The organism is Nonomuraea sp. MTCD27, from assembly GCF_041950495.1.
In the GTDB taxonomy this organism is placed as follows: domain Bacteria; phylum Actinomycetota; class Actinomycetes; order Streptosporangiales; family Streptosporangiaceae; genus Nonomuraea.
This window is the reverse complement of the sequence record NZ_JBGNUW010000013.1, coordinates 56,953-172,295: the sequence shown is the minus strand read 5'-3', so window position 1 is coordinate 172,295 and position 115,343 is coordinate 56,953. Positions and strand designations below refer to the sequence as shown.

Annotated in this window: 89 protein-coding genes and 2 pseudogenes (2 of these 91 only partly in view); 54 read left to right on the top strand and 37 right to left on the bottom strand. The window is 71.7% G+C overall.

Annotated elements, in window-relative coordinates; genetic code table 11:
- The 3 genes in view from ACBJ59_RS34105 to ACBJ59_RS34095 are tightly spaced (at most 41 nt apart) and all read left to right on the top strand, a layout consistent with a single transcriptional unit that may run on beyond the window.
- Nucleotides 1-839, top strand: the 3' portion of a protein-coding gene (locus tag ACBJ59_RS34105; protein ID WP_375114306.1) for a hypothetical protein. It extends 238 nt beyond the left edge of the window; only the last 839 of its 1,077 coding nucleotides appear in the window; the start codon falls outside the window, past its left edge; it ends in the stop codon at nucleotides 837-839.
- On the top strand, nucleotides 797-1,492 hold the full coding sequence (locus ACBJ59_RS34100) for an ATP-binding cassette domain-containing protein (RefSeq protein ID WP_375114496.1): 696 nt from the start codon (nucleotides 797-799) through the stop codon (nucleotides 1,490-1,492). Before ACBJ59_RS34105 ends, ACBJ59_RS34100 begins: the two co-directional genes overlap by 43 nt.
- A gap of 41 nt (nucleotides 1,493-1,533) precedes the next feature.
- Complete coding sequence (locus tag ACBJ59_RS34095; RefSeq protein ID WP_375114305.1) at nucleotides 1,534-3,294, top strand: ABC transporter ATP-binding protein; 1,761 nt, start codon at nucleotides 1,534-1,536, stop codon at nucleotides 3,292-3,294.
- Here the strand turns inward: ACBJ59_RS34095 and ACBJ59_RS34090 are convergent.
- Nucleotides 3,289-4,161, bottom strand: coding sequence for a M23 family metallopeptidase (locus ACBJ59_RS34090; protein ID WP_375114304.1), 873 nt, complete (start codon nucleotides 4,159-4,161; stop codon nucleotides 3,289-3,291). The two genes, ACBJ59_RS34095 and ACBJ59_RS34090, sit on opposite strands and share 6 nt — an antisense overlap.
- Nucleotides 4,162-4,457: 296 nt before the next feature.
- Here ACBJ59_RS34090 and ACBJ59_RS34085 point away from each other — a divergent pair, with 296 nt between their 5' ends.
- The gene (locus ACBJ59_RS34085) at nucleotides 4,458-4,919 is read left to right on the top strand and encodes a nucleoside deaminase (RefSeq protein WP_375114303.1); all 462 of its coding nucleotides are present in this window, start codon (nucleotides 4,458-4,460) and stop codon (nucleotides 4,917-4,919) included.
- Between the two features lie 15 nt (nucleotides 4,920-4,934).
- Here ACBJ59_RS34085 and ACBJ59_RS34080 read toward each other — a convergent pair whose 3' ends face one another.
- The 6 genes from ACBJ59_RS34080 to ACBJ59_RS34055 all read right to left on the bottom strand — a co-directional run bounded on the left by ACBJ59_RS34080 (nucleotide 4,935) and on the right by ACBJ59_RS34055 (nucleotide 9,925).
- Nucleotides 4,935-5,555 carry an L-threonylcarbamoyladenylate synthase gene (locus tag ACBJ59_RS34080; RefSeq protein WP_375114302.1) on the bottom strand — a complete coding sequence of 207 codons (621 nt, stop codon included), beginning with the start codon at nucleotides 5,553-5,555 and terminating at the stop codon, nucleotides 4,935-4,937.
- Nucleotides 5,556-5,699: 144 nt separating this feature from the next.
- Nucleotides 5,700-6,119, bottom strand: coding sequence for a hypothetical protein (locus ACBJ59_RS34075; protein WP_375114301.1), 420 nt, complete (start codon nucleotides 6,117-6,119; stop codon nucleotides 5,700-5,702).
- Between the two features lie 137 nt (nucleotides 6,120-6,256).
- Nucleotides 6,257-7,894, bottom strand: coding sequence for a serine/threonine protein kinase (locus ACBJ59_RS34070; RefSeq protein WP_375114300.1), 1,638 nt, complete (start codon nucleotides 7,892-7,894; stop codon nucleotides 6,257-6,259).
- Nucleotides 7,895-8,072: 178 nt separating this feature from the next.
- Nucleotides 8,073-8,285 (bottom strand): hypothetical protein, encoded by a 213-nt coding sequence (locus ACBJ59_RS34065; RefSeq protein WP_364131978.1) that lies wholly within the window; start codon nucleotides 8,283-8,285, stop codon nucleotides 8,073-8,075.
- A 42-nt stretch (nucleotides 8,286-8,327) separates the two neighbouring features.
- Entirely contained in the window at nucleotides 8,328-9,275 is a 948-nt protein-coding gene (locus ACBJ59_RS34060; protein ID WP_375114299.1) for an ROK family protein, read from the bottom strand.
- A complete protein-coding gene (locus ACBJ59_RS34055; RefSeq protein WP_375114298.1) occupies nucleotides 9,272-9,925 on the bottom strand; it encodes an N-acetylmannosamine-6-phosphate 2-epimerase in 654 nt (217 codons plus the stop codon). Before ACBJ59_RS34055 ends, ACBJ59_RS34060 begins: the two co-directional genes overlap by 4 nt.
- A 168-nt stretch (nucleotides 9,926-10,093) precedes the next feature.
- Between ACBJ59_RS34055 and ACBJ59_RS34050 the strand changes: the two genes are divergently transcribed.
- Nucleotides 10,094-10,816, top strand: a complete 723-nt coding sequence (locus ACBJ59_RS34050) for a GntR family transcriptional regulator (RefSeq protein ID WP_375114297.1) — start codon at nucleotides 10,094-10,096, stop codon at nucleotides 10,814-10,816.
- Nucleotides 10,817-10,934: 118 nt separating this feature from the next.
- On the opposite strand, the gene ACBJ59_RS34045 is transcribed toward ACBJ59_RS34050, so the two are convergent.
- A complete protein-coding gene (locus tag ACBJ59_RS34045) occupies nucleotides 10,935-12,143 on the bottom strand; it encodes a TetR/AcrR family transcriptional regulator (RefSeq protein WP_375114296.1) in 1,209 nt (402 codons plus the stop codon).
- 175 nt (nucleotides 12,144-12,318) lie between these two features.
- Here ACBJ59_RS34045 and ACBJ59_RS34040 point away from each other — a divergent pair, with 175 nt between their 5' ends.
- The 6 genes from ACBJ59_RS34040 (at nucleotide 12,319) to ACBJ59_RS34015 (ending at nucleotide 18,463) form a co-directional block, all read left to right on the top strand.
- A complete protein-coding gene (locus ACBJ59_RS34040; protein ID WP_375114295.1) occupies nucleotides 12,319-14,109 on the top strand; it encodes an AMP-dependent synthetase/ligase in 1,791 nt (596 codons plus the stop codon).
- The gene (locus ACBJ59_RS34035) at nucleotides 14,106-15,242 is read left to right on the top strand and encodes an acyl-CoA dehydrogenase family protein (protein WP_375114294.1); all 1,137 of its coding nucleotides are present in this window, start codon (nucleotides 14,106-14,108) and stop codon (nucleotides 15,240-15,242) included. The genes ACBJ59_RS34040 and ACBJ59_RS34035 overlap by 4 nt, the downstream gene beginning before the upstream one ends.
- Before the next feature lie 153 nt (nucleotides 15,243-15,395).
- Entirely contained in the window at nucleotides 15,396-15,518 is a 123-nt protein-coding gene (locus tag ACBJ59_RS34030; RefSeq protein WP_375114293.1) for a hypothetical protein, read from the top strand.
- A 4-nt stretch (nucleotides 15,519-15,522) separates the two neighbouring features.
- Nucleotides 15,523-16,923, top strand: a complete 1,401-nt coding sequence (locus ACBJ59_RS34025; protein ID WP_375114292.1) for an MFS transporter — start codon at nucleotides 15,523-15,525, stop codon at nucleotides 16,921-16,923.
- Nucleotides 16,920-17,753 carry a carbohydrate deacetylase gene (locus tag ACBJ59_RS34020; protein WP_375114291.1) on the top strand — a complete coding sequence of 278 codons (834 nt, stop codon included), beginning with the start codon at nucleotides 16,920-16,922 and terminating at the stop codon, nucleotides 17,751-17,753. Before ACBJ59_RS34025 ends, ACBJ59_RS34020 begins: the two co-directional genes overlap by 4 nt.
- On the top strand, nucleotides 17,741-18,463 hold the full coding sequence (locus ACBJ59_RS34015; RefSeq protein ID WP_375114290.1) for a DUF3027 domain-containing protein: 723 nt from the start codon (nucleotides 17,741-17,743) through the stop codon (nucleotides 18,461-18,463). The genes ACBJ59_RS34020 and ACBJ59_RS34015 overlap by 13 nt, the downstream gene beginning before the upstream one ends.
- 78 nt (nucleotides 18,464-18,541) lie before the next feature.
- Here the strand turns inward: ACBJ59_RS34015 and ACBJ59_RS34010 are convergent, their stop codons facing one another.
- The 4 genes from ACBJ59_RS34010 to ACBJ59_RS33995 form a co-directional block, all read right to left on the bottom strand.
- A complete protein-coding gene (locus ACBJ59_RS34010; protein ID WP_375114289.1) occupies nucleotides 18,542-18,835 on the bottom strand; it encodes a carboxymuconolactone decarboxylase family protein in 294 nt (97 codons plus the stop codon).
- Between the two features lie 82 nt (nucleotides 18,836-18,917).
- A complete protein-coding gene (locus ACBJ59_RS34005; RefSeq protein ID WP_375114288.1) occupies nucleotides 18,918-20,375 on the bottom strand; it encodes an MDR family MFS transporter in 1,458 nt (485 codons plus the stop codon).
- A gap of 201 nt (nucleotides 20,376-20,576) precedes the next feature.
- Nucleotides 20,577-21,053 carry an iron chaperone gene (locus ACBJ59_RS34000; protein WP_375114287.1) on the bottom strand — a complete coding sequence of 159 codons (477 nt, stop codon included), beginning with the start codon at nucleotides 21,051-21,053 and terminating at the stop codon, nucleotides 20,577-20,579.
- A 49-nt stretch (nucleotides 21,054-21,102) separates the two neighbouring features.
- A complete protein-coding gene (locus ACBJ59_RS33995) occupies nucleotides 21,103-21,558 on the bottom strand; it encodes a carboxymuconolactone decarboxylase family protein (protein ID WP_364131957.1) in 456 nt (151 codons plus the stop codon).
- A 153-nt stretch (nucleotides 21,559-21,711) separates the two neighbouring features.
- Between ACBJ59_RS33995 and ACBJ59_RS33990 the strand changes: the two genes are divergently transcribed.
- Nucleotides 21,712-24,216 (top strand): tetratricopeptide repeat protein, encoded by a 2,505-nt coding sequence (locus ACBJ59_RS33990; RefSeq protein WP_375114286.1) that lies wholly within the window; start codon nucleotides 21,712-21,714, stop codon nucleotides 24,214-24,216.
- Nucleotides 24,217-24,254: 38 nt separating this feature from the next.
- On the opposite strand, the gene ACBJ59_RS33985 is transcribed toward ACBJ59_RS33990, so the two are convergent.
- Nucleotides 24,255-24,581 carry a hypothetical protein gene (locus tag ACBJ59_RS33985; protein ID WP_375114285.1) on the bottom strand — a complete coding sequence of 109 codons (327 nt, stop codon included), beginning with the start codon at nucleotides 24,579-24,581 and terminating at the stop codon, nucleotides 24,255-24,257.
- Nucleotides 24,582-24,706: 125 nt separating this feature from the next.
- Between ACBJ59_RS33985 and ACBJ59_RS33980 the strand changes: the two genes are divergently transcribed.
- Nucleotides 24,707-25,117, top strand: coding sequence for a hypothetical protein (locus ACBJ59_RS33980; RefSeq protein ID WP_375114284.1), 411 nt, complete (start codon nucleotides 24,707-24,709; stop codon nucleotides 25,115-25,117).
- 18 nt (nucleotides 25,118-25,135) lie between these two features.
- Here the strand turns inward: ACBJ59_RS33980 and ACBJ59_RS33975 are convergent, their stop codons facing one another.
- Nucleotides 25,136-27,127 (bottom strand): hypothetical protein, encoded by a 1,992-nt coding sequence (locus ACBJ59_RS33975; RefSeq protein WP_375114283.1) that lies wholly within the window; start codon nucleotides 27,125-27,127, stop codon nucleotides 25,136-25,138.
- Between the two features lie 421 nt (nucleotides 27,128-27,548).
- Here ACBJ59_RS33975 and ACBJ59_RS33970 point away from each other — a divergent pair, with 421 nt between their 5' ends.
- The 8 genes and pseudogenes from ACBJ59_RS33970 to ACBJ59_RS33935 all read left to right on the top strand — a co-directional run bounded on the left by ACBJ59_RS33970 (nucleotide 27,549) and on the right by ACBJ59_RS33935 (nucleotide 36,769).
- Nucleotides 27,549-27,863: a UBP-type zinc finger domain-containing protein gene (locus ACBJ59_RS33970; RefSeq protein ID WP_375114282.1), complete on the top strand. Its 315-nt coding sequence runs from the start codon at nucleotides 27,549-27,551 to the stop codon at nucleotides 27,861-27,863.
- Nucleotides 27,864-27,883: 20 nt separating this feature from the next.
- Nucleotides 27,884-28,885 carry an acyl-CoA desaturase gene (locus ACBJ59_RS33965; RefSeq protein ID WP_375114281.1) on the top strand — a complete coding sequence of 334 codons (1,002 nt, stop codon included), beginning with the start codon at nucleotides 27,884-27,886 and terminating at the stop codon, nucleotides 28,883-28,885.
- Between the two features lie 113 nt (nucleotides 28,886-28,998).
- Nucleotides 28,999-29,970 carry a LysR family transcriptional regulator gene (locus tag ACBJ59_RS33960; protein ID WP_375114280.1) on the top strand — a complete coding sequence of 324 codons (972 nt, stop codon included), beginning with the start codon at nucleotides 28,999-29,001 and terminating at the stop codon, nucleotides 29,968-29,970.
- Between the two features lie 129 nt (nucleotides 29,971-30,099).
- On the top strand, nucleotides 30,100-30,447 hold the full coding sequence (locus ACBJ59_RS33955) for a hypothetical protein (RefSeq protein WP_375114279.1): 348 nt from the start codon (nucleotides 30,100-30,102) through the stop codon (nucleotides 30,445-30,447).
- A 299-nt stretch (nucleotides 30,448-30,746) separates the two neighbouring features.
- A complete protein-coding gene (locus ACBJ59_RS33950) occupies nucleotides 30,747-33,662 on the top strand; it encodes a peroxidase family protein (protein WP_375114278.1) in 2,916 nt (971 codons plus the stop codon).
- A gap of 26 nt (nucleotides 33,663-33,688) precedes the next feature.
- On the top strand, nucleotides 33,689-35,062 hold the full coding sequence (locus tag ACBJ59_RS33945; RefSeq protein WP_375114277.1) for a hypothetical protein: 1,374 nt from the start codon (nucleotides 33,689-33,691) through the stop codon (nucleotides 35,060-35,062).
- 35 nt (nucleotides 35,063-35,097) lie between these two features.
- A pseudogene (locus ACBJ59_RS33940) lies at nucleotides 35,098-36,420 on the top strand (thiamine pyrophosphate-binding protein); the annotation flags it as partial.
- Nucleotides 36,421-36,475: 55 nt separating this feature from the next.
- Nucleotides 36,476-36,769, top strand: a complete 294-nt coding sequence (locus ACBJ59_RS33935; RefSeq protein ID WP_375114495.1) for a thiamine pyrophosphate-dependent enzyme — start codon at nucleotides 36,476-36,478, stop codon at nucleotides 36,767-36,769.
- A gap of 50 nt (nucleotides 36,770-36,819) precedes the next feature.
- On the opposite strand, the gene ACBJ59_RS33930 is transcribed toward ACBJ59_RS33935, so the two are convergent.
- Nucleotides 36,820-39,063, bottom strand: a complete 2,244-nt coding sequence (locus tag ACBJ59_RS33930) for a trypsin-like peptidase domain-containing protein (protein ID WP_375114276.1) — start codon at nucleotides 39,061-39,063, stop codon at nucleotides 36,820-36,822.
- A 360-nt stretch (nucleotides 39,064-39,423) separates the two neighbouring features.
- Between ACBJ59_RS33930 and ACBJ59_RS33925 the strand changes: the two genes are divergently transcribed.
- From ACBJ59_RS33925 to ACBJ59_RS33915, 3 genes are all read left to right on the top strand, one after another.
- Nucleotides 39,424-40,755, top strand: a complete 1,332-nt coding sequence (locus ACBJ59_RS33925; protein WP_375114275.1) for a YcaO-like family protein — start codon at nucleotides 39,424-39,426, stop codon at nucleotides 40,753-40,755.
- 103 nt (nucleotides 40,756-40,858) lie between these two features.
- Nucleotides 40,859-42,991 carry an NACHT domain-containing protein gene (locus tag ACBJ59_RS33920; RefSeq protein WP_375114274.1) on the top strand — a complete coding sequence of 711 codons (2,133 nt, stop codon included), beginning with the start codon at nucleotides 40,859-40,861 and terminating at the stop codon, nucleotides 42,989-42,991.
- Between the two features lie 141 nt (nucleotides 42,992-43,132).
- Entirely contained in the window at nucleotides 43,133-44,338 is a 1,206-nt protein-coding gene (locus ACBJ59_RS33915; RefSeq protein ID WP_375114273.1) for a S8 family serine peptidase, read from the top strand.
- A 94-nt stretch (nucleotides 44,339-44,432) separates the two neighbouring features.
- Here the strand turns inward: ACBJ59_RS33915 and ACBJ59_RS33910 are convergent, their stop codons facing one another.
- Nucleotides 44,433-47,579, bottom strand: a complete 3,147-nt coding sequence (locus ACBJ59_RS33910) for a family 78 glycoside hydrolase catalytic domain (RefSeq protein WP_375114272.1) — start codon at nucleotides 47,577-47,579, stop codon at nucleotides 44,433-44,435.
- Between the two features lie 584 nt (nucleotides 47,580-48,163).
- Here ACBJ59_RS33910 and ACBJ59_RS33905 point away from each other — a divergent pair.
- From ACBJ59_RS33905 to ACBJ59_RS33850, 12 genes are all read left to right on the top strand, one after another.
- Nucleotides 48,164-49,633, top strand: a complete 1,470-nt coding sequence (locus tag ACBJ59_RS33905; RefSeq protein WP_375114271.1) for a sugar ABC transporter ATP-binding protein — start codon at nucleotides 48,164-48,166, stop codon at nucleotides 49,631-49,633.
- Nucleotides 49,630-50,661 carry an ABC transporter permease gene (locus ACBJ59_RS33900; protein WP_375114270.1) on the top strand — a complete coding sequence of 344 codons (1,032 nt, stop codon included), beginning with the start codon at nucleotides 49,630-49,632 and terminating at the stop codon, nucleotides 50,659-50,661. Before ACBJ59_RS33905 ends, ACBJ59_RS33900 begins: the two co-directional genes overlap by 4 nt.
- The gene (locus ACBJ59_RS33895) at nucleotides 50,654-51,640 is read left to right on the top strand and encodes an ABC transporter permease (RefSeq protein WP_375114269.1); all 987 of its coding nucleotides are present in this window, start codon (nucleotides 50,654-50,656) and stop codon (nucleotides 51,638-51,640) included. Before ACBJ59_RS33900 ends, ACBJ59_RS33895 begins: the two co-directional genes overlap by 8 nt.
- Before the next feature lie 34 nt (nucleotides 51,641-51,674).
- Complete coding sequence (gene rhaS, locus ACBJ59_RS33890) at nucleotides 51,675-52,742, top strand: rhamnose ABC transporter substrate-binding protein (RefSeq protein WP_375114268.1); 1,068 nt, start codon at nucleotides 51,675-51,677, stop codon at nucleotides 52,740-52,742.
- Between the two features lie 61 nt (nucleotides 52,743-52,803).
- Entirely contained in the window at nucleotides 52,804-53,952 is a 1,149-nt protein-coding gene (gene rhaI / locus ACBJ59_RS33885) for an L-rhamnose isomerase (protein ID WP_375114267.1), read from the top strand.
- Between the two features lie 346 nt (nucleotides 53,953-54,298).
- Nucleotides 54,299-55,336, top strand: coding sequence for a LacI family DNA-binding transcriptional regulator (locus tag ACBJ59_RS33880; RefSeq protein ID WP_375114266.1), 1,038 nt, complete (start codon nucleotides 54,299-54,301; stop codon nucleotides 55,334-55,336).
- 353 nt (nucleotides 55,337-55,689) lie between these two features.
- Entirely contained in the window at nucleotides 55,690-57,003 is a 1,314-nt protein-coding gene (locus tag ACBJ59_RS33875) for an ABC transporter substrate-binding protein (protein ID WP_375114265.1), read from the top strand.
- A 35-nt stretch (nucleotides 57,004-57,038) separates the two neighbouring features.
- Nucleotides 57,039-57,932, top strand: coding sequence for a carbohydrate ABC transporter permease (locus tag ACBJ59_RS33870; RefSeq protein WP_375114264.1), 894 nt, complete (start codon nucleotides 57,039-57,041; stop codon nucleotides 57,930-57,932).
- Nucleotides 57,929-58,756 carry a carbohydrate ABC transporter permease gene (locus ACBJ59_RS33865; protein WP_375114263.1) on the top strand — a complete coding sequence of 276 codons (828 nt, stop codon included), beginning with the start codon at nucleotides 57,929-57,931 and terminating at the stop codon, nucleotides 58,754-58,756. Before ACBJ59_RS33870 ends, ACBJ59_RS33865 begins: the two co-directional genes overlap by 4 nt.
- 11 nt (nucleotides 58,757-58,767) lie before the next feature.
- Entirely contained in the window at nucleotides 58,768-59,562 is a 795-nt protein-coding gene (locus tag ACBJ59_RS33860) for an alpha/beta hydrolase family protein (RefSeq protein ID WP_375114262.1), read from the top strand.
- Nucleotides 59,563-59,638: 76 nt separating this feature from the next.
- The gene (locus ACBJ59_RS33855; protein ID WP_375114261.1) at nucleotides 59,639-62,593 is read left to right on the top strand and encodes a glycosyl hydrolase; all 2,955 of its coding nucleotides are present in this window, start codon (nucleotides 59,639-59,641) and stop codon (nucleotides 62,591-62,593) included.
- Between the two features lie 31 nt (nucleotides 62,594-62,624).
- Entirely contained in the window at nucleotides 62,625-63,179 is a 555-nt protein-coding gene (locus tag ACBJ59_RS33850; protein ID WP_375114260.1) for a MarR family winged helix-turn-helix transcriptional regulator, read from the top strand.
- A gap of 24 nt (nucleotides 63,180-63,203) precedes the next feature.
- Here the strand turns inward: ACBJ59_RS33850 and ACBJ59_RS33845 are convergent, their stop codons facing one another.
- From ACBJ59_RS33845 to ACBJ59_RS33835, 3 genes are all read right to left on the bottom strand, one after another.
- Nucleotides 63,204-64,181: an aldo/keto reductase gene (locus tag ACBJ59_RS33845; protein WP_375114259.1), complete on the bottom strand. Its 978-nt coding sequence runs from the start codon at nucleotides 64,179-64,181 to the stop codon at nucleotides 63,204-63,206.
- Between the two features lie 2 nt (nucleotides 64,182-64,183).
- Nucleotides 64,184-64,570: a DUF2255 family protein gene (locus tag ACBJ59_RS33840; protein WP_375114258.1), complete on the bottom strand. Its 387-nt coding sequence runs from the start codon at nucleotides 64,568-64,570 to the stop codon at nucleotides 64,184-64,186.
- Between the two features lie 173 nt (nucleotides 64,571-64,743).
- Nucleotides 64,744-65,562 carry a transcriptional regulator gene (locus tag ACBJ59_RS33835; RefSeq protein ID WP_375114257.1) on the bottom strand — a complete coding sequence of 273 codons (819 nt, stop codon included), beginning with the start codon at nucleotides 65,560-65,562 and terminating at the stop codon, nucleotides 64,744-64,746.
- Nucleotides 65,563-65,766: 204 nt separating this feature from the next.
- Between ACBJ59_RS33835 and ACBJ59_RS33830 the strand changes: the two genes are divergently transcribed.
- The gene (locus ACBJ59_RS33830; protein ID WP_375114256.1) at nucleotides 65,767-68,529 is read left to right on the top strand and encodes a TIM barrel protein; all 2,763 of its coding nucleotides are present in this window, start codon (nucleotides 65,767-65,769) and stop codon (nucleotides 68,527-68,529) included.
- Between the two features lie 5 nt (nucleotides 68,530-68,534).
- On the opposite strand, the gene ACBJ59_RS33825 is transcribed toward ACBJ59_RS33830, so the two are convergent.
- Nucleotides 68,535-70,478 (bottom strand): FAD-dependent oxidoreductase, encoded by a 1,944-nt coding sequence (locus tag ACBJ59_RS33825; RefSeq protein ID WP_375114255.1) that lies wholly within the window; start codon nucleotides 70,476-70,478, stop codon nucleotides 68,535-68,537.
- A 204-nt stretch (nucleotides 70,479-70,682) separates the two neighbouring features.
- On the opposite strand from ACBJ59_RS33825, the gene ACBJ59_RS33820 reads away from it, so the two are divergent.
- From ACBJ59_RS33820 to ACBJ59_RS33800, 5 genes are all read left to right on the top strand, one after another.
- The gene (locus ACBJ59_RS33820) at nucleotides 70,683-71,528 is read left to right on the top strand and encodes a shikimate dehydrogenase (RefSeq protein WP_375114254.1); all 846 of its coding nucleotides are present in this window, start codon (nucleotides 70,683-70,685) and stop codon (nucleotides 71,526-71,528) included.
- 10 nt (nucleotides 71,529-71,538) lie between these two features.
- Nucleotides 71,539-73,263 (top strand): bifunctional sugar phosphate isomerase/epimerase/4-hydroxyphenylpyruvate dioxygenase family protein, encoded by a 1,725-nt coding sequence (locus ACBJ59_RS33815; RefSeq protein WP_375114253.1) that lies wholly within the window; start codon nucleotides 71,539-71,541, stop codon nucleotides 73,261-73,263.
- Between the two features lie 9 nt (nucleotides 73,264-73,272).
- A complete protein-coding gene (locus tag ACBJ59_RS33810) occupies nucleotides 73,273-73,935 on the top strand; it encodes a TetR family transcriptional regulator (protein WP_375114252.1) in 663 nt (220 codons plus the stop codon).
- Nucleotides 73,936-74,043: 108 nt separating this feature from the next.
- Nucleotides 74,044-75,351 carry an MFS transporter gene (locus tag ACBJ59_RS33805; RefSeq protein WP_375114251.1) on the top strand — a complete coding sequence of 436 codons (1,308 nt, stop codon included), beginning with the start codon at nucleotides 74,044-74,046 and terminating at the stop codon, nucleotides 75,349-75,351.
- Complete coding sequence (locus ACBJ59_RS33800) at nucleotides 75,348-76,124, top strand: N-acyl homoserine lactonase family protein (RefSeq protein WP_375114250.1); 777 nt, start codon at nucleotides 75,348-75,350, stop codon at nucleotides 76,122-76,124. Before ACBJ59_RS33805 ends, ACBJ59_RS33800 begins: the two co-directional genes overlap by 4 nt.
- Nucleotides 76,125-76,312: 188 nt before the next feature.
- On the opposite strand, the gene ACBJ59_RS33795 is transcribed toward ACBJ59_RS33800, so the two are convergent.
- From ACBJ59_RS33795 to ACBJ59_RS33765, 7 genes are all read right to left on the bottom strand, one after another.
- Nucleotides 76,313-78,382 carry a PQQ-binding-like beta-propeller repeat protein gene (locus ACBJ59_RS33795; protein ID WP_375114249.1) on the bottom strand — a complete coding sequence of 690 codons (2,070 nt, stop codon included), beginning with the start codon at nucleotides 78,380-78,382 and terminating at the stop codon, nucleotides 76,313-76,315.
- Nucleotides 78,383-78,534: 152 nt separating this feature from the next.
- Nucleotides 78,535-79,236, bottom strand: a complete 702-nt coding sequence (locus ACBJ59_RS33790; protein ID WP_375114248.1) for an ABC transporter ATP-binding protein — start codon at nucleotides 79,234-79,236, stop codon at nucleotides 78,535-78,537.
- Nucleotides 79,233-81,038, bottom strand: coding sequence for an ATP-binding cassette domain-containing protein (locus ACBJ59_RS33785; RefSeq protein ID WP_375114247.1), 1,806 nt, complete (start codon nucleotides 81,036-81,038; stop codon nucleotides 79,233-79,235). The genes ACBJ59_RS33790 and ACBJ59_RS33785 overlap by 4 nt, the downstream gene beginning before the upstream one ends.
- Complete coding sequence (locus ACBJ59_RS33780; protein WP_375114246.1) at nucleotides 81,035-81,904, bottom strand: branched-chain amino acid ABC transporter permease; 870 nt, start codon at nucleotides 81,902-81,904, stop codon at nucleotides 81,035-81,037. The genes ACBJ59_RS33785 and ACBJ59_RS33780 overlap by 4 nt, the downstream gene beginning before the upstream one ends.
- A gap of 1 nt (nucleotide 81,905) precedes the next feature.
- Nucleotides 81,906-83,048 (bottom strand): ABC transporter substrate-binding protein, encoded by a 1,143-nt coding sequence (locus ACBJ59_RS33775; protein WP_375114245.1) that lies wholly within the window; start codon nucleotides 83,046-83,048, stop codon nucleotides 81,906-81,908.
- A 108-nt stretch (nucleotides 83,049-83,156) separates the two neighbouring features.
- Complete coding sequence (locus ACBJ59_RS33770) at nucleotides 83,157-84,872, bottom strand: thiamine pyrophosphate-binding protein (protein ID WP_375114244.1); 1,716 nt, start codon at nucleotides 84,870-84,872, stop codon at nucleotides 83,157-83,159.
- A complete protein-coding gene (locus ACBJ59_RS33765) occupies nucleotides 84,869-86,317 on the bottom strand; it encodes an aldehyde dehydrogenase family protein (RefSeq protein WP_375114243.1) in 1,449 nt (482 codons plus the stop codon). The genes ACBJ59_RS33770 and ACBJ59_RS33765 overlap by 4 nt, the downstream gene beginning before the upstream one ends.
- Before the next feature lie 250 nt (nucleotides 86,318-86,567).
- On the opposite strand from ACBJ59_RS33765, the gene ACBJ59_RS33760 reads away from it, so the two are divergent.
- From ACBJ59_RS33760 to ACBJ59_RS33745, 4 genes are all read left to right on the top strand, one after another.
- A complete protein-coding gene (locus ACBJ59_RS33760) occupies nucleotides 86,568-87,299 on the top strand; it encodes an IclR family transcriptional regulator (protein WP_375114242.1) in 732 nt (243 codons plus the stop codon).
- 15 nt (nucleotides 87,300-87,314) lie between these two features.
- Nucleotides 87,315-88,472, top strand: coding sequence for a CaiB/BaiF CoA transferase family protein (locus ACBJ59_RS33755; protein ID WP_375114241.1), 1,158 nt, complete (start codon nucleotides 87,315-87,317; stop codon nucleotides 88,470-88,472).
- Nucleotides 88,469-89,251: a citryl-CoA lyase gene (locus tag ACBJ59_RS33750; protein WP_375114240.1), complete on the top strand. Its 783-nt coding sequence runs from the start codon at nucleotides 88,469-88,471 to the stop codon at nucleotides 89,249-89,251. Before ACBJ59_RS33755 ends, ACBJ59_RS33750 begins: the two co-directional genes overlap by 4 nt.
- Before the next feature lie 214 nt (nucleotides 89,252-89,465).
- The gene (locus tag ACBJ59_RS33745; protein WP_375114239.1) at nucleotides 89,466-90,407 is read left to right on the top strand and encodes a ThuA domain-containing protein; all 942 of its coding nucleotides are present in this window, start codon (nucleotides 89,466-89,468) and stop codon (nucleotides 90,405-90,407) included.
- A gap of 628 nt (nucleotides 90,408-91,035) precedes the next feature.
- Here ACBJ59_RS33745 and ACBJ59_RS33740 read toward each other — a convergent pair.
- From ACBJ59_RS33740 to ACBJ59_RS33730, 3 genes are all read right to left on the bottom strand, one after another.
- Entirely contained in the window at nucleotides 91,036-91,191 is a 156-nt protein-coding gene (locus tag ACBJ59_RS33740; RefSeq protein ID WP_375114238.1) for a hypothetical protein, read from the bottom strand.
- A gap of 118 nt (nucleotides 91,192-91,309) precedes the next feature.
- Nucleotides 91,310-91,819, bottom strand: coding sequence for a DinB family protein (locus tag ACBJ59_RS33735; protein ID WP_375114237.1), 510 nt, complete (start codon nucleotides 91,817-91,819; stop codon nucleotides 91,310-91,312).
- A 65-nt stretch (nucleotides 91,820-91,884) separates the two neighbouring features.
- Nucleotides 91,885-92,595, bottom strand: coding sequence for a class I SAM-dependent methyltransferase (locus ACBJ59_RS33730; RefSeq protein ID WP_375114236.1), 711 nt, complete (start codon nucleotides 92,593-92,595; stop codon nucleotides 91,885-91,887).
- A 133-nt stretch (nucleotides 92,596-92,728) separates the two neighbouring features.
- Between ACBJ59_RS33730 and ACBJ59_RS33725 the strand changes: the two genes are divergently transcribed.
- Nucleotides 92,729-93,307, top strand: a complete 579-nt coding sequence (locus ACBJ59_RS33725) for a helix-turn-helix domain-containing protein (protein ID WP_375114235.1) — start codon at nucleotides 92,729-92,731, stop codon at nucleotides 93,305-93,307.
- A 323-nt stretch (nucleotides 93,308-93,630) separates the two neighbouring features.
- Here ACBJ59_RS33725 and ACBJ59_RS33720 read toward each other — a convergent pair whose 3' ends face one another.
- The 6 genes and pseudogenes from ACBJ59_RS33720 to ACBJ59_RS33695 form a co-directional block, all read right to left on the bottom strand.
- Nucleotides 93,631-94,890, bottom strand: a complete 1,260-nt coding sequence (locus tag ACBJ59_RS33720) for a hypothetical protein (RefSeq protein WP_375114234.1) — start codon at nucleotides 94,888-94,890, stop codon at nucleotides 93,631-93,633.
- Nucleotides 94,883-96,025, bottom strand: a complete 1,143-nt coding sequence (locus ACBJ59_RS33715; protein ID WP_375114233.1) for a sensor histidine kinase — start codon at nucleotides 96,023-96,025, stop codon at nucleotides 94,883-94,885. Before ACBJ59_RS33715 ends, ACBJ59_RS33720 begins: the two co-directional genes overlap by 8 nt.
- A gap of 204 nt (nucleotides 96,026-96,229) precedes the next feature.
- The gene (locus ACBJ59_RS33710; RefSeq protein ID WP_375114232.1) at nucleotides 96,230-98,410 is read right to left on the bottom strand and encodes a serine/threonine-protein kinase; all 2,181 of its coding nucleotides are present in this window, start codon (nucleotides 98,408-98,410) and stop codon (nucleotides 96,230-96,232) included.
- Nucleotides 98,411-98,502: 92 nt separating this feature from the next.
- The gene (locus ACBJ59_RS33705) at nucleotides 98,503-100,122 is read right to left on the bottom strand and encodes an MFS transporter (RefSeq protein ID WP_375114231.1); all 1,620 of its coding nucleotides are present in this window, start codon (nucleotides 100,120-100,122) and stop codon (nucleotides 98,503-98,505) included.
- Nucleotides 100,119-101,378 carry an NAD(P)/FAD-dependent oxidoreductase gene (locus ACBJ59_RS33700; RefSeq protein WP_375114494.1) on the bottom strand — a complete coding sequence of 420 codons (1,260 nt, stop codon included), beginning with the start codon at nucleotides 101,376-101,378 and terminating at the stop codon, nucleotides 100,119-100,121. The genes ACBJ59_RS33705 and ACBJ59_RS33700 overlap by 4 nt, the downstream gene beginning before the upstream one ends.
- Nucleotides 101,379-101,507, bottom strand: a pseudogene (locus tag ACBJ59_RS33695) (hypothetical protein); the annotation flags it as partial.
- A 334-nt stretch (nucleotides 101,508-101,841) separates the two neighbouring features.
- Between ACBJ59_RS33695 and ACBJ59_RS33690 the strand changes: the two are divergent.
- The 5 genes from ACBJ59_RS33690 (at nucleotide 101,842) to ACBJ59_RS33670 (ending at nucleotide 110,814) form a co-directional block, all read left to right on the top strand.
- Complete coding sequence (locus ACBJ59_RS33690; RefSeq protein WP_375114230.1) at nucleotides 101,842-103,110, top strand: MFS transporter; 1,269 nt, start codon at nucleotides 101,842-101,844, stop codon at nucleotides 103,108-103,110.
- The gene (locus ACBJ59_RS33685; protein WP_375114229.1) at nucleotides 103,107-105,116 is read left to right on the top strand and encodes a prolyl oligopeptidase family serine peptidase; all 2,010 of its coding nucleotides are present in this window, start codon (nucleotides 103,107-103,109) and stop codon (nucleotides 105,114-105,116) included. The genes ACBJ59_RS33690 and ACBJ59_RS33685 overlap by 4 nt, the downstream gene beginning before the upstream one ends.
- A 104-nt stretch (nucleotides 105,117-105,220) precedes the next feature.
- Nucleotides 105,221-106,204 carry a hypothetical protein gene (locus ACBJ59_RS33680; RefSeq protein ID WP_375114228.1) on the top strand — a complete coding sequence of 328 codons (984 nt, stop codon included), beginning with the start codon at nucleotides 105,221-105,223 and terminating at the stop codon, nucleotides 106,202-106,204.
- A 15-nt stretch (nucleotides 106,205-106,219) separates the two neighbouring features.
- Nucleotides 106,220-108,790, top strand: coding sequence for a class III lanthionine synthetase LanKC (gene lanKC, locus ACBJ59_RS33675; RefSeq protein WP_375114227.1), 2,571 nt, complete (start codon nucleotides 106,220-106,222; stop codon nucleotides 108,788-108,790).
- 98 nt (nucleotides 108,791-108,888) lie between these two features.
- Complete coding sequence (locus ACBJ59_RS33670; RefSeq protein ID WP_375114226.1) at nucleotides 108,889-110,814, top strand: ABC transporter ATP-binding protein/permease; 1,926 nt, start codon at nucleotides 108,889-108,891, stop codon at nucleotides 110,812-110,814.
- Between the two features lie 59 nt (nucleotides 110,815-110,873).
- Here ACBJ59_RS33670 and ACBJ59_RS33665 read toward each other — a convergent pair whose 3' ends face one another.
- A complete protein-coding gene (locus ACBJ59_RS33665; protein ID WP_375114225.1) occupies nucleotides 110,874-112,472 on the bottom strand; it encodes a glycoside hydrolase family 31 protein in 1,599 nt (532 codons plus the stop codon).
- A gap of 174 nt (nucleotides 112,473-112,646) precedes the next feature.
- On the opposite strand from ACBJ59_RS33665, the gene ACBJ59_RS33660 reads away from it, so the two are divergent.
- Together ACBJ59_RS33660 and ACBJ59_RS33655 are read left to right on the top strand one after the other, a co-directional pair.
- Nucleotides 112,647-113,696, top strand: coding sequence for a LacI family DNA-binding transcriptional regulator (locus ACBJ59_RS33660; RefSeq protein WP_375114224.1), 1,050 nt, complete (start codon nucleotides 112,647-112,649; stop codon nucleotides 113,694-113,696).
- Nucleotides 113,697-114,304: 608 nt separating this feature from the next.
- Nucleotides 114,305-115,343: the start of an RHS repeat domain-containing protein gene (locus tag ACBJ59_RS33655; protein WP_375114223.1), read on the top strand. The gene runs 5,021 nt beyond the window's last position; 1,039 of the gene's 6,060 nt are visible here — the first part of the coding sequence; it begins with the start codon at nucleotides 114,305-114,307; the stop codon falls past the right edge of the window.

Here is a 115,343-nt window from a genome sequence, read left to right as displayed (position 1 = left end):
TCCGCTCGATGAGCCGGCCGCTGGCCGAGCGGGTGGGACGGCGGATCGACGCCGCGGTCCGCGAGGAGCTGACCTCCCGGGTGCTGGCGCTGCCGACCCTGGACCGGGTGGCGGACGTCGCCGTCCAGGACAAGCTGTCGACCATGCGTTCGCCGCTGCTGACCTGGACCGACGAGGGCATCGGCAGTGCGGCGGTGGGCCGGTTCCGGGCGGGGCTGACCATGGCCGGGCTGGTGACGGCGATGCTGGTGCTCTCCTCGGTGGTGTGGTGGTGGGGCCCGGCGACGGCCGCGGTGGCGCTGCTGCTGGGCCGTCACCGGGCCGGCATGTGGCGCGAGTTCTTCCGGGTGGTGTCCGGCACCATGCCGGCCGCGCTGCGCGGGCGCGCGTGGGCCGCGATGATGTCGGACAGCCGGGACGCCAAGGAGGTCCGGATCTTCGGGCTGACCGGCTGGCTGGAGAAGCACGCGGACGAGAACATCGCCGAGGCCATGCGGCAGGTCATCGAGTCGAGGGTCGCCCTGCTCCGGCGGGAGCTGTCGGTCTTCCTCGGATGGGCGGCCACCGCGTCGGTGGTGTACGTGGCGGTGGCCACCTCCGGCGAGGTGTCGGTGGGCCGGATCGCCGCGACGATCGGCGCGGTCTCCGCCATGTTCGTCATCTCCATGTCGAGCCAGGGGAGGACCTGGACGAGGTCGCGATGCCCGCCGTGGACGCGGTCACCCGGATCCGCGCGCTCGCCCCCGGCCTGGAGCCGCCGCCCGGACCGGCCGGCGGCGAGGTCGCCCTGCGCGACGTGGTCTTCGGGTACGGGGACGTCCGCGTGCTGGACGGCGTGACGCTGACCCTCCGGCCCGGCGAGGTGATCGCGGTCGTGGGCGTGAACGGGGCGGGGAAGACGACCCTCGCCAAGCTCCTCACCGGCCAGCACCGGCCGCTGAGCGGCACCGTGGTCACCGAGCCCACGGCGTACGCGGTCTACCAGGACTTCAACCGGTACGAGCTGAGCGCGTACGAGAACATCAGGATCGCGGCGCCGCGGGCCACGCGGGAGCAGGTCGAGGCGGCGGCCGCCGCCGTGGACGCGACCGCGATGATCGAGAGGCTGGCCCAGGGCTGGGAGACGGTGCTCTCGCCCAAGTACACCGGCGGCGGCGACCTGTCCGGCGGCCAGTGGCAGAAGATCGCGCTGGCCAGGGCGGCGCTGGCGGCCGCCTGCGGAGCGCGGCTCCTCGTGCTGGACGAGCCGACCGCCAACCTGGACATCGAGGCCGAGCTGGAGGCGTTCGACCGCATCCGCCAGGTGCGGGAGCGGGCGGCCGTCGTCCTGATCTCGCACCGGTTCTCCACCGTGCGGAAGGCGGACCGGATCGTCGTGCTGTCCGGCGGGCGGATCACCGAGGACGGCACCCACGACGAGCTGCTCGCCGCCGGCGGGGAGTACGCGCGGATGTTCCACCTCCAGGCCCGGCAGTTCGAGGAGAGCGCATGAGGGCCGTCCCACCCGCGAACCCGGCGGTCCGAGGAGGGCGCATGAGGGCCGCCGAGCTCCGTACCCTGCTGGCCGAGTGCCTGCGCCACGCTCCCGGGCGAACGTGGCTGCTGCTCGTCCTGACCCCGCTGAGCGCCGTCACCCCCGGCCTGACCGCCCTCGGCCTGCGGTGGATCGTGGACGGCGTGCTGTCCGGGTCCCGTCCGCTGCTGATCGGCGGCGCGCTCTGCGCGGCGACGGCGGGCGCGTTCGTGCTGGCCGGTGGGCGCGTCATCGAGGTGCAGGCCGGCCTGCTGGGCGGCGAGGTCGGCACCGTGCTGGACCGGCGGATCATGCGATGGTGCGCGACCCTGCCGACCACCGCGCACCTGGAGGACACGGAGTCGCTGCGCCGGATCGAGCAGATCCGCGGGCTCGGCCCGCGGACCGTCGTCACCGGGATGCAGTCCCTCACCGTGGCGCAGAGCGGGCTCTGGCTGGTCGTCACGGCGGTCCTGCTGGCCTGGGTGCATCCCGTGCTGCTCGTGCTGCCGCTCTTCGCGGTGCCCTCGATGCTGCTCACCCGTACCGCCGCACGCAGGACCGAGGCGGCCAGGGCGGAGACCGCCGAGCACAACCGGGCCGAACAGCACCTCTTCACGATGATCACCGAGGCGAACGCGGCCAAGGAGCTCCGGCTCGGCACCTCCGGCGCGCACGCCGCCGCGCTCGCGCGCCGCCTGCGCGAGGAGCGGACCGCGATCCTCTGGCGGGCCACCCTCGCCGTCGGCGGCCTCAACCTGGCCGGCTCGCTCGTCTTCGTGCTGGCCTTCATCGGCGCCCTGTTCCTCACCGCGCGGCTGGCCCTGTCGGGCGCGGTCAGCCCGGGGGCGCTGCTGCTGGTGGCCACGCTCGGCGGCCAGATCAGGGGGCAGCTCGACCTGCTCACGAACGCGATCACCCGCTCCGCCCGCGGCCTCACCATGGTCGGTCACTATCTCTGGCTGCGCGACCTGTACGGGACGAGCACCAGCGGGACGGTTTTCCCGCCCGACCGGCTCCGCGAGGGCATCACCCTGTCCGGCGTGGACTTCTCCTACGGCGGGCCGCCCGTGCTGCGCGGCATCGACCTGCACCTCCCGGCCGGGGCCACGGTGGCGCTGGTCGGCGACCACGGCAGCGGGAAGACGACCCTGGTCAAGCTGCTGTGCGGGTTCTACCGCCCGACCGCCGGGACCGTCACCGTGGACGGCACGCCCCTCACCGAGCTGGACCCCGCGGGCTGGCGGGACCGGGTGACCGCGGCCTTCCAGGACTTCAGCCGGTTCCCGTTCCTGGCCCGCGAGGCCGTCGGCGTGGGCGACCTGCCCAGGATGCGGGAGATCGAGCGGGCCGCCGAGAAGGGCGGCGCCGCCCAGGTCTTCGCCCGCCTGCCGGAGGGCGAAGAGACCCGGCTCGGCAAGGCCCTCGGCGACGGTACCGAGCTCTCCGGCGGCCAGTGGCAGAAGATCGCCCTGTCACGGGCGTTCATGCGGTCCACGCCGCTCCTCGCCGTGCTGGACGAGCCGACGGCCGCGCTGGACGCGGCCGCCGAGCACGAGGTCTACCAGCGCTACGCGGAGGCGGCCCGGGAGTGGCAGCACGCCACCGGCGGGATCACCCTGCTGGTCTCGCACCGGTTCGCCACCATCCGGATGGCCGACCTGATCGTCGTGCTGGGCGGCGGGCGGATCGTCGAGTGCGGCACCCACGCCGAGCTCATGGACCTCGCCGGACGGTACGCCCGCCTGTACGACCTCCAGGCCGCCGCCTACAGGTCATGAGCAGTGTTCGAAGGGACTGGTGTACGAGCTGCTCCCGACGGAGCCGCCCCACTTGACGCACACGCCGGGCGCGGACCGCTTGACGGGTCCCGCGTAATAGCCGAAACTCCCCGAGTTCGTCGTCCTGGTCTGCCCCTCCGGCTCGAGGAAGGCCGACATCGACGACGGCGATCCGACGTTCGTCGTCTTCAGCGTCACCACGCAGTTGTAGCCGTTGCCCGAGTTGTAGAGCAGGTAGGTGCGACCGCCGGTGAGGCCGGCCGAGTCGATGACCGCGTACCCGCCGCCGCAGACCTCCTCGGGCGTGTAGGGGTTGCCGCCGCAGGAGTTGGTGCTGGTGATGGCCTTCTTCTCGCCCAGGGACACGGTCACGCCGTCCACGGTGGGGCTGGTGTCCACCGCGCCGGTGGTGGTGCGCTGCTCGTAGTGCAGGTGGGGAGCGGTGGAGCCGCCGGTGGAGCCGACCGTGCCGATCGTGGTGCCCTGGCCGACGCTCATCGAGCCGCCGGCTCCCCGCGCCATGGTGGCGAGGTGGGCGTAACGGGTCCTGCTGCCGTCGGCGTGCCGCACCTCCACCCACTTGCCGTAGCTCGTGTTCCCCGCGTCGTAGAAGTACGCGGTGCCCGCGGCGGTGGCGCGTACGGTCTCGCCGTTGATGTCGTCGCCGCCGTAGTCCTGCCAGTCAAGGGAACCCGACGGGCTGTGGCCGGGGTACCAGTTGTTGGCGTTGAAGGTCTTTCCGCAGTTGAACGGGCTCTTGTGGGCGGTGGCCAGGGCCTCGACGGGGTCGGCGGAGGCGGCCTGGGGGAGCAGCGCCAACGCGAGCGGGATCAGGAGGGCAAGGGCTGGGGCTTTACCGGCGATCATGCTCACCTCGTGAACTGGGGGGGATGATCGTGAAGATAACTCCGAAAGTTCTCTTCATCAATCCCTGATCGCGTGAAAGTTTCCGGCCTAACGGGTTGCGCCGAAAGGTACGAGGATGACGGGGCGGTGGCCGTTCAGCGTGCACGTGGTGACCGTCCACTACGCCGACGAGCTGGTACCGCGGGGACTCTCGGCGAGATTGGCTCCGCGCCGCGCGCCGTGGCCCCGGCCGGGGGTGAGGGGCGGGCAGGAGGGGAAGGACCCTGACGCGGAGTCCCCGGCAGGCGGGAGGGCGGATGGGTTCCCGGTCGCGGTCGGAGACGGACGGCGCGATGATGGCGGTCGCGATCGCCGAGGCGAGGAAGGGCCTCGACGACGGGGGCATCCCCATCGGGGCGGCGCTGGCTCTGGGGGAGGCGCTGGTGGCCTCGGGGCACAACGAGCGCGTCCAGCGGGGCGACCCGATCGCCCATGGTGAGATCGCGTGCCTGCGCAACGGCGGCCGCATCGCGTCGTACCGGGACATGACGCTGTACACGACGCTCTCGCCCTGCGAGATGTGCAGCGGCGCGGTGCTGCTCTTCCGCATCCCGCGGGTGGTGATCGGCGAGCGGGAGAGCTATTCGGGGGACGTGGACTTCCTCCGCTCGCGGGGTGTCGAGGTCGACGTGCTCGACGACGAGGTGTGCCGGGCCATGATGACGCGCTTCCAGCGGGAGAACCCCGGCGTGTGGAGCGAGGACATCGGCGGGCGTTGACGGGCCGTCAGGGCCCTACTCGAAGAGGGACGGGTCTCCGGTGCCCCGGCGGAGGATCACGGGCTCGCCCTGCGAACAGTCGACCACCGTCGTCGGGGTGGCGCCGCACTCGCCCGAGTCGATGACCGCGTCCACCACGTGGTCGAGCCGCTCCTTGATCTCCCAGCCCTGCGTCATGGGCTCGGCCTCGTCGGGCAGCAGCAGGGTGCTGGACAGCAGCGGTTCGCCGAGCTCGGCCAGCAGCGCCTGCGTGACGACGTGGTCGGGGATCCGCACGCCGACCGTCTTCTTCCGCGGATGCAGCAACCGCCGCGGCACCTCCTTGGTCGCGGGCAGGATGAACGTGTAACCGCCCGGAGTCGCCGCCTTGATCAGGCGGAACAGCGCATTGTTCACCAGAACGAACTGGCCGAACTGCGCGAAGTCCCTGCAGACCAGCGTGAAATGGTGCTCGCTGCCCAGGTCGCGGATCTCCCTGATCCGGTCGATGCCCTCCTTGTTGCCCAGCCGGCACCCGAGGGCGTAGCAGGAGTCCGTCGGGTACGCGATCAGCCCGTCCGCGTTGAGGGTGTCGACGACCTGGCTGATCAGGCGAGGCTGGGGATTGTCGGGATGCACGTCGAAGTATCTGGCCACACCTCGGATCTTAGAAGCGCGGCGGACCACATCCTGCCGCTGCGCGACGAGATGCCCGTCTTCGGCGTGCACTCCCTGCCGGTCGCCTGGTCCTGAGCGTCCCGGCCGCCGACCGGCCCCGCCGCCCGGCCACGTAGGGCGGGGTCATCCTCCTTGCGTGTAGATGGTCTTCCAGCGCGAGCACCTGCCGACGGGCCGCTTGGACGTGCCCCGGCACACCTGCGCCCAGATCTGCAGGACGCCCCCGACGCTCTTGCGGAACGAGCCGGTCCCGGCCGTGCAGTTGTAGACGCCGTGCGTACGCCGGCGCCCGTTGCTCGCGTTCTGGTACTTGATGAGGACCCACGAGCAGCCCTTGCCGTAGGTGTCGTCGAGGTAGCCGGTCACGACGAGCCCCGACTGGCCGACGACGACCTTGCCCCGGGCGGTCGCCATGCCGTCGGTGGAGTGGAGGGCGCCCCACTTCCAGCTGGTGGGGCCGGCCGAGGCGGGGGCGGGTTGCGCGGTGAGCACGACGCCGGCGGCACCCAGGCCGGCCAGGACGCGGGTCAGACGATGGTTCATCACCCGTCCAGGAGTACCGCCCGGAACTTGCGCCCGACTTGGAAGCGAGCTGTGCCCTCGCCGCGGACACCGAGCGCGTGTGCCGGCACCGGCCGATGTGCCTGGCGCGGCACGTCGGCCCGCCGCCTCCGCGCGGGTCACGAGAGGCTGCAGTTGGCCACCGGCGTGAAGGGGTTGACCGGCGGGTCGGCCACGGCGTGGCTGTAGGCCGGATATTTCCACTGGCACAGCGCCGACGGGGTGACCTGGGTGTCGGTCCCCGTGCACTTCATGCCGGACCAGCCGCCGCTGAACGAGACCGTGTGCCCCAGCGACCTGCAGTATGCGCTGGCGTCGGTCCACGTGACCGTGCCCGTGGAGGGCTGGAGGGACGGCTTGGCGGAGGGCTCCTTGGCGGCCGTCGCCGTGCTGGAGGGCGACTGGCGGGTCGGCCGGGGTGTCGACTTGGGCGTCTTCGGCGCGGTGGTGGGGCTGCTGCCCGGTGTCGAGTCGCGGTCTCGCGTGGGGGTGGCCGTGGATCTCTGGGGCGCCTTGGTGGGGGACGCCGGGGCGAGGTCGGTCGCCTTGCCCGGCGTCTTCGTGACGAGCAGCTCGTACGTGCTGGGCGCGGTGGTGGACGGGGCGGCCGATGGCGGCGGGGTCGAGGTGGTCACCGCCGGGCCCGCCGCCACCTGCCGCTGGGCGGTGGCGGGCGACAGGGCGTAGACGCCGATGCCGACGCCGGCGGCGACGATCAGGGCGGCGGTCGCCGAGGCGACGGCGAACCCGCGGCGGCCGGAGGCCTTCGAGGCGGGGGAGTGCCCGGTGGGGCCGTGAGCTGCGGGTCCGGTGGGGGTGCGGCCGGCGGGCCCAGTGGAGCCGGAGACGGCGGGCCCGGCGGGGTCAGGGCCGGCGGGGGTGCCCGTCGCGGCGTCCTGCCAGGTGGGGGACGGTAGTGTGCGCAGGCGCTCGACCAGCTGCGCGGCCGTGGGGCGCACGGCCGGGTCCTTGGCCAGACATTCCCGCAGCAGCAGCCCCAGCCGCTCCTCGAACGGGCTCAGGTCGGGCTCGCTCTGCAGGACCGAGTGCAGGGTGGCGGGGATGGTGTCCCCGGTGAACGCCAGCCGTCCCGTGGCCGCGTAGAACATGGTCGCGGCCCAGGCGAACAGGTCGGCGGCCGGCCCGACGTCGCCGCCCGCGATCTGCTCGGGCGCCATGTACGCGGGACTGCCGATCGGCTGGCTGGTGACGACCGACTGGCTCAGGTCAAGGGCCTTGGCGATGCCGAAGTCGATCACCACGGGCCCGTCGGGGCCGAGCAGCACGTTGCCCGGCTTGAAGTCCCGGTGCACCACGCCGGCCGCGTGGATGGCGGCCAGCGCCGTCGCGGTGTTGACTGCCAGCCGCTGCAGCGCCGCCGCGCCGCGCGGCCCGCTCTCCCGTACCGACTCCTGCAGGGAGGGCCCGTCCACGAACTCGCTGACGATGTACGGCCTGGCTCCCGCGAAGCCGGAGTCGAGCAGCTGCGCGGTGCAGAACGGCGCCACCCGCTTGGCCGTCTCCACCTCGCGCAGGAACCGCATCCGCGCGTCGCCGTCGGCGATCAGGTGCGGGTGCAGCAGCTTGACCGCGACACGGGCCCCGTCAGGGGCACGGGCGGGGTCTTCGTGGGGGCCGTCGCCGGGGGCACGGCCCGCGTACACCACGCCTTGCCCGCCCGACCCGAGCCGTCCCTCCAGACGGTACGGCCCGACGGTGGTGGGGTCTTCCGGGAGCAGGGTCAGCGGTTCGGGCACCGGGCCTCCTCGGCGTCGTGCCCTGCGGCGTTCAGGACGCCGTCCTCGGGGCCGTGACCGGCCGGCCGGGCGGGAACTGGGGGACCGGCCCCTCGGCGGACGGGGTGAGCATGGGATGACCTTCCGTAAGTTACGGAGCCTAACTTAGAAGAATGATCAACCCTGGCGCAAGGAGCGGTCAGCCTTGCCCCTTGGACCCGCCCCGGAGCCGGCGCAGCCCGACGAAGCCGGCGGCGAGCCCGACGAGGAGGACGATGGGGCCGATGATCGCCCAGGTGGTGACGCCGCTCATCACGCTGCCGCCGACGATCCCCAGCCCTTGCAGCGTCCATATGAGGCCGGTCAGGACCAGCAGAACGCCGACCACGAGAAAGATCCATGTCTTTGCCATCAGAGGCTCCCAGATCGGGTGGTTTCTAGAGTGAGGTGCGGTTCAGCATGCGCCCGGAACACCCCCTTGATCAATCCCGCGGACCGGAACACCTCCCTCGACGAGAGGCGACGGTGGTTCGGGGCCGAGGTGGGCCAGGGCCTCCAGGCCCGCGCCGACCAGCCCGGCGTCCTCGCCGAGCGCGGCCGGGAGCAGCGGCGCGGCGGAGGGGCCCGGCAGGGCCTCGGCACGGTAGGCGGCCGTCATGGGCTCCAGCAGCACCGGTCCGAGCAGCGACACCCCGCCCGCGACGACGATCGCGTCGGGAGCGATCAGGTTGGCCGCGCCGGCGAGCACCCGGCCCATGAGCGCCGCAGCGTCGCTGATCACGTGGGAGCCGAGCCGGCCGATCTCGGCCAGCGGCAGCGCCTGCCCGGTCGCCGCCAGGTGGGCGCGCTCGATCGCCGGTCCGGAGGCGTGCGCCTCGATGTGGTCGAGCGCCCCGCACGAGCAGCGCGCGCCCGCGTCCGTCGGGGCGGGCAGGTGGCCGATGCCGCCCACGGTCCCCGTCGCTCCGGTCCGCACCCGGCCGCCGACGCAGATCGCCCCGCCGATGCCCGTGCCGATGGCGACGACCAGCGCCGTGCGCGCGCCGCGGGCCGCGCCGACCCGTGCCTCGGCGGCGCCGGCGGCATGGCAGTCGTTCAGCACGACCGTCGGGAGCCGCAACGCGCGCTCGGCCTCGCCCTTGACGTCGGTGCCCGCCCAGCCGGTGAGCAGGTCGGTCGCGTACGCGATGCGCCCCAGCGGGCCGACGGTCCCGGCCGTGCCGATCCCGCAGGCCACCGCCCGGCTCGCCAGCGGCCGGGCGAGCTCGAAGACGGCACGGAGGATCGACGGGCCCGGGGGAGTGGCCGCCCTGCGCCGCTCGGTGAGCGTGCCGTCCGGTGCCACGAGCCCGGCCGCGATCTTCGTACCGCCGATGTCGACGGCCAGCGCGAGCGGCGTCATCGCGGTGCGGCGGCGGCCAGCCGCCGGGTGATGGAGACGGGATCGGTGATCGCGCCGCCGACCACCACGGCCCACGCGCCCGCCGCGAACGCCTGCCGTACGTGGTCCTCGGTGCGGTAGCGGCCCTCGGCGATCACTCGCACCCCGCGCGCGGCGAGCGCGCCGACCAGGCGCAGGTCGGGGTCGTGCGGGGTGGGCAACTGGCGCGCGGTGTAGCCGGACAGCGTGGTGCCGACGAAGTCCGCGCCCGCCTCCCAGGCGGCCAGGCCCTCGTCGAGGGTCGAGACGTCCCCCATGACGGGCCGGCCCAGCTCGTGGATGTGCTCGATCAGCTTCAGCCCCGGCCCGGGGGCCTCCGGCGTGAGATCCACGGCGATCGCGTCCGCGCCGGCCTCGACCAGCCCCGCCGCCAGCTCCGGCGTGGGTGTGATCACGTCCCGGTGCCCATGGCTGACCTTGTGCAGGCCGATCACCGGCACGTCCGTACGGCGGCGCACGGCGGCGATGTCCTCGGCCGAGTTGACCCGCAGCCCGGCCGCCCCGCCGAGCACGGCGCACTCGGCCAGGCGGGCGATCACGTCCGGATCGCGTAGCGGGTGCCCGCCCGGCGCCTGGCAGGAGACGATCAGGCCGCCGCGCAACTGCTTCATCGGAGTGCCCCCGTGGAGATGCCCCCGACGGCTATGGGCATGCCCTTTTTGGCAACGTCCACCTGATCCTCATCGTGAGTGCGGGGATGGATGTGACTGGTATAGGGCAAATCAGGAGTCGGGGTCAAGATATTGGAGTACACCAATTCCGGGTTAGACTCCTGAGCCATGAAGACGGAACGCCCCCCGGCCAGGTCCGAGGAGCTCCGCCGGCACCTGGCGGATCTCCTGGTGGACGCGCTGTCCCCGCACGACCGGTTGCCCACCGAGCGCGGCCTGGCCGAGGAGTTCTCCGTGAGCAGGCTCACCGTGCGGCGGGTCATCGACCAGCTCGAGCGGGAGGGCCGGGTCTACCGGGTCCAGGGCTCCGGCACGTTCGTGAGCGAGCCGCGCGTCCGCAAGTCCGTCGAGCTGACGTCCTTCAGCGAGGACATGCGCTCGCGCGGGTTGCGTCCCGGCTCGCTCGAGGTCACCTGCGAGCGCATCCCGGCGGGCGCCGACATCGGCTACGCCTTGCAGGTCAGCCCGTCCTCGCAGGTCGTGCACATCCGCCGGATCCGCACCGCCGACGACGAGCCCATGTGCCTGGAGCACAGCTACCTGCCCGGCGAGCTCGTGCCCGACGACCTCGGGCCGGAGCTGCACGGCTCGCTGTACGAGGTGTTGTCGGCCCGCTACGGGCTGACCCTGCACCGGGCGGAGCAGACCATCAAGGCGACCGTGCTCGACCCGGACGACGCGCGGGCCCTCGGCGCGCCGCCGTTCTCCCCGGCGTTCCTCGTGCGGCGCGTCGGCTTCGACGTCCGCGGCCGGGCCGTCGAGCGCGCCGACTCGCTCTACCGGGGAGATCGCTACTCCTACCGGCTCACCATCTACCGCGACCCCCAGTAGGCCCCAGGCGGCACCGGGGCCGACGCGGTCGCTGCTCGCGAGAGGCGTGCGCCCATCCCGCATGGGTTCGCCCCGGACTGGACGATTCGCGACGTCAGGCTCCCCTGGAGCCGCGCCTTCACGCTGGAGCGGCGGACCGCTCGGTGCGATCGGGCAGGCCCAGCATCGGGCGGAGCAGGGCGGCCGTTCTCGCCTCGGTCACCGACGGACCGGCGGCGCGGGCGAGGTCGGTCACGATGTTCAGGGCCGCGTGCGTCCGGAAGCGGAGCTCGGCCGGCCCTTCCCCCGGACGCGACTCGGCCACCAGGCCGATCCAGGTGTCGACGTGCCGCCGCTGCGCGGCCCGCAGCCGCCGCAGGTCGGCCGGGGCCAGGTTCTCGCTCTCCGAGACGTAGACGGCCGCCAGGTCGGCCTGGTCGAACGTGATCTCGACATACGCGTCGATCAGCCGGCTCAGGGCCTGCGCCGGCGTGCTCGCGTCGGCCAGCGCCGCCGCCGTGGTGTGCTCCACGCGGCTGGTGGCCCGGTAGTAGGCGGCGGCCAGCAACTCGGCCTTGCTCGCGAAGTGCGTGTAGACGCTGGAGGCGTTGATCCCGGCGGCCTGCCCGATGTCGGAGATGCTCACCTGGTGGTAGCCGCGTTCGTGGAAGAGCCGGATCGCCTCGGCGAGCAGCCGCTCGCGGCGCGGCAGCAATTCGAGCCGGTCGGGCCGGCGACGCCCCGAGGACGTCCGCCGCGGCGGCGGCGCGGGCGGGTGCACGGCGATCACGGTGGTGACGCAGTCGAGGATCGTGCGTTCGGCCTTGCTCCTGGACAGGCTCGCGCGATGGGTGGACGGGCTCGCGATCGCGCTCAGCGCCGCGGAGACCAGTAACGCGGCGTCCTGCTCGCCGAGCCCGGGCCGCAGGTCCAGCAGCAGCTGGCGGAGCATGCGTACGGCGGCGTCGAACGGCACGGCCAGCTCCGCCCGTTGCCCGGCGTCGAGGCAGCGGCCCTCCCACTGGTAGAGCCGGGCCACGGTGCGCCTGTCGAGCGCGTAGCGCACCAGCGCCCGCAACGCGGCGGGCAGGCGGTCGGAGGGGACGGCCTCCCGCGCGCCGGCGTGCACGCACTCCGCGAAGCGGCTGCCCAGCTCCCGCACGGCCGCGGCGAGCACGGCCTGCTTGGTCGGGAAGTGCCGGTAGATCGCCGGGCCGGTGATGCCGACCTCCTGGGCGATGTCCTCGATGGCGACATTGTGGAAGCCGCGGGCGCAGAACAGCTCCGCGGCGACGAGGGCGATCGCCTCCTGGCGATCCTTCGACCGCCGGGGCGGGCTTGTCGGCATGCGCCGAGTGTAACGGTCGCCAGGTGACTCCGGAATCGTCATCTCATGCCCTGGCTATAACGGTGACTGCCTGGGGGAACAACAGGCTAAGTAAGTGGTCATTCGGATGTGTTGACAGTAGAACGATGTTCGGGTTCTGATGGATGCGCTCGGGGCCCGGCGGAGGGAGCGATGGATGATCACAGTGGAGGACGTGCGCGCCGCGGTGGGGGCGCACACCGTGCCAGGGCTGCTGCGGCGCAACGCCGGCCGATACGGCCACCTGCCCGCCCTCACCGGAGCCGACGGCCGCACCCGGACCTGGCGCGAGCTGTACGACGAGGTGCTGTCCGTGGCGAGCGGCCTGTGGGCGCTGGGCCTGCGGCGCGGCGAGCGGATGCTCATCGGCGTGTCCAGCCGGCCGGAGCACTGGGTCGTCGACCTCGCCGCGGTCGAGCTGGGCGCGATCCCGTGCACGACGTACGCGACGTTGAGCCCCGAGCAGCTCCGGCAGGTCGCCCTGCACAGCGCGGCGACCGTGGTGGTGCTGGAGGGCCCCGCCGAGCTGGCGCGCTGGGCGGGCGCGCTGGCCGGGATGCCCGGGCTGAAGGGCGTCGTCGTGATCGACGACGCGGCCGGCGAGCACACGCGCTACGCCGACCTGCGGGCGGCGGGGCAGGTCGGGCCGGTCGCCGAGGCCGGCCAGGACGACCCCGTGACGTTGATCTACACCTCGGGCACGACCGGCGATCCGAAGGGCGTGGTGCTGTCGCACCGCAACGTGCTCTACCAGTGCGCGCTCCAGGAGCTGGTCCAGCCCGCCCCCGCACACCCCAGGACGGTCGCGTACCTGCCGCTCGCGCACATCGCCGAGCGGGTGCTCGGCATCTATCTGCCGCTCTACACCGCCGGCCATGTGACGATCTGCGCCGACCCGACCCGGCTGCTCGCCACGCTGACCAGGGTGCTGCCGCAGGCGTTCTTCGGCGTGCCACGGGTGTGGGAGAAGTTCGCGGCCGGGTTACAGCAGGTGCTGTCCGGTCTGGACGGTGACCGCCGTGCCGCCGTCGAGCGGGCGCGGGAGGTCGCGGCCGAGGCGTACCGCATCCGTGCCACCGGTGACCCGCTCCCGGCCGGGCTCGCCGAGGCGGTGGAGCGCGCGGACCGGACCGTGCTGCGCCCGCTGCGGGAGCGGATCGGGCTCGCCGAAGCCGCCCGGCTGGGCAGCGGCGCCGCGCCCGTCCCGGCCGCGGTGCTGGAGTTCTTCGGCAGCCTCGGTATGACGATCATGGAGGTCTGGGGCCTCAGCGAGACCACCGGCGCGGCCACCAGCACGTTCCCCGGCCACTACCGGGCCGGGACGGTCGGCCTGCCCATGCCGGGGATGGAGGTCCGGCTCGCCGGGGACGGCGAGATCCAGGTGCGCGGACCCTTGGTGTTCCAGGGTTACCTCCAGCCGGACGGTGGGGTCCGGGCGGTCGTGGACGCGGACGGGTGGCTGCCGACCGGCGACATCGGCAGGTTCGACGACGACGGGCTGCTGCGGATCGTCGACCGCAAGAAGGAAATGATCATCACCTCGAGCGGCAAGAACGTCGCACCCAGCGCGGTCGAGTCGCTGCTGCGGGCGCACCCGCTGATCGGCTACGCGGTCGTGGTGGGTGACCGCCGCCCGTACCTGACGGCGCTGCTGGTGCTGGACGAGGAGGTCGCGCCCGCCTGGGCCGCGGCCCAGGGCCTGGCCGCGGTGGAGCTGAAGGAGCTGGCGGCGGAGCCACGCGTGCGCGCCGAGCTGGCCGCGGCCGTCCAGCGGGCCAACGAGGCGTTGTCGCGGCCGGAGCAGGTGAAGGCGTTCCGCGTGCTCGACCACGCCTGGAGCCCGGCGAGCGGGGAGCTCACCCCGTCGCTGAAGCTGCGGCGGCGCGTGATCGAGCGACGCTACGCCGGGGTGACCGAGGAACTCTACGCGGAAGGTACGTCTTCGTGACCTTGACCGATGAGCGGCGCGACTTCGTGGCCGCGATCGAGGACTTCTGCCGGCGCGAGGCGGGCACGCGCGAGCAGTGGCTCAAGCTGACCGACGGGGGCGTCGAGCCGCACAACGCCGAGCTGTACCGGAAGATGGCCGAGCTCGGCTGGCTCGGGGTGGCCGTGCCGGAGGCGTACGGCGGCGCCGGTCAGAGCATGGTCGACCTGATCCTGTTCCTGGAGACGACCTCCTACTGGCAGGTGCCGATCGGCGGGTTCGCCACGTCCGCGATCACCGCCGCCTCCTACGAGAAGTTCGGCAGCGAGGAGCAGAAACGCCGCGTGCTCGGCGACTTCCTGAGCGGCAGGGTGCTGGCGGTGTCGATGTCCGAGCCCGGTGCCGGCTCGGACGTCGCCGCGCTGACCTGCAAGGCCGAGCGGCGGGACGGCGGGTGGCTGATCAACGGCCAGAAGACCTGGTGCTCCAATGCGCACATCGCCGACCACATCCTGCTCGTCGCCCGCACGTCCCAGTCCGATGACCGGCACGACGGGCTCACCATGTTCTCGGTGCCGGCCGGGATCGACGGGCTCGTGGTGCGCGGCATCGAGACGATGGGCGGCCGCGAGGTCAATGACCTGTACTTCACCGACTGCTTCCTGCCCGGCGACGCGGTGGTCGGGCAGGTCGACCGGGCCTGGCGCCAGCTGATGGCGGGGCTGAACCTGGAGCGGATGATCCTCGCCGGTCTGATGCTCGGCACCGCGCGCAGGGCGTTCGACGACACGGTGTCGTACGTACGGGAGCGCCGGCAGTTCGGCCGCCCGGTCGGCAGCTTCCAGGCGCTGCGGCACCGCCTCGCCGACCACGCGACGGAGCTGGAGTGCACCCGGCTGCTGGTGCACGACGTGGCGCGGCGGATCGAGGCGGACCCGGCCCGGCAGCTGCCGCGCGAGGCGTCGATGGCCAAGCTGAAGGCGACCGAGTTCGCCAAGGCCATGGCGCTGGACGGGATGCAGATGATGGGCGGCTACGGCTACGCGACGGAGTACGGCATGGAACGCCTGCTGCGCTCCACGGTGGTGTCCACCGTGTACGGCGGCACGAGCGAGATCCAGCGCGACATCATCGGCAGGTCCTACGGACTCTGACCGCGCCGGCTCGCCGGGACGGGTGGGGTCGGGCGCACCTACTGTCTTGACGTGCCCGGGATCGGTGGACCAGCATCACCGCAACCGGACCGGCAGCGGACGTCCCGCGCGGCACGACTCCGCTTCACCCGCTGTTCTCCTTCGGGTGCGAGGGTGACGCCGCGCGGCGTCGGCATCGGGGCCGGTACCGGCATCCGGGCCGGTACCGGCAACCGGCACGGCGTCGGCGTCGGCGTCGGCGTCGGCATCGGCGTCGGCATCGGCAAGAGAAGGTGATCGCGTGTCCCAGCCCGGTACGGCCCCCGCCCCGGCGCGGACCCCCGCGTGGCGCTACGCCATCGGAATGTTCGGCACCTCCATCCCGATCAACATGATTAAGGGATCGATGATCCTCTACTACGTCGACATTCTCGGGCTCGACGTGCGCGCCTACGGCGCGGTCATGGTGATCTACGCGGTCATCGACGCGATCGACAACCCGGTGCTCGGCCACCTCTCCGACCGCACCCGGACCCGGTTCGGCCGGCGCCGGCCGTGGCTGATCGTCGGCGCGCCGTTGCTCGCGGCCTGCATGATCGCGTTCTTCTCCGCGCCGGCCACCCTGGAGGGCCTCGGCCTCGTGCTCTGGTTCGCGGTGTTCGCGATCCTGTGCGAGGCCTTCGACTCGATGCTCAACGCGAACTACGGCGCGCTGCTCCCCGAGCTGTTCCCGCGCGAGCGCGACCGCGCCGTGGCCAACAGCCTGCGCCAGGGATTCCAGCTGGTGGCGCTGGTGATCTCGCTCGCGGTCACCCCGCTGCTCACGACGAGCGTGTTCGGCACCGAGAACTCCACCCAGGGCTTCCAGACCACCGCGATCATCTATGGCGCGATCGCGCTCGTCGTGATCGTGTTCATGGCGCTCGGCGCCCGGGAGAGCCCCCGCTACTCCACGCGCGAGCGGCCGCTGCTGCTGCCAAGCCTGTGGTCGATCGTGCGCAACCCGATGTTCTGGACGGTCGGCCTCACCGGCGCCTGCTACGGCATAGCCATGGCGCTGGTGCTCTCGGGCATCCAGCTGTACGTCCGCTACTCGCTCGGCCTCCCGGTCGGGGACGCGCTCTACCTGCAGGGGATCGTCATCCTCGTCTCGGCGGGCGGCCTCGCGGTGTGGACGCGCGTCGTGGCCCGCCGTGGCGCCCTGTGGACCTGGCGGCTGGCCTTCGCGGTCCTCGCGATCAGTTTCGCGGGCCTGTTCCTCGCCACCGACCTCGTCACCGCCATCGCCGCCGGCGTGCTCGTCGGGGTCGGGTGGTCGGGGATGCTCGCGACGAACGACCTCATCGTCGCCCGTGTGCTGGACGCCGACGCCGCGCGCAACGGGGAGCACCGCGAAGGGCTCTTCCTGTCCGCGTTCGGCTTCTTCGGCCGGCTCAACGGGATCGTGACCGGGCTCGCGCTCACGTCGCTGGGCGTGTTCTTCGGCTACAACTCGGGGGCCGACCCCGGGGCCGATCCCGGGCTGGCGTTCCGGGTGTACCTGTGCGCGTACCCGTTCGTGCTGACCACGATCGGCGCGATCGCGGCGCGGCTCATCTCGGTCCCGATCGAGACGCCGCCCGAGGCGGCCGAGCCGGTCGAGCCGGTCGAACCGCCGCCCCCGGGGCCCGCTGACGCGCCCACCGCGGAGCGTCCCCGATGACCCGGCGCGTCGTGATCACGGCGGACGATCTCGGCCGGGAGCCCGGTTCGTCGGAGGTCATCGCCGACCTGCTCGCCGAGGGGCACGTCTCCGCGACGACGCTCATCTGCGTCTCGCCGGTCGCGGAGCGGGCCGCGAAGCGGGTCTGGGAGCTCGGCGTCGTGCCGCGGGTGCACGTGACGCTCACGAGCGAGCGCGGGATCCCGCGCTGGCGGCCCCTCGACGGCGCGGCGAGCCTCGTCGATCAGGACGGGACGCTCAGCGACGACCCGCTGGTCCTCGGGGCCCGCGGCGAGGCCCGCGACGTCATCCGGGAGGCGGACGCGCAGCTGCACTGGATGCGCGACCGGGGCCCCGTGCCCGTGGCGGCCGACTCCCATGCCGGCACCCTCTACGGCCTGCACGGCAGGTCGTGGCTGGCCGAGGCGCTGCAGTGGTGCGCGCGCCACGGCCTGGCCTTCCGGCTGCCCCGCGACCCGGAGCCGTACTTCGGCGGTCCGCTCCCGCCGCCGCTCGCGGCGGCGCACGGGCGCGCCGTCGCGCTCGCCGACGCGCTGGGCGTGTCCATCCCGCAGACGATCGCGACCAACCGGCGCACGGCACGCGAGCTCGGTACGTACGAGCGACTCCGGGACGACTACCTCCGCCGGCTCGCGGCCCTCCCGGAGGGTACGAGCGAGCTGTTCCTGCACCCGTCCCGCGAGGACGCGGTCACGGGACCGGACGGCATCGTACGGACCTGGGAGACGCGCCTGCTGCGCGACCCGGTGTGGCACGCCGCCCTGCAGAGCGAGGGCGTCGAGGTCGTGGGAGGCTGGTGGGCCTCCTGACCCATGAGCCGGCGGCCCCGCGGCCGTACCGAGACAGGCAACCGGGCGAAGCCGAGCGTTCCGCGATCCACGAGCGGTGGGTCGCGGAACGCCACCGGCGTACCGAGGATCCCGGCTATCAGGAGGAGTGGTACTCCGAGCAGTGCGGTGGCTGCCGGTTCTGGTTGCCGCTGGCCGGGGAGATGGGCAGGGACTACGGCGCGTGCGCGAATCCGGCGGCACCCTTCGACGGGCGCGTCCGTTTCGAGCATGACGGGTGTGCGGCGTTCCAGGAGTCGGGAGCCTGGTCCACGCCGGCGGAGCAGGAGGCTCATCGCCGGTGGACGCGGTACCTCCGGGCCCTGGACAGCATGAACGAGCGCGGTCTGGCGCTGCTGCGCGACGCACTCGCCGACGAGCCCGATCGGGAGCTGGCTCTGGCCGTGATCCTGCGGGCGCTGGAGGCGGTGGGCGCGGGTGAGCGGCGGGAGTGGGCCGGGCTCGTACCACCGGGGCGGGACCGGGAGCTCGCCGAGGCCCGCGTGAGAGATCTCGAGCTCCTGGCGGCCGGGCCGGCCGGCGTTCCGGGCGAGTGGTCGGACTGGACGCAGCGACGTCTGGCGGCGACGAGTTCGGACCTCGCGCTGCTGGGCCTGCTCGCCCAGGCGGGGCGTACGAAACGGATCAGGCGGATGGCCACGGAGCGCAGGCAGGCGATGGGCGGTTCGTGAGCGCGGGTGACGGCCCGGCCCGGGATCCCGCGATCCTGGGCCGGGGCCCGCCCGGCAATCCCGGGGCCCGCCCGGCGATCAGTCGGTCATGCCGCTGAACGTGCCGGCCTCGTAGGAGCCGCCCGCCTTGCGCGCGATCACGCCGAGCCGGTTGGCCGCGTTGATCTGGGCGACCAGGCAGACCAGCGCGACGACCTGCTCGCCGTCGTAGTGCCCGCGCACCCGGGCCCAGGTCTCGTCGGACACGCCGTGGTGGGCGTCGGAGAGCCGGGTGCCCTCCTCGGCGAGCGCCGGCGCGGCCCGGCGGTGCGTGTCGAGAACGGCCTCATCACCGGGCTCTACGCCGTACGCAACCCCGAGAAGCTGTCCCACCTGCAGCGGGAGACTGCCCTGACCCGCTGACCCCGAGACCACCGGAATCCGGTGGCCGGGGTTGAACGCGGGGCACGCGACCTCAGTGCACGGGCCCCTGGAGCTCGCCGGTCTGGGCCGCGCGGGCCGGCAGGAGCAGGGCGGTGATGACCACGGCAACGGACAGCACCGCGCCGATGATGAAGGCCAGCCGCATGCCGTCGAGATTGGCGAGCGCCTCGGTGACCCCTTCGGACTTCAGGGCGTCGGCTCGCGCGCTCATCACCGTGACCACGAGCGCGGTGCCGAAGGCCGCGGCGACCTGCTGCAGCGTGCTCAGGATCGAGCTGCCGTGGGAGTAGAGCCGCGGGGGGACGGCCCCGAGCCCGAGGGTGAACACCGGGGTGAAGGTGCCGGCCAGGCTCACCATCAGCAGCGCGTGCAGGCCGAGGATCTGCCAGTAGGGCATGGTCATCGAGACCTGGGTGAAGCCGGCGAGCGCGAGCATGATGCCGATCGCGCCCGGGATGACCAGCACCCGGCCGCCGAACTTGTCGAACAGGCGGCCGACGGTCGGGCCGAGCAACCCCATCGCCAGGCCGCCCGGCATCACGAGGAGCCCGGTCTCCAGAGCGCTGAGCCCGCGGACGCTCTGCAGGTAGAGCGGCAGCAGGATCATCGAGCCGAGCATCGCCATGAAGGCCACCGACATCATGATCAGCGCGACCGTGTAGGTGCGGTGGAGCAGGGTGCGCAGGTCCAGCAGCGGCACGCCGCGCTTCTGCAGCGACAGCTGGCGCAGGACGAAGACGGCGATGGTGACCACCCCGGCCGCCACGATCGCGGCGGCGACGCGGACATCGCCGCCCTCGAACCGGCTGAGCCCGTAGATCAGGCCGCCGAAGCCGGCCGCGGCGGTCGCCACGCTGAACCAGTCGATGCTGCTGAACTTGGGCTCGCCGACGTTCTCGAGCCGCTTCAGGCTGCTCCAGGTGATCAGGGCGGCGATGGGGAGCACCACGGCGAACAGCAGGCGCCAGGACCCGAACTGGAGGATCACCCCTGAGACCGTCGGGCCCATCGCCGGCGCGACCGAGATGGCCAGGGTGACGTTGCCCATCACCCGGCCCCGGTCCTGCTCGGGCACCACCTGCATCAGCGTGGTCATCAGCAGCGGCATCATCACGGCCGTCCCGGACGCCTGGATGATGCGGGCGCCCAGCAGCACCTCGAACGACGGCGCGACGATGGCCAGCGCCGTGCCGAGCAGGAACAGGCCCATCGCCGTGGTGTAGGCCCGGCGGGTGGACACCCGCTGCAGGAACCACCCGGTGATCGGGATGACCGCGGCCATGGTCAGCATGAACGCGGTCGACAGCCACTGCGCGGTCTGCTCGGTGATGTGCAGCGCCACCATCAACCGGGGGATCGCGTTGATCATGATCGTCTCGTTGAGGATCACCACGAACGTGGCGAGCACCAGCAGCCGGATCACGGCCGGTGTGCGGCCCGCGGCGGCTGCCGCGGGCTTGGCTAGTGAGTCGAGCTGTGGGCTGGACACGGCACCTCTATCGGGGTCGTCGGGCGAAAGGCGGTCATGGCTGGCACCCCAGCCCTCGGTCTCACAGGAAGTCGTCGTCATGCACAGACTGACCGGCGCCACCGACAAAACTCATCGTCTCCGCCCAACATTGCGGCAAGAGGTGCGAAAAGTCACCAGGTTTCCCCTGGCAGTGAACGGGGATCCCCGGATCGGGCATCCTCAGCTCGCCGCCTGCTTCAGGAGGGCGCCGATCATCGCCTCGCTGTCGGGGGTCAGCGCCGTCAGCGCGAAGGCGGTCGGCCACATGGCGCCGTCGTCGAGGTTCGCGGGGTCGTTGAAGCCGAGGGTCGCGTACCTCGCCTTGAACTTCGCCGCGCTCTGGAAGAAGCAGACCACCTTGCCGTCCTTGGCGTAGGCGGGCATCCCGTACCAGAGCTTCGGCGACAGGCCGGGCGCGGCGGCCTTGACGATGGCATGGATCCGCTCCGCGAGGACGCGGTCCGCGTCCGCCATCTCGGCGATCTTCGCGAGCACGTCGCGCTCCGCGTCCGCGGCGGACGCGCGGGAGCCGCGGCGCGCGGCCGTCTTCAGCTCCTGGGCGTGCTCCTTCATCGCGGCCCGCTCGTCGTCGGTGAACCCGTCGAACGTCTTGCCGGCGGCGGTGGTCGTCCTGGTGGCCTTGCGCGTTTCGTTCATGGTGAGATCTCCTTGTCCGCGAATTCTTGGTAGGGACGAGCGGTTGCGGTCAGCCCCACGCGCCGGCGATCTGCCGGGTGGTGGCGTTGAGCCGGTTGAACAGGTTGGTGACGCCGATCATCAGGATGATCGCGGCCAGCTGCTTCTCGTCGAAGTAGGTGGCGGCCCGGTCCCAGACCTCGTCGCTCACCGCGTCCGCCCGGTCGGCGAGCCGGGTCGCGGCCTCGGCCAGCGCGAGCGCCGCCCGCTCCTCGTCGGTGAAGTACGGGGCCTCCCGCCAGGCGACGACCGTGGCCAGCCGCTCGTCGCTCACGCCGGCCTTGCGGGCGGTCTTGGTGCCCGCGTCGACGCAGGAGGTGCAGCCGTTGATCTGGCTGACCCGCAGATGCACCAGCTCCAGCGTCTGACCGTCCACCCCGCCGGCGTGCACGGCCTTGAACAGCTCCTGGATGGGCTGCATCGCGTCGGGCAGGACGAAGGCCGGGTTCTGCATACGGGACTGCATCGTGGTGCTCCTCTTCCGGATCGCCGCCCCGTCCCTCGGGGCGTGACTCCATCACAGCGGGACGGGCTTGCCATGACGACGGCGGTGGGACACCGTGGGACAGTTGGAACGGCGTTGGCCTGCAGCGATTTGTCCCGATAGGTTTCTTCCGCGATGGGACAGAAAGGCAGGACCCCGGTGGTGGTGCAACAGCGGACGGCCAAGGCGGACCCCCAGGACGAGCTGGCCGCCAGGCTGCGCCTGCTCCAGGAGCTGTCCGGGCGCGGCGTGCGCGCCCTCGCGCGGGACACGGGCCTCAGCTCGTCGTCGCTGTCGCGCTACCTCAGCGGCCAGTCGGTGCCGCCCTGGCCCGTGGTGATCGAGCTCTGCCGCCTGGTCAAGCGCGACCCCCGCCCGCTGCGCCCCCTGTGGGCCCGGGCGACGAACCCCCTGCCCGCGCCCCCGAAGGCGAGCCGCCAGGTCCAGCCCCCGTCGCCGCCCGCCGGCGCCCCGCTCCCGCCCCGCAACGACCTGCCGCGCGACGTGCCCGACTTCACCGGGCGCGCGGCCCAGCTCGCCGCCGTCCTCGACGCGGTGGGCAGCAGCCGGGTGGTCGCCGTCGACGGCATGGCGGGTGTCGGCAAGACCTGCCTGGCGGTGCACGCCGCGCACCGGCTGGCTGCCGAATACCCGGACGCCCAGCTCTATCTGGACCTGCACGGGTTCACCGAGGGACGCGAGCCGCTCGATCCCGACCCCGCGCTGCGGGCACTGCTCGCCGCGCTCGACGTCCCGTCGGAGAAGATCCCGCAGGAGGGCGGTGTCGAGCCGCTGGCCGCCTGCTGGCGGTCGGAGCTGGCCGGCCGGCGGGCCGTCGTGGTCCTCGACAATGCCGCCGGCGCCGACCAGGTCCGCCCGCTGCTGCCCGGCGCGGGCTCCTCCGTCGCCCTGATCACCAGCCGCAACCGGTTGCTGGGCCTGGAGGAGGTGCCTCCGGTGTCACTGGACGTGCTGACCCCGGAGGAGAGCGCGGAGCTGCTGGCCCGCGCCAGCGGCGACCCCAGCGGTCCGGACGGCCGGCTGGCCCGCGACCCGCAGGCCGCGGCCGAGGTGTTGCGGTTGTGCGGTCACCTGCCGCTGGCGCTGCGCCTGGCCGGGGCCCGGCTGCGGCACCGGCCGGGCTGGACCGTGGGCATCCTGGCCGAGCGGATCGCGGAGGGGGCCGGCGAGCTCGACAGCGCGCTCGCCATGTCCGTACGCCAGCTCGACCGGGCCGAGCGCCGGATGTTCCGGTTGCTGGGCCTGCTGTCCGGGTCGTCCTTCGACGAGTACGTGGCGGCGGCGCTGGCGGACGTGCCGCTGCGCGGCGCCCGGACGATGCTGGAGGACCTGCTCGACGCCCACCTCGTCCAGCAGCCGTCGGCCGGCCGCTACACGCTGCACGACCTGGTGCACCAGTACGCGCACCGGGCCGCCGCGGAGCAGGACTCCGCGGAGGAGCGGGCGCAGGCGCTGGGCCGGGTGCTCGACTACTACGTGCACGCGGCGGCCGCCGCCGACGCCGCGATGCCGTACGTGTCGGGCAGCCGCGCGCCCTCCGCGGGCCGGCCCCCGGCCGAGCTGCCCCGGTTCACCGACAAGCACGCGGCACTCGGCTGGTTCGCCACGGAGTACACGAACCTGATGGGCGCCTTCGAGCTGGCCGTCGCCACCGGAGCCGACGCGCACGCGTGCGAGCTGCCGCGCTTCATGCGGGCGTTCTTCGCGCGGCGCTGCGGCACGACGCACCTCAACGTCCTCTTCGAACGATCGCTGGTGGCCGCGCAGCGGCTGGGCGATTCGTGGCAACTGGCCGAGGCGCACAGCGACCTGGGCTTCGCCCGCTACAACGCGGGCCGGATGGCGGAGGCCGGCGCCGCGTACGAGGCGGCGGCACCGCTGGTCTCCCAGGCCGGGGACACCCGCTCCGAGGCGGATCTGATCATGCGGCGCGGCCACCTGAGATGGGACGAGGGCGACGTCGAGGAGCCGTTCGAGCTCTTCCGGCGGGCGGGCGAGCTGTACGCCGCCGCCGGCTGCCCGCAGGGCGCGGCCCACGCGACCGCGGACGAGGCCTGGGCGATGCTGCAGCTGGGACGGCACGAGGAGGCGGCCCGGCTGGCCCGCGAGGTGCTGGACGTGGCGCACGCCGACCCCGCCTGGCCGGCCGCGCTGACGGCCCGGATCACCCTCGGCATGGCCATCGTCCACGAGCAGCCCGACGAGGCCGCGCAGCACCTGCGCCAGGCTCTGGAGCTCGCCCGCGAGGACGGCCACAAGCACAACGAGGCGTGGTGCCTCAACTGCCTGGGCGTCGCCCTGCGCGAGACGGGCCGCCACGAGGAGGCACTGGCCAGCCACCGGCAGGCGTTCGCCCTCCTGGACGAGCTGTTCGAGGAACACTGGAAGATCCACTTCCTGCACGCCTACGGCGAGACCTGCCGGCTGGCCGGCCTGCCCGACGAGGCCCTGCGCCTGCACCGTCAGGCGCTCGAGCTGGCCCCGAAGCTGGGCTACCGGCACAAGGAGGCGCTGGCCCACGAGGGGATCGCCGCCGTGCTCGACGAGACGGACCCGCCCGCCGCCGCCGACCACCGGGCCGCGGCACAGGCCATCCGCCAGGACCTCGCACCGGCCTGACGCCGGACCAGCCTGACGCCGGACCGGCCGTCCAGCCCCTAGAAGGCGGTGAACGTCCGGGGCTCCCCGCTCAGCCGCGCGCTCTCCTGCCGCGCGACGGCCGGGGACACCTTCGGCGGCGTCCGCCGGAGCTCCGCCTCCAGCTCGGCCAGCACCGTCTCGGCCTGCTGCTTGAGCCGCTTCCTGTAATGACTCAGGTCCTCCCCGAACCTCCTGGCGACGGGCCCGATCCACACGGTGTCGCCGGAGAAGAGGGCGAACGGCTCGTCCAGCGCCGCCTCGAGCCTGGCGACGTGCTGCTCCACCTTGGCCAGCGCCTGCCGCAGCGCCTCGTAGCGGGGATTGTCCACCGGCATCTCGCTCATCGCAGCCAACCCATCTCGACGTTACGGGTACGCCTGAGGTGGGGTGGAGGAGTATGGGAGCGGCTGGCCCGACGTTCGGAACGGAGACGATGCCGATGACACCGGTGTGGCGTGGTGCGACTGCCGTGGCGCTGCTCGCTGTCCTGGCCGGCTGCTCGACGCCCGACCCCGGCCCGACGGTGGAACAGGCCGGTCAGACCCTTGAGCGGCACATCACCGAGATGATGGAGCAGACGGGTCCGGAGGAGATCGTGGTCACCGATCCGGGCGGCAAGGACGTGCCCTGCGGGACGGATGGGGTCAAGCGCACGTACGCCGTGAGGACCACGTACAACAGGTTCGATGACCACCTCATTGCCGAGATGGCGGGACGGCTCAGCACGACGTGGGGCTACAAGGTGCATGAGCCCTACAGCGCCGGTTCTCTCAGGACGACGCTCAAGCTTGCCCCGGCCCGTACCAGCATCACTGTGGAGACGCCCAGCGACCATGAGGCGAAGGCCGCGGGCGAAACAGACTGCATCCCGCGTGGGTAGCTCGGGAACGATCATTCTTCAGTCTCCTCCGTCCAGAACCTTCTTCAGATCGGGATCAATCGTGGTGAGGTGTTTCTCCGCGTTGTCCCGTTCACCCGCGAACTTCGAGGCCGCCGCAGCGGCCACCTTTCCCATCATCCGACGGTCAGCCTCGTTATCGACGCTGCCGTTCTCCTTCAGCCAAACCAGGAAGGCCTTGGTGGCCTGCGGATTCGCGCTGATCTCCGAGTACGGCCTCAGACGTCCTTGCGCATCGACGAGGAGCGGGTCTGTCGGAGGTTTGAACCCGACAGGAGGATCCTTCGAGGTGTAGCCCTGCGCGACGAGCCCGGCGGCGATCTCGTAGAGGGCGCCGCGCGCATGCGCCAGCTCCTTCTGGTTGACGTCCGGCATCCGGAGGTCCGGCTCCATCGCGGCCGCGATGCCGTCCTTGAGTCCCCAGCTGAGGAACATCCAGCCCGCCGCCGCGGGTAGTCCACCCGCGGTGGGAAGGAACAGCATCCCGGCGTCCATCCCTTTGTCCAGAACCTGGCCGAAGCGTTCGACGTCCTCCTTGTCCTTGAGGTCCGCGGTGCCCCGGACGGCCTTCATCGCGGCGAACTGGATGCCCGCGACCGTGCCCAGCCGGGAGAAGACCTGCTCGACCGCCGTCTCCTGCTGCCGCCGGTCCGGAGGGGGGAAGGCCAGCAGGTGCCGGTCCGCTCGCACACCCGCCTGGAAGAGCCGCTGAGTGAGCGCCGCCATGCCTCTGTTGAACGGCTCCATGTGGGCATCGGTGTCGGCGAAGGTCTTCATGAACCGATAGTTGTCCGTCAGGGACAGGCGGAACATCGGGGACGTTCCGATCAGTTTGTCGTTGAAGCCGCCGAACTGGCTCGGCAGTTGCCAGTCGGGATCGATCGGCGGCGGTGTCGCGGCGAACTCCGTGGCGTACGCGCCGGCGATCTCGGCGAAGTGTTTCCGCATCGCGTCGTGCTTCAGCAGTCCCGGCCCCTGCGTGATCACCTGGAACGCGAACCTGGCCGCGTTCTCGCTGTGCGCCCCGTCCTTCTCGTCGTACACGCCCGACGCCGCCGCCAGCATGCGGCCGAACGCGTCGCTGGCGGCCGGGTCGCGCGACACGTGCGTGCTAAGCCGCGCGAGATCCGGCGCCGAGGCCCGGGCCGCCGTGGGGTTGCGGGACAGGGCGCTGAGGAAGCGGCCGGTGGTGTCCACGCGGCCGGTCGGGGTGGGCTGCAGGTGGCGGCGGGCCACGGCGGTGAGCCACTGCGTGGGGAAGGCGCCTTCGCTGACGAGCCAGGACAGCGAGTCGGCGTCGATGCCCTCCCCGCCCCGCTCGATGTCGCTCATGATCTTGGGGAAGCGCGGGTCGGGAGGGGAGGCGGTGGTGGCGGCGGCGAACAGGCGGCTGAAGTCGCCGAGGATCTTCTTCTCCTCGGGTCCCACGGGGATGCCGGTCGCGGCCGGCCCGAACAGGTCGAGGATGTTCTTGGGCAGGGCCACGGTTCCCGCTGTCCCGAGCTCGCCGAAGAAGGCCGCGGCGAAGTCGGGGTCGCCCTTGTGCGCCAGCACCCGCTCCATCAGCTCCTTGAAGCGCTGGGCGGCGTCGTTCGGCCGCGGGCTGCTCATGCCGCGTTCGGCCTCCAGGGCGTACTGCCGGAAGAGCGCGCCCATGGCCGCGCCTTCGCGCCGGGACTGCTCCGGCGTGGCGAACGGCATCGCGGTCTCGTCGTACGTCACGATGCCCGGCGCCCAGCCGGGGACGCGCCTGCGGATGACGGCGTTGCGCGCCCGTAACGCCGGCACCTGCCCCCGGACCCAGCCTTCGATCTCCACGAACGGGGTCAACGTCAGCGTGCCCGCGCCCACGCGCGTCAGCTCTGCCCTGATCGCCTGGGTCTGCTCGGCGACGACCCCGCAGGCTCGGTCCATGGCGGTGACGAACGCGTCCATGCGATCAGGGTCGATCCCGGACAGGTCGGGATGCCAGGGAACCGTCGGATGGGCCACGCGTCGCTCCTCCCTCGACCCTGGACGGTGGCCTGGGCCGGGCCGTACGACTACGTGGCACCAACCCTCCCACAGGTGAGCCGGCGGCACTCGGCTTATAACCTTTCGGGCACGACGCAGAGGGAGCCGCGCGAGTGGCGCTCATGGGCCCCTCAGGTTCCGGCAAGACCACGTTGCTGACCACGCTGGCCGCGGCGGCCGTGTCGGAGCCGCTGTCGCGCGGGATCCGCGTGGAGCGGCTGCGCGACGCCCCCGCCCGACCGCTCACGGCCCCCAGGTCCCCGAGCACGTCAGCGCCTGCTATCTCTCCTGATGATGGGCTTTGCTGGGATTGCACGTTTCCGCTGAACGGCCGCCCCCATTGACTGGTGAGTGAACAGCCGGCGCATTGTGCGCCGTCTGTCACCGTGAGGCGGTCGCGATGCCCCTGGACGCGGAGGGAACGAAAGTAGCGGCGCGGGCGGGCCTGAACGGTCAGGCACCGCGCTGTGATCACATGAACGCGCTTCCGGTCGCGGAATCCGCGAAACGCGAATGCCAGGCGTGCCCGGTCGCCGACCATGCCTGGACGCGGTTGCTGGTGTGCCTGAGCTGCGGCTGGGTGGCCTGTTCCGATGACGCGCGGGGTGGCGGCCACGCCCGCGCCCACTACGAGGAGACCGACCACCCCGTGGTCGCATCCCTGGAGCCGGGGTCGACCTGGCGCTATTGCTACGTGCACCGACGAAACGTATGAAACGAGACGAAAGAGACTTCATGGCTATCACCGAACCAGCGGTGGAGCGCCGTCAGGACTACGACGGCTCCGCACCGTTCCCCGGAGCGGAAGAGCACGATCCCGCTTCCCGACCACAGGTGGCGCTGACGGCCGCGATCGTCGTGCTGCCGTTCGTCGCCCTCGGCCTGGTGATCGTCCTGGCGTGGGGGCGGGGAGTCGCGCTCACCGATCTGCTCGTGGCCGCGATCCTGTACGTGGTGACCGGCCTGGGGGTGACGGTCGGGTTCCATCGGCTGCTCACCCATGCCTCCTTCACCGCGCGGCCGTGGTTGCGCGTGACGCTGGCGGTCGCCGGGTCGATGGGCTTCCAGGGGAACGTGATCGACTGGGTGGCCGTGCACCGCCGCCATCACGCGTTCACCGACCGGCCGGGCGATCCGCACTCCCCCTACCGGTACGGCACCGACCTGCGCGGGCAGCTTCGGGGGCTTGCCCACGCCCATCTGGGCTGGTTGTTCACCGACGACCGGACCCCGGCCGACCGGTACGCCCCGGACCTGCTGGCGGAGCCGGCCATGCGACGCGTCGCCCGGGCCTTCCCCGCGTTGTGCGCGCTGTCGCTGGCGCTGCCGTTCCTGGCCGGGTGGGCGTTCTCCGGCACCCTGTACGGCGGCCTGACCGCCTTCCTGTGGGCCGGGCTGATCCGCATCGCGCTGCTCCAGCACGTCACCTGGAGCGTCAACTCGCTCTGCCACGTCATCGGCGACAGGCCCTTCAAGACCCGGCGCCACGACCGCTCGACCAACGTGTGGCCGCTGGCCCTGCTGTCCTTCGGCGAGAGCTGGCACAACGGCCACCACAGCGAGCCCAGCTGCGCCCGGCACGGTGTGGATCGCGGCCAGGTCGACCCGTCCGCCGCCATGATCCGCCTGTTCGAGCGGGCCGGCTGGGTGAGCGACGTGCACTGGCCCGACGCCGGCCGCGTCCAGCGTCGCCGCGCCGGCCCGCCACCACCCGACGGTGCCCCCGCCGCCGACTGACCGGCGCCCGGGGTCTGCCGCGGATCAGGCGCGCTCCAGTACCGCCACCTGGCACCTAGAGTGGGGGAAATAGCCCGTAATGGGTGCCGCCCGGGTGGGAAGGGGTGGCGGGCATGGAGTTACGGCAGTTGCGCTATTTCGTGACGCTGGCCGAAGAGTTGCACTTCGGCCGGGCGGCCGCCCGCGAGCACATCGTGCAGTCCGCGCTGAGCCAGCAGATCCAGCGGCTGGAACGGGAGCTGGGCGTGCGCCTGCTGGACCGCAGCACCCACCACGTCGATCTGACGGCGGCGGGCGCGGCCTTCCTCGTCGAGGCGCGCCAGATCCTCGATCACGTGGGCCGGGCCGGGCAGGCCGCGCGCAACGCCGTCACATCGGCGCCCACGCTGCGTGCCGGCATCATCGACGCCGGCTACGACACCATGCCGCAGATCCTGCGCGAGCTCCAGCGCGGCCACCCCGGCATCACGATCCATCAGGTCGAGGCGGGCACCTCCGAGCAGTACCGGCAGCTGGCCGACGGCCGCCTGGACATCGCCATCGGGCACGCCTCCCAGGCGCCGGCCGAGGTGACCTCCAAGCTGATCAGGCTCGATCCGCTGGGCGTGCTGGTGCCCGACGAGCACCGCTTCGCCGGGCTCGACGGCGTGTCCGTGGCCGCGCTCGCCGACGAGCGCCTGCTCCTCGGCGAGGAGTCGCAGACCCCGGAGCTCAACCAGTTCGTCCTCACGCTGTGCCGCTCGGCCGGGTTCGCGCCCACCGTCTACGAGGGCACCGTGCAGAGCAGCCGCGCCGCGGCCGACCTCGTCCTCCAGCACCGCTGCGTCTACTGCGTCCCCTCCTCCTTCCGTACCTCCAACCGGCCGGGCACCACCTGGCGGCCGCTGATCGAGCCCGCCACCCGCTACCCGTGGTCACTGCTGTGGCACGAGGCCAACCCCTCCTCTCACATCGCCACCGTCATCGGCAGCGCCCGTGACCTGGCCGAGCGGCTCGGCTGGCTGGAACCCCTCGGTCCCGCCACCGGATCGGCGCCCGGCGATGGCACTCCCAGCGCCGTCAGCTCCGGTGATGAGCCCGCCTGAGGAACGCCGCCCCTGGAGCAGCCGGTAGGATCGCGGGTCCAGGAGCACTCAGGCTCCGCGCGTTCGCCGGGACGCCGCCGTCCGGCGGTGTGTGCCGGTCGGGCGCACCTATGGAGAGCGAGACACCGTATGAGTAGCGCTCGCGAGAACGACAACCAGGTGGACGAGGCTCCGGACAGCCGGAGCGAGACCGACGCGCGGCCCGGGCATGCGGCCAACGCGCAGTGGCTCAAGGACAACCCGGACGCGATGCCGCAGGTGGACGCCGGGCGTTGGGCCGTGTACGACCGCTCGGGCCGCCTGTGCGGCCACCTCGTCGGCGATGGTCCGACCCGCGACACCCGTTTCCGGGCGGTCGCCGCCGACGACGACTGGATGCCCGCCGGTTCTCCGGGCGGCACGGGCATCACCCTGCACGACGCCGGCGCGCACCTTCTCGACGCCGCCACGGGTGGCGATCCAGGCGACGACACCTGATCGGACAGAGCAGGTGAAGAGCCGCAAAAGTGCGAAATTAAACGCGCACCCGTTCCCGCATTGGTCAAAGAAAGGCGCATCTTTGGTTCGCTGGTAAATCGGGAAGGATATCCCTTGGGCTGAATGCACCCTGCGTTGTTCCGTACCGACATCGCCCCCGGCGATGATGGGACAGCCGGGCCTGACCTGCCCGCCCGCCGGGCGCGCGCCTTCTGACAATGCGCCTGAATTCCCGGCGGGAATCGCATTCCAGGGTCGCGCGAACCGCTCGTGCGGGCGAGTGCCGGGAGGGAATCCACATGACCAGACAACAGGAGCGCGTTGCCGGCGAAACTCCGGCGGTGCGCGAATCACCCGCGACCGAGCAGTACGAGCGTTATGTCGGAGGCACCCCCGAGAGAGAACGGGTGATCTTCGAACGGCTGGCCCGCGATCTCATGCGGGTCCAGTTGAGGATCCAGCGACGCAGCGGCGCCCCCGGCATAGAGCGGGCCTTCCACGCCAAGGCGATTCTGGGCGTGGAGAACGCCAGGATGGCGTTCCGCCAGGACCTTCCGGAAGACCTGCGGACCGGCTTCGCCCAGCCTGGCGCCGAATACCCGGTCACGGTGCGGCTGTCCAACGCCTCCGGCACCCGCGGGCCGGACTTCGCCCCCGATCTGCGCGGGGCGGCGCTGCGGGTCCAGGTGGGGCCGGATCAGGCCCACGACCTGCTGATGACGAACTATCCGGTCTCCCACGCCCGCGACGCGCGCGAGTTCGTCGCGTTCGCGCGGGCCATGGCCGGTGCGGACTCGACCCCGCGCAGGGCGATCGGGGCGTTCGTCAAGCTGCCGCTGGCGGTCGGCTGGTCCGCGGCCGCGCGCATGCGGCGGAACGTGACCGAGGGAATCAGGCACCAGGTACGCAGCCTCGCGCTCGAGACGTACTGGAGCCGCGGTGCGATCCTGTGGGGACCCGCCGGGCCGGTGCGCTACCGGCTCCGCCCGGCCGCGGGGGCGCCGGCGGCGCCGCCCGCCTCGCGGAGCGACCCCGACTACCTGAGCCACGAGCTGGCCGCCCGGCTGGCCAGGGCGGACGTCGTCTTCGAGCTGTGCGTGCAACGCTACGTGGACGCCAGGAGCACGCCCATCGAGAACGGCGCGACCGACTGGCCGGAGGAGGACACCCCCGCCATCCCGGTGGCCACGCTGACCATCCCGCGCCAGGACCTCGACACCGCCGACGCGCGCGCCATCGCGCTGCACATCGACCAGCTCGCCTTCGACCCGTGGAACACCACCGACGAGTTCCGTCCTCTCGGCAACCTGAACCGCGCGCGCAAGGCCGCCTACGAGGCCGGCAGCGCCCACCGCCGCGGCCTGCGCTTCATCACGCCGCCGCCGGGGCGCAACGTCGTCGTCGGCGAGCTGCTGCAGCGCGGCTTCGGCGCCCTCAACCGGGCCGTCCCGTGGCACAAGCTGCCGACCTGGCTGGGCCTGCTCAACATCCAGGCCATCCGCCAGGTGCTGCGCCGCGACAACCTCATCGACACCGAGACCCGCGACGCCCCGCCGGCGGCCCACCCGGTGCCGCCGCCCATCGACGAGCACCTGCGGACCCGCCGCACGTACGACGGCACCTACAACGACCTGTCCGCGCCGGCGATGGGCGCGCTCGGCTCGCCGTTCGGCCGTAACCTGCGGCCCGTCTACCGGCCCGACCTCTTCGACGTGCCCAATCCGCTGGTGGTCAGCAGGGAGCTGCTCCACCGCGACACCTTCATCCCGGCGCGCTCGCTGAACATCCTGGCCGCCGCGTGGATCCAGTTCCAGGTGCACGACTGGGTCGACCACAAGCGTCACCCGGTCGGTACGAAGAGCGTCGAGGTGCCACTGCCCCCCGGCATGACCTGGACCAACACCCCGGGCGGCGCGCCGGAGACCGTCATGCGCTTCGCCGAGGACCAGGGCGTGCGCCCGCCAGGGAGCGCGGGGCCGCCGATCCTGAGCGCCAACGCCGCCTCCCACTGGTGGGACGGCTCGGAGGTCTACGGCGGGGACGAGAGCGTCGCGAAGTCCCTGCGCGAGCCGGGCGGCGGCGCGGCGCTGCACCTGGAGGACGGGCACCTGGCGCCCGGGCCGGACGGCATCCCGATCACCGGGTTCCGGGAGAACTGGTGGCTCGGGCTCAGCGTCATGCACACCCTCTTCGCCCGCGAGCACAACGCCGTGTGCGAGGCCCTGCGCGGCGAGTACCCCGGCATGGACGAGGACACCGTCTACCACGTGGCGCGGCTCGTCGTCTCCGCCCTGATCGCCAAGATCCACACCGTGGAGTGGACGCCCGCGATCCTCGCGACCGATCTGATCGACGTCGGGCTGAAGGCCAACTGGGCGGGACCGCCGCGGAACTGGCTGACCCACCTCGGGCTGTGGCTGACCGACGAGCACGCGCTCAAGGGCATCCCCGACACCCTCCCGGACCACCACGAGGTGCCCTACTCCCTCACCGAGGACTTCGTCACCGTCTACCGCATGCACCCGCTGATCCCCGACGACTACCGCATCGCCGACCACGCGTCCGGGCGCACGCTGCGCACCCTGGGCTTCGACGACGTGCAGGGCCAGGCCACGGAGACGGTCATGCGCGGGGTGGGCCTGGCGAACTCGCTCTACTCGTTCGGCATCGCCCACCCGGGGGCGATCACGCTGCGCAACTTCCCGCGCGCGCTGCAGGCGTTCGAGCGGGACGGGGAGATCATCGACCTGTCCGTGGTGGACCTCGTCCGCACCCGCCGCCGCGGCGTGCCGCGCTACAACGACTTCCGCGCCGGGCTGCACAAGCCGCGCCTGCGGCGCTTCGAGGACCTCACCTCCGACCCGGACGCGCTGGCCCGGCTCAAGGACGTCTACCGCACGGTCGACGACATCGACACCGTGGTCGGGCTCTTCGCGGAGAACCCGCCCGAGCGTTTCGGCTTCAGCGACACGGCGTTCCGCATCTTCATCCTCATGGCCAGCCGCCGCCTGCAGAGCGACCGGTTCCTCACCGTCGACTTCCGGCCTGAGATCTACACCCCGCTGGGGCTCGACTGGATCGAGCGCAACGGCATGACCAGCGTCATCCTGCGGCACTGCCCCGAGCTGGCGGGCCACCTGCCGAGAACGGCGAGCGCCTTCGCGCCCTGGCGCCCGGCGACGCCGGAAGGGCCCGAGGGGCCCGCGCGCGCCTGAGGGAACGAGCGGAAGCGAGAGCCACTATGCACATGAAGCCGGTGACCAGGCAGGAAGGGCTGCGGGAGCTCATGTCGCGGCCCCTGCTGGAGACCATCTGGAAGCGGCGGACGCACCGGGTCAGCCGGGGCGCGTCCGTCCCGGCCGGTTCGATGAGCTACCGGTCGCCGCACCCGCCGATGCCGCTGACGGAGCTGGAGGAGGCGGTGCTCATCGCGCTCACCGGCTGTTCCGGCCTCACCATGCCGGACCGGCCGTTCGAGGACCCGCGCGACGGCGAGCCCATCATGGCCAAGCCGAACCTCACCATGGCCGGTCGTACGGCGGGCAGCCCCGACAACGCCCAGGGCACCCACTTCTTCATGATCAACGACACCGGCACCTACTACCTGAGGAAGCTGCCGCCCTCCCCGGACCTGCCCTTCGACGCCGGCACGCTGGTCGAGCGGGCCCGCCAGGCGAAGGTGCGGGTCCTGCCCCACCGGCTCGACGTCGGCGACGGCCTGCGGGACTTCCCGGCCTACCTGGACTCCAACCGCTTCCTGTCCAACCTCCCCGGCACCACGCTGTTCCTGCCCGTGGTGGATCTGTCCCACCAGTACATCAACGGGCTGATGTACCTGCTCACCCAGCCGGAGGGAGCCAGGCCGGTCCTCGTCGACGACCGCAACTTCTACCGCCCGGCGGGCGTGGGCAAATGGATCAGGAGCGGGTTCCTGAACCGGGACCTCAAGCTGCCGCTCGGGGCCCTGGGACCGATGCGCACCCAGGTCGAGGCCGACCTGCTCCTGCAGAACCTGATGCTGACCGCGGACGCCATGGGCCTCGGCGCCTGGATCCACGCGACGATCCACCCGCAGATCATGCTCGGCGACCCGAAGTTCTCCCGGGCCTACGGCCGGATGCTCGGCTTCGACTTCGTCACGCCGCGCTTCCGCCTCGCCGACGTGCTGCGCTGGCACGTTCCACTGCCGAAGTACGCCGCGCTGCGCTCCCACCCGGTCGGCCTCCGGGCCGGCGGGGAGCACCTCATCAAGGCCGCCTGCCCGCCCTACCACCCCTCGATGGCCGCCGCCGTCGAAAGCGTCGTGCGGGCGAAGTTCGGCCCGGGCGGCATCTACAGCGACGAGAGCACCTTCGCCCGCATCTACAAGGGCGACTACGGACGTCGTTACCTGGCCGAGGCGGGCGAGTACGACCGGCCGGTGATCGAGTGCGTACGGGACATCTGCACGTACATCCACGACACGCACGGACGGTTCCCCGCGCACACCGACGCCATCCACGTGCCCGGCATCTGGCTGCAGGCACACCACGTCGAGCCGGAGTACTACGAGCGGTTCTTCGCCGACGGGACGACCGACGCGCACGTACGGCACGCCGAGCGGTGGCACGCGTAGCCGCGCGCGCCATCCGGTCGGCCGAGGAGGACGACATGAAGGTTTACCAGGCCATCGTCAAAGGGCTGGAGGACGTCGGGGTGCGGGCCGCCTTCGGCGGCGCGGGGGAGAACGCGGCCGGCCTGATGCTGGCGCTGAAGCACTCGCCGCGGATCCGGCCGATCATCACCCGGCACGAGCAGGCGGCGTCGTTCATGGCGTGCGGGTACGCGATGTTCACCGGCGAGCTCGGCTTCTGCTTCGCCACGGCCGGGCCGGGGGCGTTCAACCTGTTCTCCGGCCTGGCCATGGCGATGTCCGACTCCTACCCGGTCCTCGCCGTCTCGGGGTACGCGCCCAGGAAATGGCAGGGATGGGGCTCGCTCAACGAGACCTCGGGCCTGAACGGGACACCCGACTCGCAGGCCATGTTCGCGGCCACGACCAAGAAGTCCTTCCTGCTGGAGGACGCCGCGGACACGTGCGACGTGCTGGAGGAGGCGGTCAACCTCGCCTTCGCGGGCCGGCCGGGGCCGGTGCACATCCACGTCCCCCTGGACCTGACGGAGCGCGGCGTCGAGGTGGCGAACGTCCGGCCCGTCCGCCTCGACGTCGCGCCGGTCCTGCCCGACCCGGCTCGTGTGGAGGAGATCGCGTCGGTGCTGGCCGAGGCCATCACCCAGGGCCGGCGCGTCGTCGCGCTCGCCGGGTTCGGCGCCGTCCGCAGCGGCGCGGGCCCGGAGCTCAAGCGGTTGATCGAACGCTTCCGGATCCCGCTGCTGACCACGCTCGACGGCAAGGGCATCGTCTCGGAACGGCACCCGCTGTCGGTGGGCGTCTTCGCCGACAGCGGTCACGCCGCCGCCTGGAAGGCCTTCCGCGAGGCCGACGTCGTGTTGTGCGTCGGGAACTCCCTCAACCAGCACGCCACGTTCAACTATCGCGAGGACCTGTTCGACGGCAAGCTGCTCATCCACGTGAACATCTCGGAGAACGAGTTCCGCAAGGCGTACAAGCCTGACCACGCGCTGCTGTCCGACGCGCGACCGGCGGTGGCTGCCATCGCCGACGCGCTGGCGGGGAAGGTGGGCGAGGTGCCGCCCGCCGAGGTCGAGGGCAGGGACTACGAGACCAGGCACATCACCCACCTGACCGGGAAGATCCACCCGGGCGAGCTCGCGCAGGCAATCGGGCGCATGCTCCCGGAGCGCGGCGTGCTCCTCGCCGACGCCGGGGCGCATCTGGCGTGGCTCGGCTACTACGTCGACGTGGAGGAGGGCCAGAACTTCCGCAAGGCCGGCTCGTTCGGCCCGATGGCCGGGCACGTCAACGGCGCGATCGGGGTGAAGGTCGGGCAACCGGAGCGGACGGTCGTCGTCGGCTGCGGCGACGGGTGCTACTCCCTGTCCGGCTTCGAGCTGATGACGGCCGTAGCTGATCAAGCTCTACCAGCTTTCGACGTACCTGGAGAGCGGGCTCGTCGAGTTCGACAACCCCGACTTCGCGGCCTACGCGCGGGCGTGCGGTGCCGACGGCCACCGCGTGGAGACGCTCGAGGAGTTCGAGCACGCCTTCCGCGCGGCGCTGAGCTCCGGCCGGCCCACGGTGATCGACGCCAAAATCACCCGGTGGGCCGTCCCGCACTACAGCCCCTCACCCGAGGGCGTGATCGCCGGCCTGGTCGAGACCCTCGAAGACCGCCTCCGGTCCAGCAGCCCTCCGGAATAGCGGGAAGCGCCGGTCCTCGGCGACGCCGCCCTCCGTCCGTCCCCGCGCTGTCACGCCGGGGCCGGAGCGGTGAGCGTGCCACCGATCACCTGGGCGACCTCGGGGTGGGCGAGATACTCCTCGATGTCGTGGGCCCGGCCCGCCGGGTTGGCGACGGGTATTTCGGTCAGCTCTCCCTCCCAGTGGTCGCTCAGGGGACAGCCGATGGCGACCGGGTCGATGGGGCACCAGACGTTGAACCAGCGGGCCACCAGGCCGGGACGGTGGGGCCCGCCGGACAGCAGGCGCTCATGGACGCTGTCCAGGCCGAGCGGGCTGCCGGTCGTGACGAGCAGATCGACCTCCACCTCCGGGGGCAACCGGGTGAGCAGGTCCATGGCGACGATCGTGCCCAGACTGTGGGTGACCAGCGCCAACCGGCCGGTACGCGGCATCGTCTGGAGGACGCAGTCCAGCACCGCCTCCCGTACCCGCTGGTCGTCGAGGTAGGCGGCGACGTCCCCGAAGATCGCGGCGATGAACAGCCGGTCCAGGTCGGTGGTGTCGGCCAGCCAGCTCAACGCCTGGTGCACGGCATCGCTCAGCCCTTCCTCGCCGACCGGCCGCGGCTCGGGCATGCCGGTCCGGGCCGCCGCCTCGGTGATCAGCTGCTCGTACAGCCGGCGCGCGCCGCCGGGCTGCGGCGCGGCGGCCTCCACGGGATCGCCGAGGGCCTCCCGGGCGAAGGTGGGCAGGGTCTCCAGCGCTCCCATGGCCTGGACGAGCCGGGGCGCGTAGAAGGGGAACCAGACGTCGTCCGGCGTGATGGTGTCCAGCCCCGCGCGGGTGAGGCCGCCGTTCAGCCCGGCGGTCCAGTAGCGGCGCAGCCGCTCGGGATCGTGTCCCTGCTGGCCGCGGCCATGGAGGAAGACCAGGTGTACGGACCCGCCGAACGCGGTCGGCCGGGACGCCAGCCCGGCGCCGGGCACGCCGGCCTGGACGGGCACGCCGGCCGGGAGCGGCCCGGCGCTCGCCTGGGCGCCCGTCTCGACGGGGATCCCGTCGACCGAGGGGGCAGGGGGCGGGACCAGGCCGGCGGCGGCCGTTCGCGGGGCGACGCCGCCCTGGGGCCCGTCCTGAGGCTCGGCTTGGAGCCCGTTCTGAGGTTCGGCTTGGGGCCCGGTCTGTGGCTGGGGCCGGGGTCCGGTCAGGAGCCCGTCCGGGTGATGGTCCTGGAGGCCATCCGGGGGATGGTCCTGGAGCCCGTCCAGGGGGCGGTCCTGGAGCCCGGACTCGCGTCCCATCTCGGCCAGGAGCGCCCGCCGGTTCCCGTCGAGCGGCAGCGCGGCGAGGTGCTTGAGGATGACGCTGATGCGCACGCCCTCGTTGGAGACCCAGTCCACGGCGTCGTCGCCGTCCCCCTCGTGCCACACCTGCCCGTCGCGCCGCAGGATCCGGCCCTGGCCGTCCGTTCTGGGGACGCCGCTGTGGTGCAGCGCCGTCACCTCCCACTGGTCGTTGAAGACCGGGGAGCCGGAGCTGCCGGGCTCGGTGTCGGTCTGGTACTGGAGGAAGTCGTCGAGCCGGGCCTCCAGCCGGTTCTCGCGGATGGAGATCTCCTTGAGCCGGCCGCTGGGGTGGCCGATGATGTTGACCGCCTCCCCGATGACCAGCTTGCCCCGCTGGACGCTGAGCCGGTTCCAGCCGAACGTCTCGCCCACGGGCCGGCCGTCGGCGCCGGGGCTCACCAGGACCAGGGCGTAGTCGAGATCGCGGTCGGCGACGAAGAGGGCATCGGGGTCGAGGAAGAACCGCCTGGCCACGTCGGGGGCGTTGTCGACGGTCACCTGGGCGTCGAACTCCACGATGGCCGAGCGCGCCACCGTGACGTCGGGGAACACGTGATGGTTGGTCAGCATCAGCCTCGGCGAGACCAGGAAGCCGGTGCCGATCGGGATCTCGCGGCCGTTCTCGCAGACGGAGATCCGGGCGACGGTCCGCGCGGCCCGCGCGCCCCGGGGCAGGAAGCTCCACGCCTGCAGGTCCTTGGCCACCCCGAGGATGCGCTCGTACATCCTGGGGCGGTCGAGGACGTCGGGCCGGGTGGCCTCCAGCGCCGCCTCGACGGGGATGCCGTTGCGCTGGATGAGGCGGGCGGTGCGGGTGGCGAGCATCTCCGGCGTGTCGGGGAACGCCTCTCCCCGCTCGCGCCTCCGCCCGGCCTCGTCGCGCTCGGAGCCGCTCCAGCGATACCGTACGGCGGCGGCCTTGGTGTGTTCGACCCTGTTTTCCCGGACTTCTGCAGATATATCCATAACAGTCTGCCGCTTCAGAGTTCCCGGCGATTCTCTCCTACAGGGACATGTCACATTAAATATGCATGTCGCGGCGAGGCCCCGTCCAGCGGTCGCGGATTAGTTGGCGGTGAATTGACCCTTCGGCGAAGCTTGTTCGCTTTGCAACTGTCTTCGCATAATTCGCGGTATCTTTTCCGATATTTTGCCGGGCCGGGGCTACGCTGGATGAGGAAAGCGAAGGGGGAGTCTCATGGGGAGAAACGTGGACTTTGTCTCCGTCGAGTCGCTGGACAGGCGGGCCCAACAGCTGACCCGGGCCGAGCTCGAGCGGCTGGAGGAACTGTCGCCCACGATGACCGGTGATGACGAACAGTAACCATGTCGCGTCTCCGTACGCCGTCCGGGCCGCCCGGCCCGGAAGAGGCCGGCCGGGTGTTCGGCGCGGTGGAGCGGGCGGTGCCGCCTGCCGAGGCCGGAAGGCGGGCGGCGGCGGCACTGGCCGCGCTGGGCCTGCGGGCCCGGCTGGAGGACACGGGCGGGGGCCGTGATCCGACCGCCTGGTGGTGCCGGTTGTTCGGCGGCGCGCAGGACGACTCTCCGCTCGCGTGCGGGATGGGGAAGGGCCGGCAGGAGGAGGCCCGCCTGGGGGCGCTGTTCGAAGCCGTCGAGCACTACCTGACCGGCCCCGCCGGGTTCGACCCAGGAGCCGTGGAGCCGGCCGCGCCGGCCGCGATCGCCGCCGGGCCGCTGCGCGACGACGCCTGCGCGCTGCTGCTGTCGCGGATGCCCGGCCGCCGGATGGCCTGCCTGCGCTATCGCGCGCTCTCCGGGACCGGGGAGGCGCTGTTGCCGATGGTCCTGTCCGCCCCCTGGTACGTCGAGACCGGCTCCGCCGCGCTGCGCGAGCTGGCGGGCGACGACTGCGACTACGCCCACCTGATGCGTTACAGCTGCAACAGCGGCTCGGCCGTCGGCGTCACGCCGGCCGAGGCGGTGTTGCACGCCCTCAACGAGGCCATCGAGCGCGACGCCCTGTCGCTGCTCCTGGTGCGGACCTTCCTGGGCGGGGAGCCGCTGCGGCCCGCGCTGATCGACCCGTGGACGCTCCCCGGCGACCTCGCGCGGGCGCACGCCACGGCGGAAGAGGTGACCGGGTCAACGGTGCACCTGCTGGACATCACCAGTGACATCGGGGTCCCGACCATGCTGGCCTACACCGCTCCCACCTCCCGCCGTCCGCACCGGCGCGGCGCCGGGACCTCGCTGGACCCGGCCTACGCCGCCTGGCGCTGCCTCACCGAGCTGGTGCAGACCACCCTGGGCGAGCGCCTGCCGGATCCCGGCGGGCGGGCGCGCGGTGGGCCGTCCGCGCTGGCGGCGCACCCCACCCTGCACGCGTGCGGGCGGTTCGACCTCACCGCTGCCCTGCGACAGGCGCGCGTGGTCCCCTTCCCCCGAGCCGCCGGGGCGGCCGGGGCTCCCGGCGACCAGGTGCGCAAGGTGGCCGCGATGGTAGAGGCGCGGGGCTGCACGGTCTACTGCCGTACGGTGTGCGCCCTCCCCGGCGGGGTCACCGCCGTGCACGTGGTCGTGCCGCTCCTGGAGCGGTTCATGCTGGTCACCGACGGTAACCTCGTCGTCCCCGGCAGCCGGGGCCGGCTCGCCGCGGCGGGGCTCGGGAGAGTTTCCGAAGAACTGCCGCACGATTGACGGTCATCTGAACGACGCGGCAGGTTTTGCCGATTGATCGACCCTTACATATGGTCTTTAATCCCACTCTGGCGTGGAAGACGTGGATACTGATTATATGGGAATGAAATACTGGCGACAGAATCGCAAAATAGGCGCTTCGGCCGCACTGGGCGTTCTGTTTCTGGGCCTGGCCCTCGCGTTCTTCTGGGTGGCCAAGAATGTGCCAGGAGAACCGGGGAGCGCGGCCGCGATCGGCTCGTACATCTCCATGGCCAGCGGCGCGATAGCGCTGGGCCATCAGTTCCTGTCCTGGTGGCGCAAGCGTAGTGCGCCCACGCCGGCGCCGACGTCCGCCGGCATCGGCACCGCGAAGGACATCCTCGCCGGCCTGGTGACCGAGCAGTGGCGCCAGGAGACGGTCATGCGCTCGCTGTGCGATCCGGAGCCCATGCCGCTGGCCTGGCGTTCGACCGAACGGCGCGAGCTCGCCGACCATCCCGAGATCATCGCCAAGGGCACCGTCGCCTTCCCCGGCCTGGACGTGCACGTCGAGGACATGGCACGCAATTTCCGCGCCCTGCACTGCCGCCGGCTGGTCATCCTGGGCGACCCGGGCACCGGGAAGACCACCCTGGCCGTGCAGCTGGTGCTCGAACTCCTGCGCACGCGGCAGCCGGAGGAGCCCGTCCCGGTGCTGCTGTCGGCCGCACGCTGGGACGACCGCGTACACCCGCGCCTGCAGGACTGGCTGGCCAAGAGCCTGGCGATGGACTATCCGGCGCTCCGCGCCGAAGGGCTCGGTCCCGACATCCCGGAGACCCTGGTGGCCCGCGGCGAGGTGCTGCCGGTCATCGACGGGCTGGACGAGCTGCCCGACCACGCCCGCGCCGACATGCTCGCCGCGCTGAACCGCTCGATGTGCGAGAACGACCAGCTCATCCTCACCTGCCGCACGGCGCAGTTCGCCGATTCCGTCGAGGAGATGGGCGACGTCCTGACGGCGGCGGCGGTCATCGAGCCCCAGCGCATGGGCCCGGCCGCGGCCGCCGACTACCTTCACGCGTGCCTGCCCCCGGTGTCCCATCCCGTCTGGCCCCGGGTGCTGGAGGCGCTGCGTACGGGCGGCGCCCCGGCCCTGGCCGAGGTCACCTCGACGTCCCTGGGGCTCTGGCTGGTCCGCGCCACGTACATCGCGCCGCGGGTGAACCCGGAACCGCTGCTGGAGCTGGGGCGAGGCAGCGCGGCCGAGCTGCACGACCACCTGTGCGACCAGCTCATCCCCGCCCTGGTGAGCACGCGCCCACCGGCCCACGGCCCGGCACAGCCCTTCCGGCCGCAACACGCGTGGACTCCGGAGCAGGTCGTCCGCTGGCTCACCTACCTGTGCCAGGAGCTCACGCTGGACGAGGAGGACCCGCGCGACGTGGCCTGGTGGCGCCTGGCCCGCCACACGCCGAACCGCACGGTGCGGCTGTGGACCGGCATCGGGGTCGGGGTCCTGGTCGGGCTGGTCTTCTGGATCGTGACGAAGCTGCACATCGTCGGAGCGGGGCTGGGGCTGGTGGCCGCGCTCGTGATCATCACCGTGGCCGGGTCCTGGTTCACCGAGGCGCCGGGCCACGCCGACTTCCGGGTGCGCGGCAGGCTCTCCGAGCTGGCCCGGGTCATTGGGGCAGGGCTCTTCGTCGGAGCCCTGGGAGCGCTCATCGGCTGGCTCATGGGCAGGACGGTCGGAGGGACGAACGGTCTGGAGGCCGCGAGGGACATCGGCTGGATGTCCGGCGTCGGCTTCATCGTCGTGCTCAGCCTGATCCACTGGGTCGAGCACCCGGCCACCACCGCGACCGCGAGATCCCCGCGCTCGACCTGGCGGGCGGACCGGAACCTGACGGTGATCCGGATCTTCAGCGGGCTCGTGGTGGGGCTCATGGCCGCGGGCATCGGACTGGAGGCCCAGCTCGACGGGAGCGTCGCGCTCGCGGGCGGGCTGTTGCTGGGGCTGCTGTTCGGGCTCGTGCTGGGCAGCCACCACGCCTGGCTGGCCTACAGCCTGACGGTTCCCCGCCTGGCCACCAAGGGGAGGCTGCCCCTGCGGGCGATGAACTTCCTGGACGACGCGCATCGCCTCGGCCTGCTGCGCACCGAGGGACCTTACTACCAGTTCCGGCACATCGAGCTGCAGCAGCACCTCGCGCGCGGGCTGCAGGCGACGCAGGAGGAAGAGGTACGCCGGCAGCCGTCGGTTCTCCGGTGACCGCCGGCCGGACGGGTGCTCTCTTGGCCGTATCCCCATCGTGGCTTGGGCACGAGCGGAGGCGCACGCGGGCACTGACCCGGTGGAGCCGGAACGGCAGTGATCCGTCCCACGGGACGGCGGAAATCGGGAGTAGTGCCAGTGGGCGAGAGATACAGCGTGCTGCGCGACATGAGCGGCGTGCGTACGGCCAGTCCTTTCGAATCGACGCGGCCTGCCGGGCCGCCTCCGGTCCTCGCCGGGAGCGAACCGCACGTGGAGGTGGTCGAACTCAGCAAGCGCGAGCTGCGCGACGTGGCCCGCGACCCGGAGGTGCGCGCGGTGGCGCCGGTCATGCCGACGGCGCTCATCCAGCCGTTCGAGGAGGGCGCCGACGGGCAGGCCTCGACCGCGGCGGCCGCCGCGGCCACGTGGGGCGTCCAGGCGGTGGGCGCCGACGTCTCGACGCGTACCGGGGCGGACGTCATCGTGGCCGTCCTGGACACCGGCATCGACGGCACCCATCCCGCCTTCACCGGCGTGACCCTCATCCAGGAGGACTTCAGCGGCTCGGGCCTGGGCGACAAGCAGGGCCACGGCACGCACTGCGCCGGCACGGTCTTCGGCCGGGCCGTCGACGGCACGCGCATCGGCGTCGCGCCCGGCGTGACCCGGGCGCTGATCGGCAAGGTCCTGGCCGACGACGGGAGCGGCGACACCGAGGGGCTGCTGCGGGGGATGCAGTGGGCGCTCCAGCAGGGCGCCCAGGTGGTCTCGATGTCCCTGGGGTTCGACTTCCCCGGCATGGTCCAGCGGCTGGTCGACATGGGACGGCAGCCGAGGTTCGCGACCTCGCTGGCGCTGGAGGCGTACCGGGCCAACCTGAGGCTCTTCGACGCGCTGATGCAGATGGTCGCCGCCCGCGAGGCGATCGGCCCCGGCACGATCGTCGTGGCCGCGGCGGGTAACGAGAGCGAGCGGCAGACGCATCCCGACTTCGAGATCGCCGTGTCGCTGCCCGCGGCCGCGGAGGGTGTCATCGCGGTCGGTGCGCTGGCGCAGTCTTCCACGGGCAACGGCCTGGTCATCGCTCCCTTCTCCAACACCTTCCCGCAGATCAGCGCGCCCGGGGTCGGCGTGCTCTCCGCGCGGGTCGGGGGCGGCTTGCGGGCCCTGAGCGGGACGAGCATGGCCACGCCGCACGTCGCCGGCGTGACGGCACTGTGGTGGGAGGACGTGATGAAGTCGCCGCTGCCGGCGACGTCGTCCACCGTCATGGCCCGCCTGCTGGCCTCGGCCGCCGTGAGCCCGCTGGCCTCCGGCGTGGACATCGCCGACCGCGGAGTGGGCCTGGTACGCGCCCCGTAGCCGCCGTTCCCACGGCCTCCGGCGGTTGACCCCGCCGGAGCCGCCGTCGTCCGGTCCCCACCCGTCAGGACGGGCGGGGACCGGTTTCATGGGGTCAGCCCGCCGCCGCCCTGAACGTGAAGGAGCCGGAGTCGACACCGTAGACGGCATGGCCGCCGTCCATGCGCAGGAACGTGGCCCGGTGCGGGGCCGTGACGAGGCGTCGGTCCTTGGCCGGCACCCAGATCTCGGCGGTGGTGTTCGCGGGCACGTCGACCGTCAGCGTGAACCGGCGCTCCGACCTGGTCCATTCGGACCGGACGGTGCCCTGCGGCGTCTCGTAGCTGCCCTTGACGAAGGTGAGGTCGCCGACCGGCTTGGGGTGGATGACGAGTTCGCGGTAGGCGATCGAGTCGTCGGCCGCGCGGATGCCGGCCAGGCCGGTGTGGAACCACTCCTCGATCTGGGCGAGGATCATGTGATTCTTGGAGTCCCCGCGGTTCCAGCGCTCGCCGATGGTGGTCATGCCGCCGGGGTTGGCGGTGGTGGACTCCATGAAGAAGCCGTAGCCGGGCTGGTCGTTCTCCTGCAGCAGGTCCCACAGGACGTCGTCCCTGCCGCCGTCGGACAGCGCCCGGACGGTCGGGCCCATGCCGATGGTGCCGCCGCTGAAGTGCGGGCCGTCCCCGTTGGGGTGGAAGGCGTACACGAGCTCGACGAGCGCGTCGAGGACCGCCTGCCGCTCGCCGTCGGGGACGAGCCCGGCGTCGAGGGCGAGCGCCTGGGCCGTCTGGGTCGCGCCCGCGGTCCCGGCGTTCCCGTCGGTGGTGTAGCGGCGGAGCTGCTGGTTGTAGAAGCGGGCGTTGAAGGCGTTCCTGATGTCGGTGGCCAGCGCCTGGTAGCGGGTGGCGTCGTCGGCGTGGCCGGTCAGCTCGGCCATCTCGGCCAGCTTGGTGATCATGACGTAGTAGCCCCAGGTGCCGGTGATCCGGCCCGAGGTCTGGTCGGCGGCCACCCAGTCGGCGAGGGCGGCGTCGACGATGTGCGCGTTGTCGCCGGTGCCGACCTTCTGGCGCTGGATGTAGTCCGCGAAGTCGACCATCTGGTCGTAGTGGCGGGCCATCGTCTCGGTGTCGCCGTAGAGCTCGTACAGCAGGGACGGGACGAGGATGATGGCGTTGCCCCAGTTGATCTCGTCGCCGAAGCGCCCGCTGTAGCCCCAGTCGTAGACGGGGGTCTTGAGCGCCACGTTGCCGCGCATCGGCGTCTCGGCCATCGACTGGCCCTCGACGAGGTGCCGCATCGTGGTCTTCAGGTACGCGGCGAGGTCGTGGTTACGGTGGATGGCGCCCATCGGCATCGTGTAGTCGGCCGGGTAGGACAGCTTCTCGCGGCCGGGGCAGTCGGTGAACACCGACATGATGTTGGACGCGAACGAGTAGCGGGACATCTTGTGGATCCGGTTGACGCGCGCGTCGGAGGTGGTCACCTCGCCGGCCACAGGGGTGTCGGCCTGCAGCCGGACGCCCTTGACCAGGTCCTTCGGCGGGGTGTACCCCTCGGGCAGGCCGGTGACCTGGATCCACTGCATGCCGAAGTAGTTGAAGTCCGGGTGCCAGCTCTCGCCGCCGGGGAGGCCGGCGGTGGTGTAGGTGTTGAACAGGTCGCGGCCCCGGTTGCCGCCGCCGCCCATCAGCGACGCCTGGTCCACGGTGCCGTCGGGGGCGAGGGACTCGGCGGGTGACATGCGGACGGTGACGCCGCCGGGCATCCTGCCCTTGAGGTTCAGCTGCGGCCAGCCGGCGATGTTCTGGCCCAGGTCGAACACCCAGACGCCCGGGGCCGGGTTGGTCAAGGAGACGGGGGTGAAGGTCTCGACGGCCTTCACCGGCTCGGCCGTGCGGGCGACGAGCTGGGTGGCGAGGTTCGGCGGTGGCGCGATGCCGGCGTCCACCCAGGCCATGGCCGAGCCGTCGCGCCGCTTGGCGGTGGGGGACAGGTCGGCGCCGGGGGAGTCCCAGCCCGGCTGCTCGCGGCGGGCGTCGTAGTCGGAGCCCGAATACCAGGCGTCGGTCACCAGGGCGCCCAGCGCGGTGCGCCAGCCGCGGTCGGAGACGATGACGTCCGTCGAGGCGTTGGTGTAGGTGATCTCCAGGCGGGCGATCAGGCGGGGCGTCACGGCGGCGCCGGCGCTCGCGTCGCTCGCGGCGATGTTGTTGCCGGAGCCGGTGACCGTCGCGCCGGTGGAGTGCGGCTTGGACAGGCCGGGGGTGAAGGTGATGTCGGTGCTGCCGATCGCGGTGATCGTACGGGACTCGAGGTTATCGCCGCCGTTGCCGGTGTCGATGTTGATCGTGCCGCCGACGTGGTAGCCGGTGACGTTGTCCAGTGCCACGGTGGTGGCGCCGGGCGCGGCGTCGGCGGTCAGGGTGCCGCTGCCCTTGAGCTGGCTCTGCCACCAGGAGTAGGGCGCGGTCCGGCCGACGGCCGGGTTGGTGACGCTGCGCCGTACGTAGGCGGGGCCGTTGCCGAGCCGGACGCCGAGGGTGTTGGCCCCGGCGCGCAGGTCGTCGGTCACGTCGTAGGTGCGGTACTCGCTGGAGAGCTGGTAGTTGGAGTTGCCGGGGGCGAGCGCCTCGTCGCTGAGCTTGCGCCCGTTGAGGGTCGGCAGCTGCAGCCCGACGCCGGAGAGGTAGAGGCGGGCGCCGGCCACGCGCTTCCCGCGGTCGAGGTCGAACGCGCGGGCGAAGATCGGCATGGGCCGGCCCTCGGTGCGGCCGGGGTACTCGATCCAGCGCGCCGCCCCCCAGTCGCTCTGCCGCAGCAGGCCCATCTCCCAGGACGACGGCCTGCTCCAGCCCGACGGCTGCCTGCCCCCGTCCCAGACACGTACGTGCCAGCTGACCTGCTCCCGCGACGCCAGCGGCCGCCCGCTGTAGCGGACGCCGGACTGGACGGCGGAGCTCACCTTGCCGGAGTCCCAGATCAGCCGTCCGCGCCCGAGGTCGCTCTCGCTCGCGGCCACCTGGATCTGGTACGCGGTCTGCCGGGTCCGCGTCATGCGCCAGCTCAGCAGGGGGGCGGGGTTGTCGATGCCGAGGGGCTGGTCGCGCCGGCCGTCCACCCGCAGGTCGACGACCCCGGCAGCGGACTGTCCGCCGGCGGCCACCGCCGGCGGGGCGTTGAGCGGCTGCGAGAGGACGAGAGTGAACGCCACTCCCAGCCCCGCTAATACACGAATCCGGCGACGTAATGAGGACACGGGTCACTCCTGTCTCGGATGGGAGGGGAGCGAGGCGACGGCATGCTCCTCTCACCGTAAAACGATTTAAGCACCCCGAAGATGTCGCTAACGTAAGCGTTCCCGCAAACGTCGTCAAGAGGGTGTTTGGGCAACGGTTCACGCAGAATCGGCATCTCAGCCGATCGTCCGACGATCCCATTGGGTAACGATACCCATCGTGATCAGGCCTCTGGCCAGGGACGTCATCCCCGTTCGCAGGCGAAGGGCCGGGTGGGGGCGGGCTCGATCGCCGGCGTGGAAGCGCCCGGGAAGGCCAGGTGGAGCCGGGGAAGCGGGTGGCGGGCCCGCCCGCGAGCGGCGGCGGGCCTCTTCCGGAGCCGCTCCCGCCCTCGCGCCCTGTTCGACATGAGACGGAAACGTGATGCGGTCGCACAGGGGAGCCGCCGCGCACGTGAGAGCGGGCAGAGGTGGCGCAACTCCCGATTGGCGCCCTATTGACACGTCGCGCGGCGCCTTTTACGGTCAGGGGCCTTAAAACGTTTTGCCCAGCCATTGTTGGAGGGCACGTGAGCGACTCCGCTCCCATCCTTTCGTTACAGAACGTGAGTAAATACTTCGGTGCCGTCCAGGCACTGGCCGGGGTGCGGCTCGACCTGTGGGCCGGTGAGGTGCACGGCCTGGTCGGGGAGAACGGAGCCGGCAAGTCCACGCTGGTGAAGATCTTGTCCGGCGCCCACGCGGCCGATGCGGGCACGCTGACGGTGGACGGGAAGGAGCTGACGCCCGCGGGCCCGGCCGACGCCCAGGCCGCCGGCATCGCGGTGATCTACCAGGAGCCGACGCTGTTCCCCGACCTGTCCGTGGCCGAGAACATCTTCATGAGCCGGCAACCGTTGCGCAGCCTGCGCCGCATCGACGCGGCGGCCATGCGCGCCAGGGCGGCGGCGCTGTTCGGCAGATTGGGCGTCTCCCTGGATCCCGACCGGCCCGCGCGCGGCCTGTCCATCGCGGACCAGCAGCTCGTCGAGATCGCCAAGGCGCTGGCGCTCGACGCGCGCATACTGATCATGGACGAGCCGACCGCCGCGTTGTCGGGTGTGGAGGCCGAGCGGCTGTTCACGGTCGTCAGGTCACTGCGCGACGACGGCGCGGCGGTGCTGTTCATCTCCCATCGTTTCGACGAGATCTTCGCGCTCTGCCGGCGCGTCACCGTCATGCGCGACGGCCGCTGGGTCTCCACCGACCCGGCCTCCGAGCTCACCGTCGAGGAGCTGGTGCGCCGGATGGTAGGCCGCGAAGTGTCCTCGCTGTACCCCAAGACGGATGCCACCGTGGGGGAGCCCCGGCTGGAGGTGCGCGGCCTGACCCGGCGCGGCGTCTTCGACGACGTCTCCTTCACCGTGCACGGCGGCGAGATCGTGGCGCTCGCGGGACTGGTCGGCGCCGGCCGCAGCGAGGTGGCGCGCGCCGTCTTCGGCGTGGACCGCTACGACGCCGGGCAGGTCGTCGTCGAGGGCAGGACGCTGCCGCCCGGCGACACCCCGGCGGCCATCGCGGCCGGGCTGGCCCTGGTGCCCGAGGACCGCCGCCAGCAGGGCCTGGTGATGGAGCTGTCCGTGGAGCGCAACGCGACCCTCGCGCGGCGGTGGCCGCTCAGCAGCCTGGGCCTGCTGTTCGGGGGCGCCGAACGGGACGCGGCGCACAGCTGGAGCCGCCGCCTCCAGGTCAAGACCGCCCGGCTCACCGACCCGGTCTCCGCCCTGTCCGGCGGGAACCAGCAGAAGGTCGTGCTGGCCAAGTGGCTGTCCACCGAGCCGCGCGTGCTCGTCGTCGACGAGCCCACGCGCGGCATCGACGTGGGCACCAAGGCTGAGGTGCACCGGCTGCTGTCCGAGCTGGCCGCGCAGGGCGTCGCGGTGCTGATGATCTCCAGTGAGCTGCCGGAGGTGCTCGGCATGGCCGACCGCGTCCTGGTGATGCACGAGGGCCGCCTCGTCGCCGACATCCCCCGCGCCCGGGCCGACGAGGAGTCGGTGATGCTCGCCGCCACCGGACAGGGCGGTGCCGCATGACGGCCGTCCGGACCGAGCCGGCCACGGACGCAGGACAGGGCACCAGGCTCGTCCATCGCGTCTTCGTGATCAGGGAGCTGGGCATCGCCGTCGCGCTGGCGCTGCTCGTCGGGGTGACGGTGCTGGTCAACCCGCGGTTCCTGACCGCGCAGGGCATCAAGGACCTGCTCCTGGGCTCGACCATCCTCGCGGTCCTCGCGGTCGGCCAGAGCATCGTCGTCATCACCCGCAACGTGGACCTGTCGGTGGGGTCGGTCCTCGGCCTGTCGGCGTTCGCGACGGGCAGCCTGTTCGTCGCGAACCCCGGCCTGCCCATCCCGGTGGCGCTCGCCGTCGGCGTGCTGCTCGGCGCCGCCTGCGGGGCCGTGAACGGCGCGCTCATCGCCGCCGCCCGCGTACCGGCGCTCGTGGTGACGCTCGGCACCCTGTACGTCTTCCGCGGCCTCGACTACACCTGGGCCACCGGCCGGCAGATCAACGCCGCCGACATGCCGCCCGGCTTCCTGCGGATGGGCAGCGCGACCGTGCTGGGCGTACCCGTGCTGACGCTGTTCGCCGTCGTGGTGCTGGTGGCGGCGGGCTACTACCTGCGCACCTACCGCAGCGGCCGGGAGATGTACGCGATCGGCTCCAGCCCGGTCGCCGCCCGCCTGGCCGGCATCCCGGTGGGGCGGCGGGTGTTCGCCGCGTTCGTCGTCAGCGGCGCCCTCGCCGGGCTGGCCGGAGTCATGTACGCGGCGCGCTTCGGCACGCTGGACGCCAACGCCGGCAACGGCTTCGAGCTGAACGTCGTGGCGGCCGTCGTGGTCGGGGGCGTCGCCATCTTCGGCGGCAGCGGCTCGGTCTACGGCGCCGCGCTCGGCGCGGTCCTGCTCACCACGATCGGCAGCGCGCTGCCGGTCCTCGGCGTGAGCCCGTTCTGGCAGCGGGCCGCCGTCGGCGCGCTCATCCTGGCCGCCATCGGCCTCGACCGGGCGCTGGCCGTCCGGCTCGCCCAGACCCTGAGAGGAAGGAGCAGTCATGGCTGAGCGGATGCGGTCGATCGCCGGCTCCTGGGACACCGCTCTGCTCATCGCCCTGGTCCTGGTCGTCCTGGTGGGCACGGTCAGCGTCGAGGGGGTGGCCAGCCCGCGGTTCTGGCGGTTCGTCACGCTGGAGGTCATCCCGATCGCGCTGATCGCGCTCCCCATGACCCTCGTCGTCATCACCGGCGAGATCGACCTGTCCGTGGCCAGCATCCTCGGCCTGACCTGCACGGTCATGGGCCAGCTGTGGTTGTGGGGCGTCACGTCACTGCCGCTGATGATCGCGCTCTGCCTCCTGCTGGGAGCGCTGCTCGGCGCGGTGAACGGCCTGTTCGTCACCGGCTTCGGCCTGCCGTCCCTGGCCGTGACGATCGGCACGCTCGCCCTCTACCGGGGACTGGCCTACGTCGTCCTCGGTGACCGCGCGGTCGCCGACTACCCGCCGGAGTGGAACATGGGTGCCATCGCCGCCATCCCCGGCCTGACCATCCCGTGGATGATCCTCGTGGTCGCCGCGCTGGCGCTCGTCTTCGGGATCGTCCTGCACGCCACCCCGATCGGCCGCGGCCTGTACGCCATGGGCAACAACGCCGAGGCCGCCCGCTTCACCGGCATCAACGTCGCCCGCACGAAGTTCTGGCTGTTCGTGGCCACCGGCGCGATGTCGGCGCTGGCCGGGGTGTTCTGGACGCTGCGCTACGCCAGCGCCCGCGCCGACAACGGACTGGGCCTCGAACTCGCCGTCGTGGCGGCCGTCCTGCTGGGCGGCGTGTCCATCTTCGGCGGCCGGGGGCGGCTGATCGGCGTCATCGCCGCGGTCATCCTCCTCGGCACCCTGCGCAACGCCCTGCAACTGGCCTACGTCCCGGCCAACACCCTGACCATCATCACCGGATCCCTGCTGATCGTCTCCGTTGTGGGACCCAACGTCGCCGGCATGCTGCGCGAGCGCATGCGCCGCCGACGATCCGTCACCCCCTGACCCCCCGCCGCGGGCCACGAAAGGAAACATCATCATGGCAGCGAAAAGTCGAGCAGGCCGGACCATCGCCCTGGCCGTGCTCACCGCTCTCAGCCTCGCCGTAACGGGTTGCGCCACCGAGGAACCGGCCGCCACCCAGCCGTCCGGAGGCGCCAGTGCCGCCGCGAAGACGATCAAGGAGGGGCTGAAGATCGCCTTCCTGCCCAAGCAGGTGAACAACCCGTACTTCGACGCCTCCGACAACAAGGGCGGCAAGGTGGCGGTCGCGGAGTTCAAGGGCGTCTACAGCCAGACCGGCCCGTCCGAGGCCAGCCCGTCGGCGCAGGTCTCCTACATCAACACGCTCTCCCAGCAGGGCACCGACGTGATCGTGGTCTCGGCCAACGACAAGGACGCCATCTGCGGCGCGCTCAGCGAGGCCCGCGCCGCCGGCGCCAAGGTCGTCACCTACGACTCCGACACCAACCCCACCTGCCGCGACGCCTTCATCAACCAGGCCAGCGCCGAGGGCATCGCCGCCTCCCAGATCAAGCTGATCAGCGAGGCGGTCGGCCCGGACGGCGGCGAGATCGCGATCCTGTCCGCCACGGCGAACGCGACGAACCAGAACGCCTGGATCGAGATGATGAAGACCGAGCTGGCCAAGCCCGAGTACGGCAAGCTGAAGCTGGTCGCCACCGTGTACGGCGACGACGACGACCAGAAGTCCTTCCAGGAGGCCCAGGGCCTGCTGGCCAAGTACCCGGACCTCAAGGGCATCATCTCGCCCACCACGGTCGGCGTCGCCGCGGCGGCCCGCTACCTGTCCGGCTCGGAGTACAAGGGCAAGGTCCAGCTCACCGGCCTCGGCACGCCCAACCAGATGCGCGCCTACATCAAGGACGACACCGTCAAGTCCTTCGCCCTGTGGAACCCCTCCGACCTGGGCTACCTGGCCGCCTACACCGGCGGGGCGCTGGCCTCCGGCATGATCACCGGCAAGGAGGGCGAGAAGTTCACCGCCGGCAAGCTCGGCGAGTACACCGTGGGCAAGGACGGCACCGTCCTGCTCGGCGACCCGTTCGTGTTCACCAAGGACAACATCGACGACTTCGACTTCTGACACCCCGGCTCCCGCTCCGTGGGGCCGGAGCGGGAGCCGTCACGTCTGCCCCGGGAGTGACATGGACATCAAGGCCGCCCTGAGGGCACAGCACATCGAGACGCCGTCCTGGGCGTTCGGCAACAGTGGCACCCGGTTCAAGGTCTTCGCGCAGCGGGGGGTGCCGCGGGATCCGTACGAGAAGCTGGCCGATGCGGCGCAGGTGCACGCGTATACCGGGATCGCGCCGACGGTGGCGCTGCACATTCCGTGGGACAAGGTGGATGATTACGCCGATCTGGCCCGGCATGCGCGTGAGCTGGGTGTGGGGATCGGTGCGATCAATTCCAACGTGTTCCAGGATGACGACTACATGCTGGGCAGTGTCACTCATCCGCAGGCGCGGGTGCGCCGCAAGGCGACCGATCATCTGCTGGAGTGTGTGGACATCATGGATGCCACCGGTTCGGACACGTTGAAGCTGTGGTTCTCCGACGGCATCAATTATCCGGGTCAGGATGATCTGCGGGCCCGGCAGGATCGGCTGGCGGAGTCGCTGGCGCGGGTGTATGGCCGGTTGGGGGAGGGGCAGCGGTTCCTGCTGGAGTACAAGCTGTTCGAGCCGGCCTTCTACGCCACCGACGTGCCTGATTGGGGGACGGCTTACGCGCATTGTGTGAAGCTGGGGCCGAAGGCGCAGGTGGTGGTGGACACGGGGCATCACGCGCCGGGGACCAACATCGAGTTCATCGTGGCGTTCCTGTTGCGGGAGGGCAAGCTGGGCGGGTTCGACTTCAACTCGCGGTTCTACGCCGATGACGATCTGATGGTGGGGGCGGCGGATCCGTTCCAGTTGTTCCGCATCATGTTCGAGGTGATCCGGGGTGGCGGGTTGCGCGATGAGGTGGCGTTCATGCTGGATCAGTGTCACAACATCGAGCCGAAGATCCCGGGTCAGATCCGTTCGGTGATGAATGTGCAGGAGGCGACGGCCAAGGCGTTGCTGGTGGATCGGGAGGCGCTGGCGGCGGCTCAGTCCGCGGGTGATGTGCTGGGTGCGAACGCGGTGTTCATGGACGCCTACAACACCGACGTGCGGCCGTTGCTGGCGGAGTTGCGTCAGGAGATGGGTCTGGCGCCCGACCCGATGGCGGCCTACGCCAGGTCCGGATATTTCGAGAAGATCGCCGCCGACCGGGTCGGCGGCGAGCAGGCCGGCTGGGGCGCCTAGCCGCGGGCCTCACCAGTCGTGGATCGTGCCGTCCTGTTGATCGGCAGGTACGCCGCCTCGTACGGGTGCGCGCGCCGAACCGGGCGGCCGGCTCGCGCTCGGAAGGCGGCTTGGCGCCCACCTGGATCTCGCCGGATCGGATGTCGTGCTCCAGCTGACGCGCGATGCGCTCGGTCAGCAGCCCCGGTGGGACTGTGGCACGTCCTGGCCCATTGGTGCCGGCAGGTCGGTGGGCATGCGCCGAGGATGCAGGAGGTCCCCTGCGGCGATATCGCGGTCCGTGACCGGTACCGGCTCGGAGATCCCGGGCTCGTACAATCGGACCACGCCTCGGAAATGGAGCTTCATGGTCACGCCTGGTCGCCGACGACGAGTGACGATCGCCGACGTGGCGAGCCACGCCCAGGTCTCCGTCACGGCGGTGTCCAAGGTGATCCGCAACGCCTACGGCGTCAGCCCGGCCATGAAGGACCGCGTCAAGACGGCCATCGAGGAGCTCGGCTACCGGCCGCAGGCCGTGGCCCGGGGGATGCGCGGCCGCACCTTCACGATCGGCCTGGTGCTGCCGCACATCAGGAACCCGTTCTTCGCCGACATCCTCGACGGCCTGACCGCCTACCTGGAGGACACCCAATACCAGGCGTTCATGATCCAGGGCGGCGCCACCAGGAAGGTCGAGCAGCGGGCGGTCGACGCCCTGATGGACCGGCAGGTGGACGGCATCATCATGGTCGCGCCCCTCGCCTCGAAGGCACGCCTGGAGGAGGTGGCGAAGGAGAAGCCGACCGTGGTGCTCGCGCGTCACGAGCGGTCGTCCTTCTACGACTCGGTGTTCGACGACGACGAAGCGGGCGCCGAACTGGTCGTGAACCACCTCATCGAGCTGGGGCACCGCCGGATCGCGCACATCACCCACCAGGACGACAGCATCGCCCGGCCCGCCGATCTGCTGCACAACATCCGGTCGGCGACCTACGAACGCGTCATGACCGAGCACGGGCTCGCCGGCGAGATCGCGGTCGCGACCAGCTTCTACAACGAGCAGGGCGGCTACGACGGCGCCCGCGAGCTGCTGGGCCGCACAGCGCGCCCGACGGCGATCTTCGCCGGAGCCGACCAGGCGGCGCTCGGCGCGCTCGCCGCGGTCCACGAGGCCGGCCTGTCCGTGCCGGCGGACGTCTCGGTCGCCGGCTACGACAACACCCACCTGGCCGCTCTGCCGAACATCGCGCTGACCAGCGTCGACCAGGACGGCGGCGAGATGGGCCGGGCCGCGGGCAAGCTCCTGCTGGAGCGCGTCGAGGGGCGCATGACACCGGTGCGCTTCTCCGTCACCCCGAGCCTGGTCGTCCGCGGCTCCACGGCCGCGCCACCCACCGCGTAGCCCGGCTCCGGACACCTACCGGCTGGCGCCCCCGTTCGGGCGTTCCCGGCCCTCCGAGGTACGCCTACCGGCTCGCGCCCGTGCGGGCGTTCCCGGCCGGCGGGGGGCCGCCGCGCGCCCCCGCCCTGCCGGATGTTCGGTCCAGGGTGCGCGGCGGCAGCTCATCGACCGCTGTCGCTCCACGGGAGGTCAGCGGGGAAAACGTTACTCGTACGACCCACTCAATAGCGATTTCATCAGCGAAAAGCCTGGAAACCGTTACCCAAATCGAGTCTTGACACCCTTTCACGTAACGCCTACGTTAACCGCATCGGGGAATCGCTTAAAACGATTCAATAACCCTGGAGGGGTGTGTGAAGACCTCCCACCGCACGCTTGCCGCGGCCCTGGCCGTGCTCGCGACGGCGGCCCTTACCTCCTGCGGCTCCGGCCCCGGCTCCGACGCCGGGCCCGCGGCCGACGGCACCGTGACCCTGTCCTTCATGACCGGCAGCGACCAGTCGACCGTGGACACCTCCAAAGCCCTCGCCAACGCCTTCATGAAGGCCAACCCCACCATCAAGGTCGAGATGGAGCACCAGCCGGGCGGCAGCGAGGGCGACAACATCGTCAAGACCCGGCTGTCCACCGGCGAGATGACGGACGTGTTCTGGTACAACTCCGGCTCGCTGCTGCAGGCGCTCAACCCGGCCCAGACCCTCGTCGACCTCACCGGCGACCCGGTCCTGGCCAATGTCCAGCCCGAATACCTGCCCGTCGTGACGCAGGGCGGCAAGGCGTACGGCGTCCCCGCCACCACGCTGACCGGCGGCGGCATCCTCTACAACCGCAAGGTGTACGAGCAGCTCAAGCTGGAGGTCCCCAAGACCTGGGCCGAGTTCATGGCCAACAACGACAAGATCAAGGCGGCCGGGATCACCCCGGTGATCAGCACCTTCAAGGACACCTGGACCTCGCAGATCTTCGTGCTCGCCGACTTCCACAACGTGCAGGCCGCGGTGCCGAACTTCGCGCAGGACTACACCGCGGGCAAGGTCAAGTACGCCACCACGCCCGCCGCGGCGGGCGGGTTCCAGCACCTGGCCGACGTGCACGCCAAGGACCACCTCAACAAGGGCTTCGGCTCGGCCACCCTCGACCAGGGCCTGAAGCTGCTGGTGGAGGGCAAGGGCGCGCACTACGCGATGCTCAGCGGGCTGCTGCCGCCGCTGCTGGCGACCTACCCGCAGACGGCCACCGACGTCGGCCTCTTCGGCATCCCCGGCAACGACCCGGAAAAGAGCGGCGCCACCGTCTGGGAGCCGAACGCCATCTACATCGCCAGGACCACCGAGAAGCTGGACGCGGCCAAGAAGTTCCTCGCCTTCGTCGCCTCGCCGGCCGGCACGGAGGCGGTGACCGCGGCCGTGCGGCCGTCCGGCCCGTACCGCATCAAGGGCTCCAAGCTGCCCGACGACGCCATCCAGGTGGCCAAGGACCTGCAGGCCTACATCGACCAGGGCGCCACCACCCCCGCCCTGGAGTTCCTGTCGCCCATCAAGGGCCCGTCGCTGGAGCAGATCACCGTCGCCGTCGGCTCCGGGCTGACCTCGGCCGCCGAGGGGGCCGCCCAGTACGACAAGGACGTGGAGAAGCAGGCCAAGCAGTTGGGGCTCGCGGGGTGGTGACGAGGCAACACGCCGGGTCCCATACGGGGCCCGGCGTGGCTCCCGGGCAACGGCACGCCCGCCCGGCGGCCAGGCGCAGGTCGGCCTACCCGTACGCGCTGTACGCCCCGGCCGCCGTCGTCTACCTGGTGATCTTCCTGGTGCCGACGGCCATGGCCTTCTACTTCGCGCTCACCCGCTGGACCCTGTTCGACAGCACCTTCGTCGGCCTGGAGAACTTCCGCGACTTCCTGGCCGAGCAGAACCTGCGCATCGGCTTCCAGAACACGATCGTCTACGCCGTGGTCACCAGCGGCCTGAAGGTCGTGCTGGGGCTGCTGCTCGGCGTGCTGCTCACCTCCCGGCTGCGGCTGCGCGGCCTCCTGCGCTCGGTGGTGTTCTTCCCGGTGCTGGTGTCCACCGTCGCGGTCGGCATCACCTTCAGCGCCCTGCTGCGCCCGGACACCGGCCTGGTCAACCGGGCCCTCGCCGTGGTCGGTATCGACGGCCCCGACTGGCTCGGCGACGCGAACTCGGCGCTGCTGTCGGTGGCGCTGGTGGACGTGTGGAAGGGGGTCGGCCTGGCCACCGTCATCTACATCGCCGGGATCATGTCGATCCCCCGGGACTACTTCCAGGCCGTGGCGGTGGACGGCGGGGGCGCCTGGCACCGGTTCCGGCACGTCACGCTGCCGCTGTCCTGGCCGGCCACGTACTCGGTGATCATCCTGTCGTTCATCGGCGGGCTGCGCTCGTTCGACCTGATCTGGACGATGACCCGCGGCGGGCCCGGCTTCACCAGCGACACCATCGCCTCGATCATCTACAAGCAGTACCAGGCCGGCTTCTTCGGCCTGTCCACCGCGGGCAACGTGCTGCTGTTCCTCGTCGTCACCGCCATCGTCGTCCCGCTCAACTACTTCCTCGGCAGGAGGCAGGTCGCCGCATGAGAACGCTGAAGAGGCTCAGCGCCGAGACGCTCGCGCTGGTCCTGGCCACCGTGATCTTCCTGGTGCCGTTCTCGTTCATGCTGCTGACCGCGGTCAAGGACCGGGCGCAGGCCGCGGATCTGGACTTCGCCTGGCCGGCGAGCTGGCCGATCGTCGAGAACTTCCTGGACGTGGTCGAGGCGCGCGACTACGTGCTGCTGCGCGCCTTCGTCAACAGCACCGTCCTCACCGTGTCCTCCGTGGCGCTGATCGTCGTCTTCGCCGCCATGGCCGCGTTCGTGCTGCAGCGCCGGGCCGGCAGGATCGGCTCGCTGGCGAACTTCCTGGTGCTGTCCGGGCTGATCATCCCGCCCGCGATCGTGCCCACGATCTGGCTGCTGCAGGGGATCGGCCTGTTCAAGACGCTGCCCGGGCTGATCCTGGTCGAGGTCGCCTACGGGCTGTCGTACGCGGTGCTGCTGTTCCGGGCGTTCATCGCGGCCGTCCCGCGCGAGCTGGACGAGGCCGCCCAGATCGACGGCTGCACCGGGCTCACCCTGTTCTTCCGCGTCATCTTCCCGCTGCTGCGGCCCGTCACCATCACGGTCATCCTGACCACGTCGGTGGCCGTCTTCAACGACTTCGTCAACCCGCTCTACTTCACCCCGGGCGACGAGAACGCCACCGTGCAGGTCACCCTCTACAACTTCCAGAGCCAGTACAGCACCCAGTGGAACCTGCTGTTCATGGACATCGTGCTGATCACGATCCCGCCGCTGCTGCTGTTCGTCCTCTTCAACCGCAAGATCGTCGCCGGCATGACCGCCGGCGCCATCAAGGGATGACGGGCGGTCCGATGGTCCACGCTCACGAGTTCCGGCACGAAGGGCTGACGCTGCGGGCCACGGTGCACCATCCCGAGGGCGACCGGCCCGCGACCGGCTGGCCGGCCGTGGTGTTCGTCCACGGGTTCGCCAACAACCGGATGGAGAGCCGCTCGTTCGTCCTGATGGCACGGCAGCTGGCGGACGCCGGCTGCGCGTCCGTCCGGTTCGACCTGTCCGGGCATGGTGAGAGCGACGGCGACTTCTTCGACGTCACCATCACCGGCGAGATAGCCGAGACCCGGTCCGTCGTACGCGCCGTGCGCGGCTCCGACTTCGCCGACCCCGACCGGATCGGCCTGGTCGGGATGAGCATGGGCGGTGTCGTCGCCGGGATCGTGGCCGCCGAGGAGCCCGGCGTCCGCGCCGCGTGCCTGTGGTCGCCGGCCGCCGTCGCCCCCTTCGAAGTTGGCGCCGGCCACCTCAAGGGCCGCGACATCGGCGCCGAGATCGGGGAGCGGGGCTACTTCGACGCCGACGGCCACCGGATGAGCCCGGCCCTGGTCGCGGACATCGCCGGCCTCGACGTCTACGGCCGGTCCCGCCCCTACACCGGGCCCGTCCGCATCATCCACGGGGACCGGGACGACATCGCGCCCGTCTCCTACGCCCGCCGCTACCTCGACCACTACGACGGCAACGCGGAGCTGGAGGTGGTCGAAGGCGCCGACCACGGCTGGTCCACCGTGCCGCACCGCAGCCGGCTGCACCGGTCCACGCTGCGGTTCCTCCTGAAGACCCTCTCGTGTCCGAAGGACACTTTTTAGTTTCCTCAGGACATTGCTTATGAGTGCGGCGCAACCTAAGTTCTGTCCCATAGCGATCTCACCTCCAGGGGGACACATGTCACTTGACGACCTCACCCGGCTGGTCGCCGTCCCGTCCGTCGAGTTCCGGCCCGAGTTGCGCTGGTGGCTGGCCGAAGGGCTGCACACCGACGAGACGCTGGTACGCGAGATCGACACCGCGCACAAGCTCGGTTTCGGCGGGATGGAGTTCCTCGCCATGGACGAGGACGGCATCGACCACGCCCGCTACGGCTGGGGCTCGGAGGAGTGGACGCACGACTCCCACGTGGTCGTGGAGGAGACGACCAGGCGGAGCATGGCGGTGAGCTTCACCTCCGGCACGAACTGGGCGAACGCGAACCTCCCCACCATCCACCCCGATCACCCGGCCGCCGCGCAGGAACTCGACGTGGTCACCGAGGACCTCGGCCCGGCCGGCTCGCGCCGCGGGCCGCTCCCGCGCGTGGACCTCGACGCCGAGCCGCCCGTGACCCACATTCCCGGTCACCGCGGCAAGGTCACCGAGCAGCATCTGGTGGCCGTCGTGGCGGCGCGCGTGCTGGAGACCACCCAGGCGGGCACGATCCTCGACCTCGAATCTGTCGCCGACCTCACCAGCCAGGTGCGCGACGAGACGCTGGACTGGCAGGCCCCGGCCGACGGCGACTGGCGGCTGTTCGTGCTGTGGACGCACGGCACCGGGCAGACCGCCTCGCCCTCGGCGTCGGTCAACTACACCGTCAACTACCTGGACCGGGACGGTGTCGAGGCGGTCATCGACTACTGGGACACGGTCGTGCTCACCCCGGAGCTGCGCGAGCGGATCGGCCGCAACCCGCGGGTGCAGATGTACATGGACTCCCTGGAGCTGTCGACCTACGGCGCCGGTGGCCTGTTCTGGGGGCGTACCGTCGCCGCGGAGTTCCGCGCCCGCCGCGGCTACGACATCACTCCATGGCTGCCGTTCCTGCTGCGCAGCGTGCCGTTCATGGCGGTCAGCACGACGTACCACTACGACGTGCGCGAGGAGCACCGCGGCACCGTCGAGAAGGTGCGCTTCGACTACGTGCGCACGCTCACCGACCTCTACATCGAGAACATGCTGCGCCCGTTCGCCGCGTTCCTGCACGGGCACGGGATCGGGCTGCGCGCCGAGATCAGCTACGGGCTGCCGTTCGAGCTCACCCGGCCCGGCCCGGAGGTCGACGGGATCGAGAACGAGTCCCTGGAGTTCGGCGCGCAGATCGACGCCTACCGCCTGATGGCCGGCCCGGCCCACCTGTTCGGCAAGCAGTACTCCTCCGAGACCGGCGCGACCACCCGCAACCACATCCTCGACCACCGCTTCTACGACCAGATCATCGCCACCCAGCTCGCGGCCGGCATCACCAGGACCGTGCTGCACGGCTGGGCGAGCACCGCGGGCGCGCCCGGCGCCACCACCTGGCCCGGGCACGAGGGCATGTGGTCGCGCTTCTCCGAACGGTTCGACACCCGCCAGCCCGCCGCCGAGTTCTACCCGCTGTGGAACCAGGCGATCGGCCGCTACCAGGCCGTCCTGCGCCAGGGGCGGCCCCGCATCGACGTGGGGATCCTGCGTACCGACCACTTCACCGACAACACCTGCGGCGTGGCCCTGTACGACGAGGAGGGCCGGCGCATCCCGGACGAGGACGCCTACGGGCGCAGGTGGATGCGCGACCGGCAGAACCACTGGTGGCAGGACCTGGGCATGCAGGACGCCGGATGGACCTACGAGTTCTTCGACGGATCACTCCTGCTGCGCGAGGAGGTCTCGTTCGCCGGCGGGCTCGTCCAGCCCGGCGGCCCCGGCTACCAGGCGCTCATCGTCTACCAGGAGACCCTGGACGCGGACGTGGCGGCCGGGCTCCTGCGGTGGGCCCGCGACGGCCTGAAGCTCCTCGTCGTCAACGGCGCCCGCGAGCTCAAGTGGCTCGTCGCCGGACAGCACACCACCCACCACCGGGCCGCCGCGCGTACCCCGGGACTGGACGGCCGCGACGACGAGCTCGCCCGGACGATGGCGGCCCTGCGCGCCCTCCCGAACGTCGCCGAGGTGCACGATCCCGCCCACACCGTCGGCGCGCTGCGCGAGCTCGGCGTCACCGGACGCGCCGAGTTCACCGCCGACAACCCCGACGTCCTGAGCCACCTGCGCGAGGACGGCGACCTGCTGCACCTGTACCTGTACCACTTCCGCTACGAGAGCGGCGAGCCGACCACCGTCGAGGTCGCCCTGCCGGGCACCGGCGCCGCCCACCGGATCGACGCCTGGACCGGCGACCTCCGGCCCCACCGCGGCGTCCGGCACGACGCGGGCCGCACGATCGTCACCGTGACCCTGGCCCCCGGCCAGACGGCGCTGCTCACCCTCGACCGCTCGGCGGCGCAGCCCGCCGGCTCCGACCCCGTCACGCCCGAGCCGGTGCGGGAGATCGACGAGTGGACGATCGCCGTCGAGAGCTGGGACGCCGGTGAGGTGGAGGTCATCACCGAGGACCGCGGGCTCGGCTACGAGACCCGCGAGGAGCGGCCCCGCACGGCCGTCACCCGCCTCGACGCCGGCCACGGCCCGCTGCGGCCGTGGAAGGACCTGCCCCAGGTGGGCCCGGAGGTCAGCGGCGTCGGCGAGTACACCGCCACCTTCACCCTCGACCGAGTCGCCGGGGCCAGGTATGTCCTCGACCTCGGATCGACCGCCGGGGCCCTGGGGTCCGTGCGGGTCAACGCGGGCGCGGTCAAGGGCTTCGACACCTCGCTGCCCCGCGTCGACGTCACCGCCGACCTGCGGCCGGGCGAGAACACGGTCACGGTCCGGGTCTCCAGCTCGCTGAACAACCGGCTGCTCGCCCGCGGCTACTACGACGGCGTGCCCGACGTGGTCGCGTCCTTCACCGGGGCCGACGAGACGCAGCGGACGACGGTCCACGAGCACGGGCTGCTCGGACCGGTGCGGCTGCTGCGTGAAGCGGAGGCGGCCGGCAAGTAGGGTTTCGGGAAGCCGGAACGTACAAGCAGAGGTGAGGCGCATCGTGGCCCGCGCGCAACGCTACGAGCTGGACGACCAGGACATCGACCTGTCACCCGTCATCGCGCCCGACCCCCTGGACCCGAGGGTCTCCTTGACCTCGATCATCCACTGGGCCGACAGTCTCCCCGTGCGGCTGTCCGTCATGACCGCCGTCGACTTCCCGGTGCACGACGTGTCGATGTTCCTCGTCGTCAACCAGCTCAGCTACCGGGGAGCGATGCGCCCGAGCGAGCTCGCGGAGACCCTGGGCATGGGACGGGCGAACATCTCCAAGATCGCTCACCGTCTCGACACCGCGGGCCTCATCCTGCGGGTGCGCGAGCCCTCCGACGAGCGCAGCGTGCTGCTCGCGCTGACTCCCCGCGGCCGGGAGATCGGGGAGCGGATCATGACACACGTCCGGCGGACCTTCGACGAGGCCCTCGCCCACTGGAGCGAGGAGGATGTGACCGACCTCAAACGCCTCCTCGCTCGCCTGGCCCGCGACACGGTGTGGGTGCGGCAGGCGCCCCGGGCGCGCATCGCGCCAGGACGAGCCCGGTGATCGCGGGCTGATCCTCGGGGGGCCTCAGCGTTGGATCATCCGCATCTGCTCCTCGTTGTGGTCGTCCCCGGCGGCCGGGGGCAGGTTGTCCAGCTTGGCGAGCTGGTCGGCGGTCAGCCGGACGGAGTCGGCGGCCACGTTCTCCTCGACCCGCGAGACCCGCTTGGTGCCGGGGATCGGGGCGATGTGCTCGCCCTTGGCCAGCAGCCAGGCCAGCGCGACCTGCGCCGGGGTGACGCCCGCCGCGGCGGCGACCGCCCGCACCTCGTCGGCCAGGGCCAGGTTGCGCCGGAAGTTCTCGCCCATGAACCGCGGGCTGGTCCTGCGCCAGTCGGTGTCGTCGAACTCCTCGGGCGAGCGGATCGCGCCGGTCAGGAAGCCGTGCCCGAGCGGTGAGTACGGCACGAAGCCGATGCCCAGCTCGCGCAGCACCGGCAGCACGCGCTGCTCCACGTCCCGGGTCCACAGGGAGTACTCCGACTGCACGGCGGTGACCGGGTGCACGGCGTGGGCGCGGCGGATCGTCTCCGGCCCGGCCTCGGACAGGCCGATGTGGCGGACCTTGCCCTCCTCGACCAGCTTGGCCAGGGCGCCGGCGGTGTCCTCGATCGGGGTGTCCGGGTCGACGCGGTGCTGGTAGTACAGGTCGATGTAGTCGGTGTCCAGGCGCCGGAGCGAGCCCTCGACGGCGGTGCGGACGCCGGCCGGGCTGCTGTCGAGGCGGCCGGGGCCGCGCCCGGTGTGCGAGATCATGCCGAACTTGGTCGCCACGACGACCTGGTCGCGGCGGCCCTTCAGGGCCTTGCCGACGAGTTCCTCGTTGGCGTAGGGGCCGTAGACCTCGGCGGTGTCGAGGAAGGTGACGCCCAGGTCCAGCGCGCGGTGGATGGTGCGGACGGACTCGGCGTCGTCGCTGCCGGCGCCGGTGTAACCGAAGGACATGCCCATCGCGCCCAGGCCGATGCGGGAGACGTCCAGGTCTTTCAGGGTGGTGTGCCTCATGATCACCTTTCGGGGACGAGTCTGATCGTCGCGTCCCGTGAGCCGGGGTTGACGACGCCGTCGATGATGTTGGCGCCGTAGCGGCGGTACTTGGTGCGGTAGACCTCGTCGATCTGGTCGTGGACGGCCGCGTCGGCGGGTCCGGCGTCGGCGAAGGTGACGTCCGCCTCGACGCCGCCGGCCGAGATGCGGCCCTGGTGGCGGGTCTGGGTACCGCGATACCAGGCGCCGGACCGGCCGTTCATGCAACGGACATAGAGCTCATCACCTACGCGGACCACCCATATCGTCACGGGTGGGCGCAGCGTGCCGTCCTCGCGCCGGGAGGCGAGCTCCAGTTCCTCGGCGTAGCCGATCGTGCTCAGTTCGTCGCCGGTCCAGGTAGCCATCGCGGACGCCTCCTTCGGGTCAGGGCTGGACGTGGACCTACCCGCGCCCGGTCTCAACCGGGTGACCGGCACGCCTGGCGGAGGTCCGTTGTCGGTAAATCCATGCCTCATGGATGCCGGGCGATCGGGCCGACGTCTTCCCTGGTCAACCCCCATGAAAGCCGCTCGCTCGGTCATGCGGCAGGGCCTGCCGTTACAGGTAATGGCAGAACCCCCCAGCCCGCCGGCGGGGATGGGCACGGGTCAGGCCTGGTCCTGCGCCCCGGCGAGGTCCTGCGTGGCCGCCCAGCTGGCGAGCATCTTGAGCCCGTCGGCGGTGGGGCTGCTGGGGGGGCGGTGTAGACGTTGAGGGTCAGGCCGGGCTCGGAGGGCAGCTCCATCGATTCGAAGTCGAGGTCGAGCTGCCCGACCACCGGGTGCCGCAGCCGTTTCCGGCCGCTGCGGTGGAACCGCACGTCGTGGGAGGCCCAGCGCTGCCGGAAGATCTCGCTCCGCGTCGACAGCTCGCCGACCAGCTCGATCAGCGCCCGGTCGTGCGGGTGGCGGCCCGCCTCCAGCCGGAGCATGGCGGCGGCGTCGTCGGCGACCCGGTCCCAGTCGACGAAGAACTCGCGCGCGGCCGGGTCGATGTAGACGAACCGGGTGGTGTTCGCCGGGCGGCGCGGGTCGGCCAGGACGGGGGAGTAGAGTGCGCGGGCCAGGCGGTTCATGGCGATGAGGTCGTGGCGGCCGTTGCGTACCCAGGCCGGGGAGTCGGTGACGGCGTCGAGCTCCTGCTGGATCACGGGCCGCACCGTGGTCGGCGGCGTGCGGGGGCGGCGGGGGTCCGGACCGGCGCTCCGGGCCAGGGCGAACAGGTGCTCACGCTCGGCCTCGTCCAGTTGCAGGGCGCGGGCCAGGGCGTCCAGCAGTCCCGCCTGCTCCGGGGTGATGCGCGCCCGGCGCGAGCTGAGAAACTCGCGGACCTCGGCGCGGTGCTCGATCTGGCCCATAACCCCAGGGTAGGCAAGGTGAACGCGGCGAAGGAGGTAAGGCCGTTACCCCTCCCGCGGCACCCGGAGCACCGTCCCCGGGCTGCCTGCCAGATCAACCGATCCACACAGCGGACCGCGTTGCCCCTTTCGCCGTGGGCGCGCAGGGCTTATAAGTAAGTATCTAGTTCGTTCGTTAATCGACGCCAGGAAGGTGGGACGCCCATGCTCACCGCCGACCACGGCATGGCAACCCCTGTCAGCCGCCGCCCCGCGAGCCCTCCCCTGGCACTCGCGACGGTCTGCCTCTCCGGCACCCTGGAGGACAAGCTCGTGGCCGCCGCCGCGGCGGGCTTCGACGGGATCGAGATCTATGAGGACGACCTCATCGTGTCGAGCTGGTCACCGAGCCGGATCCGGCAGGAATGTGCCGACCTGGGGCTGTCGATCCACCTCTACCAGCCGTTCCATGACTTCGAGGCGGTGCCGCCCGAGGCGTTCGAGGCCAACCTCCGCCGGGCGGAGCGGAAGTTCGACGTGCTGGAGCACCTCGGCGCGCGCACGCTGGCGGTCTGCTCGACGACCTCCATGAGCGCGCTCGACGACGACGACCTCGCCGCGGAGCAGCTCCACACGCTGGCCGGCCGGGCCGCGCGGCGTGGCCTGCGCATCGCGTACGAGGGCCTGGCCTGGGGCCGGTTCGTGAACACCGTCGAGCACGCCTGGCGGATCGTCCGGCTCGCCGGGCATCCGGCGCTCGGGCTGTGCCTCGACAGCTTCCACCTGTTCGCCCGGGGCGACGACCCCGCCTGGATCCGCGCCGTGCCCGGTGCGAAGGTGTTCCACCTGCAGCTCGCCGACGCGCCGCGGCTGAACATGGACGTCCTGGAGTGGAGCGAGCACCACCGGCTGTTCCCCGGGCAGGGCGTCTTCGATCTGACCGGCTTCGTCGGCCACGTCCTGGCCACCGGGTACGACGGCCCGCTTTCGATCGAGGTGTACAACGACGTCTGCCGGCAGGCGGATCCCCGGCACGTCGCCGTCGACGCGATGCGCTCGCTGCTGTCGCTGGAGGAGACGCTCGGCCCGGTGGCGGCCCGCGAACGCATCCAGCCGGCCGGCCTGCCGCCGGCCCCGCCGCTCGACGGTCACGTGTTCACCGAGCTGGCCGTGGACGAGATCTCCGGCCCGATCGTGGCGCGGGCGCTGGCCGCGCTCGGGTTCACGCACACCGGTCAGCACCGCTCCAAGCCGGTGCAGCTGTGGTCGCAGGCCAAGGCCCGGATCCTGCTGAACTTCGCACCGCAGCGGACAGTGCCGCCGGGCACCGCGGCCGTCTGCGCGCTGGCCGTGGAGAGCGCTGACCCGGCCGGCTCGGCCCGCCGGGCCGAGCGGCTGCTGGCGCCCGTGTTACCCCGCGCCCGGCGGGTGGAGGAGGCCGACCTCAACTCCGTGGCCGCACCCGACGGGACCGCCGTCTTCTTCTGCCGTACGGGCGGGGACGACAACTGGCTCGACGACTTCGCCCCCACCGGCCGCACGGCCCGCGGCGAGGGCCTGCTGACCGGGACCGACCACGTCTCGCTCACCGAGTCGGTCGACGACTTCGACCAGGCCGCGCTCTTCTACCGTTCGGTGCTCGGCCTGCAGGCGACGCAGACCACCACGCTGCCCGCGCCGTTCGGGCTGATCCAGAGCCGGGCCGCGACCGATCCGGCGCACCACGTACGGATCAGCCTCAACACCGCGCCGCTCCGGCGGGGCGACTGGTCACCGGCGGTGCCGAGCCCCCAGCACATCGCCTTCACCACCGACGACGCCATCGCCGCCGCGAAGGCGATGCGGGCGCTCGGCGCGCCGCTGCTGACGATCCCCGACAACTACTACGACGATCTCGACGCCCGCCTGGCGCTGCCGCGGGAACTCCTCGCGGAGATGAGGCGGCACTCCATCCTCTATGACCGCGACCAACACGGCGAATACCTGCACTTCTACACCGAGATGCTCGGCGCGCGGATCTTCTTCGAGGTGGTGCAGCGCGTCGGCGAGTACGCCGGCTACGGCGCGGCGAACAGCGCGGCGGTGCGCATGGCCGCGCACCGCAGGCGCCGGCTGAGCACGCTGCGGGAGCCGTCCGCCCTGGCCGGTGGCGATCACGACTACTCGCTGGCGCATCTGACGGCGCTCAGCCTGTCTCCGCCCGAACTGGTGAGCGCCGCCGCCGACGCGGGCTACCGGTACGTGGGCCTGCGCATGACCCGGGTCACCCCGCACGAGCCGCACCACCCCCTCGCCACCGACCCCGCCCTGATGCGCGCGACCAAGGTCCGCCTCGCGGCCACGGGAATCGAGGTGCTCGACATCGAGCTCGCCCGGATCGCGCCCGATGACGACCCCGCGGACTTCCTGCGCTTCCTGGAGGCCGGAGCCGAGCTCGGGGCCCGCCATGTCATCACGCAGCTCCCGGACCCCGACTTCGCCCGCAAGACCGACCGGTTCGCGCGGTTGTGCGAGCTGGCCGGGCCGCTCGGTCTCACCGTCGATCTCGAGTTCCCGTCGTGGACCCAGACGCCCGACCTCGCCGGAGCCGTCCGCGTCCTGCGGGCCGCCCGGCAGCCCAACGCGGGAATCCTGGTCGACCTGATCCACTTCGCGCGCTCCGGCTCCAGCGTGGCCGATCTCCGTGACCTGCCGCCCGAGTGGTTCCGCTTCGCCCACGTCTGCGACGCGCCGGCCGCGGCGCCGGCCACGCAGGAGGAGATCATCCATGCCGCCCGCTTCGAGCGCCTGTTCCCCGGCGAGGGCGGCATCGACGTGCACGGCATCCTCGGCGCCCTGCCACCGGGGATCCCGTACGCCCTGGAGATCCCCCGGGCCACGCTCGTGGCGCAGGTGGGCGCCAAGGAGCACGCCCGCCTCGCGATCACCGCGGCGCGCCGCCACCTCGACGCGGCCGCCCGGCGAGCGGGCCCGACCGAGGCGGCGTAGCGCGATCAGAGGGCGTCGCACGCCTGCCCGATGGTACGGGCCACCTCCTCCGCCGCCAGGAAGCACCGGTGGATCGACCCGCCGCTGCCCCCGGCGTCCCCGATGACGTGGACCCCGAGCCGCGGCCGCCGGGCCTCGCAGGCCGCGAGCAGGCCGGTGCGCGGGGCGACGCCATGGGAGATCAGCAGGGGCCCGGCGGCGGGCAGCCACTCTTCGTGGCCGTCGGACCGGACGAGCAGGCGGTCGGCTTCGACGGACGTGATCGCGGTCTCCGGCAGGATGCGCACCTTCGGGTTCCCGGTGAGCCGCGGGACCATGAGGATCTTGGCGCGGCGGCCGACGTCGGGCGCGAGGCTCGGCTGGGAGCCGATGAGCAGCACCTCGGCCCCGCCCGCGGCGAGGTGGTCGGCGACGGCGACCCCCTCGCGGTCGGCGCCCCAGATGACGCAGGCGCGGGGGACGTCCTCGCCGAGCGCGAGCCAGCGGCGCACGTCGAAGACGTGCGGCAGGCCGACGCCCGGGACGTCCGGCAGGCGGCCGGTGCCGCCGGTGGCCAGCACGACGGCGTCCGCCTCGTGCCGCGCGAGCACCTCCGCGGTGACGGGGACGCCGGTGCGGACGGTGACGCCGAGCCGGTCCAGCTCGGCGGTGCACCACTCCAGGATGCGGTGATATTCCGGATACGCAGGGAGGCGGGCGGCGAGCGCGAACTGGCCACCGACGTGCCCCGCGCGTTCCAGCACCCGCACCCGGTGTCCCTGCCCGGCCAGCCGCCGGGCCGCCTCCAGGCCGGCCGGGCCCGCGCCGATCACCAGCACCGACGCCTTCTTCGAGGGGGTGTTCGGCGCGCCGAGGTGTTCCCGGCCCGCCCGAGGGTTGACCGAGCAGGGGATCGGCTCGCCGGTGCCGAGCTGATCGATGCAGTGGTTGCAGGCGATGCACGGCCGGTAGGGCCCGCCGGTCAGCGCGTGGCGGGGAAAGCCGGGGTCGGCGTGGAGCGTACGGGCCAGGGAGACGAAGTCGGCGCGGCCACCGGCCACGATCGCCTCGGCGCTCTCCGGCGTGCTGATCCGCCCGGCGACGCCGACCGGCAGCCCCAGCGCGCGGTAGCGCTCGGCGTACGGGGCGAGCAGGCCGCGCTCCCACTCGCCGGGCTGGATGATCCACTGCCCCGCCTCGTACGACCCGGCCGAGACGTCGAGGAAGTCCAGCAGGTCCAGGCGGGCGCGGGAGATCAGCTCGAAGGTGCGCTCCGCGCTCAGGCCGCCCTCGAACCCCTCGTGCGCGGAGACCCGCAAACCGACGGCCACGCCGGGTCCTGCCCGCTCCCGGACCGCCTCGACGACCAGGTCGAGGAACCGGAGGGGATCGGCGAACTCGTCGGTACGCAGGTTGAAGGCCGGGGAGAGGAACTGGTGCACGAGGTAACCGTGCGCGCCGTGGATCGAGATCACGTCCACACCCGCCTCGCGGCAGCGCCGGGCACCCTCCCCGTAGGCCTCGACCAGCTCGTACACCTGCGCGGTGGCCAGCTCCAGCGGCAGCTCGCCGCCAGCCGGCAGGCAGCGGACGGGGGAGGGGGCGACCGGGCGGAACCCGCTGACCGCGCCCTGGGCCGTGCGGCCCCCGTGGTTCAGCTCGACACCGAACAGAGCGCCCTCGGCGTGCACGGCGGCGGCCAGCCGGGCGAGGCCGGGGACGCGGGCGTCGACGTCGACGCCCATCTGGCGCAGCCGGCCCCTGCCGTCCGCGCGCACGTAGGCGGCCTCGGCGAACACCAGGGCGGCGCCGCCGCGCGCCCGCCGGGTCAGGTATTCGACGTAGCGGTGGGTGACGGTGCCGTCGATCTCGCAGTAGTTGCGCTCCATCGGCGCCGAGACGAACCGGTTGCGCAGGCGTACGGGGCCCAGCGCCAGCGGCCGTCCCACGGCCGGCCCGTCCCAGCTCATGATCGTGGTTCCTTCCAAGAGTACGGACTAGATAGTTCACAAAGCTGGGCCAGCGGCGCGGTGAAGTCAAGGGGGAGATCACTTCCGCGCCAACCGCCACGGATTGCCCGCTAGCCACCTAACTCACTAGTACGTACATTAGGAGGGCCATGTCACGAGCCAAGCGCTCACGCGGCTGTCGTACCTGCTTGAAAGGAAGAAGTGATGGATTCGTTCCTGATCGGGTTGATCGGCTCGGGCATCGGCCCCTCCTTGAGCCCGCCGCTGCACGAGCAGGAGGCCGTGCACCACGGGTTGCACTACGTCTACCGGCTGCTCGACATCGATCGCGTGGGTGGTGACGTGGGCGAGCTGGTCCGTACGGCGCGGCGCTACGGCTACGACGGGCTCAACGTCACCCACCCCTGCAAGCAGGACGTCATCCCGCACCTGGACGAGCTGTCGCCGGACGCCCGCATGCTCGGCGCGGTCAACACCGTGGTGTTCGACGGTGAGCGGGCCATCGGCCACAACACGGACTGGACGGGCTTCGCCGAGTCGTTCGCGCGGGGCCTGCCCGACGCGCCCGCCCACCAGATCGTGCAGCTCGGCGCCGGGGGAGCGGGGGCCGCGGTCGCGCATGCGCTGCTCACCATGGGCGCCGACCGGATCACCGTGGTCGACTCCGACCCGGCACGGGCGCGCGCTCTCACCGGTGAGCTGGCCGCCCGCTTCGGGGCCGAACGGGCCCATCACGCCGGTCCGGCCGAGCTGCCGGAGCTGCTGGCCCGGGCCGAAGGGCTGGTGCACGCGACCCCGACCGGCATGGCCCGGCATCCGGGCCTGCCGCTGCCGGCCGAGCTCCTCCACCCCGGCCTGTGGGTGGCCGACATCGTCTACCGGCCGCTGGAGACCGAGCTGCTCAAGCAGGCGCGGGCGCTCGGCTGCCGGACGCTGGACGGTGGCGGCATGGTCGTCTTCCAGGCCGTGCACGCGTTCAGGCTGTTCACCGGCCGGGAGCCGGACGCCGAGCGGATGCTCGCCCACCTGACCGACCTCATCGCCGTCTGAAGGAGGAACCGTGCGCAAGTCCATCGCCACCGTGTCGGTGAGCGGCACCCTGGCCGAGAAGCTGGCGGCCATCGCGGCCGCCGGGTTCGACGGGGTGGAGATCTTCGAGAACGACCTGCTGGCCTGCCCGCTGCCGCCGGAGGAGGTCCGGGCCAGGGCCGCCGACCTGGGCCTCGGCATCGACCTCTACCAGCCCTTCCGCGACTTCGAGGCGGTGCCCCCCGAGATGCTGGCCCGGAACCTGCGCCGGGCCGAGCACAAGTTCCGGCTCATGGAGCGCCTCGGCGCGGACCTGCTGCTGGTCTGCTCGAACGTCTCGCCCGCCGCGATCGGCGACGACGAGCTGGCCGCCGAGCACCTGCGGCTGCTGGCCGAGCGGGCCGCCGAGCACGGGATCCGCATCGCCTACGAGGCGCTGGCCTGGGGCCGGCACGTCAACGAGTATCTGCACGCCTGGCGCGTCGCGCGGCTGGCCGACCACCCCAACCTGGGCGTGTGCCTGGACAGCTTCCACATCCTCTCGCGCGGCTCCGACCCGATCGGCATCGAGGCCATCCCCGGGGAGAAGATCTTCTTCCTGCAGCTCGCCGACGCGCCGCTGCTGGCCATGGACGTGCTGCAGTGGAGCCGCCACTACCGCTGCTTCCCGGGGCAGGGCAACTTCGACCTGGCCGGGCTCGTCGCCAGCGTGCGGCGCACCGGCTACGCCGGGCCGCTGTCGCTGGAGGTGTTCAACGACGTCTTCCGCCAGGCGTCGGCCGAGCGCACCGCGCTGGACGGCATGCGCTCGCTCATCGCGCTGGAGCAGGACCTGAACGGTGCGGCGCAGCCGGCCGTGCCCGCCGGTTTCGCCTTCGCCGAGCTGGCCGACACCGGCGCGCTCGGCGGGATGCTGGCCGCGCTCGGCTTCGCGCGTACCGGGACGCATCCCACCAAACCTGTCGAGCTGTGGGAGCAGGGCGGCGCGCGCCTGCTGCTCAACGCCACGGGCGCCGACCCCGCGCTGATCGCCATCGGCCTGGACGGCCCCGATCCCGCCGGCGCGGCCAAGCGCGCCGAGTCGCTGCTCTCACCGGTCCTGCCACGCGAGCGCGCCCCGGAAGAGGCCAAGCTGGAGGCGGTGGCCGCGCCGGACGGCACCGAGATCTTCTTCTGCGACGACGCCTGGCTCGCCGACTTCGCCCCCTCGGGACCCGTGCCCGGCCCGGTCACCGGCATCGACCACGTGGCCCTGACCCAGCCGTGGCACCACTTCGACGAGGCCGCGCTGTTCTACCGCAGCGTGCTCGGGCTGCGCCCGCAGGAGAGCCTGGAGCTGCCCGACCCGTACGGCCTGCTGCGCAGCAAGGCCATGTCGGGCCCCGACGGCGCCGTCCGCGTCGTGGTGAACATCGCCCAGGTCGGCGCCGACCTCCTCCCCTGGCAGCACGTCGCGCTGGCCTGCGACGACGTCGTGTCCGTCGCCCGCCGGCTGCGAAGGGAGCACCCCGGGCTGCTGCTGCCGATCCCCGGCAACTACTACGACGACCTGGAGGCCCGCCACGAGGTCGGTCCCGAGCTGCGCGACCTCGGCGTGCTCTACGACCGGGACGAGCACGGCGAGTTCCTGCACCTGTACACCGTCACCGTGGGCCGGGTCTTCTTCGAGATCGTCCAGCGGATCGGCGGATACGAGGGCTACGGCGCCGGCAACGCCCCCGTCCGGCTCGCGGCCCAGCATGCGGAAGGTCATTAGGATGGGCGGGTGACCGCTCAGCCCGCGGCCCCCGAGCGCCGGCGGGACCCCGGCCGCACCAGGTCGGAGATCCTCGAGGTCGCCCAGCAGGAGTTCGCCCGCCACGGCTACGCGGGGGCGCGGGTGGACGAGATCGCCGCTCGCATGCGCACGACCAAGCGCATGATCTACTACTACTTCGGCAGCAAGGAGCGGCTCTACGTCGCCGTGCTGGAGAAGGCCTACGCCGAGGTCCGCGAGATGGAGCGGGCGGTCCAGGTGGGGCACCTGGCGCCGGTGGAGGCCATCCGCACGCTGGCCGAGCTGACCTTCGACCACCACGACCTGCACCGCGACTTCATCAAGCTGGTCACGATCGAGAACATCCACCAGGCCGAGCACATCCGCACGTCGCGGCCCCTGGCCAACCTCGGCACGCCCGTGCTCGACCTCATCGAGGCGATCCTCGAAGCGGGCACGGCGAGCGGCGACTTCGTCACCTGCCTGACCAAGGGGGCCGACGCCGTCGACGTGCACATGCTGATCAGCTCGTTCTGCTTCTTCCGGGTGGCCAACCAGCACACCTTCGGCGCGCTGTTCGGGCGCGACATGAGCGCGCCCGAGCATCGTGCCCGGTTACGCGCGATGGTGGGGGATATGGTCGTGGCCTATGTACGGGGCTCGGGCGCCTGATCCTGGTCAGGACCCTTAATCCTGCGGCAACGCTCTTGTAATGTACGAACCGGTGAGTTAGTTTCCTGTCACCGCACTACCCCCCGATGTCGCTGTGAGGAGCATATTGTGACGGTGCAGGGCAAACCCCGCAAAGCGGCCATTGCGGCCTGGATCGGCAGCGCCTTGGAGTATTACGACTTCTTCATCTATGGCACGGCCGCCGCCCTGGTCTTCAACAAGATCTTCTTCCCCTCCTCCTCGCCCGCCACGGGAACGCTGCTGGCGCTGGCCACGTTCGGCGTGGGTTACCTGGCCAGGCCGGTGGGCGCCTTCGTGCTCGGGCACATGGGTGACAAGTTCGGCCGCAAGCGGGTGCTGGTCACCACGCTGGTGCTGATGGGCGGCTCGACGTTCCTGGTGGGCTGCCTGCCCACCTACGACGAGGTGGGCCTGCTGGCACCGGTCCTGCTGGTGGTGCTGCGCCTGCTGCAGGGCTTCTCGGTCTCCGGGGAGCAGGCCGGCGCCAACTCCATGACCCTGGAGCACGCGCCGGAGAACCGCCGGGCCTACTACACGAGCTTCACGCTGAACGGCACCCAGGCCGGCCAGATCATCGCCACCGCGATCTTCCTGCCGATCGCGGCCCTGCCCGAGGAGGACCTGCTGAGCTGGGGCTGGCGGGTGCCGTTCTGGCTGAGCGTGGTGGTGGCGGTGGTCGGGCTGGTCATCCGGCGCACGCTGGAGGAGACGCCGGCCTTCGAGCAGGAGGTCGCCACCAACAGCGTGCCCAAGGCGCCGCTGGCGGTGCTGTTCCGCGAGCAGTGGCGCGACGTGCTGCGGGTGGTCGTGGCCGCGGTCATCGCCTCGGTCAGCACGATCTTCACCGTGCACGCCCTGTCGTACGCGGTCAACACGATGGGCCTGGAGCGCGGGCCCATGTTGTGGGTCGGCGTGCTGGCCAACGTCGCCGCGGTGATCAGCATCCCGCTGTGGGGCAAACTGTCCGACCGGGTCGGCCGCAAGCCGGTCTTCGTCGGCGGGTCGCTCGGCTGCGCGGTGCTCATGTTCGCCTACCTGTGGTCGATCTCCGCCGGCAACTACGCGCTGATCTTCATCGCCGGCATCGTGATGTTCGGCGTGGTGCACAGCGCCACCAGCGCCGTCTGGCCGTCGTTCTACGGGGAGATGTTCACCACCCGGGTCCGCCTGTCCGGCATGGCCATCGGCACCCAGATCGGCTTCGCCATCGCCGGCTTCGCGCCCACCGTGGCCACCGCCGTGGCCGGCACCGGGCCCGAGAGCTGGCTCGGCGTCTCGATCATCACCGCGGTGGTGTGCCTGGTGAACGTGGCCGCCGTGGCCACCGCCAAGGAGACGTACCAGGTGCCGACCGCCCAGCTCGGGCTCAAGCCCGCCGGGCGGGTGAAGGTGTGAGCGGCTTCCGCGTCCACGCCGTACGCTACGCGCAGCGCGACGCCCGGCGCGGCGAGCACTTCCACGGCTACGAGCCCGGCGGCGAGAGCTCCCACCCGACCGCCTACTACGTCTGGCTGGCGGTCTCCGACGAGCACACGGTCGTCGTCGACACCGGCATCGCCCCGGAGCGGGCGGCGCGCGTCGAGGGCGTCGACTACCGCTGCTCGCCCGTCGAGGCCCTGGCCGAGCTGGGCGTCGCCGCCGAGTCGGTGGACCACGTGGTGCTGACCCACCTGCACTACGACCACACCGGCACCGCCCACGAGTTCCCCCGCGCCCGCTACGTCGTGCAGCAGGCCGAGCTCGACTACTGGACCGGCCCCTGGGCCGAGCGGATCGCGCGCGAGCGCTGGCTGCTCGACGACCACGACCTCGGCCACCTGCTCTCCGCCAGGAAGGACGGCCGGGTGCGGGTGGTGGACGGGGACGCGTTCGTGGTGCCCGGCCTGAGCGTGCACCTGGTCGGCGGGCACACGGCGGGCATGCAGGTGGTCCGGGTCGAGACCTCCCGCGGCCACGTGGTGCTGGCCTCCGACGCCAGCCACTTCTACGAGAACATCGAGGGTGACCGGCCCTTCCCGATCCTGCACAGCATGACCGGCATGTACGGCGCCTTCGACCGCATCAAGGAGCTGGCGGACGCCCCCGGACTCGTGGTCGCCGGCCACGACCCCCTGGTCCTGGAACGCTTCCCTCGGGCCACCCCCGACGTCGCCCTGATCGCCCCCTGACCGCTCGAACCCCGACCGGGCTCCCGCCACTTCCCCTTCCCTCATGGGGACCCCGGCCGAAGCGCGGCGGAGGGCGGGGTGCGGGTCCCCTTTCCCCGCCCAAGGTCTCCCGCCGATCCCCCGTCCCTCGCCAAGGACCCCCGCCGGAGTGCGGCGGGGGTGTGGTGACGTGCGGGGACCCCGGAGGGTCAGGCGGGCAGAACCTCGATCTTGCCGGTGGGGCGCGGGCTGAAGGTGTCGTTGAAGAAGTACTCGCCCGGCTTGGTGAAGGTGTACTGGAACGACTCGCCCGGCTTGAGGCGGATGTCGAAGAGGCCCTCGAAGAACTGCGTGGCCCCGTGCACGTTGACGTTGTCGGCGGGGTTGACGAAGGTGACGGTGGTCCCGGCGGGGACGCGCAGGTGGGTGGGGGCCATGGCGTTGACGGCCGTGGACTCCTCCGTGCCGACCTGCCCGTTGGCGTAGACGCGGGCGAGCACCACGGTGTTGTTCACCGCGCTGCCGTCCACCGGCTGGCCGGAGACCGGGCGGCGGACCACGGGCGGCGGCGGGGTGTCGGCAGGCGGCACGGTGCCGCCGAGCTTGAAGGCCCACAGGTGGTCGCCGCGCGGGGCGGAGTTGCCGTACGGGATGCTGGTGCCGCCGGCGTAGACGGCGATGTACTGCTCGCCGTCGATCTCGTAGGCGATGGGGGAGCTGCTGACGCCGGCGCCGGTCTGCCAGCGCCACAGCTCGCGGCCGTCGCGGGCGTCCAGGCAGAGCAGGTTGCCGTCGGGCTGGCCGATGAACAGCAGGTCGGAGCCGGTGGTGAGGATGCCGTTGCCGTGGGCCAGCGAGTACGGCATGTTCTTCTTCCAGCGCACCCGGTTCGTCGAGGGGTCCACGGCCACGACGCCGCCGGTCATGTACTCGCCGGGCGGGCGCAGCCCGTTGGACGACTCGGTGAGGGAGTGGGCGGCGGCGACGTAGCCGAAGCCGGTGTAGACCAGGCGGGTGCTGTGGCTGTAGGACTGGTGGTTCCAGTCGGCGCCGCCGCCGTGGCCGGGGATGGTGAGGATCGGCTCGTCCCAGTGCGGGGTGTACAGCGGCCCGATCTTGTAGTTGGGCACGGCCCGGTGGGGCAGGCCGGGGATCTCGGTGCCGAGCGGCTGCCGGACAGGGGTCTGCTCGGTCCAGCCGCCCTGGCGCGGGAACGGCTGGGTGGGCCAGGTCTTCTGCCGGGGCTCCTGCGGCACGGGCACCTCGTCGATGCCCAGCGGGGCCGAGCCGTCGGCGCGGTCGAGGATGTAGTACATCCCGGTCTTGCTGCCGTACACGACGAGTTTGCGCGTCCGCCCCCGCACGCGGGCGTCGAGCAGGATGGGCGCCATGACGTTGTCCATGTCCCAGATGTCGTGGTGGATGGACTGGAAGTGCCAGCGGTAGGCGCCCGTCTTCAGGTCCATGGCGACGAGCGAGTTGGCGAACAGGTTCTGGCCGCCGCGCTCGGAGCCGTCCTGCGACGACTTGCTGCCCCTGACGTTGCCGAACGTCCAGTAGACCAGGCCCAGCTCGGCGTCGATGGCGCAGTGCATCCACGGCGTCGCCCCGCCGACCTGCCAGGAGTCGCCCTCCCAGGTGTCGCCGCCGATCTGGCCGGGGGCGGCCGTGCCCCAGAAGTGCCACACCAGGTCGCCGGTCTCCGCGTCGAAGGCCAGGGCGGCGCCGCGCGGGCCGTCGTTGGTGCCGCAGTAGAGCATGCCGTCGTGGTAGGTGACGGCGACCTTCTCCAGGTTGCCGTACCCGTTGTGCTGGCGCTCCCAGACCACCTGGCCGGTGCGCTGGTCGAGGGCGATCAGCCAGTTGTCGTTGGCGCAGGTGAACACCTTGCCCGCGCCGACCGCCACGCCGCGCCGGGTGACCGCGCCGCGCGTCTGGGCGTACTTCCAGATCATGGCCCCGGTACGGCCGTCCACCGCGACGACGTTGCCCAGCGCCGACTCGATGTAGAGCACGCCGTCCACGGCCACGGCGGTGCTCTGGCTGTTGCCCGCCATGAGCCCGCCCTCGATGTTGTTCACCCACGCGGCCCGCAGCCGCTTGACGTTGCCTCGGTGAAGGGCACTCAGCCGGCTGTAGTTCTGGTTGGCCAGGTTGCCGCCGACCTTCGGGAAGTTCCGGTCGGATCGGTGTACGGCGGCGGCGGCCGGGCTCTGCCCGGCTCCCGCGAGTGCGACGGCGGCGGCGGCGCCCGCGAGTAACTCTCGACGACGGACCATGACCATCCCTTCATGTTCCACTACGTGGACTGTTAGTGCCATTCAATGGTCGAACCATAAAGCGGTGTCCAGAGGCCGTCAATGGACCGTCTGATCCGCCTAGTGGACCTTGCTCAGGGCATGCTGCCGCGCTCGCGGCCAGGAGCGCGCGGTCACAGGCCGAGATAGATCCGCCTGACCTGGGGGTCGTTGCTCAGCTCGGCCGAGGTGCCGCTCGCGGCGATCTCGCCGTTCTCCATGACCAGGCAGGTGGTGGTGACGTCGAAGGTGAGCTTGGCGTTCTGCTCGACGAGCAGGATGGACAGACCGGCGGCGTTGAGCTTCTTGAGCACGCCGGCGATGTCCGCCACGAGCTTCGGCGACAGCCCCATCGAGGGCTCGTCCAGCAGCATCACCTTGGGCCGGCACATCATGGCCCGGCCGACGGCCAGCATCTGCTGCTGGCCGCCGGACAGCGCGCCGGCCAGCCGGCCCCGCATCTCGCCCAGCACGGGGAACAACTCGTACACGTCGTCGATCGGGGTGCGTTTCCAGCTGCCGGCGTACGCGCCTAGCAGCAGGTTCTTCTCCACGGTGAGCCCGGGGAAGACGTGCCTGCCCTCCGGCACGTAGCCGATGCCGTGCCGGACCAAGGTGTGCGCGGGCGCGCGCAGCAGGTTGTGCTCGCCGAAGCGGATGGTCCTGGCCTGCCGCGGCGCCAGGCCCATGACCGCCTTGAGGGTGGAGGTCTTGCCCGCCCCGTTGGCGCCGATGATGCCCAGCGACTGGCCGGGTTCGACGGTGAAGGAGACGTCGTGGGCGGCACGGACGCCGCCGTAGTGAACCGACAGTCCTTCCACGGTCAGCGTGGTCATCGGGTTGCCTCCTCGACGGCGGCCTCGGCGGTCTCCTCGGTCGGTGCGGACATCGAGTCACCGAGATAGGCGGCGACCACGTCCGGGTGCACGGCGACCTCGGCCGGTTGTCCATCGGCGATCACCTTGCCGCTGGACAACACGGTGACCTGGTCGCACAGGGACATGACCAGGCCCATGTTGTGCTCGATGATGATCACGGTGACGCCCGAGTCCCTGATGGACCGGACGATGTCGGCGAGCTGGCGCACCTCTTCGCCGTTGAGCCCGGCGGCGGGTTCGTCGAGCAGCAGCAGGGTGGGGGACATGGCCATGGCGCGGGCCAGCTCGATGCGGCGCTGGATGCCGTACGGCAGCGAGCGCGGCTCGGCGTCGGAGACCTCGGCGAGCCCGAAGCGCTCGATCAGCTCCTCGGCCCGCCGCCGCAGCGCCTGCTCGTACCCCAGGACCTTCCACGGCAGGCTCGGGTAGCGCCAGATCCACGAGGTGCGGGTGCGGTCCAGCCCCAGCAGGAGGTTCTCGCGCACGCTGAGGTCCTCGAACAGGCGCAGGTTCTGGAAGGTACGCGCGACGCGGCGCTGGGACAGCTGGTACGGCGCCATCCCGGTCACGTCGTGCCCGCGCAGCACCACCGATCCCTGGCTGGGCCGGTAGAACCCGCTGACCACGTTGAACAGCGTCGTCTTGCCCGAGCCGTTGGGCCCGACGATGCCCCGGATCTGGCCCGTGGGAACGGTGAGGGACACGGCGTCGAGCGCGACCAGCCCCTTGAACCGCATCGTCACCTCCCGGATCTCCAGCGCGTCCTCCTCGGTGGCCGGAGAGGTGGCCTCGTAGGGCTGGAACGGGCCGAGCTGGGCCCGCGAGCCGCCGCCGCGCCCACGCAGGAGGGAGCGGATCTGCCCCGGCAGGCCCGCCAGCCCCTTGGGCGCGAACACCACCACGAGCACGACCACCAGGCCGTAGCCGAGCTGGGCGAAGCCGGAGGCGTCCAGCAGCGCCTCCCGGACCAGGGACAGCGCGACCGCGCCGACGACGCAGCCCAGGATGCTGCTGCGGCCGCCGATGATCACCATGGCGAGCAGCAGGAACATGTTCGCGATGTTGAACGACTCGGGGGCCACGAAGCGGATGAGCCCGGCATACAGGATGCCGGCCAGGCCGCCGTACAGGCCGGACAGCACGAACGCGGTCATCCGCAGCAGCGGGATCTCCGCGCCGAGAGCGCCCGCGGCCAGGTCGTCGTCGCGCATCGCGCGCAGCCGGCGGCCCAGCGGTGAGCGGGTGACCAGCAGCGCGAAGGCCAGGGCGACGGCGAAGACGATCAGCTCGACGTAGTAGAACAGGTAGCCGCTGGACAGGTCGAGGCCGAACATCGACGGCACCGGGATGTCGCTGATGCCCTCGGCGCGGCCGGCGACGTGGGCGTTGGTGACCCAGTTCGTGAAGGCGAGCGCCAGGCCGAGGGTGACGATGCCGAGATAGTGCGACTGCATGCGCAGCGCGGGGATGCCCACCAGCACGCCGAACACCACGGCGGCCAGCAGCGCCAGCGCGGACGCCGTCCAGAAGCCGAACCCCGCCTTCGTGGTGAGGATGGCGACCGCGTAGGCGCCGACCCCGAAGAAGGCGACCTGGGCCAGGTTGATCTGCCCGGCCACGCCCATGGTCAGGCCGAGCCCGATGGCCAGGATCGCGAAGATGATCGCGACGTCGGCGACGTGGATGGCGTAACCGCCCAGGCCGTACGGCAGCAGCCAGGCCGCGACGGCCAGCGGCACCAGCCATAGGAGACGTTTCATGCGCGGTTCACCGTTGCCTCTCCGAAGATGCCGGTGGGGCGGATCATGACGATGACGGCGAAGACGAGGAAGGTCACCAGCTCGGAGTACTCCTGGAAGTTGCCCGCGGCGAAGGAGTCGAGCAGCCCGAAGGCCAGGCCACCGACGATGGCGCCGGGCATGCTGCCGAACCCGCCGAGCATGGCCGCCGCGAAGCCCTTGATGCCCAGGGTGCCGCCCATCGTGGGATTGACGTACAGCATGGGGCCGATCAGGCTGCCGGCCAGTGCCGCGAGTCCGGCGCCGATGGCGAAGGCCATGGCGTTGCTGCGGCCCACGTGGATGCCGACCGCGGTGGCGGCCTGGTGGTCCATCGCGACCGCCTGCATGGCGGCGCCGCGCTTGGTGCGCTGCAGGAACAGCGCCAGCAGGCCGGTGGCCGCCGCCGCGATGGCGATGACCAGCAGGCTGTAGGTGGGGATGCGGATGCCCGCCACGTCGATCGGCCCGGTCGCCACCGGAGAGGGCACCGCGTGACCGGTGGCGCCCCAGACGAGCACCGCACCGGCCTCCAGCACCGCGCCGAAGCCGATCGTGCCGATCAGCATCAGCGTGAAGTCCTTGTTCTCCAGCGGGCGCAGGAAGCGCTCGATGACCAGGCCGATCAGTGCCGTGACCGCGATGGCCACGATGATCGCCACGGCGAAGGGCAGCTTGCTGGCCATGTAGAAGGTGGAGGCGGCGTACGCGCCGATCATGACGACGCTGCCGTGGGCGAAGTTGACCAGGCCCATGGTGCGGTAGACGATCGAGAAGCCCATCGCCACCAGCGCGTACACCGCCCCGAACGTGACCCCGCCGATCAGGGTCTGGAGGAAGACCTGCACGTCAGCTCGCGGCCTCGGGCACGACCTTGCCGTCCTTTACCAGGCCGATCTTGGTCTCGTGGATGCCGACCCCGTTGGCGTCGTAGTTGTAGTTCCCCAGCAGCCCGGCCCGCTTGACGCCGCGGATGGCGTCGGCCAGCTTCTGCCCGCCCTCGCCGTTGGTCTGCTTGAGCGCCTCGATCAGGATGGACGCGCCGTCGTAGGCCTTGGCCACGTGCATGCGGGCGTCCTCGTTGTAGGCGGCCTTGTACTTGGCGGCGAACGTCTTGATCTCCTCGGTGGCCTCGTTGCTCAGGTAGGGGGAGCTGACCACGGTGCCCTCGGCGTTCTTCAGTCCGGCCGTGGTGGCGTACACGTCGGTGCCCACGGGGGCGCCGCCGGCGAAGACCGCCTTGATGCCGAGCTCGCGCGCCTGCTTGGCGATCAGCCCGGACTGGACCTCCTCGGCGCCGATGAACAGCACCTCCGGGTCCTGCTCGCGGATCTTGGCCAGGTTGGAGTTGAAGTCCTTCTGGTCGGGGGTGACGACCTCGTCGGCGGACGGGGTGACGTTCCTGGTCTTGAGCGAGGCCAGGAAGGCGTCGTGCTCGCCGGATCCGTACGCGCCGTTGTTGCTGATCAGCGCGATCTTCTTCATGCCCTTGTCGTCCACGAGGTACTTGGCCAGCGTCTCGTCGAAGGTGACGCTGGTCGGCGCGTTGAGGAACAGGAACGGGCTCTTCAGCTCGGCCAGCTTCGGCGACTGTCCCGAGGTGATGTTCGGGATCTTGGCGTCCTTCAGGATGGGCGCCATCGCCAGCGTGACCGCGCTCTCGGCGGTGCCCAGCATCGCGATGTAGCCCTCGGCCGCGATCTTCCTGGCCACGTTGGTGCCCACCGTGGGGTCGCCCTGGCTGTCGAACAGGTCGAGCTTGATCTGCCGCCCGTTGACGCCGCCGGCCTTGTTGGCCTCCTCGATGGCGAGCTTGACGCCCTTGTGCTCCCACTGGCCGAGCGAGCTGAGCTGGCCGCTCTGCGCGTTGACGTTCGCGATCTTGATGGGGCCGGTGGCGTTCGCCTCGGTGCTTCCGGTCTGGCCGGGAGGGGCACAGGCGGCGAGGGCTATCAGGGCCGCAGCTGCGATGGAGAATCTCGTGAAATGCACGGTTCACCTCGTAGGGGGGTGGGTGAGAATTAATTCACGGACTAGTACGTTCGTTATAACGTCAGGATGCGACTCAGGGAATCTCGAACTTACAACGGTTTCGGCGGGTCAGTCGGTGAAGAGGCCCTGGTAAATGTCCTTGATATTCCAATGGCCCGGCGTCGGTACCGGCTCGTTCACCATCGGCACATCGAGCACGGCGGGCCGCCGGTTCGCGATGACCTCGCGCAGCGCCGTGCCGAGGTCGGCGGGCGTGGCGACGGTACGGCCGTCGGCCCCGCAGGCCCGGGCGAGCGCCGCGAAGTCGGGGCTGTACGGCAGGCCGGCCGGGTCGGTGAAGTCGCAGCCGTGGCTGCGGCCGTAATGCGCCGACTGCAGGTCCGAGATCGTGCCGTGGGAGCGGTTGTTCATCACCACGAACACGACGGGCGCGCCCTGCTCGACCGCCATGGGCAGCGCGGGAAGCTGCGCGCTCATGCCCCCGTCACCGATGAGCGCGACCACGGTCCGGCCCGGCTCGGCGAGCTGCACGCCGATCGCGGCGGCCGGGCCGAAGCCCATGGTGGAGGCGCCTCCCGGGGTGATGAAGCGGCCCTCGGCGGGCAGCTCGTAGCACTGGGCGACGCCGTTCTTGTTCCAGCCCACGTCGGTCACCAGGATCGCGTCCGGCGGCAGCGCGTCCCGCAGGTCCTTCAGGATGCGTTCGGGCCGCAGCGGGAAGTCCGCGCTCCGGCCGCGCTCCCGGCTGGCCGCGAACAGCTCCGATCGAGCCTCCAGTATCTGCTTGCGCAGCTCGGGCCGGGTGCGTGGCGCGTGTGCCGCGGCCGCGCCGGCGATCGCCTTGACCGCGAGCCGGACGTCGGCCACGGCGCCGATCTCCGCCGGGTAGTTGCGGCCGATCTCGGCCGGGTCGATGTCGATCTGGATGAGCGTGCTGCCGGAGAAGTCCCAGGTGAAGCGGGAGTCCCAGGAGCTGGCGTCGGTCTCGGCGAACCGGGTCGCGAGCGCCAGCACCACATCCGCCTCGCGGGCGTAGGTGTTGGTGAGGTCCAGGCCCCAGAACCCGGGCATCCCGAGGACCAGCGGGTGGGCGTCCGGAACCGTGCCCTTGGCCATGAGCGAGTGGGCGATGGGGATGTCGAGGTGCTCGGCCAGCCCGATCAGCGCCTCGGTCTCCTCGCGCAGCCCGCCGCCGACGTAGATCAGCGGCTGCTCGGCGGCGGCCAGCCGGGCCGCGATCTGCTCGGCGGTGGCCTCCGGCAGGCCGGGCAGGGCCGCCCGGCTGTTCGGCGGGTACGGCGCGGCGGGCCGGGAGAAGACGTCCATCGGCACGTTCACCAGCACGGCGCCGGGACGACCCGAGGTGGCCGTCCAGAAGGCGCGCTCGACGAACCGGCCGAGGTCCTGGGCCCGGTGCACGTTCCAGGCCCGCTTGACGAACGGCCGGAAGACGCTCGCCTGGTCGGCGTCGGCGTGCAGGTTGATCTCCTGGTGCGGATGCCGGCCGTGGTAGTAGGAGGGGATGTCGCCGGAGATCACCACCATCGGCACCGAGTCCAGGGCGGCCGTCATGACGCCGGTCGCGGCGTTGGTCAGGCCGGGGCCCACGTGCACGAGCAGCACGCCGGGCCTGCCGGAGGCGCGGGCGTAGCCGTCGGCGGCGTGCGCGGCGGCCTGCTCGTGGCGGGCGATGACGAAGCGGATGCGGCTGTCGGCCAGCGCGTCCAGGACGGCGATGTTGGTGTGCCCGCAGGTGCCGAAGACGTACTCGACGCCGAGCTCCTCGAGCTGGGCGACGAGGGCGTGGGCGGCCGTGTTGGTCACTGGTCTCCCCAGATGGTCAGGCCCTTGAGCAGCAGGGTCTTGGTCACGGTGAAGTCCTCGATCATCCAGCGGGGCGACTCGCGGCCGATGCCGGAGTCCTTCACCCCGCCGAACGGGACGTGGTCGAGGCGGAAGTTGGACGAGCCGTTCACGACCAGGCCGCCGACCTCCAGCTCGCGCCAGGCCGTCACGATGCGGCGCACGTCGTGGGTGAACAGCCCGGCCTGCAGCCCGTACGTGCTGCGGTTGCACTCCGCCAGGACCTCGTCGAAATCGTCGTAGGGGAGCACGGCGACCAGCGCGCCGAACACCTCCTCGCGCACGACCCGGGCCTCGGCGGGCGGGGCGGCGACGACGGTCGGCGCCATCACCGCGCCCTCGCGCGTGCCGCCGATCGTCACCCGGGCGCCCTGACCGGCCGCCTCGGCGGTCCAGCGGACCACCCGCTCGGCCGCGTCGTCGTCCACCATCGAGCCGACGTCGGTGCCCGGATCCAGCGGGTCGCCGACGACCAGGGCCTTCACCTCCGCGGTCAGCGCTTCGGCGAACTCCTCGAACCGGGCGCGCTGGACGTACACCCGCTGGACCGAGATGCAGCTCTGCCCGGAGTTGCTGTAGCCGGTGCGGGCGCACACCCGCGCGGCGGCCGGTACGTCGGCGTCCTCGCAGACGATGGTCGCGGCGTTCCCGCCGAGTTCGAGCATCACCCGTTTCGGACCGGCGGCGTGGGCGACGGCGTGACCGGCCGCGACACCGCCGGTGAAGCTGATCACGGCGATCTCCGGCGCGGCGCACAACCGCGCGCCCACGTCACCGCCCCCGTGCAGGACCTGTACCGCCTCCACCGGCATCCCGGCCTCGAGCAGCAGCTCCACCAGCGCCGTGGAGGCCGCGGGCGCCTGCGGCGGCGGCTTGACGATCGTGGTGTTGCCGGCCGCGAAGGACGCGGCGAGCTTGTGCGCCAGCAGGTTCGCGGGCGCGTTGAACGGCGTGATCGCCAGCACCGGCCCCGCCGGGGCCCGCTGCGTGAGCGCGGTGTTGCCCACCCCGCGGGCCCAGCCCGCCACCGGCAGCACCTCGCCGCCGATCATCCTCGCCTCGGCGGCGGCGACGGACAGGGTGTCCGCCACCCGCAGGATCTCGCCACGCCCGTCCTTGAGCGGTTTGCCCAGCTCCAGCGCCAGCAGGCCGGCCAGCCGGTCGCTCTGCGCCGTGGCCGCGGCGGCGGCACGTTCCAGGATGTCAGCCCGGGTAGCGGGCGCCAGCCGGGCGACCTGCCGGGCCGACCGCCGGGCGTAGGCCAGGGCCGCGGTGATGTCGCCGGGCTGGGCGGTCCGTGCCCGGCTGACGGTTTCCCGCAGGTAAGGGCCCGTGCGGTCGGCGTGCTCGCCGCCGGTCAGCCATTCTCCGGCGACTAAGCAACCGGCTTCGTGGATGGTGCTCATGGTCGATGACTCCCATTGATCCGCGCAGCGGTTCTTAGATTCCGCACTGTGGATTGCCTCACGGTATGAGGACGGCGAACGTTCTGGCAAGAGGGCCGCGCAATCCGCTTGATGGAGCATATGGACCGCCAAGCGGACTGGGTGTTAGCGTACGGACCACATGAGAGGGTGAGCAGCAGGTTCACCTTCGACTCACTAGTGAGGATCCGTGCCTTCGAACATTCCTGCAGCGTCGGGGGAGAGCGGGGGTGTGCGCAGCGTCCAGCGCGCGTTCGACATTCTCTCGCTGCTCACCGAGGACCGGCGGACGTTGACGATCCGGGAGGTCGTCGACGAGACGGGGCTGGCCAAGACCACGGCGCTGCGCCTGCTGCAGACCCTGGAGCACATGGGCCTGCTGTGGGCCACGCCCAAGGGCTACGCGGCCGGTCCGGCCCTGTGGCGCTGGGCGCACCTGGCCCGTTCGGCGTGGGAGCTGCCGCCCGAGACCGTCCAGCTCATGCGCGAGCTCGGCACCCGGCACCGCGAGACCGTCAACCTCTACGTCCTGCGCGACGTGCACCGCATCTGCATCGCCCAGCAGGAGAGCCCGCAGCCGCTGCGCCACGTGGTGCGGGTCGGCGACGAGCTGCCCCTGTGGGCGGGAGCCTCCTCCAAGGTCCTGCTGAAGGACGCGCCGGAGCGGCTGCTCCTGCGGGTGGCCCGCTCGTCTCCCCATGGTGCGGCACACGTGGCCACGTTGCGGGACTGGATCGACGAGGCGGCGCGCGACGGGTTCGCCGTCAGCCACGGCGAACGCGAGCCCGGCCTGTCCGCGGTCGCCGTCCCGGTCACGGGCGGCTCGCGCACGACCGTGGCGGCGCTGACGCTCAGCGGTCCCACGGTGCGCTTCACCGACGACCGTGTCGAACAATTCGCCGCGGATCTGCGCGAGGCCGCCAAGCGCATGTCGGAGCGCGGGTTCGACCATCCGCTGACTTGACTCTATGGAGCGTGAATGCAGCAGTTGCCACTGGACGGCGTCAAGGTCGTGGACCTGACCAACGTTCTGGCCGGGCCGTACTGCAGTTACCAGCTGATGCTGTTCGGCGCGGAGGTGGTCAAGGTGGAGCTGCCCGGCGCCGGGGATCTCGCCCGGCGGCTCGGCCCCGACCCGGAGCTCAACCGGGAGCAGATGGGTGCCTCCTTCCTCGCCCAGAACGCCGGCAAGAAGTCGGTCGAGCTGGATCTGAAGAGCCCGGCGGGGCGGGCCGCCTTCGAGTCGATGGTCGCCGGGGCCGACGTCCTGCTGGAGAACTACCGGGCCGGGGTGCTGGCCAGGCTCGGCTACGGGTGGGAGCGCCTGCGGGAGCTCAACCCCGGCCTGGTCTACTGCGCGATCTCCGGCTTCGGCCAGAGCGGCCCGATGAGCGGGGCGCCCGCCTACGACCAGATCATCCAGGGGTTGTCCGGCATGATGAGCGTCACTGGCACCCCTGACACGGCCCCGTTGCGGGTGGGGTTCCCCATCTGCGACACGGTGGGCGGGCTGATGGCCGCCCTGGCGGTCTCCGCCGCGCTGGCCGGGCGGCACCGTACCGGCCGTGGCTGCTTCCTGGATCTGTCGATGCTGGAGGCGTCGATCTCCGCCATGGGCTGGACGGTGTCGAACTACCTGATCAGCGGGGTGGAGCCGGAACCGATGGGCGACCAGAACGCCACCGCCGCCCCCTCCGGCACCTTCGAGACCGCCGACGGGCCCCTGAACATCGCCGCCAACCAGCAGGCCCAGTTCGAGACCCTGTGCCGGCTCACCGGGCGGCCCGACCTGGCCACCGACCCCCGCTTCGCCGAGCGGGAGGCGCGCAAGACCAATCGGCAGGCCCTCAACCAGGAGCTCAACCAGGCGCTGCGGGCCAAGACCGCGCTGGAGTGGGAGGACATCCTCTCCCGCGAAGGCGTCCCCGCCGCCCGCATCCTGACCGTGCCGCAGGCGCTCGAGCTCGACCAGGTACGTCATCGCGGCTTCCTCACGGAGGTCCCCTTCGCGGGCACGGGCGAGCGGCAGGTCACCCTCACCGGGAACGGCGTGGTCGTCGACGGCGTCGCCCTGCGCCCGCGCGGGTCCGCCCCGCTGCTCGGCGAGCACAACGACGAGTTCGAGGCCGTGTCATGAGCGAGCGGGCCAAGGACGCCGTCCCCGGGCCGGGCGGCGGCGCCGAGGCGGCGGCGGACTGGTGGGCGACCGCGGTCTCGCGGATCGAGCCCGACGTCATCGAGCTGCGCGGGCAGCCGGTCCAGGAGCTCATCGGGCGGATCGGCTTCGCCGAGATGATCTGGCTCATGCTCCGCGGCGATCGGCCGGATCCCCGCCAGGCGGCGCTGCTGGAGGCGGCGCTGGTCTCGTCGGTCGACCACGGGCCGCACGCCCCGTCCATCGCCGTCGCCCGGATGGCCGCCACCTGCGGGGTGGGGCTCAACAATGCCGTCGCCACGGGGGTCAACCTGCTCGGCGACGTGCACGGCGGGGCGGGGGAGCAGTGCGTCCGGCTGCTGGAGGAGGTGGTCGCGGACGGGGACGCGGCCGCCGTGGTCGCCCGCCGGCGGGCGCGTGACAAGTACCTGCCCGGGTTCGGGCATCGCTTCCACACGCGCGATCCGCGCCGGGACCCGCTGCTGGACCTGGCGTCCGAGGCCGTCGCGGCCGGAGTGGTGCCGGGCGCGCACCTGCGCGCCGCGATCGAGGTGGAGCGGCTGATCGCGCCGGTGCCGATGAACATCGACGGGGCGACCGCGGTGATCTACGCCGAGCTGGGCTTCCCCGCACCCCTGGCGCGCGGCCTCTTCGTGCTCAGCAGATCGGTCGGGATCCTGGCCCACGCCTGGGAGGAGACCGGGCAGGGGCGGCGCAACAAGGGGCCGATCCCGCCGTCCATCCTGCCGACCTGGCTCTGAGCATCCGCGAAAGGGGCTCCGCGGCGGCGGAGCCCCCCTTTCGCGCGCCGCTTCTGCGGTCCGCCTAATGGACCACCAGATCCATAAAACGGATGAACCTTAAGTCCGATCCGGGAGTGAAGGCAAGAGCTTGTTCCCGCGAAGATCCGTGGTTACGCTCAAACCCCTGAGTGGACCATTCGATCCGCCTGACGGATCGCTACGCGAGGTGCCCATGCGCAGCAAGCTCTCCATCGCCACCGCCACCGCGGCGGCGGCCATCCTGCTCACCGCCACCGCTCCCAGCTCGGCCGCCTCCCCGGAGGGGGCGCAGAACCTCGGTGATCCCGACTACGGGGTCTGTCGCGGCACCGACCCCCGCTGCTACCACGACTGGGGCAACTTCGACCCCGCCAAGGGCTTCAAGCTGCTCGTCTACAGCCGCACCGCCGGTCCCCGCCACGCGCACCTCGGCACCCCGCTCGCGCCCGGCCTGAACCCGCCGCTCAACGACAACAACGTCGCCGTCAAGGCGGTGATCAAGCTGGGCCAGGAGAACGGCTTCGCGGTCGACTACACCGAGGACGTCACCCAGCTCTCCTCGGCCGGGCGGCTGCTGCCGTACAACGCGGTGATGTTCCTCAGCACCACCCGCGACACCCTCGACGACGCCGCCCAGACCGCGCTGCGCCAGTACATCCGCGCCGGCGGCGGCTTCGTCGGCGTGCACAACGCCTTCGGCACCGAGTACAACTGGCCCTGGTACGAGGGCCTGCTCGGCAACGCCAACTTCTACGACCACAGCGCCAACCAGCCCGGCACCGTCGTCACCGTCAACCGCCGCGACGTCTCCACCCAGGGACTGCCCCGGACCTGGAGCTTCTCCGACGAGTGGTACAATCTCGTGCCCGCCCCGACCCGCGTCCGCGTGCTGGCCGAGGTGGACGAGTCGACCCTGGCCCGCGGCGTACGCGGCAACCTCGGCCACCCCGGGCACGGCGACGACCATCCGGTGAGCTGGTGCCAGTACTACGACGGCGGCAAGACGTGGCTCACCACCCTCGGCCACGACGTCAAGGCCTGGACCGACGAGCCCATGGACGGCGACCAGTACTTCACCCAGCACCTGCTGGGCGGCGTCAAGTCCGTGCTCGGCATGGCGCCGTTCTGCCGCTGAGGTCAGGAGGCGGGGGCCGCGCCGAACGCCGGGACCCGGCCGCGGCCCGCGCCGGCCCGCTACCTTCCCGGCGGCTCGCCGCCGATGCCCCCGCAACCCACGTCGTGAACTCCAACCGGCCGTTCGCGACGAGCAGGTCCTCCGGCGGCAGCAGCGCCTTCAGGTACAAACCACGGGTTGGCCAATGGCATCCAAGCGGCTTGTCGACGGCGCGAGCGGCATCGCACAACCAGCTGTTGTGCGGCCGGCCGATTATCGGCGCATCGCCGCGCGCTGGTGCGGAGTCACGTGAGGAAGATCTCCGGCGAGCAGGGCTCGCCGCGTGCTGGGATGGCAACCGCCGGCGGTGCCGACCCGTGGTGCCGCCCTGAAGGGGGTTCCCTGTGGGAGCCGCTCCCGGTGGCACCCGCTCCGCGCACGCCGGCACGGATCCACCTCACCCGTAGGTTTCACGGTCGCGGGTGCCGTCCTCCTGAGCGCGCCGGCCAAAAGCGTCACGGCGTTCACTGTCGTGTGCGGGGTCGGAGGGCTGGCGCTCGTCGCGCTGCTGAGCTGGGCCCTCATCAGCACGTGGAACGACTGATGGCGGTGCGCGAAGGCTCCACCAGGGCGTGAGACACGAGATCGGCTACGGGTCGCTCGGCTCCTCGTCCGCGTCCCCGGCGGGTGTCACGGGCGGTTCGGCGGAGGGCGGAGGCGTCTCGCTGACGATCCGGTCCCTGTTCTTGAGGAACTCGGCGTCGTCCTGCCAGTGGATCCTGGGTCGTCTGGGTGCAGCGGGCATGCCAGCCACCGTAACCGTGCGATCTTCAAGAGCACGTAACGTGAGCCCCCGCTCTCGGTCCTGCGGGATCCGGGGCGGGGGCGCTCACGTGCATGGCGTGGCCCGGCGCGCCGGCTGGTCAGCGGCCGGTGGATCCGTCGATCCGCTCCCGCAGGATGTCGGCGTGGCCGGCGTGCCGGCCGGTCTCTTCGATCATGTGCACCAGGACCCATCGCATCGACGGTGCCGGCCCCGGGCGCGCGGACCGGGGGGCGGGCAGGGACAGATCCGGGCAGGCGTCGATGACCCGGTTCGCCCGCTCGACGGTCTCGCGGTAGTCGGCGAGCACGCTGTCGACGGTGTCCTGCGCGGACGGCCGCATGGTCGCGCGCCAGTCGCCGACGTCCTCGCCGAGGAAGTAGAACCGTTCGACGAACGCCAGATGCCTGAGCAGCCCGAGCAGGTTGGTGCCCGAGGGCACCCCGCCCGTCCGGACCTGCGGTTCCGGCACGCCGGTGACCTTGTCGGCGATCGCGTCCCGCAGGTGATCGAGGAAGCCCCGCAGGGTGGCCTTCTCGTCGGCGCCGGTTCGCGGGGGTGTGGTGTCCTTCGCCCGCGTCCTGGGTCGCTGCGCGCGGATTCCTGGCATCGAGTGGCTCCGTTCCGACGTGACGTGGCGTGTGGTCGCGGTGGTCGTCCGGGGTCGTCCCGGCGTCATCCGGCGGTTCGCTGGACGAGCAGGACGTTGTCGATGACGGTGGCGGTCTCACCGGCGGGTCCGGTGGCCTGGCGGCGGGGCATGTCGGCGCGCAGGACGGACCAGTGCGCGGGGTCGAGATCGAGTTCGGCGGCGATCTCGGTGGGTGTGGGGAAGTGCGCGTCAGGACCCTGGTTCCACGACCACGGCGCGGTGGAGCCGTGGTCGACGATCAGCAGCAGGCCGCCGGGGTGCAGGGCCCGTGCGGCGGTGCGCAGGACTCGGCCGCGGAGCATCGGGAACGGGGTGTGGAGGTACTGGGCCGAGACGAGATCGAACCGGCCGGCCGGGAAGCTGCCGGCCAGGTCGTGCTGTTCGGTGGTGACCCGGTCCGCGACGCCGAGCTCGCGGGCGCGTTCCCGCACCCGTTCGACGGCGGTGGTGGAGATGTCCACGGCGGTGACGTGCCAGCCCCGCCGGGCGAGCCAGATGGCGTCGCCGCCGGCGCCGCAGCCCAGGTCCAGGGCCGAGCCGGGGCGCAGCGGGGCGGCGGTCTCAGCGAGCAGCGGGTTGGCGCGCGCGTCCCAGGTGCGCCGGGCACGGTAGTGCCGCTCCCAGAACAGCTCGGCGTCCTCGTCCGCCGCGCCGTGTCCGTCCGCACTGTGTCCGCCCGCGCCGTGTCCGCCCGCGGCGTCGGGCGTGGGTCGCCGGTGTCCGGTGGGATCCATCTGAATTGCCCCTTCGTCGGCCGGCGTGCCGTACGCGATCCGATGCGTACGTCCGGCGCCGGTGATGTACCGACAGCATCCCCACCGCTGTTTCCCACTTGCAAGAAAAGTTGCGGATCCGCATTATCGGAGCATGGACCACCCCGCAGGAGACGTTCTGGCCGGAGTCGGACCCCGCTTGCGTGCCCTGCGCCGGACGCGGGACGCCACGCTGGCCACGCTGGCGGAGGAAACCGGCCTCACCGCGAGCACCCTGTCCCGGCTGGAGAACGGCAAGCTGCGCCCCACGCTGGAGCAGCTGCTGCCGCTGGCCCGCGCCCACGGCGTCCCGCTCGATGATCTCGTCGCGGCCCCGCCCACCGGCGACCCGCGCATCCACCTGCGGCCGGTACGGCGATCCGGGCTGGTGCTGGTGCCGCTGACCAGGCGGGCCGGCGGCATCCAGGCCTACAAGGTGATCTATCCCCCCGCCGGCCGGTCGCCCACGATGAACCTGCAGACCCACGAGGGATACGAGTGGTTCTACGTCCTCAACGGGCACGTCAGGTTCGTGCTCGGCGAGCAGGAGTTCCGGCTCGGCGTCGGCGAGGCCGCGGAGTTCGACACCCGCATCCCGCACTGGATCGGCAGCGCCGGCAGTCAGCCCGCGGAGCTGCTCACCCTGTTCGGCGCGCAGGGAGAGCGTGCCCATCTGGCGCCGCCCGAGCACTGACCGACCCGGCCCCCACCGGCCGACCCCGCCCGTTCGGGCGCCGAGCAGCCCGCTCGCTCAGCTCGGAGCCGCTGGGCGCGTAGGCCGCGCCGGGGCCGTGACCGTTACCGAAAGTGCGGGTCGTCCCACCGGATGCCGGAGAACCGCCGTCCTGACGTCGGCGGCCATCGGAGGCCCTGCCTTCTCACCGCCGGCCCGCCCCCGCGCAGGTGCTGGAGCGCGCGCACCGCATCGCTGACGTCTGCGAGGCCCACGGCGTGACACCGCCCGAGGCCGCGATGGCCTTCCTCTGCGGCATTCGGACGGCACGATGAGGGCGGTGCTCACCTGGCCGGCTGCCATTGGGCTTCCATCCAGACCGTGTCGTCGTAGGTCAACGCTTCGACGCGGACACCCGGCGTGGCCGGCGCCGGCACGTCGATCTCGCCGCAGTCGGCGACCACGCTGACCGACACCAGCGCGGCGCTGCCCACGACCGTGACGCGTGCCCGGGTGGCCGAGGTGGCGAGGACGACGAGGACCGCCTCGGTGAGGTCCCGCCTGACCGCGACCGGCGGTGCCGGCCACTGGCCGCGCGCGTCCAGCTCCACCACGACGCCCTTGCGGTCCGCCACGTCAATGCAGTGGCGCAGCTCGTGCAGCAGGGGGTTGGCGACGGTGTCGGACTCGGCGAACAGCCTGCGCATGCGTGCCGCCTCGACGGCGCAGCTCCGCTGGACCAGCTGGTCCTCAGGGTGGAGCGATCCGTTGGCCAGCCCCTCCAGCAGCGGCACCGTGGTGGCCGACAGCTCGGCGAAGCGCTGTTGCCTGCGGCGGTGCGACTCGGCGGCGACGGCTTCCGCGACGCGTACCCGCTCGATCTCCCTGCGCGCGGCCACCGCCGCCGCGCCGAGGCTGCGCAGCACGGTCGCCACCACCGCCACGCACAGCGGGAAGCCGATCACGGTCACCGACCCGGTCGCGAACCGGGCCAGCTCCCCACGGGAGGCCCCTTCGAGCAGGAGCAGGTTGAGCAGCGCGGTGAGCTCGTGGGCCAGCAGGAACAGCACCGCGGTGCGCAGCGGGCGGTCCAGCACCACGACGAGGCCCGCCCAGTTGGCCGCGCCGAACATCCAGTCCGTGCCGGTAGAGGTGCGGCCGTCCGGCAGGGTCGCGTACGACAGCATGGACGCGGCGAGCACGACCGCGATGGCCACGCCGCGCAGCCGGCCCCACGACCGCCCGCGGACGAGCAGCACGGCCTCCGCGATCAGCACGACGCCGAGCACGGCGAATGCGCCCAACTGCGTGAGCGGCGTGTCGTAGGAGCCGAGGTGGCGCACCAGGTTGGTGAGCCCGAGCCCGAACACGATCGCCATGGCGATGACCAGCGTCGCCACCCGCAGGCCGCGCCGTAACTGCGCCCGCGTGGACTCCTCGACGGCGTCACCCGCAACGGCCGCGCTCGCCCCCGGCACGCCGTCCGGCCTCGCGCCACTCTTCCCGGCGCCACTCACGGCGTCGCCCAGAAAGGCGTCGCTCAGGAAGGCTTCACTCGCGGCGGCCTCTCTCACGCCGGTACGACTCGCGTCGGCGTCACGCATCGGCGGCGTCACCCACCAGTGCCCGCCATTCGAGCCGGACCTGGGTCCCCTCGCCGGCGGCGGAGGTGACCGTGGCCGTGCCGCCGACGCGCTCCATCCTGCCGCGTATGGACTCGCGCACCCCGCGCCGGGTCCCCGGCACGGCGTCCGGCGAGAACCCCTTCCCCTGGTCGGCGATGTCGAGGCGGAGCGCACGCGCGTCCCCCCGGAGCCGGACGGTCGCGCGGGCGGTGCCCGAGTGGCGGCGTACGTTGGTGAGAGCCTCGCCCGCCGCGTCGGTGATCGCCCTGGCGACGTCGAACGGAAGGCGGAGCCGCTCGGGGCCGTCGAAGTCCACGGTCAGGTGCGTGACGGCGAGATCAGCACGCAGCAGGTCGACGAGGTCGGCCTCCTCGGGTGCCCGCCCGCTGACGGAGCGCAGCCTGTCCAGGTCGCGCCGCGCCTGCGGGGCCAGCCAGCCGGCGTCCGAGCGCACCTGCCCCAGGCCCACCATCAGCAGGGTCGTCGCCGCAGTGTCGTGCAGCGAGTTGACCTGCTCGCGTTCCTCGGCGCGTACGGCCTCGGCCACCGTGGCCTCGCCCCGCGCCCGCAGGGCCTCGGCCGCCATCAGGTCGGCCCGTTTCGCCGCATGGCGGACGAGGATCCAGGCCGCTCTGGAGAGCGCGGCGGCCGGCACCGCCCACATTGTCCCGGTGACCAGGCTCGCGTCCACCTCCCACGCCCCCGCCTCAAAGAGGATCGCCACCGCCCCGCCCCCGCCGACGAACGCCGCCGTGCCGCCCGCCGCCGGTGAGGTGTGCCACTGGTAGGTCACGCAGGCGAAGGTGACCAGCAGCCGCAGCCACCCGGTGTTCCTGGCCTCCACGGCGTCGGTCCAGAAGATGCTGCCGAACAGTCCCAGCAGGACGGCCACGTCGAGGGCGACGAGCGCGTTGCCCCGCCCCGCCCGCAACCACCACGCGAACACACAGGTCCACACCGCCGCGACGCCGACCACGGCCGCGGTGCTCACCAGTTGCTCGGCCGGGGCCCGGAAAAGGGCGATGGCGCAGATCGGCACCAGCGTCGCCAGACGTACCGCGCAGGCGTACCTGCGCCCGAAGCGCACCAGCAGCCCCGCAGCCTCCCCTGCCAACCGCCACCTCTCGGACCGCCCACGTCCCTGCCGTCACGGCAGCCTAACGTCTCCACCATCGGGAAATGTCGTGACTTGGGGAATTCGCGCGGGGATCGACGGGTGGGCGTCCGCCGCCCCCCGGATGAGCCACGCGCCGTCAGGTGGGAAGAGCGGGCCGAGCCCTCCGGCGTTGGCGGCGTCGGAGCGGGGTTCCGGCTAGGGCTAGGGGGAGGCCGGGCCGAGGCTCCATCCGGTGACATGGCCCTTGACGTCGCCCGCGGCCAGCCACGACGCCCCGTCGTCCTCGGCGATCGCCACCGAGTAGACGCGCCCACCGGCGGACTTCAGCGGGTCGCCGAGTTGCTTGCCGCTGCGCAGGTCCCAGACGCGGACGGTTCCGTCGAACCCGCCGGAGGCGACGACCGCGCGGCCCTTCACCCTGCCCACCGCCAGGCAGGCGATCTCCGCGGTGTGGCCGGAGAACGCCGCGAACTCCTCGCCGCTGCGCGCGTCCCAGACGCGGACCTTGCGGTCGGAGCCGCCGCTGATCCCCACCGGCGTGCCGTCCATCGCGGTGGTCGCCACGGCGAAGACGTCACCGCTGTGGCCGCGGAAGGTGGCGCCCGCAGAGCCGGTCTCGAGGTTCCACACCTGCGCGGTGTCGTCGGCCGACGCGGTCACCGCGAACGGACGCCCGTCGATCGTGCCGGTCGCGACGCCGAACACCGGGTCGCCACCCGCCGCCTTGGGCTGGGGCCCGGAGTCCTTGCCCGTTGTGGGGTCCCAAACGTGGACCTTTCCGGCCTCATCACCGCTGATCAGGACCGTCTTGCCCGACACCTGCGCGGAGGCGATCGTGTAGACCATCTTCTGGTGGCCTCGGTAGGTGGGGCCGACCGGCTCGGTGCTCCCCGCGCGGGAGACGATGACCCCGCCGTTCCGCAGCCGCCGGAACGCGGCCGCCTGCCCGTCCACCTCGCCCACGTCGATGGCGGCGCCCGTCTCCTCGCCGCCGGCGGTCCTCAGCTCGGCGAGCTCGCTGGGGCGCGTGCCGAACTTCCACGCTCTGGCCACCCCCTTGGTGCTGCCGGCCAGCACCGCGCGCTGTCCGACGTAGGTGCTCACCGCCAGGCTGTTGACCTCGCCGCCGAGGGTGACCCTCGCCATCCTCCGGCCGTACGGCCGGGCGGCGACGCCGGCCGTCGCCGACGGTGTGCCCGCCGTCGCCGAGGACACGGGCGTCGCCGGCGAGTCGCCCGCTCCCCCTCGCAGGACCACCACCAGCACGCTCACGAGCACCGCCACGGAGACGGCCGAGCCCACCACCAGGAGCCTGGACCGCTTGCCGCGTGCGTCCGTGATGAGGGCGGCAGGCGGCGCTCCCTCCGCGGACGGCGCACCGAGGCCGGGCGGCGCACCGAGACCGGACGGCGCACCGAGACCGGACGGCGCACCGAGACCGGACGGCGTACCGGGACCGGGCGTCGCGGCGGGTCCGGCGAGGGGCGGCCCGGCCGGCGGCATGCCGGTGGACGAGGTCCAGGCGTGTGCCGCTCCAGCCGGTGGAGCCGCGCCCGAGTCACCGCCGACGGGCCTGGTCACGCGCTGGTCGTGGCCGAGGAGGAGATGCAGGGCCTCGGCCGACGTGGGGCGTTCCCGCGGCGCCTTGGCCAGGCAGCGGAGGAGAAGGGCGCGCAGGGGCTCGGGGACGCCGTCCAGCCGCGGCCGGTCGTTGAGGATGCGGTACATCACCGCGGGCAACGTGTCCTGGCCGAACGCCGGGCGCCCGGTCGCGGCGAAGCCCACGGTCACCGCCCAGCTGAACACGTCGGACGCGGGCAGCGCCGGCTCGCCGTGGATCACCTCGGGAGCCATGTACGCCGGGGTGCCCACCGAGCCGGCGGTGGCGGTCACGTCGACGGCGCGCGCGATGCCGAAGTCGATCACCCGGGGGCCGTCGGAGCCCAGCAGGACGTTCGACGGCTTGAAGTCGCGGTGGACGATCCCGGCCCGGTGGATGGCCGCCAGCGCGGTGGCCGTGCTGACCGCGATGCGGTCGAGCGCGCCTCCGGACCTGGGGCCGTGCTCGCGGACGGAATCCTGCAGCGACGGGCCGTCGACGAACTCCGACACGATGTAGGGCCTGTCGCCGTCGACCGCCACGTCCAGCACGCGGGCCGTGCAGAACGCGGCCACCCGCATGGCCGCGTCGACCTCGCGTAAGAAGCGTTCGCGCGCCTCGCTCCTGCCCGCCAGCCGGGCGTGCAGCACCTTGATCGCCACCCGCTCGCCCGAGGCGTGCTCGGCCAGGTAGACCACGCCCTGCCCGCCCTCACCGAGGCCGCCGACGACGCGGTAGTCACCCAGCCGGGTGGGTTCGCCGGCCTGCAGGGGGCGGAACATGGTTCTCGACGATACACGTTCCGCAGATAGAGGGCGATCCTGCACTTCACGGCCGCTGGACAGGGTTCTTCGCCGGGTCCCGACCGGCCGGATCAGGGGAGAGCCGAGGTGCCGGACGACCGCAGTTCCTCGGCCGTGATCCGTTCGAGCCGCTTGTGCCGGGTCTCCGGGCCGAACGCGATCAGGGCGATCAGGGCCAGGGCCATCGGGACGACGCCGACAGCGGCGGTCACCCGTACCGAGGGGACCGCGACGGCGGTGATCACCAGGGCCAGGATCAGCACCCCGCCGGCCTTGGTCGCGCCCGCGGACAGACCGCTCGTGCGCGCGCGGACGACGGTCGGATAGATCTCGGCGGTGTACGCGGCGAGCACGGCGTTCAGGATGCTGATCCCCCACACCGGCACGACGAGCAGGACGTACAGCAGGCCGCGATTGGCGGCCACCTGGTCGCCCAGCGCGGCGAAGGTGGCGAGCGATCCGCCCATCAGCGCGATCAGCAGGATGATGGTCTTCTTGCTGCTCCAGAACCCGTACAGCAGCGCGATCGGCACGCTGAACGGGAAGCCGATGATCGCGGCGTTGCGGAGGATCTCGCTGGCGTCCACCTCGGAGAAGCCGAGCCGCTGGAGGTTGGACGGCATCCACTGCTGGAAGCCGAACTGGGTGGTGCCGATGCTCAGCCCCAGCAGGACGACGACGGCGGTCAGGCCGAGGAACGGCTTGCTGAACGCCAGCCGGGTGCCGCGGTCCAGGTCGCGCTCGACGGCGAGCTCCGACTGCGTCTCGACGACGGTGGCGCCGTACTTGCGCATGACGGCCCTGGCCTCCTCGTCCCGGCCATGCATGATCAGGAAGCGGGGCGACTCCGGGATCCAGCGGTTCAGCAGGAGCAGGATGAGACCGGTGGGCAGGCCGACGAGCCACAGCAGGCGCCAGCCGAACGCCTCGGGCGCGGCCCAGGTGGAGGCGAGCCAGCTCACGATGATGTACGCGCCGGCGATGTCGCTGCCGATGAGCACGATCATCCAGCCGCGATGCCTCCTGGGCACCGTCTCCGAGAGCAGCACGAAGGTGAGGGGGAGCATGCCGCCCACGCCGAGGCCCATGGCGAGGCAGGTGACCAGGTTCATCCAGAATTCGGGCATCGTGCCGCACGTCGACGTCGCGATGAAGATGATCGCCGCCAGCAGGATGGACGCGCGCCGCCCGATGCGGTCGCCCAGCCAGCCCCAGACGAACGAGCCGATCATGATGCCGGTCACGCCGGACAGCGGGTAGAGGGCGATCGGCAGCGCGTCGGCCGTCGGGTTCAGCGGCCCGCGCAGCCCGTACTCGGCCGCGGCGCCGGGAACGAGGAACGCGAAGGCGGTCGGCTTCATCACGTCGATCGTGATGGCGGCCGCCATGACCAGGAGCAGCCCGACGTGGGCGGGTCTGATCCGGGCGTCGTCGAGAGGGGCGATGCTCACCTTGCTCAGCTCGGGCCGCCTGCCACCCGACCGTGGGAACAGGCTGTAGGCGGTGACGCCGACGCCGACGAACAGCAGGATCATGCCGATGGCCATCTCGGTCGTCACCGGCATGCCGGCCATGTGATAGTGCATGTCACGGGCCATGAAGTAGCTCGGCAGCTGTAGCAGCACGCCGACCGTCGTGATCGTCACGCCCGACCAGAACGCCGGCGTATGTCCATGCGAGGCGGCCCTCATGGTGCGCACCTTCCAGCCGTTTCCGGCAGGGAGTCGAGTACGGATGGCGGAGCCTGGAGCGCCAGGACCTCGAGGGCTGTCCGCATGTGGTCCTTCAGCCGCGTCCGATCCGTGCCGGCGGCCGGCGGCGCGTGCCAGGCCCGGCGGATCTCGCGAATCCGGTTCCACCTGTGCCGAGCCGCGGCGACGAGCTCGGCGACCTCCGGCGGCGGGTCCGCGTCCGGCCGGAGAAACCCCTGGACCACGCCCATCGCCCAATGGGGTGCGACCCAGTCGTGGTAGGCGCGCATCATGACCGCTCGCTGGCCCGCGAAGTCGTCCGGGTCGCGGGCGATGGCCTCGGCCAGCAACTCCGCCTGGACGAGGCCGAGCCCCGCGCCTCGCGAGGTGAGCGGGTTCAGCGCCGCCAGCGCGTCTCCGATCTGGTGGAGCCCGCACGGTCCGGAGAACGCGGACAGGCGGATCCTGCTCCGCAGAAATCCGAAATCCTGGATCGGCGCGAGCGGGACCGCGTCCCGCAGGCACGATCGCAGCCGCTCGGACGCCAGAGCCGCGCGGTAGGACTCGAGCATGACCTGCCGGCCGGGCGGATGCCGGTCGCCGCGCAGGGCGACCAGGACCGAGGCGAAGGGCGGATCGTGCACGAACAGCCGGACGTGCACGACATCCCTGGACGGAGCGGGGCTCCACAGCGCGACGGCGTCCCGCGCGGCGGCGAATCCCGCGTCGGTCAGCCGGAAGGGCTGGGAGGTGTAGTAGAGGTGCGACCTCATGCTGACGTACGGCGCGGCGGAGGCGAGCCGCGCGTGGATGCCCGTCGCGTCGATGACCAGCCGGGCGGGAAGGACGGCCTTCGCCGTGCGCACGCCGCGCACCCGCGCCCCGGGCTCGTCCTCGGTCACCACGTCGAGCACCCGCTCGCCGAACCGGAGCGTCAGGCTGGGGAGATCCCGCGCGCAGGCGAGGAGGGCCCGCTCCAGCAGGGCACGGCGAAGGGCCATGAAGGCGGCCGGTGAATCGCCGGGATGTTCGACCGCGTCGCGGGCGCCCAGCTCGTAGACCTTGCGCGTCACGTCGGGCAGCGATCGCCACAGGATGTCACGCGCTCCCGCCATGAGCTGGTGGGGGCGCCGGGCGTGTGCCGCTCCGGCGCGAAGGGCGGGATAGCCCTCGCGCCGGCCGAACGCGGCGCACTCGTCACGTTCGATGACCGTCACGGGCAGGCCGTGCCGGGCGAGCATCATCGCGACCGACATGCCGGTTGTACCGGCGCCGACAACGACGATTCCTTTTTCGACTTCATTGGCAACCGAGATATCGACCACGAATTTCACATTAGCCGGTGCATCGGCCGGGCCACAGGTCCGGAAAATGACATGGCGCATGTCCGCTTGCTGACCGGAAAAACTCTTTCGCCGCGCACCGGCGCCGGTAATGATGACCGGGCAAGTTCCGTGAATCCAGGAAGCGGGCTCACGGTGACCATCGATCGAAAGGATCACAGCATGAACGACGTGCTGAAGCTGCAGATGCAGGCCACTGTCGACGCCGGCGACTCCGGCATCGAAGAGGACGCGCCCATCAGCACGCTGAGCTGGTCGCACTGCTCGAACGAGAACTAGGTCGTCCCGGGCGCGGGACTCGTCGATTCCCGCGCCCACCCTTCTCGAATTGCTGGTGCCGTACGAAGTCAAAAACAAAGAATGGCGAGCTCCGACCATGGTGCACTTCAGACGTGTTTCCGACCTCCGGCTTTATCTGACCGGGCAGGCCGCCTCGGTCTTCGGCAGTAGCCTCACCGCCACCGCCTCTTCCGTGGTCGCCGTGATCAACCTGCACGCCACCCCCCGGGAGATCTCCCTGATCGTGGTCAGCGCGACCCTGCCGGCCTTGCTGTTCGGGCCGATCTGCGGTGTCCTGGCGGATCGGATCGTCCGGCCGCGCCGCATGCTCGTGCTGATCGACCTGCTCTGCGGTGGCGTGGTGCTCGCCTGTGCCGCCGCGGCCTTCACCGGCGCGCTGACGATCGCCTGGCTGTGCGCGGTGGGTTTCCTGATCGGCCTGGCGGAGATCGTCGTCTTCGCTCTGTACTTCACCCATCTGCGCAGCCTCGACGATGTGGAGAACGTGGGAGCGGCCCGTGGGCGGCTGCAGTCCTCCGAGATGATCTCGCGTGCCGTCGCGGGCACGATCGCCGGTCCCCTGCTGGCGACGCTGGGTGCTCCGCTGCTGTTCCTCCTGGACTCGTTGACCTACGCCTTCAGCGCCTCCTGCCTGCGCGCCCTGCGATCACCGGATCGGCGGTCGAGCAAACCGGAACCCAAGGCCGGGATCCTGCGCGAGATGCGCGCCGGGGTGTCGGTGATCCGCGCGCACCCGCTGTTGTCCGCCTTCGCGGCCTACGCGTTCCTGCTCAACGTGGCGACCCAGGGCACGCTCGCTCAGCGCTCACTGTTCCTGCTGGACACGTTGCACCTTCCCGTCGCCCTGTACAGCGCCCCCATGGTGGTCGCCACGCTCCTCGGCGCGGTGGGCTCGCTGGCGGCGCCCAAGCTGCTGGAGCGCGGCCACTCGCCGCGTCGCCTCCTGCTGGCGTGCTCGCTGGCGGCCGTGCTCGCGACCCTCGCGTTGCCGCTGGCCGGCGGGCCGCTCTGGGCGGTGCTGGCCCTGGTCACGATCGGCATCGGGCTGCCCGTGTTCTTCGGGGCGGCGGGCAACCTGGCGCTCATCACCATCCTGTCCGACGACATCGGGGACGAGTACTTCGGCCGGATGACCACGCTGCTCACCACGGTCGTGACGCTCGCGAGCGCCGCCGGCGCCCTCCTGGGCGGCGTGCTCGGGGAGCGGTTCGGCGTGCGCAACGGTATCTGGCTGTGCCAGGCCATCGCCCTCGTCGCGGTGACCATGCTCCTCATCTCCGTGCGGCGGGGCCGTACGCGCGCGGCCGGCGCTCCCGCCGGTACGACCGCGGGAGTGCCCTCGTGAGATATCCGGATGCGCGGCGGGACCCGGTGACGGAGCGCCGTCACCGGCATCTCGTCGCGGACCCGTACCGCTGGCTGGAGGACCCGGACTCCGAGGACACCCGGCGATGGCTGCGCGAGCAGCAGGCGCTCAGCGTCGGCTGTCTGGAGCGCCTGCCGGGCAGGCGACGGCTGAGCGCGATGTTGCGCGACCTCGCCCCCCGGCCGTCCCCGTCCCCGGCCAGGACCGCGGGCTCCCGCGGGTTCCGGGCCGGTCCCTTCGGGCCGGACGAGCGCTGGACGCTACAGGTGCGGGAGCGGGCGGGGTGGCGGACGGTCGTGGGCGTGACCGACCTGCATCCCCACGCCACCGTCGCGAGCTGGCAGCCGTCTCCCGCCGGGAGCCTCGTCGCGATCCAGGTCCTCGTGGCCGGCGCCGAGGACCGGACCCCCCTGTCGCTGGTGGACGTGACCACCGGACGCGTCGTGGAGACCGTGTCCGGGACCCGGTACTCCCCGATCGAGTGGCGCGCGGACGAGCAGGCGTACTTCTGCGCGCGCGGCCACCTCGACCGGCCGGGTACGGGCGTCTACCACCACAAGGTCGGCGGCGACGTCACCGCGGACGAACTGGTCGCCGGCGACGAGGCGGCGACCACCCGCTATCACGTGGCGCTCTGGCACGACCGCTGGCTGGTCGTCACAGTCCGGGACGGGACCGCGCGCGACACGCGGGTGAGCGTCGCCGACGTACGAGCGGGCGGCCCGCTCCGCCCGCTGCCGCCAGGGGCCGGAGCCTCGGCCGTCGTGGTGGTGGACGACGACGACCGGCTGGTGGCCTCGTCCTCGACGGCCGGCGGCTTCGGGCAGGTGCTCGTCGCGGACCGCGCCGGCGACGGCTGGGGGCCCTGGCGGGTCCTGCTCCCCGAGGACACCTCCGGGGTCCTGGCCGGCGTGACCCTCGCCCGCACCGAGCGCGGCCGCCGCCTGGTCGCGCTGCGCAACCGGGACGGCGTCAGCCGGATGACCGTGCACGACGCGACGACGGGCGCCGCGCTCACCGAGGTCGGGCTGCCCGGTGACGGGACGGTGAGCTCGATCAGGCCGACGGGCGATCCGGCCGTCCTGGCCCTCACCTATGCCGGGTGGGACACCCCGCCGTCGGCATGGCGGCTGGATGTGCGTTCCGGCCGCGTGACCCCGTGCGACGGGGCGCCGGCACGTCCGGACGTCGAGGTCAGCCGGCACGTCTACCACTCGGCCGACGGGACCGAGGTCCCGCTGACCATCCTGGCCGGGTGCGGCGCGGAGCGTCCCCGTCCCACCCTGCTGGCGGTCTACGGCGGCTTCGGCATCCCGGCCCGCCCCTCGTTCCAGCCCGACCTGCTGGCGTGGGTGCTCAACGGCGGGTACGTCGCGGTCGCCGGGATTCGCGGCGGCGGCGAGCGGGGTCGTCGATGGCACCAGGAGGGCAGCGGGGCGAACAAGGGCAACGCTCTCGCGGACCTGCACGCGGCCGGTGACTGGCTCGTCCGGCACGGTTGGACGCGGCGGGACCAGCTGGCCCTGCTCGGCGGCAGCAACGGCGGCCTGCTGGCCATGGCGGCCGCGGTACAGCGGCCCGAGGCGTACGCGGTCGTGGGGTGCGCGGGTGCGCCGTTCGACATGATCCGCTATGAACGCTGGGGATTGGGCGAGGCGTGGCGCGAGGAGTACGGTTCCCCGGACGAGCCGGCGGGGCTCGAGGCGCTGTTGAGCTACTCGCCCTACCACAACGTGTCCGCCGGGCGCCGCCACCCCGCGACGATCCTGATCACGGGGAGCAATGACACGCGCGTGGACCCCCTGCACTCCCGCAAGATGGCCGCCCAGTTGCAGCACGCGACGACGGGCGGACCGGTCCTGCACTACGTGGTGGAGGGCGCGGGCCATACGGGGGCCCGCGGCGAGCAGGGGATCTGGAAGACGGCCGCCGCTCTCGCGTTCATCGCCCGGCATACCGGACTGGCGCTCGCGGACGACGGGTGACGGGCGGTGGAACACGGTGGAACGGACGAGTCACGCCTATACCGACGAGGGGGCTCATCGTCAAATATGGGGGTTACGTGGGTAAGGCCAATGACACCGGCGTGATGACGTTACGTGATCTCGGCTTCGACGAACTGGCGGAACGAACGTACCGCGCGCTGCTGCAGAAGCCCGAGCACGACCTGACGGCCCTGGAGGCCCAGGTCGGCGCGGTGGAAGACGATCTCAGGACTGCCCTGGCTCATCTCGTCGACCTGGGCGTCGCCCGGACGCACCCGGCCGCGCCGTCCGGGGTCGTCGCCGTCGATCCCACCGCGTCGCTGAGGCAGCTCATCGAGCACAAGGAAGACGAGCTGCTGCGGAAGTACCGCAAGGTGGCGGGGCTGCGAACCGAACTGGGGGCGCTCTCGGTGCTGGACGCGCGGGGGATGGCGGGGCTGCGCGGCGGTGGACCGGGGGTGGAGTGGGTCGACGGCATGCGGGACGTCCGCGAGCGGCTTGCTGAGCTGTCGTCCCTGACCCGGGCGAGCATGTACTGCGTGCTGCACGGCCGGCCTCGACCGGAGGTCTGCCAGGCACTCGACCTGCGCCTGCGCAGGGGGATCGAGCTGCGGCTGGTCCACGAGCGATCGGCGCTGGACGACGAGCGGACCCGCACCTACCTGCACCGGCTCATGGCCGAGGGAGCGCGGATCCGCGTGAGCGACCGGCGGCTCGACCCGCTGATCGTCATGGACGAGCAGGTGGCCGTCGTCCCCATCGACCCGGAGGACCACGGACAGGGCGCGCTCGTCGTCCGGCAGGTCGGCTTGCTGACCGGCTTCCTGCGGCTGTTCGACCGGCTCTGGGACGAGGCCCGCGAGCTGTCCCCGGATCTCCAGGACATCTCCCGGGAACCGGGACTGACCGACGATGATCGCCGGCTGCTCGACCTTCTCGCGTCGGGCAACACCGACGAGGTGGCCGCTCGCCATCTCGGAGTGTCGGTCCGTCACCTGCGGCGGCGGATCGCCCGGCTGACCGCGCGGCTGGAGGCGTCCAGCAGGTTCGAGGCCGGCGTCGCGGCGGTTCGACGCGGCTGGCTCTGAGAGAGGAATGTCGCCATGCTGCAGCATCTCGCGTTCGCCCTGGCTCACGCGGACTACTACGAGCCACTCGACCTCGTCCCGCCGGGCGTCCCGTACCGGCCCGCCGGGATGCCGGCGACCTGGGAGCGATCGAGCAGGGACGTCTGGACGGAATGGACGCCGCCCGGCGTCGTGCTCCCCGACCAGGGGTGGAAGATCCACGTCTCCAGCGCCATCGAGAACGCGCAGCGGGTGCTGGACATCGTCGCCGCCGCCTGCGTCGCGTTCTCCGTGCCGTTCAAGCATGTGAGCGGAAAGTCGTTCTTCCTCTGGGTCCACAACAAGCACGGGAACCGCGCGCAGAGCGGGAAGTTCTGCGCGGTGTACCCGCCGACCACGGAGGTCGCCCGCGAGCTGCTCATCCGGCTGGAGCAGGATCTCGCCGGCTTCACCGGGCCGTACATCCGCAGCGACCGGCGTTTCGGCTCCTCGTCCTGCGTCTCCTACCGGTACGGCTCCTTCCGCGAACGATCCCGGCTGCAGGCCGACGGCACCCGGCAGCTCACCCTGCTCGACGCCGCCGGCCGGGAGATCCCGGACGAGCGGCGGCCGGAGTTCGTGCTCCCGCCGGGCGTGACCGACCCGTTCGCGGCCCCGCGCCACGAAGAGGACGCCGGCGGACCGGCCGGCTTCGGCGGCTACACCTTCCAGGCGGTCCTCCAGCACAGCAACGCGGGCGGCGCCTACCGTGCCCGCGCGGCGGACGGGCGGCCGGTCTTCGTCAAGGAGGCATGGGCCCACACCGGGTACGACGCGGACGCGCGGGACGCGCAACAGCGGCTGGAACAGGAACACGACACTCTCAGGGCCCTGCACCGCAGGCACCCGGGGATATGCCCGGAGCCGATCGAGCTCTTCGCGCACTGGGAGAACACCTACCTGGTCACCGAGCTGGTTCCGGGCACGACGCTGAACAGGTGGGTCGTCGCGAACTCTCCGGTGATCAAGGTCGGCCGGCCCAGGGCAGCGTTCGACGGCTACTACCGGAAGTGCCTGGCCATCCTCGGCCAGGTCGAGCAGACCATCGCCACGCTGCACGAGCTCGGGTACGTCTTCGTCGACCTCAACCCGAGGAACATCCTCGTCGACGACGAGCAGAGGGTCAGGCTGGTGGATTTCGAGGCCGCCCGCCCGATCGTCGACCAGGCCGTCACGCCGCTGGGGGCACCGGGCTATCTCCCGCGCGAGGCGTACGAGGGCGAGCGGCCCACCGGCACGGCCTCGCGCTCCCTCGACGCGTACGCCCTGTCGGCCGTGGCGCAGATGCTGCTGTTCCCGCTGCACCAAGTGGTCACCCGCGCGCCAGAGGTCCTCGACCACATGCGCCACGACCTCGCGGCGCTCGCGCCGGTGCCGGACCGGCTCTGGGCCGAGGTGACGCGCGTCCACCGGCGCCCCGCCCGGCCGGGGCTGCCCGCGCCGGAGGAGGTGGAACGCGAGCCGCTGGAATCGCTGCGCTGGCTGCGCGACCGGACGGCCGACGCGATCGGGGCGATGGCGCAGCCGGGCAATCCGCGCTGGGTCTACCCGACGACACCGGCCGGGTTCTCCTCCAACACCCGGTGCGTGGCGCACGGGACAGCGGGCGTGCTGCACGCCCTGCACGTCGCAGGGCGCGGGGTCGACCCGGAGGTCGTCGTGCGGCTGCGGGACGAGTCGCTGGCGCAGCGCCACGCCACCCCGCCGGGCCTGCTGTACGGCAACGCCGGCATCGCCTGGGTGCTGGCCGAGCTGGGCGAGCTGGACGCCGCCGGGGAGCTGCTCGCGGCCGCCGACGGGCATCCGCTGAGCCGCACCTGCGCGACCTTCGGCGGCGGCGCGGCCGGCCTCGCCATGACACACCTGTCCCTCTACGGCCACACCGGCGACGACCGTCGGCTCGCCCGGGCCGGGGAAATCCTCAGCGCGATCCCCGACGGCGAGGCGCTGACCGGGCAGCTCGCCGCCGGCGACGCCTCCGGCCTGGTCGGCGGCCGCCCCGGCATCGCGCTCGCCCTCTACTACCTGGCCCGCCTGACCGGCGACCGCGAGCCGCTGCGGCGCGGCCTCGGGCTGCTCCGCGACGAGCTGCGCCACCAGCTCCCGGTGGAGACGGGGGCACTGGGGTTCCGGGTGTCCGCCGCCGACTCGCGCAACATGCCCTACCTCTTCGCCGGAAGCGCGGGCTACGCGTCCGTCCTGTCCCGATACCTGACCGTCGTCGAGGACGCCGAGCTCGCCGGCGTGCTCGCTCGCTGCCTGCGTTACTGCACGGTCCGGTTCACCGTCGGCGTGGGCCTGTTCCAGGGCCTGGCCGGGCTGACGCTCGCTCTCTCGCAGTCGGCGGATCTCCGCGGCGACGCCGGCCTGCGTGGCGAGGCGATCAGGTCCGGTGCCGCGCTGTTCAAGTACGCGATCCCCGGCGACGACGGCGTCCGCTTCGTCGGTGACAGATTCCTGCAACTGAGCGCCGATCTGTGGAGCGGCTCAGCCGGCGTGCTGCTGGCGGTGCACCACCTCCTGGCCGGCACTCCGGACCCGCTGTTCACGCTCGACGATCGGTGCTGATCGGTGCTGATCGGCATGGAGGGCCACTGCGACGACTCCTTCCCGCGAGTTGGGCCCTCCTGAGCGCTCGTCACACTCTGTGCCTATACGGTGCCGGAATGGAGTCGTTCACCCCGACGCTCGACTGGGGCTCCGAGGGCTGGACATCGCTGGTGTGGATCGCCGAAGCGTGGGCGATCGCCGCGGTGTGCACCTTGGTGGTCCTCGTGCTGATCGGCCTCTCCACGACGTGGGGCCGGCAATTCTGGCGTATCACCGGCGCGTACTTCACCGGCCCGGAGAGCCTCAAGGTCTGGCTCTGGCTCGGCGCCCTGCTGTTGTCGGTGGTCACCGGCGTCCGCCTGGACGTGCTGTTCAGTTACCAGGGCAACGACATGCTGTCCAGCCTCCAGGTCGCGGTCCAGGGCATCGCCGTCAACAACGCCGCGGTGAAGGGCTCCGGCGAACGCGGCTTCTGGATGTCCCTGTGGGTCTTCTGCGTCCTGGCGGCGATCCACATCGCCCGGCTGCTGCTGGACCTGTTCCTGTTCCAGCGGTTCGTGCTGGCCTGGCGCCGCTGGCTCACCGACCGGCTGACCGGGGACTGGCTCGACGGCAGGGCCTACTACCGGTCGCGATTCATCGACGACACCATCGACAACCCGGACCAGCGTATCCAGTCCGACATCGACGTGGTCACCGCCGGATTCGGACCCCTGCCGAACCTTCCGAGCAACGGGGGGACGTCCAACACGCTGCTGTTCGGCGCGATCTCCGCGGTCACCTCGATCGTGTCGTTCACGGCGATCCTGTGGAGTCTCTCGGGCACGCTCTCCATCTCCGGGGTCGAGATCCCCAGGGCGATGTTCTGGATCGGGCTGGTCTACGTCCTCATCGCCTCCGTCATCGCCTTCTGGATCGGCAGGCCGATCATCTGGCTGGCCTTCCGGAACGAGAAGTTCAACGCGGCGTTCCGTTACGCCCTGGTACGCCTGCGCGACGCGTCGGAGGCGGTCGCGTTCTACCGCGGCGAGGTCGCGGAGCGCACAGGCCTGCGGCGCCTGTTCGCCCCCGTCGTCAGCAACTACAGGCACTATCTGAACAGGACGATCGGCTTCAACGCCTGGAACTACGCGATCAGCCAGAGCATCGTGCCCCTGCCCTACCTCCTGCAGGCGCCGCGGCTGTTCACCGGCGAGATCCGCCTCGGCGACCTGACGCAGTCGGCCTCGGCGTTCAACCAGATCCAGAACGGCCTGTCGTTCTTCCGCAACGCCTACGACGCCTTCGCCGGCTACCGGGCGGCGATCATCCGGCTGCACGGGCTGGTCGTCGCCAACGAGGAGGCCAGGGCGCTGCCGGAGGTGACGACGCTGCCCTGCGCCGACAGTACGGTTCAGCTCGAGGCCGTCGAGGTCCGCACCCCCGATGGCCGGCAGCTGATCAGGCCGCTCGACATGCGGCTCGACGTGGGGGACACGCTGGTCGTGACCGGGCCGTCCGGCAGCGGCAAGACCACGCTGTTGCGCAGCCTCGCCGAGTTGTGGCCGTTCACCACGGGCACGCTGACCCGGCCGTGCGGACCCAACGAGACGATGTTCCTGTCGCAGCTGCCCTACGTACCGCTGGGCGACCTGCGCGCTGTCGTCACCTATCCCGGCAAAGAAGGCGACATCGATGACGAGACCCTGCGCCGCACGCTGCGGAAGGTGGCGCTGTCGCACCTCGTGGACCGGCTCGACGAGGTGCAGGACTGGGCCAAGGTGCTCTCCCCGGGCGAGCAGCAGCGGATCGCGTTCGCCCGGATTCTGCTGACGAGGCCGAAGGCGCTCTTCCTCGACGAGTCGACCTCGGCACTGGACGAGAACCTGGAGTTCGTCCTCTATCAACTGGTGCGGTCAGAGCTGCCCGACACCATCGTCGTCAGCGTCAGCCACCGCTCGACGGTCGAGCAGCACCACACCCACGAGCTCAAGCTGCTCGGCGAGGGCGCATGGCGCTTCAGCCCGCTGGGAGGCGACGAAACGGAACCCGCTCCGGCGTGACGGGGACGGAGCCGTACGCGCCCATGGAGGACGTGGTGCTCCTCGCGGAAAGGCGATCATCATGTGCCCGCCAGGCGCTCGAACCGGGGGATGCGGGCCAGGTCGCAGGCCACCGTGACGCGCGCGGGCCCTTCGACGACGGTGCCGCCGTCGCCGCGCCAGCGCCCCGCCGGGACGGCGACGCTCCGTTCCGTGGCGCCTTTCGCCGTCACGGGCGCCACGATGAGGTCCGGGCCGAGGAAGAACTGGTCGGTGACCTCGTCCAGCCCGCTCGCGTGGTAGGCCATCGGGCGCACGACCGGCTCACCGGTGGTGGCGGCGTCGTCCACCAGGTCGAGGATGAGGGGCAGCAGCGAGGCTCGGACGGCCAACGCCTCGTTCACGGCGGCGAGATGGACGTCGTCCAGGACGCGGAAGGGCAGGACCGAGAACTGCATCATCGGGCTGAGCGCGGCGATCTGGGCATACCTGACGAAGAACTCCTGGTCGGTCGCGCCCTGTTCGGTCATCGCCTCGATCTCGCCCCCGCCGATCATGTCGGGACAGACGAAGGGGTGGCCGATCAGGCCCTGGGCCAGCATCTCGGGGACGAGTGACCCGATCCCGGCAGGCCCCCACAGCGGCGGCTTGTCCTGGAGCCGCTGGCCCAGGGGCCGGCCGCCCATCCGCCAGCAGGCGCGGAACTCGTTGAACGGATACCGCAGCCCCACCCGCGCCCACGCCTCGCACAGGTCGACCGGCTCGGCCCGCCCGGCGGTGCGGTCGTCCGCCCGGTAGTCACGGACGTCACCGGCGTCGAACTTGAAGCCGTCGATGCCCGTCTCCTCCCTGAGGGTGTCGAGCTGGTCCGTCATCCACTTGACGGCGGCGGGTGCGGTGAGGTCCAGCAGGGCGCTGAGCCCGTTCCACCACCGCCGGATCGCGGTGTCCCCGGCGCGGTCGCGGATGAGCAGGCCCCGCCCTTCGAGCTCGCGGAACGCGGCGGAGTCGGGGCTGACGAACGGGACGACCCACAACATGACCGAGCAGCCCCACTCGTGCAGCTGCCGGATCATGGCCGCGGGGTCGGGGAAGCGGGAGCGGTCGAACCGCCAGGTGCCGTAGTCGTACGCCCACAGGTCATCGATGAACACGACGCCCGGCGGCATTCCCGCGTCCAGGAGGTCGCGGACGAAGCGCAGGACCGCCTCCTGCGTGGGCGTGTAGGGGTGCTCGATCCAGGTGTTGTACTGCGGGCCCGAGAACAGCTCACGGGCCGGCGTGCGCCCGGACGGGGGGAAGAACCGGCGCGAGGCCGACAGGAACGCCTCCCGCAGCGAGCCGCCCGCACGGCTGACGGAGATGTCCCGTCCCGACAGCCGCAGCAGGCCGTCCTCGAACGCGAACGCGAAGGGCCGCTCCGACCAGATCACTCGCCCGCGGTTCGACAGCAGCACCGGGCTGCTCTGGTTGGACGGCGCGGCGTCGCCGGACCCGTGCCCTACCGGCGAGCCGAGGTCGCGGGCGAACGGCCGTACGCCGAACGGCATCGCCAGGCCGTCCTCCGCGGCGCCTCCCCACCAGCGCTCGTCCGCCTCCAGAGCCAGCTCCAGCGCATCCCCTGCCTGCTCCAGGAGCGGGTCCGGCGGCAGGGCGGGCAGAGCGTGGGAAATCATCATCGTGCCTCTTCAGCGGGGTGGATCGACGAGACGCCACTCGCGATACGTATCGATCAGTCGGTACCGAAGCTAGAGGACTCCGCGGGCGAATGGCAAACAGGCGACCTGGCGGCGTCACCGGGCGGGCGGCGGACGCGACCGCCGTCACGAGGGGGTCGACTACTGTATGGGGTCATGGCACGAGGAGCGGGCAGCGGTCGGACGGCCCCCACCAGCCGGGATGTGGCCGCGCTCGCGGGGGTCGCGCAGAGCACGGTCTCCGCGGTGATGAGCGGCAACCGCGCCGTCTCCGCCGAGACGCGCCGGCGCGTGGAAGAGGCCATGCGCGCGCTGCGCTACCAGCCCAACGCCGGCGCCCGGACGCTGCGCACGGCGAAGACGAACGTGATCGCGCTGATCGTGTACCTGGGACCGCAGATCGACGCGTCGGAGACGGTGCCGTACATCGACACGATCATCGAGGAGGCGCGCCGGGTCGACTACGACGTCGTGCTGAGCACCGTGCGCGAAGGGCCGGCGGGCCTCACCCGCCTGGCCGCCCGCTCGATCTGCGACGCCTTCATCCTCATGGACATCCAGACGTACGACGATCGGATCCCGGCGGCGGCCGAGCTGGGGCTGCCCGTCGTCCTCGTCGGCCGCCCGACGGACCCGCGGGGTCTCGACGTGGTCGACTTCGACACCCGGCGCTCCGCCGAGCTGCTCGTGGACGAGCTCGCCGCCACCGGGCACCGGCACGTCGCGGTCCTGGGCGAGCCCTCGGAGGATCCCGAGCCCTACCGGTTCGTGCAGGACTTCTACGCCGGGGCGCGCGAGCGCGCGGCCGGCCACGGCATCGGGCTGAGCGTCGTCCCGCGCCGGTCCAACACCTGGGACGGAGTCGTCGCCTGCGCGGATCGGCTGCTCGCCCGCCGCGACGACCGGCTGGGCCTGATCGGGCGTACGCCGCGGGTCACCGAATGGCTGGCCCGGCTGCTGTGGGAGCGGGATCTCGTACCAGGGCGGGACGTGTCGCTCGTGGGCGTCTGCACCGACGACACCGCGCTGTCGTATGCCCGGCCGATCACGAATGTCTCACCTCGGCCCCGCGCGGTGTCGAGATTGGCGATGCGCCTGCTCCTCGAACGCCTCCAGGGCGCTGACGGGCCACCTCGCCTGGAGCTCGTCGAGCCCGAGGACCTGGTGCGGCGCGCCACGACGACCCTGTTCACGGACGTGCCATAGCCCCGACACACGATCGATACGTATCGCATTGATCGTGTCCTCGGACGAGTGGAGCGACAAACGCGGCGAACGCCTCGGCTGTGCCGGCACGGATGGCAGAAAATTTCCGGCATGTCCGTACACGTGAAGAATATTTGAGCAGAAGGCGCAAAAGTCTGGACCAACGACTCCCCGGCGGCGACGATTCGATCATCGATCGAAGACCGCGGATATGCCCGGGTGCCCGAAGTCCAGGGCGTGATCCCGGCTCAGAACGGCCGAGTGGCGGATCGTGTACCGGACGTCGATCGCGTCACGGTGGCAGGGAAGGGCTGGTCGCACCGTCGAGATCGTCTCCTCACCCAGCGAGACCCCCCGGGTTTTCGCGCCTCCGTTGGCACGCTGAGCACCGCACGGCTCGCTCAGCCAGCCGCCCCGTAAGCCCCTGGAGAAGCTTAATGGATCTGCCGGATGAGTTAGACCTGCCCGAATCCCGATGGAACGGCCTTCGAGAAACGCCCCAGGAGCCGGATCGCCCGGACACGTCGTGGAATCGTTTCGCGAAGGAAGAGGCAAAGCCCGAATCGCGCTGGCCACGCAGGCTGGCGCCTGTTCTCTCGATCGTCCTGATGGTGGAGATGGCGTACGCCGTGCCCGCCTACGCGGCCCCGCGCTCGGCGCCGGCCGTGCAGAAGGAGGCGCCGGTGGCGGGCACGAGGGTGCCCGTCAAGCCGCCGCTGGAGGATCCGGCCGGCAAACAGGCGTGGAAGGCGCCACCGGGCGTCACCTGGCCCAAGGCGCAGAAGGCGGAGCTGGGCGGCGCCGCCGCCAGGACCCTGGCGGCCGGCTTCCCGGTGCGGCTGGCGCCGGGGACGGCCAAGGCGGCCCAGGCGGCGGCCCCGATCGGTGTCGAGCTGCTCGACACCGACCTGCTCGGCCTGGCGATGCGGGTCACGCCGGGGCAGGGGGTGGCGGCGGCGGCCGCGGCCAAGCCGGTCAGAACCCGCGTGGAGGTGGACTACTCCGGCTTCCGGTACGCCTACGGCGGTGACTACGGCTCCCGGCTGCGCATGGTGAAGCTGGAGGAGTGCGCGCTCACCGGCGCGGCCGGCTGCGCTCAGCCGCAGCCGGTGAAGAGCGACAACGACGTCACGAGTGGCACGGTGAGCGCCGAGGTCGAGACCGGCGGCCTGTACGCGCTGACCGCGGCGGCGTCCGGCCCGTCGGGCGACCATGCCGCCACCTCGCTGGCGGCCTCGTCCGACTGGAGTGTGGGCACTCAGTCGGGCGACTTCACCTGGGGCTACGAGATGCGCACGCCTCCGGCGCTGGGCGGTGAGGAGCCGGGCGTGTCGCTGGGCTACTCCTCCCAGAGCGTGGACGGCCGCACCGCCTCCACCAACAACCAGGCGTCCTGGGCGGGGGAGGGCTTCGAGCTCAACCCGGGCGGCTACATCGAGCGCCGCTACAAGTCCTGCATGATCGACGGCAAGAAGACCGGCGACCTGTGCTGGGACCAGGACAACGCCACCATGTCCCTGGGCGACTCCTCGGTGGAGCTGGTCAAGGACGCCACCACCAAGCAGTGGCGGCCCAAGCGGGACGACGGCACCAGGATCGAGGCGCTGACCGGCGCCACGAACGGGGACAACAACGGCGAGTACTGGC

Excerpts from the sequence above, each read along its gene's own strand:
- rhaS (WP_375114268.1), top strand. The coding sequence starts at position 51,675 with ATGGCAGCGAAAAGTCGAGCAGGCCGGACCATCGCCCTGGCCGTGCTC.
- ACBJ59_RS33970 (WP_375114282.1), top strand. The coding sequence starts at position 27,549 with ATGCCCCTGGACGCGGAGGGAACGAAAGTAGCGGCGCGGGCGGGCCTG.
- ACBJ59_RS33670 (WP_375114226.1), top strand. The coding sequence starts at position 108,889 with ATGGAGTCGTTCACCCCGACGCTCGACTGGGGCTCCGAGGGCTGGACA.
- ACBJ59_RS33725 (WP_375114235.1), top strand. The coding sequence starts at position 92,729 with ATGGACCACCCCGCAGGAGACGTTCTGGCCGGAGTCGGACCCCGCTTG.
- ACBJ59_RS34050 (WP_375114297.1), top strand. The coding sequence starts at position 10,094 with ATGAAGACGGAACGCCCCCCGGCCAGGTCCGAGGAGCTCCGCCGGCAC.
- ACBJ59_RS33700 (WP_375114494.1), bottom strand. The coding sequence starts at position 101,378 with ATGTCGGTCGCGATGATGCTCGCCCGGCACGGCCTGCCCGTGACGGTC.
- ACBJ59_RS33840 (WP_375114258.1), bottom strand. The coding sequence starts at position 64,570 with ATGGCTACCTGGACCGGCGACGAACTGAGCACGATCGGCTACGCCGAG.
- ACBJ59_RS33860 (WP_375114262.1), top strand. The coding sequence starts at position 58,768 with ATGGTCCACGCTCACGAGTTCCGGCACGAAGGGCTGACGCTGCGGGCC.
- rhaI (WP_375114267.1), top strand. The coding sequence starts at position 52,804 with ATGGACATCAAGGCCGCCCTGAGGGCACAGCACATCGAGACGCCGTCC.
- ACBJ59_RS34095 (WP_375114305.1), top strand. The coding sequence starts at position 1,534 with ATGAGGGCCGCCGAGCTCCGTACCCTGCTGGCCGAGTGCCTGCGCCAC.
- ACBJ59_RS33795 (WP_375114249.1), bottom strand. The coding sequence starts at position 78,382 with ATGGTCCGTCGTCGAGAGTTACTCGCGGGCGCCGCCGCCGCCGTCGCA.
- ACBJ59_RS33705 (WP_375114231.1), bottom strand. The coding sequence starts at position 100,122 with ATGAGGGCCGCCTCGCATGGACATACGCCGGCGTTCTGGTCGGGCGTG.
- ACBJ59_RS33995 (WP_364131957.1), bottom strand. The coding sequence starts at position 21,558 with ATGCAGTCCCGTATGCAGAACCCGGCCTTCGTCCTGCCCGACGCGATG.
- ACBJ59_RS33735 (WP_375114237.1), bottom strand. The coding sequence starts at position 91,819 with ATGCCAGGAATCCGCGCGCAGCGACCCAGGACGCGGGCGAAGGACACC.
- lanKC (WP_375114227.1), top strand. The coding sequence starts at position 106,220 with ATGCTGCAGCATCTCGCGTTCGCCCTGGCTCACGCGGACTACTACGAG.
- ACBJ59_RS33865 (WP_375114263.1), top strand. The coding sequence starts at position 57,929 with ATGAGAACGCTGAAGAGGCTCAGCGCCGAGACGCTCGCGCTGGTCCTG.
- ACBJ59_RS33950 (WP_375114278.1), top strand. The coding sequence starts at position 30,747 with ATGACCAGACAACAGGAGCGCGTTGCCGGCGAAACTCCGGCGGTGCGC.
- ACBJ59_RS34065 (WP_364131978.1), bottom strand. The coding sequence starts at position 8,285 with ATGGCAAAGACATGGATCTTTCTCGTGGTCGGCGTTCTGCTGGTCCTG.
- ACBJ59_RS33825 (WP_375114255.1), bottom strand. The coding sequence starts at position 70,478 with ATGAGCTGGGACGGGCCGGCCGTGGGACGGCCGCTGGCGCTGGGCCCC.
- ACBJ59_RS33765 (WP_375114243.1), bottom strand. The coding sequence starts at position 86,317 with ATGAGCACCATCCACGAAGCCGGTTGCTTAGTCGCCGGAGAATGGCTG.
- ACBJ59_RS34045 (WP_375114296.1), bottom strand. The coding sequence starts at position 12,143 with ATGCCGACAAGCCCGCCCCGGCGGTCGAAGGATCGCCAGGAGGCGATC.
- ACBJ59_RS33955 (WP_375114279.1), top strand. The coding sequence starts at position 30,100 with ATGAGTAGCGCTCGCGAGAACGACAACCAGGTGGACGAGGCTCCGGAC.
- ACBJ59_RS33690 (WP_375114230.1), top strand. The coding sequence starts at position 101,842 with ATGGTGCACTTCAGACGTGTTTCCGACCTCCGGCTTTATCTGACCGGG.
- ACBJ59_RS33985 (WP_375114285.1), bottom strand. The coding sequence starts at position 24,581 with ATGAGCGAGATGCCGGTGGACAATCCCCGCTACGAGGCGCTGCGGCAG.
- ACBJ59_RS33855 (WP_375114261.1), top strand. The coding sequence starts at position 59,639 with ATGTCACTTGACGACCTCACCCGGCTGGTCGCCGTCCCGTCCGTCGAG.
- ACBJ59_RS33880 (WP_375114266.1), top strand. The coding sequence starts at position 54,299 with ATGGTCACGCCTGGTCGCCGACGACGAGTGACGATCGCCGACGTGGCG.
- ACBJ59_RS34040 (WP_375114295.1), top strand. The coding sequence starts at position 12,319 with ATGATCACAGTGGAGGACGTGCGCGCCGCGGTGGGGGCGCACACCGTG.
- ACBJ59_RS34055 (WP_375114298.1), bottom strand. The coding sequence starts at position 9,925 with ATGAAGCAGTTGCGCGGCGGCCTGATCGTCTCCTGCCAGGCGCCGGGC.
- ACBJ59_RS33680 (WP_375114228.1), top strand. The coding sequence starts at position 105,221 with ATGACGTTACGTGATCTCGGCTTCGACGAACTGGCGGAACGAACGTAC.
- ACBJ59_RS34020 (WP_375114291.1), top strand. The coding sequence starts at position 16,920 with ATGACCCGGCGCGTCGTGATCACGGCGGACGATCTCGGCCGGGAGCCC.
- ACBJ59_RS33820 (WP_375114254.1), top strand. The coding sequence starts at position 70,683 with ATGGATTCGTTCCTGATCGGGTTGATCGGCTCGGGCATCGGCCCCTCC.
- ACBJ59_RS33785 (WP_375114247.1), bottom strand. The coding sequence starts at position 81,038 with ATGAAACGTCTCCTATGGCTGGTGCCGCTGGCCGTCGCGGCCTGGCTG.
- ACBJ59_RS34090 (WP_375114304.1), bottom strand. The coding sequence starts at position 4,161 with ATGATCGCCGGTAAAGCCCCAGCCCTTGCCCTCCTGATCCCGCTCGCG.
- ACBJ59_RS33960 (WP_375114280.1), top strand. The coding sequence starts at position 28,999 with ATGGAGTTACGGCAGTTGCGCTATTTCGTGACGCTGGCCGAAGAGTTG.
- ACBJ59_RS33750 (WP_375114240.1), top strand. The coding sequence starts at position 88,469 with ATGAGCGAGCGGGCCAAGGACGCCGTCCCCGGGCCGGGCGGCGGCGCC.
- ACBJ59_RS33755 (WP_375114241.1), top strand. The coding sequence starts at position 87,315 with ATGCAGCAGTTGCCACTGGACGGCGTCAAGGTCGTGGACCTGACCAAC.
- ACBJ59_RS33835 (WP_375114257.1), bottom strand. The coding sequence starts at position 65,562 with ATGGGCCAGATCGAGCACCGCGCCGAGGTCCGCGAGTTTCTCAGCTCG.
- ACBJ59_RS33790 (WP_375114248.1), bottom strand. The coding sequence starts at position 79,236 with ATGACCACGCTGACCGTGGAAGGACTGTCGGTTCACTACGGCGGCGTC.
- ACBJ59_RS33990 (WP_375114286.1), top strand. The coding sequence starts at position 21,712 with ATGGGACAGAAAGGCAGGACCCCGGTGGTGGTGCAACAGCGGACGGCC.
- ACBJ59_RS33730 (WP_375114236.1), bottom strand. The coding sequence starts at position 92,595 with ATGGATCCCACCGGACACCGGCGACCCACGCCCGACGCCGCGGGCGGA.
- ACBJ59_RS33925 (WP_375114275.1), top strand. The coding sequence starts at position 39,424 with ATGTCGCGTCTCCGTACGCCGTCCGGGCCGCCCGGCCCGGAAGAGGCC.
- ACBJ59_RS33665 (WP_375114225.1), bottom strand. The coding sequence starts at position 112,472 with ATGATGATTTCCCACGCTCTGCCCGCCCTGCCGCCGGACCCGCTCCTG.
- ACBJ59_RS33830 (WP_375114256.1), top strand. The coding sequence starts at position 65,767 with ATGCTCACCGCCGACCACGGCATGGCAACCCCTGTCAGCCGCCGCCCC.
- ACBJ59_RS33900 (WP_375114270.1), top strand. The coding sequence starts at position 49,630 with ATGACGGCCGTCCGGACCGAGCCGGCCACGGACGCAGGACAGGGCACC.
- ACBJ59_RS33945 (WP_375114277.1), top strand. The coding sequence starts at position 33,689 with ATGCACATGAAGCCGGTGACCAGGCAGGAAGGGCTGCGGGAGCTCATG.
- ACBJ59_RS33745 (WP_375114239.1), top strand. The coding sequence starts at position 89,466 with ATGCGCAGCAAGCTCTCCATCGCCACCGCCACCGCGGCGGCGGCCATC.
- ACBJ59_RS34000 (WP_375114287.1), bottom strand. The coding sequence starts at position 21,053 with ATGAACGAAACGCGCAAGGCCACCAGGACGACCACCGCCGCCGGCAAG.
- ACBJ59_RS34060 (WP_375114299.1), bottom strand. The coding sequence starts at position 9,275 with ATGACGCCGCTCGCGCTGGCCGTCGACATCGGCGGTACGAAGATCGCG.
- ACBJ59_RS33740 (WP_375114238.1), bottom strand. The coding sequence starts at position 91,191 with ATGCCCGCTGCACCCAGACGACCCAGGATCCACTGGCAGGACGACGCC.
- ACBJ59_RS33895 (WP_375114269.1), top strand. The coding sequence starts at position 50,654 with ATGGCTGAGCGGATGCGGTCGATCGCCGGCTCCTGGGACACCGCTCTG.
- ACBJ59_RS34075 (WP_375114301.1), bottom strand. The coding sequence starts at position 6,119 with ATGAACCATCGTCTGACCCGCGTCCTGGCCGGCCTGGGTGCCGCCGGC.
- ACBJ59_RS33720 (WP_375114234.1), bottom strand. The coding sequence starts at position 94,890 with ATGCGTGACGCCGACGCGAGTCGTACCGGCGTGAGAGAGGCCGCCGCG.
- ACBJ59_RS33930 (WP_375114276.1), bottom strand. The coding sequence starts at position 39,063 with ATGGATATATCTGCAGAAGTCCGGGAAAACAGGGTCGAACACACCAAG.
- ACBJ59_RS33920 (WP_375114274.1), top strand. The coding sequence starts at position 40,859 with ATGAAATACTGGCGACAGAATCGCAAAATAGGCGCTTCGGCCGCACTG.
- ACBJ59_RS33845 (WP_375114259.1), bottom strand. The coding sequence starts at position 64,181 with ATGAGGCACACCACCCTGAAAGACCTGGACGTCTCCCGCATCGGCCTG.
- ACBJ59_RS33710 (WP_375114232.1), bottom strand. The coding sequence starts at position 98,410 with ATGTTCCGCCCCCTGCAGGCCGGCGAACCCACCCGGCTGGGTGACTAC.
- ACBJ59_RS34085 (WP_375114303.1), top strand. The coding sequence starts at position 4,458 with ATGGGTTCCCGGTCGCGGTCGGAGACGGACGGCGCGATGATGGCGGTC.
- ACBJ59_RS33660 (WP_375114224.1), top strand. The coding sequence starts at position 112,647 with ATGGCACGAGGAGCGGGCAGCGGTCGGACGGCCCCCACCAGCCGGGAT.
- ACBJ59_RS33965 (WP_375114281.1), top strand. The coding sequence starts at position 27,884 with ATGGCTATCACCGAACCAGCGGTGGAGCGCCGTCAGGACTACGACGGC.